Raw genomic sequence first — 114,869 nt, 5'->3', positions numbered from 1 at the left:
TTCCGCTGGGTCCTGGCCGACCACCAGCGGTCGTCCTCCGCCTTGAACGCGGCGACCGCCTCGATCAGGTGGCTCCGCCCCCGGTCGAGGTCGCCCTCGTTGAACAGGGTCATGCCGACCGTGCGCATCGCCCGGGCGGCCCACCACGGCTCCCCCAGCTCCCGGAAGATCTCCAGCGCCCGCCCGGCGTCCGCCCCGGCCGCCCGGTGACCGCCCTGCCCGCTGGTCACCGCCGCCCGGTCCAGCAGCGCGATGCCCGACGCCCGCCGGTCCCCCATGTGGTCCGCCGCCTCGCACACGATCTCGGCGACCGCCCGCCAGTCGGACCAGTAGGCCCGCAGCGAGTGGCACAGCGAGCAGAAGGCGCGGCCCAGTCTCCAGGCGAGCTCCCACAGCTCCAGACTCCTGGCCTGGTGGATCAGCGCCACCAGGGTGAGCCGCTCGGCGTTGAGCCAGTCGGCCGCCGACGCCTGGGCCTCCTTCGCCGCCGCCGCTCCGGTGTTCCTGCCGCCGCGGCCCCAGTCCTGCGGCCAGCGTGCCACGGCCGCCGCCTCCGCGCGACGGAGGTAACCGGACAGGACCCGCTCCACGGCCGCCCGGCGGTACGCCTCGTCGTCACCGGAGACCGCGATCTCACGGGCGAAGATCCGGACCAGGTCGTGCAGGCGGTAGCGCATCACCCCGGAGAAGTCGACGCCGGAGCATTCCGCGAGCTGGGCGTCGACGAGCGCCTCCAGCTGGTCGGCCCCGTCCGGCTCGGAGGTGGCGAGCAGCTCTCCCGCGACCCAGCCGGGCACGTCGGGGGCGGTGAGCAGGCTGAGCGTCCGCAGCAGCCGCCGCTGCAGACCGGTGCAGTCGTCATAGCTGAGCTGCAGGGAGGCGCGGACGCTGCGGTCCAGCGGCCTTCCGGGGAGTTCGAGCTGGCCCAGGCGGCGGCGCTCGTCCCGCAGCCGGCCGGCCAGCTCGCGCAGCGTCCAGTTCTCCCGGGTCGCCAGGCGTCCGCCGCAGATGCCGATGGCCAGCGGCAGGCGATCGCACATGTGGACGATCTCCTGGGCCGACTCCAGATCGGCGGCGACCCGGTCGTCTCCCGCCAGCCGGGCGAGCAGCTCCACGCCCTGCGCCTCGCTGAACTCCGAGAGCCGCTTGTCGTGGGCGTTGAGCAGGAACAGCGGCTGCCGCGAGGTGACCAGGACCGCGCAGCCCGGCTCGGCCGGGATGAGGTCCCTGACCTGCTCGCCGTCATGGGCGTTGTCCAGGCCGATCAGGATGCGTCTGCCCTTGGTCCAGGTCAGCCAGAGTCTGCGCAGCTCGGTGAGGCCGCCGGGGTCGGTGGTGAGCCGTACCCCCAGCGCCCGCAGGAAACCGATCAGCACCTCCTCGGGCCCGACCGGCGCCTCGACCGTGCCGCGTAGGTCGGCGTGGAGGCGCCCGTCGGGGAACCGCCCGGCGATCTCGTGCCCGAACCTGGCGATGAGCGTGGACTTGCCGACCCCGGCTCTGCCGTACACCGACACGACCAGCGGCGCGGCGTCCTCCCCGGGGTCGCGGGACCGCCTGCGGGCGGCGAACACCCCGCGCAGCTCCGTCAGCGACTCGCTCCGCCCGGTGAAGTGCGCCGGGACCGGCGGCCACTGGTCGGGCGGACGCCAGGACGGGCCCTCGTCGCCGGCGGTCTCCCGCTCCCGCGGGCCGGCCGTCGCCCAGGTGAGCAGCCCCACCAGGAGGCCCGCCAGGGCGGTGACGCCGATCTCCACGCCGACCGGCAGCGTCCAGACGTCCAGCGAGGTCGCCAGGAAGCTGGCCGTCGCGGCGACGGTCCCGGCGGCGGCGGGCGCCGCCAGCGGGGCCCGCCGCCGGCGCGGCCGGGGCGTGCGGTCATCGGGGTGGTGGTCGGGCGCGTCGGCCGACCCGGGCATCCGTACCTCCGGGGGAAGGGGGCTGCGGCGCGGCGGCGGGTCCTGCCGTCCCGCCGCCGCGGGGACTACAGGCCGGCCACGTGGCAGGTGGCCGTGGCGGTCCTGGCCGGGTCGCTCTCGGAGACGGCGGTCAGGGTGACCTTCGCCAGGCGGCTGCCGCCGTCGGCCCGCACCGCGTCGACGGTCACCGAGGTCCCGCGGCCGAAGTCCGCGGTCGCGAGCGAGTTGGGCAGCGAGGCCGTCCAGCCGCGGCCCTGGACGGTGGCCGACAGCCGGTAGACGTCGCCGCCGAGGTACGCGCGCACGTCCTCGGGGTGCCCGGCGCCGGTCCCGGCGGCCCGGCCGGTGTTGAACAGCGGGAACCGGCAGCTCGACAGGCCCTTGCCCGCCGGGACGCCGGCGGCCGGGAGCAGCCGCACGCCGCGCCGCTGCGGTCCCGCGCCGTCCAGGGAGCGGACCGCGACCTTGTAGGACAGGACGCCCGCCGCGTCGCGGCGCAGGTCGAGGACGTAGAAGTGGAGCCGGTTGGCCTCGTCCACGTACTCGAACTCCGAACCGGAACCGGTGCCCGCGTGGAACAGCGCGTCCGACAGCTGGCGGTAGTCGCCGATCGTGATGGGCACGGCGGTGCCGTCGGGCAGGACGTAGTCGGTCATGCCGATGTCCTGCGGGTTGGCGTCGACGACCCACTCGAACGGCGCGCGGTCGGCGTTCTTGGTCTTGGCCAGCAGCACGCCCGAGTCGGGGGTGAAGGAGTCGGCGCCCATCCGGTCGACGACCTCGACGGTGTAGTTGTCGTAGCCGCCGCCGTCGCACATCGGGTCCTTGGCGGCGTCGCAGGCCGGGGCGCGGTCGCCGTCGCCGAAGGCGATGTTGATCCCGGACAGGCCCTTCGGCCCCGGCTGCGCCACCCGGGCGGTCACCTCGGCGATGACCAGCCCTGAGCCGGCGAGCGCCCCGCGCGACAGGCGCAGCACGTTGCGCTCGTCCACCATCTCCAGCTTGATCTTGTTGCGGAGCATGTGCTGGGCGCCCATGGAGCCGCCCCCGGTGGGCGGGATCAGCCAGCGGCTGTGCGGCCCGCCGGGGCCGTTGAAGCTGCCGCGGCTGAGCATCTCCCAGATGCCGGTGTAGGAGCGCCGCGGCGGCACGCCGAAGGGGTTGTTGTAGTTGTCGCCGATGCCGAGGATGTGGCTGAGCTCGTGGGCGTAGACGCCCTGGCCGGAGCTCTCGGCCTGGGTGGACGAGCCGCCCCCGGCGTTGGGCCAGATGGAGGCGGCCGACGCCCAGGAGGTCCAGTCGACGTAGCGGGTGTCGGCCCAGTTGGGCAGGTTCGGGTCGGGCGGGCCGAAGTCGTCGGTCACCGCCTCCTTGGCCGGGAACTTCATCTGGCCGAACTCCTGCCAGGTGGACGACTCGTCCTGACCGGCGCTCAGGAAGAAGACGAAGTCGAACCCGGCGGGCACCTCGGCGCCCTCGGCGGCGGCCCAGGCCGCCCTGCCGTCGGTCCGGATGTTGCGGTCGCAGGTGTCGCCGGCCGGGCAGGCGCCGTCGCCCTGGAACTCCATGCCGTACTCGTGCGACTTGCCGGGCATCAGGTAGGGGCCGAAGGCCGTCAGGTCGACGCCGTAGCGGCCGCCGGAGTCCTCCATCCAGTACTCGTGGATGGTGTGGCCGCGGTTGAGCGGGCCGGGGGTGTTGAGGAAGTCCTTGTAGAACCGGGCGACCTTGTCACGCGGAATGTCGTGCGCCTCGGCGCTGGGATTCTTGAACACGGTCGAGCCCTGGGGCCGGGTGACCACGAACGGCTGGTCGGGGTAGTCGAGCAGGACCAGCGCGCCGCGGAAGGTCCGCTTGGACCCCTTGACCGCGGGATCGGCCCAGTCGGCGCCGGGGGGCCGGGTGTAGTCGGCCCACGTCATGTGGTCCGGGTTCTTCCAGTTCTGCGGGTCGATCGGGGCGGGGAGGCCGCGCTTGGCGCGCAGCGCGGTGGTGGAGTCGCCGGAGCCGGCGGGGGCGTCCCGCTGCCAGGGCTGGGTCCGGGGCCATTGGTCCAGGCGCCAGGGGGTCGCGGGGTCGGCGGCGGAGGTGACGTGGGCGGCGGCCCGGTCGGCGGGGTCGGCGGATGCCGGGGCCGAGGCGAGGCCGACCGGGATCAGCACCGCCGCCGCCACGAGCGCTTTGAACAACCGTGGGGGGTGAGTCACGACAGACGACGCTATAGACCGCCCCGCCGTAGATCAACGGTCCGCCCCGCACTCCCCCGCACGCGAACGGTTCACCGTCCCCGCGCCCCCGCGCGAACGGACTGCCGCCTCGCACCTCCCGTACGTGAGCGGCCCGCCGTCCCGGAGGGAGGACGGCGGGCCGCCGCCGCGCCCTCGGTTCTCAGGAGGGTGCGACGTCTCAGCGCGGTCACCCGGACCGGACCGCGTTCACGATCACGGCCAGGAAGACCAGCGTGACCGCCCCGACCAGCGTCATGCCGCGGACCGCCGACCACGCCGCCGACTTCGCGTCCGCGATCTTCGCGGCGGCCTCGGCCGCCGCGCTCACCGCCTTGCCCCATCCGAGCCAGGCGTCCACCGTCCGCTGGAAGCGGCGGCCGACGAAGAACACGACCGTCGCGATCAGGACGAGGATCAGGACCCGACCGTCCGAACTCTCCACGGAGAAACCCCCAACCGGGACAAGTGCAGGTAAGTTACTCTGTGCATTCTATCGATTACACAAACGACAGGGAAGGTCATCGCCGCGTCTCCGCCCCCCGTATCGCGAACCACAGGAGCCCGTACCGCCGGAAGGACCCCGGGCGGCGATCCCCCCGCGCGGGGCCGTCCAGGCCGCCACGGAGGCCCCGGGGACGATACGCCCAGGTCAGAGCACCCGCAGTGCCAGCAGGCAGATGTCGTCGGTGGCGCGCTCCCCGCCGAGCTGCCGCAGGACGCAGACGAGGTTCTTCTCCGGGTCGGTCTCGGTGCAGCGCCCGGCGGCTTCGAGGATCGCGTTCAGGCCGATGTCCAGGCTGTGGCCGCGGTGCTCCACGACGCCGTCGGTGTACAGCAGCAGCAGGTCGCCCCGGGCGAGCTGCGTCGTGGTCAGGGTGTATTCCATGTTCTCGAACGCGCCGAGCATGGTGCCGTTGCTGGTCTCCAGGAAGACGGCCTTGCCGTCGCGGACGAGGACGGGCGGCAGGTGGCCCGCCGAGACCCACTCCAGGGTGCGGGCGGCGGGGTCGAAGTGGCCGATGACGGCGGTGCCGGTGACGGTGATGTTCTGGTTGGCGTGGAAGGCGAGCTCGTTGAGCCATCTGGCGAGCTGGTCGGCCGGGGCCCCGGTGTAGGCGAGGCCGGCGAGGCCGCTGCGCATCTGGGCCATGAGGCTGACGGCGCTCAGGCCGTGACCCATGGCGTCGCCGATGGCCAGCAGCACCCGGCCGTCGGGCAGCTGACGGGCCTTGAACCAGTCGCCGCCGAGGCTTTCGAGCTCGCCGCTGGGCGAGTACCTCACGCCCATGCGCAGGCCGGGCAGGTCGAACACGCCGCGGTGGGTGGGCATGATCGTGTCCTGGAGGGCGAGCGCCACCCGGCGCTCCTCGTCGGCCCGGCGTCCGGCCTGGAGAGCCTGGTCGCGGGCCTCGGCCAGTGCCCTTTCCCGGCGGCGGTCGGCCGTGACGTCCTGGGCCATGGCGCGGACGGCGAACGGGAAGCCGGACCCGTCGAGAACCGGCTCGGCGACCAGGCGCAGGTGCCGGATGCCGTGCCGGTGCTGGACGCGGAACTCCTGCTCGACCGACTCCCGGTGCTCCAGCAGGACGCGCACCACCTCCTCCACGGCGCCCAGGTCCTCCTCCACGACCGTTTCGGGGAGCTGGTCGAACGGCAGGGGCCCCTCCGGCACCTCCCGGCCGAACATCTCGTACATCGGGAGGGTCCAGATGGTCCGGCCGCTGGCCAGGTTCCACTCGGCCCAGCCCAGACCGGCGATCCGCTGGGCGCGTTCCCAGCCGGTGATGAGGCGCTCCTCCTCGTTCAGCTCCTGCCAGGTGAACAGCACCCCGTCGGCGAGCCGGCTCACCCGGACGCTGATCGAGCGCGGCCACAGCCGGTCTTCCCTGACCCCGACGTACTCGAACGGTCCCCGCTGGAACGGCTCCCCCGTCTCCAGGACCCGGATGTACTCCTCCAGCAGCCCGGCGCGCATCACCCCCGGGGCGTACTCCAGGAGCCGGCGTCCCCGGGAGGACGGAAGGGAGCGGCCGGTCACCCCTTCGACGCCCTCGGTGGTCGCGACGATGAGGAAGTCCACCACCCGGCCCGTCTCGTCGGTGACCGGGCTCAGGTACATGGCGCACAGCGGCATCGCCTCCATGACGGGGGTCACCCATTCCGGCGCGGTCACCCCCGGCGGCTCCGGCGGCGTCCCGGTCCGTTCGTCCACGGACCGGGCCACCTCCAGCAGGTCCACCCCGCTCTCGTGCGACAGCCGGGCCAGGTGGGCCGCGGCCTCCTCCGGCCGCACGTTCATCCGTACGGCGAGGCGGGACGTCGCCTGGTCGAGGACCGCCGCCCGGCGCATGCGCCGCCTGATCAGCTCGATCCTGTCGCGCACCAGCGCCTGGGCGGCGGCCCGGCGTTCACCGTCCCCCTGGTCGGGAATCGCCATTCCACCTCCCGGGTCCGATTACCAGCCTGGCGTCAGGATAGTCATAAGGAGGTTGGACAAACTTATAGATATCCCTCCAATAACTCCTCAGTGCTCAACGATGTCCCTTTGCCGAAAGAAGAACTCCGACATGCCCGGCCGCGATCATCCACGGCTTCCGCGCCCCGCCGCGCCGAACGTCCGATACGCGGATCACAGGCGGTCGGCGCGGCCGCTCCCGCCGCTCCGGGAGCGGCCGCGCACATGAACCTTGACACGCACCCGCAACAAGTCCGTTATGTCCAGAGGTTGACCTTGAATGGCGATATGCGGGACCCTCCCTGAGGGTCCCGACCCGTCTCACCCGGAGCCGCCAATGAACAACCTGGCCTCTCCCGTACTCGTTGGACGCACCTCTGAGCTGCGGGTTCTGATCGAGGCGATGGCCCGCCCGCCGGCCGTGGTGCTGGTGGAGGGAGAGGCCGGCATCGGGAAGACCCGGCTCGTCCACGCCGCGCTGGACCGTCTCGTGTCCGGCGACCGGCCCGTCCTCCTCGGCTACTGCCACCAGATCCGCGAGCCCTTCCCGTACGGTCCCGTGGTGGAGGCGCTCCGCGAGGTCGCGGGCCGGCTGCCGGCGGCCGAGGTCCTCAACCCGGTCACCGGCGTGCTCCGCGACTACCTGCCCGAACTGTCGCACGCGCTCCCGCCGCCACCGCCGCCGCTGAATGATCCGCGGGCCGAACGGCACCGGCTGTTCCGCGCGATGCGCGCCCTGCTGGCGGCCGTCGGACCGGCCCTGCTCGTGATCGAGGACCTGCACTGGGCCGACGACGGGACGCGGGACCTGCTGCGGTTCCTCGCCGACCAGCCGCCCGAGGGACTGACGGTGGTGGCGACCTACCGGCGGGAGGACCTGAACACGCCGGGCCTGCCGCTCGGCCGTGCCTACCGGCGCCCTCCGGGCACGACGAGCCTGGTGATACCGCTGCGGCCGCTGGACGCCCCGGAGGTGAACAGCCTGGCCTGCGCGCTGCTGGACCGCTCCGCACTGCCGCCCGCCTTCGTCGCGCGGCTGCACGAGCACACGGCGGGCATACCGTTCGTGGTGGAGGAGGTCGTCCGCTCCCTGCCCGACGCGGAGGGGCCCGAAGCCCTGGATCGCGCCGGGGTGCCGCTGCTGCTGCGTGAGGCGATGGCCGAGCAGATGGCCGGTCTGCCCGCGGCGGCGGTGAGCGCCGCGCAGGCGGCGGCGGTGCTGCGGCTCCCCGTGGACGAACGGCTGATCGCCGCGGTCAGCGGGGCCCCCGCCGGGCTGGGCCAGGCGCTGCGCGCCGGCGTGCTCCGTGAGCATCCCGGCGGCCGCTACGGCTTCCGCCACGCCCTCGCCCAGCAGGCCGTTTACGACGCGATCCCGGGTCCGGACCGCCGCCTGGCGCATGAGCGCGCGATGGCCGCGCTCGCGGCGGTGACCCCTCCGCCATTGGTCCAGCTGGCCTTCCACTCCCGGCAGGCCGGGGACATCGGCGCCTGGCTGCGCCACGGCAGAGCGGCCGCCGACCGGGCGGCCGCGCTCGGCGACACCGCCCTGGCGGTCGAGGTGCTCGACGGCATGCTCGCCGATCCCGACCTGCCCGCGCCCGAGCGCGGCCCCCTCTCGCTGGCGCTGAGCCGCCTGGCGGCGACCGGGCTGTCGTACCAGCGGGTGGTGCGGCTGCTGCGCCGCCTGCTGCGGGACGACTTCCTCGCCCGCGAGGTGCGCGGCGAGGCACGTCTCAACCTCGGACTGATGCTGTCCAACCAGGCGGGCGACATCCCCGCCGGACGCCCCGAGGTCCTGGCCGCCGTCGCCGAGCTGCACGACCGGCCGACGTTGGCCGCCCGCGGCTGGGCCAGCCTCGCGCTGCCGGAATGGGGGACCGAGTCGCTGGCGACGCACGCGGAGTGGATGGCCCGCGCCGAGGCGCTCGTCGCGATCACCGACGACCCGGAGCTGGCGGCAGCGGTCCTGGCCAACCGCGCCTCGTTCGAGATGTCGATCGGCTCCCGGGACGCGTTCGCCATCGCCGCCACGCTGCCCGTCTCCGACCCGTCCGTGGCGGTCCGGCGACAGGTCGCCCGCGGTTACTGCAACCTTCACGACTCGGCGACCACGCTGGGCCATTACACCGCGGCGGAGGAGTTCGGCAGGCAGGGGCGGCGGCTGGCCGCGGAGACGGGGGTGCTGTTCCCCGCCTACACCGTCGATGTCGCGACGGTCCGCAGGCGTTGGCTGACCGGCCGGTGGGAGGGGCTCCGTGACCAGGCGATCGCCCTGGTGGAGCTGGCCACGGAGGCCCCGCTGATCGCGGTGGACGCCTGGCTGGTGCTGGGGCTGCTCGCCCTGGCCACCGGTGAGTGGGAGGAGGCCCGCAAGTGCCTGTACAGCGCCGGCATGGACGCGCCGGACGCACGCTTCCTGCCGATCGCGGTGGCCGCCGCGGGCGGCCTGATAGAGCTGCACCTCGCCCGCGGCGCGCTGGAGGACGCGGTCACCGAGGCCGTGCAGGCGGCCGCCCGGATGCGCCGCAAGGGGGTGTGGGCCTGGGGCGCCGGCCTGATCCCCTCCGCCGTCACCGCGCTCGCCCAGGCCGGGCGCGTCCAGGAGGGGGCCGAGCTGGTGACCGAGTTCGCCGACGGGATCACCGGCCGTCTCGCCCCCGCCGCGCACGCCGCACTCGACCACGCCCGGGGCGCGCTGGTCGCCGACCGGCGGCCGGACGAGGCCGCGGACTTCTTCGCCCGCGCCCGGGAGGCGTACGCGGCCCTGCCCCAGCCCTACACCGCGGCGCGGGTGGGCGAGAGCGAGGCGCGCGCCAGGCTCGCCCTCGGCGACCGCTCCGCCGCCGCGGCCCTCGCCGAGACGGCGGAGCGGTTCGGCGAGCTCGGCGCCACCCACGACGCCGCGCGCTGCCGGCGCGCGCTGCGCGACCTCGGTGTGGAGTCCCCGCTGCCGCGGGGCCGCAAGGGCAACGCCGGCGCGCTGTCGCAGCGGGAGAAGGAGGTGGCCCGGCTGGTCGCGCTCGGCCGGACCAACCGGGAGATCGCCGACGTTCTGTTCCTGTCGACGCGCACGGTCGAGACCCATGTCGCCACCGTGCTGCGCAAGCTCGGCCTGCGGTCGCGCACCGAGGTCGCCCCGCCCGTCTGAACGCGCCCGGCCCGCGCGTCGCCCCGTCCGCCTCCGGGGACGGCACCCGTCCGTCGTCTCCGGCCCGGAGACGACGGACCGGAGACGACGGGGCCCCCGGGGCCGATCGCTCGGTCCCGGGGGCGTCTTCCGTTCGTGGGCCGGGCACTCAGACGGTGATGCTCCACCAGTCGAGTTTGCCGGTGTCTCCCGGATACAGGTCGTCGACCTCCAGGACCCACTGTCCGGCCGCCCGCTGAGCGACCGGGACCGTGTAGGTCCGTGTGCCGTACGGGGTGCAGATGTAGCCGCCGCTGGCCTGGAGCGGATACCACAGCCCGTTCGGGCCGCGGAGCCACAGTTGGAGGTCCTCGGCGCAGGGGTGGTTCATCGTGACGGTCACCTTGACGGGCGACGCCGCCGAGCCGGTCGCGGTGGAGGTGATCGGGCTCAGGACGGTGCCGTAGTCGTAGACGGTGTAGTCGGTGTCGTTGCGGAACGTGCGGCCACCCGAGGTGCCCTGCACGGTCAGCGTGTACGTCGAGGTGCGGGTGGCGGCCTCACCGGTGCCGGTCACCGTAACCTGGTAGGTGCCGGAGGGCGTCGCGGCCGTGGTGGCGATGGTGAGGGTGGACGAGCCGCCCGAGGTCACCGACGCCGGGTTGAAGCCGGCCGTGGCGCCGGTGGGCAGACCCGACGCGGACAGGCTGACCGTCTGCGCGGTGCCCGCCGTGGTGGCGGTGGAGACCGTGGCGGTGGCCGCCTGGCCCGCCTGGACCGTCCCCGAGGACGGGTTCATGGAGATCGAGAAGTCACGGCTCGTGGTGGTGCCCGTCGCGAGCTTCCAGATCGCGTACGCCGAGGCGTCGGCGGCCCGGTCCAGGACGGTGTCGTTGATGTTGCTCGTGGTGTCGCACGACTGGTGGTAGCAGGGGTCGTACGCCTGGCCCGCCGTACCGCCCCACTTGGCGGCCTGGGCCGAGGTCTTGGTGGCGCTGGCGCCGGCCGCCACGCCGGAGGTGGCGATCCCCGCGTTCCGGAACGGCGCGTCGTCGGACCGGTTGGCGCCCTCGGTGTTCTCCTCGGGCTGGAGGTTCAGGCCGTCGTAGAAGGCCTTGAGATACTGGGCCGCCTCGGTGTTGATGTTGTTGATGAAGTAGCCGCCGTTGGTCGAGGCCACCATGTCGTAGTTGTGGTAGACCTTGATCTTGCTGCGCTCGGTGGAGCTGAGCGAGTTGACGTAGAACTGGGCGCCGTTGAGGCCCTGCTCCTCGTCGGTCCACCAGCCGAACCGCACGTGCTTGGCCATCGTCGGGTTCTTCGCCGCCAGCGTCAGCGCGACCTCCAGCAGCGCCGACGAGCCCGAGCCGTTGTCGTTGATGCCCGGACCGGCCGAGACGCTGTCCAGGTGCGCTCCGGCCATGACGACCTGGTTCGCGTCTCCGCCGGGCCAGTCGGCGATCAGGTTCGGCCCGGCCCCGGAGGTGCAGACGGAGGTGCAGGACTGCCGCACCACGGTGTAGCCGGCGGCGGTGAGCTTCTGCTCGATGTAGGACACCGACGCGGTGTAGCCGGCGCCCGTGGACCTGCGGGTACCGCCGTTGGCGGTGGCGATGCTCTGGAGCTGCTGCAGGTGGGTCTTGACGTTGGCGAGGCTGATGTCCGGCGGGTCGGTCGGGGCGGGCCCCCCGTTGCCGACCGTCAGGGTGTAGGACGCCGTGTGCGTGCCCGACGTGGCGGAGCCGGTGACCGTGACGGTGTACGTCCCGGCCGGCGTCGACCCGGCGGTGCCGATGGTCATGGTGGAGGTGCCGCCCGAGGTCACCGACGCCGGGCTGAAGCTCGCGGTGGCGCCCGCCGGCAGGCCGGAGGCGGTGAGGGCGACCGCCTGCGCGCTGCCCGAGGTGGTCTGCGTGCCGACGGTCGAGGTGACCTGCTGGCCGGGCTGCGCCGTGCCCGCGGCGGGGCTCAGCGTCAGGGAGAAGTCGTTGCCCGTCGCGGCGCAGGTCGGCTCACCGGTCTGCACCGGCACGCTGACCGCGTTCCAGGCCGCCTTGGTGGCTGCGCACTCGGGGCTGCCGTCGCCGTACAGCTCGACCGCCGCCGACAGCGACGCCAGCCTGGCGTTGGTGTACTTCCAGGTCGAGGTCTTCCGCATCAGCGCGCCCATGAAGATCTTTCCGGCCTTCTGGATGCCGATGCCGGTGACCGAGGAGGGCCCGCCGGAGCAGATCGGGCTGTTCGGCTTGCCGCCGCCCGGCGCGGAGCCCTCGGCCAGCAGGTAGAACCAGTGGTTGAACGGGCCGGCCGCGGCGTGCACCTCGGTGCTCGGGATCGAGGAGGACCAGCAGTTGGGGTCGCCCACCTTGGACGGGTCGTACATGTACCGGATCGGGCCGTCGCCGACGAGGTCCACCTTCTTGCCGACCTCGTAGTCCGGCGGGTCGTTCGGGTTGTTGGCGTATGCCTCGGTGAGCGCGCCGAAGACGTCGCCGACGGCCTCGTTGAGGCCGCCGTTCTCGTTGCCGGAGCCGGTGCCACCGGGGGTGTTCTGGAAGATGGCGTGGCCGAACTCGTGGGCCACCACGTCGATCGACGTGGCCTGGCGCTGGTTGTCCTGCGTGTGGCCGAAGTTGGTGGTGCTGCCGTCCCAGTAGGCGTTGACGTCGCTGAGCCCGACCTTGGCCGGGAAGCCGCCGCCGCTGCCGTTGATGCCGTTGCGACCGAGCCAGTCGCGCAGCATGTCCCATTCCTTCTGCACCGAGTAGAGCGCGTCCACGCACGCGGTCTCCAGGTTCGTCCCGGAGCCGTTGCCCCAGGCGTCGTCGGTGCCGGTGTAGGCCGAGCCGTTCTGCCCGCCGCAGCGGATGCCGCTGCGGGTCGGGTCGGTCATCGAGTACGAGCTGCCGGAGCCGCTCGTGGAGATGGTGACCTGGCCGTAGTAGTAGCCGTTCCCGGTGCCCGCCCGCACCTCGTCGTAGGCGTCGGCGATCTCGCCGGTGCGCGCGTCGACGAACACGTGCTGCCTGCTCGGCTTGCCGCCGGCGACGCCGGAGACCAGGGCCTCCCATGCGAGGCGCGGCTTGGCGCCCCAGGCCAGGACCACCAGGCGCGGATCGGCGCTGTCGTCGACCCGGGTCAGCCGGCTCTTCGCCTTGGCACGGGCGTCCTCGGCGGTCACCTTCGGAGAGGTCGGCACCTTCGGGGTGGCGCCGGAGGCCGCCGCGGTGTCGCGCACCTTCCCCGCGGAGTCGGTGATCACGACCGCGTCGCCGCCCACCACGGGCAGCCCCTTGTAGGTGCGCTCGTAGACGACGGAGTACATGCCTTCGGAGCCCGGCACCACGGCGGTGCGCCGGTAGATCTCGTCGGGCCCCTTGCGCAGCTCGTCCAGACCGCTCGCGACGGCCTGGTCGGCGGCGGCCACGGCGAGCTGGGGCGGGTCGGCGAAGGAGCGGACGTGAAGAGAGCGGGCATGGTCGGCCGGTCCCGGGGAGGGTTTGGCGGCCGCCGGTGAGGAGGGTGCCACCGCGGCCACCACGGCCAGGCCGAGGGTGGCCGCGAGTACGGCTCTGCGTCTCACGCGTGTTCCTTTCGGTCGGTCTCCCGCGCCGCGGCCGCCCGCGCGCGGGCAGGGGAGGGCGGCGGCTCCGCAGGCGGGGATCACCCGGCGGCGGGGCACGGCGGGAGGCGAGGGGGTGAGGGAGACGGGGGGTGGAAAGGAGAGGGGCGGCGCGGTGCGGCGCCCCGTTCCGTGACCCTAGGTCCGCGGTCGGGCGCCGAACATCCGTAGCGGCATCCGTATGCCTACCGAAAAAGCGGGCGGGAGCATGGCGGCGGGCGAAGCCCGGAGACCCGCAGCCGCAGACCCGGAGCCGGACCCGGACCCGGAGCCGGACCCGGAGCCGGAGCCGGAGCCGGAGCCGGAGCCGGAGCCGGAGCCGGAGCCGGAGCCGAGGATCATCGAGCCAGGGGATCATCGGGCCGGAGCCCCCGGACCGGAGCCCCCGGACCGGGATCTCCGGGTCGAGGCGAAGCCTTCCGGCCGGGGCGAGGCCGTACCGGCGATGCGGTCCCGGGGGCCGAAGCCGTACGCTCTCGTCATGCTGAACACCCGCTACGCGCGCTCTGGAATGGTCTGCACGGTCGATCACCTCGCCTCGGGGGCGGGACTGGCGATGCTGGAGCGGGGCGGCTCGGCGGCCGACGCGGCGATCGCGGCCAACGCCGTGCTGGCGGTGACCGCGCCTCACCTGTGCGGGCTGGGCGGCGACCTGTTCGCGCTCGTCCACGACGGCCCCGGGGCTCCGGCGGCGCTCAACGCCTCAGGCCGGGCGGGTTCCGGCGCCGACCCGGACCGGTTGCGCGCCGAGGGGCACGAGCGGATGCCGCACCGCGGGGACATCCGCTCCGTCCCGGTGCCCGGCTGCGCCGACGGCTGGCTGGCCCTGCACGAGCGGTACGGCAGGCTGACCATGACCGAGGTGCTGGCGCCCGCGATCGAGCACGCCCTCGCCGGATTCCCCGCCTCCCCGCTGATGGTGCCGTCCCTGGAGACCGTCGGCCCCCTGCACCACGACTTCGCCACCGCCCGCCGTACCGGGGACCTGATCAGGCGGCCCGGCGTGGCGCGGGCGATGGAGGCCCTCGCCGAGGGGCGCGAGGGGTTCTACCTCGGCGAGTTCGGTGAGGGACTGATCGCCCTCGGCGAAGGCGAGTACACCGAGGACGACCTGGCCAGGGACAACGCCGACTGGGTCGAGCCGCTCAGGGTCCGCGCGCTGGGCCACGACATGTGGACCGCGCCGCCGAACTCCCAGGGCTACCTGCTGCTGCTCGCACTGGCCGTCGCCGAGGAGCTCGACCTGCCCGCCGACCCGACCGACCCCGTCTGGGCGCACCTGCTGGTGGAGGCCGCGCGGGTGGCCGGGCACGACAGGCCCGACGTGTTGTTCGAGGGCTGCTCCGTCGAGACGGCGCTCGCCTCGGCCGCCGAACGCCGGAAGATGATCGACCGGAACAGGAGGGTCGCGGTGCGTGACCTCACCTCCTCCGGCGACACCACCTACCTGTGCGCGGTGGACCGCGAGGGCATGGGCGTCTCGCTGATCCAGTCCAACGCCTCCGGCTTCGGCAGCTACATCTTCGAGCCGCACACCGGCATCAACCTGCAGAACCGCGGCATCGGCTTCTCCCTGGAGCCCGGCCATCCCGCCGAGTACGGTCCCGGCCGCCGACCGCCGCACACCCTCGTCCCCGCGCTGATCACCCGGACCGACGGGTCGCTGCGCTCGGTGGTGGGCACCATGGGCGGCGACGCCCAGCCGCAGATCCTGCTGCAGATCATCACCCGCCTGCTGGTCCACGACCAGGCCCCCGGGCAGGCCGTCGCCGCCGCCCGCTGGCGGCTGGCCTCGGGCGGCACCGGCTTCGACACCTGGCTCGCCCCCGACCACGCGACGGTCGAGGTGGAGGAGGGCGCCCCGTGGGGCGGGGGCCTGGGCGAGCGCGGCCATCCCGTCCGCTCCGCGCCGTACGGATCGTCGTTCGGCCACGCTCACCTGATCGACGTGCTGCCCTCGGGCATCCTCGCCGGGGCGGCGGACCCGCGCTCGATCATCGGGGCCGCCGCGGGCGTCTGACCGCGCCTCGCGCCGCGAGCGGCGCGGCCGGCGCCGGAGGAGCGGCCGGCGCCGGAGGAGTGGTCAGCGCCGGAGGAGTGCGGCCAGGGCGTGCAGGTCGTCGACGACGTGGTCGGCCTCGGCCGCCTCGGGCCGGGCGGCGTGCAGGTGGCCCCACGGGCCGCGGCGGATCAGCGCGGTCCGCATGCCCGCCGCGCCGGCCGGGCGGACGTCGTTGTCGAGCCGGTCGCCCACGTAGAGGATCTCCTCCGGCTCGCGGCCCGACACCGCGACGACCTTGGCGAAGAACTCCGGGGCCGGCTTGGCCACGCCCCAGCCGTCGGAGGTGTGGATCGCGTCGACCGGCAGGTCCATCGCGGTCAGCGCGTCGTACGCCTGCGGAGGCTGGTTGCCCGCGATGATCAGCTCGTACCCGAGGTCGCGGAGCGCGGCCAGGCCGGGCCGTACGTCGGGGTAGAGGTCGTCGGCGTCGAAGTTCACCCGGAGCCCGTCGGGGTCGTCGCGCTTCCACGCCTCCTGCTCGGCCTCCAGGTCGAAGCCTGGCAGCAGCAGCTCGAAGACGTCGGAGTGCGGCCGGTCGAGGGCGGCCATGCCGCCCAGCATGCCGAGCAGCGTGAACCGGGTGACTCCGAGCCGGTCGGCCCAGCGCGACCAGATCCGCGTCTCGTCGATCAACGTCTCCCCGACGTCGAACACCACCGCCCGAACCATGACATATCCCCTTTCGACAGGCCGGACCGATCCTAGACGAGCGGGCATCGGGTCGTTCGCCTGGGAGAACGGCGGTCGCCCCATCATCGCCGATCGCCCCGCCGCCGCCGGTCGCCTCCTCGCTGCCGGCCGCACCGTCACCGCCGGCCGCCTCCTCGCCGCCGGCCGTATCGTCACCACCGGCCGTACCGCGCCTTCACCGCGCGCCGGGTCTCACGGCGGCGGACCGGTGACGAGCGCGTGCGACTCCCGCCCCGGCACGCCTTCCGGAGGGCGCTCCCCCGCACTTCGGAGGAGTTCCGCGACCCGCTCGGAATGATCTCCCGCGGAATGTCAAGAACGCGTCAGCGGCTCCGACCTACCGGCGGGAGTGCCCACCGGGGCGCTCTCCGCACACGACAGAGGAGCACGGCATGCGCAAGATCATCTACTGGGTCCACGCGTCGCTCGACGGCCACATCGAGGGGCCGAACGGCGAGTTCGACTGGGCCGCCATGGGACCGGAGCTGTCCGCCCACTCCATGGCACTCAGCGAGCGGGTGGACACCTTCCTCTACGGGCGCCCGGTGTGGGAGATGATGTCGGGCTTCTGGCCGCACGCGGAATCGATGTCGGACGATCCGCACGACCTGGCGTTCGCCCCCATCTGGCGGAGGACCCCGAAGATCGTCTTTTCCACGACCCTCGAAGCGGCCGACTGGGACGCCCGGGTCATCGGCGGCGACCTCGCCGGGGAGGTCACCGCGCTGAAGCGGCAGCCGGGCCGGGACATGCTGCTCAACGGCGGCGCGAGCCTCGGAGCCGCCCTCGGCGGGCTCGGCCTGATCGACGAGTACCAGGTCATCGTCCACCCGGTCGTCCTCGGCGGCGGCAGGCGGTTGTTCCCCGAGACGAAGGACCGCCTCGGTCTGCGGCTCATCGAGTCGCGGATCCTCGACTCGCGGGCCGTCCTGCTCCGCCATGAGCCCGCCGCGCCCTCCGAGTGACAGGGACGCGCGTCGGCGGCGTGACGGGGCGGGCCGGGGTGTCCTGTTAGCGTGACGGGGTGAGCAAGGTCTTCCTGGAGCCGTCCGAGTGGTACGCCACACTGCCCAGCGTGTTCACCTCGGCCGCCGTGCTGGTCACCGACGCCGACGACCGGGTCCTGCTGGTCAAGCCGAACTACCGGCCGGGCTGGAGCCTTCCCGGCGGGATCGTCGAGAACGGTGAGGCGCCGCACGACTGCGCCGCGCGCGAGGCGATGGAGGAGCTGGGCGTGCCGGTCGAGGTGGGCGGGCTGCTCGTGGTGCACTGGTCGCCCCCGGCCGGGGACCGCCCCCGCTCCATGGTGAACTTCCTGTTCGACGGCGGCGTGCTGGACGACCCGTCGCGCATCCGGCTGCAGGCCGACGAGCTGGACGACGCGGCGTTCCTGGCCTGGGACACCGCCGTCACACTGCTGCCGGAGGTCAGCGCGCCGCGCCTGCCCGCCGCCCGCCTGGCCCGCCGCGAGCGGCGCGCCGTCTACCTCCCCGGCGGCGCCCCCACGGGCGGGTGAGCCGTCCCACCCGCCCGGCCGGCGGATGCCCCCACCGGTCCGGACGGCCGGCTTGACCGTCTGCCCGGAGACCAGGTCCAGGACTCCCGGGGCATGGCGGCGAGGCGGATAACCATCACGCATACCTCGCATCCCCTGGACGACTCCATGGAATACTCAGAGTGTGTGTTCGACTACGAAGGGACATGAGCCATGGTGGTGACGGCACGCGGTGATCTTTTCTCCTACGCCCTGCGGGGCGCACGGCCCCCTCGCACGGTGAGGGAGTTCCGCGACGCACTCCCCCCCGAGCTCCCCGCGCGGACGGAGATCATCCACGGCAACCTGATCATCAGCGCCTCCGACCGCACGATACGGAAATTCCTCGCATCCCTCTCCTCTGACATCCCCCTGCGCACAGAGATCATCGACGGGAACCTGATCGTGAGCCCTCTCGGAACCCCCCGGCACGCTCGCATCGCTCTGCAGCTCACCTTCGCCCTGCATCCCCTTCTGGAGAAGCACGGATGGGAGAGCTTCGCCGGAAACGTCGACATCTGCATCGAAGGGCCCCGCGACACCATGGCCCCCGACTACTGCATCGTGCCGCTGAATGCCCCCCTGTGGGGCGACCGGGAGATCCTCTCCTCTGGGGTGATCATGGTGGCCGAGGTCGTCTCACCGGGAAGCGCTCACACGGACCACCACGCCAAGCCCCGTATCTACGCCGGCTGCGGCATCCCGATCATGATGATCATCGACCCGGTCACCTCCCCGCCGGCGGTCACCGTCCTCAGCGACCCCGAGGACGGCGCCTACCGGACCGCCGTGCACGCCGAGCTGGGCAAGCCGGTCCGCATCCCCGCCCCCGTCGACTTCGACCTGGACACCTCGATCTTCCTTCCCGCCTGAGAAGGCGGGCCCCGCTCAGAGGCGTTCCATGGCCTTGCGGATGCGCTTGTCGGAGATCGGGTACGGCGTGCCGAGGGTCTGCGCGAAGTAGCTGACCCGCAGCTCCTGGATCATCCACCGGATCTCCCGGACGTCGTCGTCCGCGCGGCGGGCCGGGGGCAGCTTCTCCACCAGCTCGTGGTATTCGTCCTCGAGGTCGTGGATCTTGTACATCCGCTCCTCGTCGCGGAACGGGTCGTCGGCCATCTTCTCCAGCCGCCGCTCCGCCGCCCTGAGGTAGCGCAGCAGGTCGGTCAGGCGTTTGTGGCCGGTGGCGGTGACGAACCCCGGGTAGACCAGGTCGCCCACCTGGTCGCGGACGTCCTCGACCGCGGGGGTGGAGCGTGCCTCGGCCAGGCGGCTGGAGACGGCGTGCCAGACGGCCAGGATGTCCCGGACCCGGGAGACCACCTCCTCGGTGGTGTCGAACAGCTCGGCACGGACCTTGTCGTGCAGGGCGGTGAAGGCCGGCCCGTCCCAGACCGGCCCGCCGTACTCGCTCATGAGCCGGTCGGCGGCGCAGGCGACGCAGTCGTCGAAGAGGGCGACGGCGCCGGCGTGCGGGCTGCGGCTGAGGGCGAGCTTGGCCTGGTTGTCCAAGCGGCCGAGCACCTGCTTGGCCGGAGAGGGTGTGTTCAGCAGCAGCAGCCTGCGGGTGCCCTCCCACATGGCGCGGCGCTGCTCGGTCTCGGTCTCGAACATCCGCACGGCCACGGTCGCGCCCTCGTCGGCCAGCGCCGGGTACGCCTTCATCCGGCGCTGCTCGAACGTCTTCGGCAGCTCCCCCAGACTCCAGGTGGTCAGGCCTGACTTCTCCAGCCCGTCGGCGGCCCGGGAGAGGGTCTGGCGGAGCCGGGGGGCGAGCCGCCGCTTGAGGTCGGCGAGGTCCTTGCTCTCAGTGATCTTCTTCTTACGGCCGTCGACGACCCGGAAGGTGATCCGCAGGTGGTCGGGGACCTGGTCGAGCCGCCACGCCTCGCGAGGCACCCACACGCCGGTGAGGGCGGCCAGTTCCCGCTCCAGCACCGTCAGCAGCGGCTCCCGGGTGGGCTCTGCCCGCTGGAGCACCTGCTTGGCGTAGTTGGGGGCGGGCACGAAGTTGCGGCGGATCTCCTTGGGCAGGGACCGGATGAGCGCGGTGAGCAGTTCCTCGCGCAGGCCGGGGATCTGCCAGTCGAAGCCGTCGGGGTTGACCTGGTTGAGCAGGGCCAGCGGGATGTGCGCGGTGACGCCGTCGGCGTCGGCTCCGGGCTCGAACTGGTAGGTCAGCGGGAAGCGCAGGCTCCCCTGGCGCCAGACGTCGGGGTAGTCGCGCTGGCTGACGTCGCCCGCCGCGTCGCTGATCAGCATCGACTTCTCGAAGCTGAGCAGGTCGGGCTGGTCGTTCCTGGCCTTCTTCCACCAGGAGTCGAAGTGGCGGCCGGAGACGACGTCGGCCGGGATGCGCTGCTCGTAGAAGTCGAACAGGGTCTCGTCGTCCACGAGGATGTCGCGGCGGCGGGCCCGCTCCTCCAGCTCCTCGACCTCCGACAGGAGTTTGCGGTTCTCCTTGAAGAAGGCGTGGTGGGTCTCCCAGTCGCCCTCGACCAGGGCGTGCCGGATGAACAGCTCGCGGCTCAGCTCGGGGTCGATGCGGCCGTAGTTGACCTTGCGCTGCGCCACGATGGGCACGCCGTACAGGGTGACCTTCTCGTACGCCATCACCGCGCCCTGGTTCTTCTCCCAGTGCGGCTCGGAGTAGGTGCGCTTGACGAGGTGCTGGGCCATCGGCTCGACCCACTCGGGCTCGATCTTGGCGTTGACCCGGGCCCACAGGCGGGAGGTCTCCACCAGCTCGGCGGACATCACCCACAGGGGCTGCTTCTTCGCCAGCGCCGACCCCGGGAAGATCGCGAAGCGGGCGTTCCGCGCGCCGATGTACTCGGTCATCGGGCGGCGGGGGCCGTCCGCGCCCTTCTTGTCGACGTCCTTGACGCCGACGTGCGACAGCAGGCCGGACAGCAGGGAGACGTGGATCTTCTGCTCGTCGCCGGGGACGCCGTTCAGGGTGACGCCGAGGGACCTCGACATCTGGCGGAGCTGGCCGTAGACGTCCTGCCACTCGCGGACCCGCAGGTAGTTGAGGAAGTCGGCCTTGCAGAGCCGCCGGAACGCGCTGGAGGACAGCTCCTTCTGCTGCTCCTGCAGGTGGTTCCAGAGGTTCAGGTAGGAGACGAAGTCCGACTCCTTGTCGGCGAACCTTCGGTGCTTCTCGTCGGCGGCCTGCTGCTTGTCGGCGGGACGCTCGCGCGGGTCCTGGATGGACAGCGCGGCTGCGATGACCATGACCTCGCGGACGCAGCCGTTGCGGTCGGCCTCGATGACCATGCGGGCCAGGCGGGGGTCCACCGGCAGGCCGGCCAGTTTGCGGCCGAGCGGGGTGATCTCCCGGGCCTTGTCGAACGCGCCCAGCTCCAGCAGCAGGTCGTAGCCGTCCCTGACCTGGCGCTGGTCCGGCGGCTCGACGAAGGGGAAGGCGCCGATGTCGCCCAGGCCGATGGAGGTCATCTGCAGGATGACCGAGGCGAGGTTGGTGCGCAGGATCTCAGGGTCGGTGAACTCCGGCCGGGAGACGAAGTCCTCCTCGCTGTAGAGGCGGATGCAGACGCCCTCGGAGACGCGGCCGCAGCGGCCCTTGCGCTGGTTGGCCGACGCCTGGGAGATCGCCTCGATGGGCAGCCGCTGGACCTTGGTGCGGTGGCTGTAGCGGGAGATCCGGGCGAAGCCGGGGTCCACGACGTACTTGATGCCGGGGACGGTCAGCGAGGTCTCGGCGACGTTGGTGGCCAGCACGATGCGGCGGCCGGAGTGGCGCTGGAAGACCCGGTGCTGCTCGGCGGCCGACAGCCGGGCGTACAGCGGCAGCACCTCGGCGTCCTTGCGTTTGGACAGGGCGTCGGCGGTGTCGCGGATCTCCCGCTCGCCGCTGAGGAAGACGAGGATGTCGCCCGGCCCCTCGGCGCACAGCTCGTCCACGGCGTCGCTGATCGCCTGGATCTGGTCGTCGTCCTCCTCCACCGGCCGGTAGCGGACCTCGACGGGGTACGTACGGCCGGACACCTCCACGATGGGGGCGTCGCCGAAGTGCCGGGAGAACCGCTCGGGGTCGATCGTGGCCGAGGTGATGACGATCTTCAGGTCGGGCCGGCGAGGCAGGAGCTGCTTGAGGTAGCCGAGGATGAAGTCGATGTTGAGGCTGCGCTCGTGCGCCTCGTCGATGATGAGCGTGTCGTACTGGGCGAGGTCCCGGTCGCCCTGCAGCTCCGCCAGCAGGATGCCGTCGGTCATCACCTTGACGAGCGTGCCGTCGCTCACCTGGTCGGTGAAGCGCACCTTGTAGCCCACGGCCTCGCCGAGCGGGGTGTCCAGCTCCTCGGCGACGCGTTCGGCGACGGTCCGGGCGGCGATCCGGCGCGGCTGGGTGTGCCCGATGAGGCCCTTGACGCCCCGGCCCAGCTCCAGGCAGATCTTCGGCAGCTGGGTGGTCTTGCCGGAGCCGGTCTCACCGGCGACGATCACGACCTGGTGGTCGCGGATCGCCTCCAGGATGTCGTCCCTGCGGCGGCTGACCGGCAGGCTCTCCGGATAGGTGATCGCGGGCACGCCCGCGCGCCGCTCGGCGACCCGGCGCTCGGCCTTCTCGATGTCGGAGGTGATCTCCGCGGCGATCTTCTGCTGCGCGGCGCGGTTCCTGACCTTGCGGGCACCGTCGAGCCGGCGCCGCAACCGGCGCTGGTCACGCAGAGTGAGTTCGGGCAGGCGCGCGTGGAGCTGAGCGAGCGGAGATGTCAAAGGAGGCGTTCCCATACTGCTTCCAGAGTACTTTCAGCCCGAAGTTCCGGAGCCGACCGCCCATCGTGCCCGACCGCCCGCCGCGCCCGCATCCCAATATCCCGGCGCCCCTTCTCCCGGGCTGGAGACGTCCGGGAGAAGGGGCGGGTCTCCGGACCTCCTCGGGTCGGGAGACGCCTGGGAAAAGGGCGGGTCCCCGGACGTCCTCGGTCCGGAGACGCCCGGGAAAAGGGGCGGGTCCCCGGCCGCCGAGGCGGCCGGGGACCCGGGTGAGAGGGATCAGGAGGAGGCTAGTTGATCGCCGGGTAGGCGTTCTTGAGCAGCTCCTGGAACTGGGCGGAGAACCACTGGCCGGAGATCGGCGCGTTCGGCAGGGCACCGCTCAGGTTGTTGCCGTTGCGCGCGTTGCCGGTGTAGGTCGGGTCGCACATCCGGTCGAAGCCCTTGCCCTCGTCGTTGGGGATCGCGGAGCTGGAGCCGTCGGACTCGCCCGGAGGCTTGATCCAGACGTAGGCGTCGAGGCCGGGGGCGGGGTTGGCCTGCGGGCGCTCACCGAGGCCGGCGCCCTTCTGGTTGCACCAGTTGCCGGCGTGGATGCGCCGGTCGACCCGCGACTGGTCGACGAAGGTGTTGACGTCGGTGGAGGTGCTGGGCGCGGCCGGACGGGCCGAGCCGCCCCAGCCGTTGCGGGAGGTGTCGATCAGCATGCCGAGGGTGGACTTGAAGCCCTTCTGGATGAGCAGGTTCCGGAATGCCTGGGCGTAGCTGAGCTCGTCGACGTAGAAGTTCCAGTCGACCCACTTCGACTGGCGGACGGTCTGGCCGTTCACCGTCGTGTTGATGGTGAAGTGGGGCTCCTTCAGCGCCGAGTAGTTGGCGGTGTTGGTGATGAAGCCGTCCACGCTGTCGAAGCCGGCGGCGGTGCCGGAGACGGTGCTGGCGAACAGGTCGGCCGAGGGGCCGAAGTTGGTGTCCCAGCCCAGCCAGCCGTGGTGACCGGCGTCGACGTAGGTGTAGACGTTCTTGATCGCGTGGAGCTTGTCCAGCGCGTAGCGGACGCCGTCGACGTAGGCGCCGCTCGACTTGGCCTCCTGGCAGTCAGGCACGTTGAGGTTGGTGACCAGGTTCGGCAGCGAGTCGATCTCGACGATCGACACGATCCGCAGGGCCGCGTACTTCGGGTCCTTCATGATCGCGGCGATCGGGTCGATGTACTCGGTCTTGTAGCGGGTCAGGCCGTTCTGGGAGATGCGCAGCTCGCCGTTGGAGGCCAGCGCCGAGCAGTCGCGGTTCGGCAGGTTGTAGATGACGAACTGGACCGTCAGCGGCTTGCTGCCGTTGGCCGCGTCCTGCTTGACCGCCTCGTCGAGGTGGGCGCGCAGGCCCTTGGCCGAGGAGGTTCCCTCGATGGCGGCGATGCGGTCCAGCCACACGCCGGTCGAGATGTCGGCCACGGCGGCGCCGCCCGGCTCGGCCTTGGCCTTGGACGACCAGTCGGGGTTCACGTAGCCGGTGGCCCCGGCGTAGGGGTTGTCGACGTGCTCGCCGGGCGGCGGCGTGGTGACGTCGTCGTCGTCCTCGGTCGCGGTGACGGAGGCGCCGGTGTGGCCGGTGGCCGCGGCGGAGATGGTGGCGGTGCCGTTGACCTGGTCGCTGTCCTGGGCCGCCGAGACCGTCACGTTCTGCGCCGTGTTCCAGTTGCTGGGCGTGAAGGTCAGCGTGGACGGCGTGATCGTGATGTCGGTGTCACCCGTCTTGGTCAGGTTGACCGTGACGTTGGAGGTGGGAGCCGCGCTGAGCCTGAAACCGACCGTCTTGGAGCCGCCCTCGGGCACGGTGACCGCGGTCGAGGTGGCGATGATCGACGGGGTTCCGGTCCCGCCGCCGACGGTGAAGGGCACCGCGGCGGTCTCCTTGGACAGCGCCGGGGAGGCGTTGTCGTAGGCCTTGGCCTTGGCGGTGTGGCTGCCGGCCCCCACGTTCGCCGCCGAGAAGCTGTACGGGGCGGTGGTGTCGGTGTTGACCAGGGTGTCGTCGATGTAGAACTCGACCTTGCTCACCCCGCCGTCGTCACTGGCCGTCGCCGCGAGCGGCACGGCCGAGCCCGCCGGGATGGAGGCGCCGCTGGCCGGGCTGGTCAGGCTCACCGTGGGCGGCTGGTTGGTCGGGGTGGTCCCGCCGCAGGTGACGCCGTTGACCGTGAAGGAGGTGGGCTTGGGGTTGCTCCCGCTCCACGATCCGTTGAAGCCGATGCTGGTCGACGCGCCGGTGGCGAGGCTGCCGTTCCAGTCGATGTTCTTCGCGGTGACCTGGTTGCCGCTCTGGCTCCAGGTGGCCGACCAGCCCTGCTGCACCTGCTGGGTGCCGGGGAAGGCGAAGCCGAGGGTCCAGCCGTTCAGCGGGTCACCGAGGTTCTTCAGGTTGATGTTGGCGGTGAAACCGCCCTGCCACTCGTTGGTGGTGTAGGTGACGTCGCACGAGACGGCGGCGTGCGCCGTCGCGGCCGGGCCGGCGGCCAGGCCTGCGGCGGCCACCAGCAGGGCCGTCGAAGTCGCGGCCCGGTGCAACCAGGCGCGGCGACGCGGATGAGAGCTCATTCTCGATCATCTCCAGGACGTGGGTGGGAGCGCTCCCATAGTCCGGAGGTTTCGGGAATGTGTACAGGGTGTTGCACGGCGGAGACGGCCCGCCAGAGCCGTCCCCGCCGCTGACCTCACCGAACGTCCTTCGGGTCCGATGAAAGTTTCAGCCGTCTACGCCTTCACCGCCGCCATGGCGGCCCCCACGATGCCCGCCTCGTTCAGCAGGGCCGCCGGGACGACCGGGGTGCGCAGCCGTACCTTGGGCAGAAACTTCTCCGACTTCTTGCTGACCCCGCCGCCGACCACGATCAGCGCCGGGGAGAACAGCATCTCCACGTGCCGCAGGTACTCCTCCACCCGCTCGGCCCACTTGTCCCAGCTCAGGTCGTGCGCCTCGCGCGCATGGTCGGAGGCCCGCCTCTCGGCCTCCTTGCCGTGGAGCTCCAGGTGCCCGAGCTCGGTGTTGGGCACCAACCGGCCGTCGGCGAACAACGCGCTGCCGATCCCGGTGCCGAACGTCAGCATCAGCACCACCCCGGCCGTCTCCCTGGCCGCGCCGTGCGTCATCTCGGCCACCCCGGCCGCGTCGGCGTCGTTGAGCACCGTCACGGGCAGGCCCGTGGCCTTGGCGAACAGAGCCCGCGCGTCCAGGCCGATCCACGACCGGTCCACGTTGGCGGCCGACATCGTGACCCCGTCGACCACGACCCCGGGAAAGGTGATCCCGACCGGCCCCGTCCACGCGAAGTGCCCGGTGATCTGCGCGACCACCTCGGCGACCGCCTCCGGCGCGGCGGGGTCCGGGGTCAGGACGCGCAGCCGGTCCCGGGTCAGCCGCCCCGTCGCGACGTCCACCGGGGCGCCCTTGATCCCCGAACCTCCGATGTCGATTCCCAGCGCCTCCATGGCGTCACCTCCCTGCCGGGCTCCCTTCCCCGCGGCGGGCGGGTGATGCCCGCCCGCCGCCGCATGTCCGGGTGACCGCGGTCGCCGGCCTCCGGGCACGGGAGCGGTCCGCGGGCCGCGTCGGTCACCGGACCGGCGGGACCCCCGGTCCCCGAGCGCGGGAGCCGTGCCCGTACCGGCCACCGGTGGTGTCAAGGCCGCTGATACTCGTCTGCAGGTGCGGTCAAGCCCGCTGAAAGCACGTCATAACACACTGCGTGCACCACCTCAGGAAAGGACCGCTCCGATGACCGCCACCCGTCTCCTCACCGGCCTCGCCCTCGCCGCCGCCGTGCTCTCGGCCGTCTCGCTTCCCCCTGCCGCCCAGGCCGCCCAGGTCACCGCCCCCGCCGACACCGGAGCCGCGGCCCCGGCCACCGTCTGGGGCCCCCGTTACTCCCCGGGGCGCGGGGCCAAGGCCTCCGGCTCCCTGCGCGCCACCGGCGAGGACCACGCCGACATCCCCGCCGCCGAGACCGTCCGGATCTCCGGGCGCGTCCAGGACCTGACCCGTGCGAGCTCGACCTGCGGCCTGGCGGTCTTCCGGATCACCTACCGGACGCCCGGCGGGGACCTGCCCTTCACGCACCGGACCGTCCGCGACTGCTCGTACGGCACGCCGAAGTCGTTCACGTTCGACCACCACGACGTCTACCAGGTGGAGCTGAAGGTCTGTTCCGAGGCCAGGTCGGCCCAGCCGTCGATCAACTGCCTCTACGCCGGCACCTGGAAGGTGCTCTACCTGTCGCGCTGACCTCCCGCGCCCGGCCGTTCCGTGATCCGGCCCGCCTCGACGTGGATGTGCCGGGCGGTGTGGACCGCCTCCAGCATCCGCCGGTCGTGGGTGACGAGCAGGAGCGTGCCGGGGTAGGCGGCGAGCGCCGACTCCAGCTGCTCGATCGCGGACAGGTCGAGGTGGTTGGTCGGCTCGTCGAGGACCAGGAGGTTGACGCCCCGGCCCTGGAGCAGCGCCAGGGCGGCGCGGGTCCGCTCCCCCGGCGACAGCGTGGCCGCCGGGCGCAGCACGTGCGCGGCACGCAGCCCGAACTTCGCCAGCAGCGTCCGCACGTCGGCGGGCGTCATCTCCGGTACGGCGGCGCCGAAGGCGTCCACCAGCGGCTCGTCGCCCAGGAACAGCCCCCGCGCCTGGTCCACCTCCCCGACGACCACGCCGGGGCCGAGCGAGGCGTGGCCCTCCTGGAGGGGGAGCCGCCCGAGGAGCGCGCCGAGCAGGGTGGTCTTGCCCGAGCCGTTCGCGCCGGTGATCGCCACCCGCTCGGCCCAGCCGATCTGCAGGTCCACCGGCCCGAGGGTGAACCCGCCGCGCCGGACCACCGCGCCGCGCAGCGTGGCGACGACCGCCCCGGACCGGGGGGCCACGGCGATCTCCATCCGCAGCTCCCACTCCTTGCGGGGCTCCTCGACCTCCTCCAGCCGCTCGATCATCCGCTCGGTCTGGCGGGCCTTGGCGGCCTGCTTCTCGGTCGTCTCGGTGCGGAAGTTCCGGCCGACCTTGTCGTTGTCAGTGGCCTTGCGCCGCGCGTTCTTGACGCCCTTCTCCATCCAGGCGCGCTGCGTCAGGGCCCGCTGCCGCAGGGCGGTGACGGTGCCCTCGTACTCGTCGTAGGCGTCGCGGGCGCGCTGCCGGGCGATCTCCCGCTCGGCGAGGTAGCCGTCGTAGCCGCCGCCGTAGGAGCGGACCTGCCGCTGGGCGAGGTCGAGCTCCACGACCCGGTCGACCGTCCTGGCGAGGAACTCGCGGTCGTGGCTGACCAGGACCGTCCCGGCGCGCAGGCCGGCGACGAAGCGTTCGAGCCGTTCCAGGCCGTCGAGGTCGAGGTCGTTGGTGGGCTCGTCCAGCAGGAAGACGTCGTAGCGGCTGAGCAACAGGGACGCCATCCCGGCCCGGGCGGCCTGCCCGCCGGAGAGCGCCGCCATCGGCAGACCGAGATCCACCGTCAGGCCGAGCTCGGCGGCGACCTCCCCGGCCCGGTCCTCCAGATCGGCCCCGCCCAGGGCCAGCCACCTGTCCAGGGCGACGGCGTACTCGTCGTCGGCGCCGGACCGCCCCTCGACGAGGCCCTCGGTCGCGGTGTCGAGGGCGCGCTGCGCGGCGGCCACCCCGGTCCGCCTGGCCAGGAACGCGGCGACCGTCTCGTCCGCCCGGCGCTCACGCTCCTGGGGGAGGTAGCCGACGGAAGCGGTGGGCGGGCTCAGCCGTACGGTGCCGTGCTCGGGCGGCAGCAGCCCGGCCAGGATCCGCATCAGGGTGGACTTGCCAGCCCCGTTCACCCCGACCAGGCCGACCACGTCGCCCGGGGCGACGACGAGGTCCAGGCCGGAGAACAGGGCGCGGTCACCGTGACCGGCGGCGAGGTCCTTCGCGACGAGGGTGGCGCTCATGACGGCAACGCTATCGGCCACGTCGTCCGGGCCTCTCCACGTTTTCCGGCCGTACGGCGCCGCCGGACCCCTTCCGCGCCCGGCAGAACCCGCCGCTTGGGACCTTCCGCCCCTCCGAACACTCCCTAGAAGATTTCGTAAATTCCGCTGATTTCGGGAGATGGCGCACTACGCTCTGCCTAAAGATCTTCACACGGGATCTTTCGGGGCTTTCGGGCGGAGGCGGGGCATGGCAGATGAAGAGTGGGCACGCCGCGGAATCGACGTCAACACTCCCAGCGTCGCCCGCCTGTACGACTACTACCTGGGCGGCAAGGACAACTTCGCCTCCGACCGCGCCGCGGCCGAGGAGATCCTCACGGTCGCCCCCGAGGTGCGCACGGCCGCGCGGGAGAACCGCGCCTTCCTCGGCCGGGCGGTCAGGTTCCTCGCCGGCCAGGGAATCCGGCAGTTCCTGGACATCGGCACCGGCCTGCCCACGCAGGGCAACGTCCACGAGGTGGCCCGGCAGATCGCACCGGACTCCCGCGTCGCCTACATCGACAACGACCCGATCGTCCTCACCCACGCCAGGGCGTTGCTGCAGGAGGACCAGCGCCGGGTCATCGTCACCCCCGGCGACCTGCGGACCCCCGAGAGCATCCTCAAATCTCCGGAGATCCAGGACCATCTCGACTTCTCCCAGCCCATGGCCGTGCTACTCGTGGCGGTCATGCACTTCATCACCAAGGCCGACGATCCCCGCCGCATCGTGGCCACACTGCGCGACGCCCTGCCCTCCGGCAGCCACCTGGTGCTGTCCCACGGCACCCGCGACTCCCGGATCGAGGCCGTGGACAAGGGCACCAGCGTCTACAAGCGGGCCAACTCCCCCCTCGTCCTGCGGTCCCGCCAGGAGATCACCGAGCTGTTCGACGGATTCGACCTGCTGGAGCCGGGGGTGGCCTGGCTGCCGGAGTGGCGGCCGGAGGACCCCGCGCTCCACGAGGACCCCTCACGGTCACTGATCCTCTGCGGGGTGGGGAGAAAGCCCTGATGGCGGTCGGCTTCGGGCTGGCGGTGCCGCAGTACGGCCGATTCGCCCGCCCCGAGGCGGTGGTCGCCGTCGCCCGGGAGGCCGAGGCCCGGGGCTTCGACGGCCTGTGGGCGGGCGACCGGCTGCTGACCCCGCTCTCCCCCCGGGACCGCTACCCGGGCGGCGACGGCACCATCCCGCCGGAGCACCGCACGTTCCTGGACCCGCTCGCGGTCCTCACCACCGCCGCGGCCGTCACCTCCCGGATCCGTCTGGGGACCAGCACGCTGAACGCCAACTGGTATCCCCCGGTGCTGCTGGCCCGCTCGCTCACCACGCTCGACGTGCTCAGCGGCGGCCGCCTCGACGCCGGGCTGGGCCTCGGCTGGTCGAGGGACGAGTACGCCGCGGCCGGAGTGCCCTGGAAGGGACGCGCCGCGTGGCTCGACGCCACGATCGACACGCTGGAGGCGGTCTGGCGCGACGACCCGGTGGCCGTCACCGCGCCCGGCTGGAGCATCCCGCCGAGCCACATCGACCCGAAGCCCGTCCAGCGCCCCCGCCCGCCCCTCCTGCTGGCGGGTTTCTCCCCCGCCGCCCTGGAGCGCGTCGGCCGCCGTGCCGACGGCTGGCTCGCGGCCGCCATGCCGGTGCCGCTCCTTACGGGCATGCGGGACGCGATACGGCGGGCCGCCGAACGGGCCGGACGTGACCCGGACGGGATACGCGTCGTCGTACGGGCCAACCCGGTCGTCACGGGGACGGCCGGCGCGACCGTGGAGGAGGTCGGCGGGCGGCTGCGGGCCATCGCCGAGACCGGCGTGCAGGAGATCTTCGTCGATCTCCAGCTCACCGCGCGCGACCCCGCCCACCTGCTCGACCTCGCCGAGACCCTGCGCGAGACCGTCCTCCGCTAGCTGCTGTCCTCCCCTGCCGGGACGTGCTGCTCGGCGGGGCTCTCCGCACCGGGGCGGGTCACCCGGCGGCGCCCTATCGGCCGTACGGCGGTCAGCGGTCGCGCCGGGTGACCAGGCGGGCGAGCGTGGCCAGCTCGGCGACGGGCCGCCGCACCGAGCCCGCCGCCTCCAGATGGCCCAGGGCCCGGCCCAGCAGTTCGCCGGCCCGCTCCCGGCTCCAGGCGCGGGCGCCCGCGGCCTCGACGAGGTCCGCGGCGCGACCCAGGTCGGCCTCGGTCAGGGGCTCCTCCCTGGTGTAGAGGCCGGCCAGCTCCCGCCCCGCCGCGGTGCCGGAGGTGAGCGCCGCCACCACCGGCAACGACTTCTTACGGCTCCGCAGGTCGGAATGGACGGGCTTGCCGGTCACCGCGGGATCGCCCCAGATGCCCAGCAGATCGTCCACGAACTGGAACGCCAGCCCCAGATCCGCGCCGAAGGCCCGCAGACCCTCGACACGCTCGGGGTCCGCGCCACCGAACAGCGCGCCGAGCGCGCACGCGGCGGCCAGCAGCGCACCGGTCTTGCCCGCCACCATGTCCAGGCACTCGTCCAGCTCGACGTGCCCGCGCCTTTCGAAGGCGACGTCGGAGTGCTGGCCCTCCAGCAGCTCCTGGACCGCGGCGCCGAAGATCCGGGCCGCCTCCGGAGCCGCCGGGCCCCCCGCCGCGAGCACGCCGAAGGCCAGCGTCAGCAGGGAGTCTCCGGCCAGGATCGCCGGGCTCACCCCGAAGACGGCCCACGCCGTGGGGCGGTGGCGGCGGGTCCGGTCACCGTCCATCACGTCGTCGTGCAGGAGGGAGAAGTTGTGCGCCAGCTCGACGGCCGCCGCCGCGGGCAGCGCCGCCGCGGCGGCGCCCCCCACGGCCTCCGCCGCCAGCAGCGCCAGCGCGGGCCGGATCGCCTTGCCGCCGTCCGCCTCGACGGGACCGCCGTGCTCGTCCCACCAGCCGAAGTGGTAGCCGGCGATGTGCCGCATCGACGGGGGCAGCCCGTCGGCCGCCGGCCGTATGACGGACTCGACCATCCGGCGGCTCCAGGTCAGCACCTCGGCCGCCGATCGGCCCTCGGCCGCCAGCTCGACAGCGGTCATCTTTTCCCTCCAGTGTGTCCCCCGCCCCCGCGGGGGACCTCGCTCTTGCCCGCGGCCACCCCGCGGGACGGTCAGTAGTGGCCGAGCTCGACGTCCTCCAGCACACCGAGCGCGTCGGGGACCAGGACGGCGGCCGAGTAGTAGGCGCTGACCAGGTAGGAGATGATCGCCTTCTCGTCTATACCCATGAAGCGCACCGACAGACTCGGCTGGTACTCGTCGGGGATGCCGGTCTGGTGCAGGCCGACGACCCCCTGGTGCTCCTCCCCCACCCTGAGGGCGAGGATCGAGGTCGTCCGGTTCGCCGTGATGGGGATCTTGTTGCAGGAGAAGATCGGGATGCCGCGCCAGGCGGGCACCGTGTTGCCGCCGAGGTCGATGCCCAGGGGGTAGAGTCCCCGCCTGCTGCACTCCCGGCCGAACGCCGCGATGGCCGTGGGGTGGGCGAGGATGAAGTGGGTGCTCCTGCGGCGGCTGATCAGCTCGTCCAGGTCGTCCGGCGTGGGCGGTCCGCCGCGGGTGTGGATCCGCTGCTTGAGGTCGGCGTTGTGCAGGAGGCCGAACTCGGGGTTGTTGACCAGCTCGTGCTCCTGGCGCTCGCGCAGCACCTCGATCGTCAGACGGAGCTGCTCCTCCACCTGGTTCATCGGGTCGTTGTACAGGTCCGCCACCCTGCTGTGCACGCGCAGCACGGTCTGCGCCACGCTGAGCTCGTACTCGCGGGGCGCGAGCTCGTAGTCGACGAACGTGCCGGGCAGGTCGGGCTCTCCGCTGTGCCCGGCGGCCACCTCGACGGCCGCCTCGCCGTACCGGTTGCGGGGGCCCCGGGGCTCGGCCAGCAGGCGCAGGTGCGCCTGCAGCGCCTCGGAGCGGCCGTTCACCTCCTGGAAGGCCGCCAGCGGCAGGATCATCGCGATGCCCGAGGTGACGGCCCTGGCGGTGAACTCCCACTCGTCGTGGGGGTCGGTCAGGGTCTCGTCGCCGAAGTGGTCACCGCCGGCCAGCGTCCCGAGGACGACCTCGTCGCCGTAGGGACCCGTGCCGATCTTGTTGACCTTGCCGTGGGCGATGATGACGATCTGGTCGGCCGGCTGCCCTGCCTGCACCAGGACGTCTCCGGGCGCGAACTCGCGCTGCTCGAACCGCGCGGCCAGCGCCTCCAGCGTCTCCGAGTCGTCGAAGGTCCGCAGCAACGGCAGCTCGCACAGCTCCGCCGGGACGACGCTGATCCGCGACCCCGTGGTGACGAAGCTGACCCGCCCGTCTCCCACGGTGTAGCTGAGCCGGCGGTTGACCCGGTACGTGCCGCCCGAGACCTGAACCCACGGGAGCATCTTCAGCAGCCACCGCGAGGAGATCTCCTGCATCTGCGGGGCCGTCTTGGTCGTCGTCGCGAGATTGCGCGCCGCGGCCGTACTCAGGCTGAGCCGCCCCCGGCCCGCGTCGGACTCCGTCACAACACACACCACCTATCCGCACTCGTATCGAAAGGGGGAGGAACGAAACATGGATCGGAAAATGCGGAATCGACAGATCGCCGGCGGTCGAATCAGCGAGACTTCCAGCGCCCGTAGCGGTCGATCATACCGACCGGCGTCACGGACGGGCTCAATTTTGGGTTCCCATTAAATGGCCTGTCAAGCTCTGGATATCGCTTGGCAAATTACAAAAAGCGCTATTTTCACAAATCGACCGCCGATAATGAGAGATGATTTATACCGACATCTCCGGCTCCGCACCGTCGGCCGGACAGGCTCCCGCCGACGACCAGCCGTTCCCGCACCGCCCCGTTCCGTCCTCGTCCCGACCTGGCCGAGGCCGTACCGGCCTCCACCGGCCTCCACCGGCCCCGCCGGCCCCCGCCCCGATCCCATCCGTTCCGGCCGGTGCCCACGGGTCCTCCACCGGCCCGGCCCGGCGCGACCGGCGCCGGAGACGCCCCCCTTGGAAACCGCGCCCCCTCTCCGCAGCCGGGACGGCCGTCCGCGGAACCACCGGGAAAACACTCTTCCAACCCGGCGGGGATCATCATCATGGAAATAATCCGAAAAAAACGGCGTCGCCCGCGGAAAACCCACCGGCGCCCTCCGTCCGCGACCCGGTGGTTTTCCCGGCGGCACACCGGTGAATCCTCCGGAAACGGGTGTCCGGCCCCGCGCGACGGGTAGGGGCACCCTCCCCGCGGCGCGGACGCGCCGTGCGGGGACGGCTCCCACCGCCCCCGCACGCGACGTCCTCCCGCGGCGCGGGCGGCCCCGCCGGTACGGCACGGCGCGGCGACGCCGTACCGGGAAGGACACACGACCGATCATGAGGAGAAGCAGGTGACCCACGAAGAACGGCTCACCGGTCCCGCCGGGGGCCGGGCCCCCTCCGGCCCCTCCGAGGACCGCACCGCCCCGGACGTCGACGACGTGACGGCCGAGGCGCTCGGGAAGCTCTCGGAGGCCCTGGAGACGACCGAGCGCGCCCGCGGGCACCTCTACTCCTTCCACCAGCTCACCGGCCATGCCGACTTCCAGCTCGACGAGGCCGTGGAACTGCTGCGCGCGGCGGGGCACACCGAGCTCGCCGACACCCTGTCCGAGGAGCTGATCGGCCGCGACGTGCTGCCCGGCCACTGGTCGTTCCAGATCGTGGAGGGCTACGACGACTCCTACTACCGCCTCTTCACCGACCTGGAACGGCGGATCAGGGAACGGCTCGCCGGCGGCCGCCGGCACATCCACGAGGCACGGTTGCGGGAGCGGCGCCGCACCCCGGACCCCCGCTCCGGCGGATGAGGTCCCTACGGGCGGCCGTCCGTACGGGCCACCGGCCCCGGCCTGGCACGACGTCCCGGACAGGGGTCCCGCCCACCCGGCGGGACCCCGCCGCACGGGCCGGGGAAGGCGCTCGCCGTGTCCCGGGTCCGCGCGCCGTACAGTGGGCCGCATGAGCGTAGTCGAAACGGTGGGGCTGGTCCTGCACCCGAGGCGCGACTCCAAGGAGGCCATCGACACGATCGTCGAGTGGGCGAGCTCGCGGGGTGTCACGGTGTACGGCCTCACCGACGAGGTCGGGCGGATCCACTGCAGCGCCGTGCCGGTCGACACCCAGCAGCTGGTGGAGCGCTGCGACCTGCTGGTCAGCCTGGGCGGCGACGGCACCATGCTGCGCACCATGCGGCTCATCGCCGGACGGCCCACCCCGATCCTCGGCGTGAACCTCGGCAAGCTGGGCTTCCTGGCCGAGATCGACGTCGACGAGCTGACCTCGGCGCTGCAGGCGATCGAGGACTACCACTACATGGCCGAGCCCCGCATGGCCATCCGGGCCACCCTGCCCGACGGGGAGACGGTGACGGCGTTCAACGACGTCGCCATGGTCCGCATCCCCGGCTGCGGGCTGGCCGCGGTGGCGGTGTCCGTGGAGGACCACCCGTTCGTCCGTTACGCGGCCGACGCCGTGATCGTGGCGACCTCCACCGGATCGACCGCGTACAGCTTCTCGGCGGGCGGGCCGATCGTCTCCCCGATGGTCGAGGGTTTCCTGGTCGTGCCGTCCGCCGCGCACTCGGCCTTCAACCGGGCGCTGATGCTCTCCGCCGACGAGAAGCTCACCCTCGAGGTGCTGCCGACGAGCGGGCAGCTCGCCCTGGAGGTGGACGGCGCGATAGGCACGCACCTGACGGCCGGCGACCGGATCACGGTCACCGCGGTGCGCGCCGCCGCCTGGGTCGTACGGCTCGGCGGCTCCAGCTTCTACGAGCGCGCCCGCCGCAAGCTCCGCGTCAACGGCAGCGCCGAGATCGACCTGTAGACGGGGACCGGCCGGCCCCCGCCCCGGACGCCTTCGGGGACGGGGGCCGGCCGGCCCGGGACGCGCGGCCCCGGTTCCCCCGGGCGGCTCAGGCGGACGGGGACGAGCCGTTCACCGTGAGGATCCGCTCGGACGTCTCGATGGCGGGGAAGGTCCCGGTGTCGATGATCCCGTGCTCCCGGTACGCGGCCTCGATGAGGGCGTGGGCGCGGGGCTCCAGCTTCCACAGCGCGCGGAGCTCCCGGGCGGCGGCCGGCGAGATGCCGGTCTCGTGGGCGATGTCGGCCGCGCGGGGGACGAACTTCCGGTCGATCTGCCGGTCCCAGTACTCCCGCGCCGCCCGGATCAGGGCCGCGCGCTGCGCCGTGTCGACGACCGGCGCGGGGTCCGGCGCCGCGCCGTCGGCGGTTGCGAGGCCCTCGTCGTCGTCATCGTCCAGCAGCACCGCCGAGGCCGGCGCGGCCGCGGGCAGCGCCCCCTGGGCGGCCGGCGCGCCCGGGGCGGCGGGCGTCTCCTGAGGCTCGGGGGCCCACGGGACGGGCGGCCGCAGGTCGATCAGCGCCGAGGTGTTGAACAGCGCCCCGATCTGGGACAGCAGCGCCTCCTGACGGGCCGGGTCGGCCGCCAGCCCGGTGTGCTCCACCGCCTGGTCCATCGCGCGGTCCAGTTTGGCGAGAGCGGCGCGCATCTTACGGTCGGACGCCCCGGCCGCGCGGAGCGCGCGGGCGCGCTTGGCCGCCAGGGCGACCCGGGTCAGCCTCCGGTGGGCGTCCACCTCGCTGGCGGTGCGGTCGCTGACCTCGGCCAGCCCGATCCGGACGAGCATGCGCTCGGGGGTCATCCGCCAGTTGATGCGGGAGCGGCCGGTGATGCGGTGCCGCTCGATCGCCATGCCGCGCTCCCACAGCCAGGCCGCCACCAGCGGGGCGGAGAGCCGGAAGACGGCTTCGGCGACGCTGCGGGCGTCCATGCTCGACAGGACGGCGGTCAGGCCGGTGAGCGCCCACACGGCGACGCCGTCGATGCCGGCGGAGAAGTTCTCCCTCATGTTGCGGCGGGCGCGCACGGCGCTGGTGACCACGGCGACCTCGATGAACGCGAACAGCAGCAGCCGCAGCGGCCCGTCGAAGCCCAGGACGTCGCCGGAGAAGCGCCACATGCCCTGGGCGGACACGCCGGTGGCGATGCTGGCCGCGACGATGGTGAGGATGTCCTCGGCGGGACGGGGCGCCACGTGGGCACGGAGGAAACGGCCGGCCGCGCGCAGGGCGGCGCGGAGCGCGAAGCAGACGAGGGCCAGGACGGCCAGGGCGAGCACACAGATGACGGCCGTCAGGACCGGCTGGTCCGAGGTGAAGGTGGTGATCTGATCGATGGGAGGCATCAGTTGCGGTCCGTCGGTCTCGGGGTCCGGCAGGAGATCTCCAGATCATCCCAGAATGTTCGCCGCGTTTCGCGTGAAACGGATACTCATTCCAGTGACTGGAGTGACATTCTGTGATGTTCCCGGCGGCCGGTCCGGGGTCAGGCGATGGTGATCAGTCTGATGAGCTGCTCGCGGAAGTGGTCGTAGTCGTCGACGGCCCCGAGCAGGATGTTCGAGGTGCGCTCCTCCCGGCGCGCCTTCGCCAGTACCTCCCGCCCGCCGGGGGTGATCTGGACGAGGAGGCGGCGGCGGTCACGCCCGTCCGTCTCGCGCGTCACGTATCCGGCCCTGCGCAGCCGTTCGATCGTCTTGCTCATCGTCTGGTCGGTCACCCGGCACAGCGTCGCGAGCTCCCGCTGCGAGAGGCGGCCCTCCACGAGGTGGTGCAGGGCGATCAGCCCGGCATGGGTGAGGTCGTGGGCCGTGAGGAAGTCGCCGAAGCGTCCCTCCACCAGCCGCGCGGCCACCGACAGCAGGCGGCCGGTCGGCCAGGAGTGGATGTCCGCGCGCACCTCGTCGGGGCGGCGGACGACCTCCCACGCGTCCTCCCTGCCCTCCGTGCCCTCCGGGTTCCTCCCGCCGTCCGCCGGACCGGGGTTCTTGCCGCCGTCCGCCGGAACCGGGTCTCTCGCGTCCTCCGCCGGGCCCCCGGCCGCCCCTTCCGCCACGGGTCCAGTTTTCCAGAACCGCGGGCCCCGCGGTCAACCGACGTCTCCGGTGACGGGCATGCCGGTCACCGGCCGCCCGGTGGCCGCCGCCACGGCCGAGGCGACGGCGGCGCTCGCGGGTGGGTAGGCCAGCTCGCCGAGCCCTCCGGGAGGGGCCGACGACGGAAGCACGGTCACGTCGATCCGCGGCACCTGGCCGATGCGCGCCCACGGGTAGTCCGCGAACGACGACTGCGTCACGCGCCCGTCGCGTACGGTGACCCGCGCGCCCAGGACGGTGGAGATCGCGTCGCAGACACCGCCCTCGACCTGGGCGCGGACGCCGGAGGGGTTCAGCGCGGTGCCGACGTCGACCGCGGCGGTCACCCGCTCGACGGTGAGGCCGCCGCCGTGTTCCCGCACGTCCGCCACGATCGCGATCGCCGAGTCGTAGTCCAGGTGACAGGCCGCCCCGCGCCCTCTTCCGCGCCCCCGCAGGGGACGGCCGGCGCGGGACGCGGCGGCGTCGAGCACCCGGCGCAGCCGGGAGCCCTCGGGCAGCAGGCGGCGGCGGAACTCCACCGGGTCGGCTCCGGCGCGCCCGGCCAGCGCGCTCAGGAAGCACTCCTCCGCGTAGACGAAGGGACCCGCGTACACCGACCGCCAGAACCCGGTGCGCAGCGGCGCCGGGCTCAGGGCGACGTCCACCTTCCCGGGGACCTCGTAGGGGAAGTGGTCGCCGCTCGCGAGAACGAGCGCCGGGTCGTTGAAGATCGGGACGGTGGTGAGCGGCCAGGTCGCGACCGAGTGGGACCGCCACGTGGGCCTGCCCGAAGCGTCGGTGACGGCGGTGAGCCGGTGGGCGGACATGGGCCGGTAGGAGTCGTGCCGCATGTCGTCCTCGCGGGTCCACACGACCTTGACCGGCGCTCCGGCCGCCCGGGAGCAGGCCACGGCCTCCAGCACGAAGTCGAACTCGATGCGCCGCCCGAACGCGCCCCCGGCGAGGGTCGTCTCGACCGTGACGGCCCCGGGGTCGAGCCGCAGGATCTGGGCGAGCCTGGCGCGCAGGCCGCCGGGGTCCTGGGTGGGCGTCCACACCGACAGGCGGCCCTCGGCGGTCAGGTGCGCGGTGGCGTTCATCGGCTCCATCGGCGCGTGGGCGAGCAGCGGCAGCCGGTAGGTCGCCTCGGCGGTGACCGGGGCGGGCGACGGCCCGGCCGGGGGCAGGGCGGCCTCCAGGCCGTCCAGCCACAGGCGGCTGTCGGCCTGGGGAGAGCCGCCCGCCCAGGTGACGGCCAGCGCGTCGCGCCCGCGCAGCGCGGCCGCCGTCGTGCGCGCCACGACCGCGACCCCGCCCGCCGTGCCGCCCGCCGGTTCGAGCCGCACGACCGTGACGACCCCGGGTACGGCGCGCGCCGCGGCGTCGTCGAGGGCGGAGACGGACGCCCCGAGCCACGGCGGCCGCCGCACGACGGCGACCAGCCCGTCCGGGCGGACGACGTCGATCCCGTAGCGGGCGCGGCCGGTGACGATGTCGCGGGCGTCGACGCGCGGCACGGGGCGGCCGACCACCCGCCAGTCCTCGCGGGGAACGGGCGTGACGGTGACCGTGGCCGGGTCGATCGCCGCCGCCTCGGCCACCAGTTCGCCGTAGGAGAGCCTGCCGTGCCGCCGATGGCGCACGTGTCCGTCACGGGCCTCGCACTGTTGCGCCGGGACCCCCCACCGCGCGGCCGCCGCCGCGACGAGCAGGCAGCGCGCGGTGGCGCCCGCCGTACGGAGCGGCTCGGTCATCTGGCGCACCGACGTGGAGTTCGCCACCATCTGCGGCCCGTACCTCTCGGTGTCGCCCGGGGCCTGCCGTACCCGCACCGTCTCCACGGCGACGCGGAGCTCCTCCGCCACCAGCATGGCGGCCACGGTGCGCAGGCCCTGACCGGAGTCGGGGCGGGGGACGGTGACCGTGATCTCGCCCTCGGCGGTGACGCGCACGAAGACGCCGGGCTCGAACGGCGCGGGAGGCTCGCCGGGGGCCGGGGCCGCCGGGGCGGGGCCGGAGCCGGCGCGCTCGGGCAGCGGCACGACGACCAGAAGGGCCGCGCCGCCCAGCGCGGAGAGGAATCCCCTCCGGTCCATCACCGCTCCTTCCTGGCCAGCCGCGCGGCCAGTCGTACGGCCTCGCGGATGCGGGTGTAGGTCCCGCAGCGGCACACGTTGTCGCGCAGCGCCCGGTCGATGGCGTCGTCGCCGGGGTCGGGGTCGGCGGCCAGCAGCGCGACCGTGGACATGATCTGTCCCGGCTGGCAGTAACCGCACTGCGCCACGTCGCGCTCCAGCCACGCCCGCTGCACGGGGTGGTCGCCATCCTCCGACAGGCCCTCGATCGTGGTGACCCGGCGGCCGTCGGTCTCGGCCACCGTGCGGACGCAGGGGCGCGCGGCCTCGCCGTCCACCAGGGACACGCATGCTCCGCAGGCCCCCACCCCGCAGCCGTACTTGGGGCCGGTCAGGCCCAGTTCCTCGCGCAACGCCCATAGCAGCGGGGTGTCGCCCGGCAGGTCGAGCTCGTGATCGACGTCGTTGACGCGCAACCGGTAGGTGGGCACTCTCGCCTCCGCGGGCGGCCGGGAACGTTCAGGTTACTGATCATCCTGTCCGGGGCGGCGGGTGTCCGCAAGGGGATGTTCAGCCGGCTGTACGATTTGGCATGATGTTCAGCGTGCTGAACGATATGCGTGCCGCGAGCCCGGGCCGCGTCCTGTTCTGGGGCGTCGCCGCCAGTGCCGTCCTGACCGGGCTCGTGTGGCTGCTGGGCCAGCGCCTGGAGGACTTCCGGCTCACCCTCCTGCCCGACCAGGGCGCGTCCTGGTACTACTGGAAACTTCCCGATCCCACCTTCTGGAGCCGGGCCACGGCGTGGATCGGCTACGCCGCCCACCAGCTCGCCGCCTGGGGCCTGATCTACTACGCCCAGACCAGGGTGCGCCGCTACGCGGTGGGCCTGCACCCGGTGAACGTCGTGGCGCTGGCGGTCAACTTCGGCTTCATCGTGTTGCACACCCTGCAGACCCACCTGTTCTACGACGGTCTCGCGCAGGATGTTTCGATCTTCAGCTCGCAGGGTTCGGTGGTGATCCTGCTGGTCGTGGTGCTGCTGATGGAGAACCGGCGCCGCGGGCTGTTCGCCGGCCGCCCGGCGCCCATCTCCGCCGAGGTGGTCGGGTTCGCCCGCAGATACCACGGCTACCTGTTCAGCTGGGCCGCGATCTACACCTTCTGGTACCACCCGATGGAGAACACCAGCGGGCACCTGATCGGTTTCCTCTACATGTTCCTGCTCCTGGTGCAGGGCAGCCTCTTCCTGACGCGGGCGCACGTCAACCGCTGGTGGACCGCGTCACTGGAGCTCATGGTGGCGGTGCACGGCACGCTCGTCGCGGTGATGACCTCCGGGCCAGGCGGGGCGTGGCCGATGTTCCTGTTCGGCTTCCTCGGCGTCTTCGTGATCACCCAGATGCACGGCCTCGGGATCCCGCGCGGCGTGCGGTGGCTGCTCGCCGCCGCCTACGTCGCCGCCGTCCTGGCCGTCTACGCCGGACGCGGCTTCGGACGGGCCGACGAGGTGGTGCGGATTCCCGCCATCGAGTACCTGCTGGTCGGCGTCCTGGCGGTGCTGCTCTGGCTCGCTCTGCGGATCGCCCGGATGTTCCGGGCGGCCGGTACGGCCGGGCCGGGCGCCGGGAAACCTCCCGGCGACGCCGTCGCCCCCGCCCGGGAGAGCCTCGGCGGACCCGTCGGAGAGACCGCGGACGGACCCGTCGGGGAGGCCTCACGCGGACGCGTCAGCCGGGCCCGGAGCGGCCGGGAGCCGTCGGAGACCGCCGCCGGCGGCGGGGACGGCGTCCCGCGGCCGTGACCGGAACCCCCGATGTCCCGCCTCCGGCAGCCTCCGGCCGTAGATCCGCACCGCACGCCTCCGGCGCGGGAAAGGACTCCTCCGGCCTGGAGAAGAACCCCGCGGTCCCCGCCCGCGGATCCGGGCGGGCCGTCCCGCGCGCCGCGGCGGACCCCCCGTCACGTCTTCGCCTGATCGCCGTCCTGCCGTCCGCGGCGTGCGTCGCCGTACCGGTGTGGGTGGTGGCGACCCGGTGGCCGAGCCTGGTCGCCGCCCACCCGGCGTACCCGGTCACGCTCGGCGTCGTCGCTCTCGCGGGAACGCTCGCGATCGTCCGGACGGCCCGGCGGCGGCGCGCGCCCACGAGGGCGGGCCACCGTACCGGGTGGATCGCGTGGACCGGCCGGGTGGCGGGCGCGCTCGTCACGGCGGCGGTGCTGTTCGCGCTCGTCTGGCTGCGCCCGTTTCCCGCCGGTGAGACCTCCGTGGCGGTGTCCGAGGGGAGGTCCGGATCCGGGACGGCGAGCGGGACCGCCGGCACGCCGCCCGAGGGGTCGTCCGGGTCCGGAACGGCGGGCACGGCCGCCGGGGCGGTCGCCGTGGTCCACTCCCCCACCCGGATCGAGCTGCGTCCGAGCGTGCCCCGGGGCCGGAGCGGCCTGGTCTTCTACCCCGGCGCTCGGGTCGATCCCCGCGCCTACCTGCCCCTGCTCCGTCCTCTCGCGGAACGGGGCCACCTCGTCGCGGTGGTCAAGGCGCCGTTCGACTTCGCCCTGCTCGCGACCGGCGCCGCCGCGGACGTGCTGGACGACCACCCGGAGGTCAGCCGGTGGGTCGTCGGAGGTCACTCCCTCGGCGGCGTGGCCGCCTCCCAGTACGTGAGCGGGCACGACGGCAGGGTGGGCGGCCTGCTGCTGTGGGCGTCCTACCCGGTCGACGACCTGTCGGGCCGGACGGATCTCTCGGTGTCCTCCGTCTCCGGCGATCGGGACGGCTTCACCACCCCGGAGGACATCCGTGCCTCCCGGGAACTGCTGCCCGCCGCGACGCGCTTCGTGACGGTGCCCGGCGCGGTGCACGCCTTCTTCGGGGACTACGGCCCGCAGCCCGGTGACGGCGAGCCCGCCACGACGCGTGCCGCCGCGCAGCGGGAGATCGTCGCCGCGAGCGCGGCGGCACTGGCGGCACTCGGCTGACCCCGGCCGGGTTGCCGGAGCGGACCGGGACCCACTCGCGATGGAGCGGACCCCGGCCATGCGGTCACCCGCCGGCCGCGAGGACCTCCAGGATGCCCTCGCCGTACTTCGCCAGCTTGTTCTCGCCGACGCCGCTCACCTCACCCAGCTCCGGCAGCGACGACGGGGAGCGGGTGGCGATCTCGCGCAGCGTGGCGTCGTGGAAGACCACGTAGGCGGGCACGCCCTGCTCCTTGGCGGTGGCCGCGCGCCAGGCGCGCAGCCGCTCGAACACCGGCAGGGCCTCCTCCGGCAGCTCGGCCGGTACGGCGGAGCGCGTTTTAGCGGCCTTGGCGGGCTTCGCGGCCCGCGCCGCCCGCGCGGGATCGCGCCGCAGCGGGACCTGCCGCCTGCGGCCCAGCACCTCCCCGCTCGCCTCGGTGAGCACGAGCGTGCCGTAGTCGCCCTCGACGGTCAGCAGGCCCTGCGCCAGGAGCTGGCGCACGACGGCGCGCCACTCGCCCTCGCCCAGCTCGGTGCCGATCCCGAACACCGTCAGGGAGTCGTGGCCGTGCTGGAGGACCTTGGGGGTGCTCCGGCCGAGGAGGATGTCGATGATCTGCCCGGCGCCGAACTTCTGGCGCCGCTCGCGCTGGAGTCGGAACACCGCCGACAGGAGCTTCTGGGCGGCGATCGTGCCGTCCCACGCCTCCGGCGGCGTGAGACAGGTGTCGCAGTTGCCGCAGGCGTCGCCCCGCTGGCCGAAGTAGTCGAGCAGCCGGGTCCGGCGGCACTCGACCGTCTCGCAGAGCGCGAGCATGGCGTCGAGGTGGGAGGCCAGACGGCGACGGTGGGCGTCGTCGCCCTCGGAGGTGTCGATCATCCTGCGCTGCTGCACGACGTCCTGCAGGCCGTAGGCCAGCCAGGCGGTCGAGGGCAGGCCGTCGCGCCCGGCGCGGCCGGTCTCCTGGTAGTAGCCCTCGATGGACTTGGGCAGATCGAGATGGGCGACGAACCGCACGTCGGGCTTGTCGATGCCCATGCCGAACGCGATGGTGGCGACCATGACGACGCCGTCCTCGCGCAGGAAGCGCGACTGGTTGGCGGCGCGGGTCTGCGCGTCGAGCCCCGCGTGGTAGGGCAGCGCGGTGAACCCCTGCTGGACCAGGAACTCGGCGGTCTTCTCCACCGAGGCCCGCGACATGCAGTAGACGATGCCGGAGTCGCCGGGGTGCTCGGCGCGCAGCAGCTCCAGCAGCTGCCGCCTCGGCTCGTTCTTCGGGACGATGCGGTACTGGATGTTCGGGCGGTCGAAGCTCGCCACGAAGTGGCGGGCCTCCCCGAGGTTGAGCCGGGTTGCGATCTCCGCGTGGGTGGCCGGGGTCGCGGTCGCGGTGAGCGCGATCCGCGGGACGTCGGGCCAGCGCTCGTGCAGGGTGGACAGCGCGAGGTAGTCGGGCCGGAAGTCGTGGCCCCACTGGGCCACGCAGTGCGCCTCGTCGATGGCGAACAGCGAGATCTTGCCGTTGCCGAGCAGACGCAGCGTCTGCTCGGACCGCAGCCGCTCCGGCGCGAGGTAGAGCAGGTCGAGCTCCCCGGCGACGAACGCCTCCTCCATCCGGGCGCGCTCGTCGGACTCCTGGGTGGAGTTGAGGAAACCGGCGCGCACCCCGAGCGCGGTCAGCGCGTCGACCTGGTCCTGCATCAGCGCGATGAGCGGCGAGACCACCACGCCGGTGCCCGGCCGGACGAGGGCCGGGATCTGGTAGCACAGGGACTTGCCGCCGCCGGTCGGCATCAGCACCAGCGCGTCGCCGCCCGCGACGACGTGGTCGATGATCTCCTGCTGGCCCTCCCGGAACGAGGGGTAGCCGAAGACGCGCTGCAGCACCCGCGCCGCCTCGCTCACCTCGGAGCCCACTCCGGAGCCCGGCTCGGGATCCACCTCGAAGCCCGGCTCGGGGCTCACCCCGGGGCTCACCCCGGGGCCCGGCTCGGGACTCGGCTCGGGACTCGGCTCGGGACCGCTCTCAGGCGAAGACATCGCGTCATTCTATGAGGCCCCCGGAGCCTTCCGGGGAACACCGGCCACACCGGTCCCCATCCGGACACGCGACTCCGTGACCCCGGTGACCCCGGTGACCCCGGTGACCCCGTGGTCGGGTGCCTCGCGAGAGAGGCCCGCCCGTTCGGAGCGGCCCGCGGGTCCGGGAACGGCCCGCGTTCCGGCCGCGAGAAGGCGGCCCCACCCCAGGCCGACACCGGAACTTTATCTTTGCTTTATCCGTCATCAGGAAAAAGCCGGATCCTTCCTAAAAGAAAGGTGGAACGCCGATCGACGCTTCAGGTCCGCTTTCCGGATACGAAGGGGAGCTCCGCCCGCGGAGCGATCACACCGGCCGGTCGTCACGCCCGGAGACCGTGCTCACCTGGGACGGCGACACGCTCGTGGCGGCCGACCCCGCCAACGCGCGGACGGTGCGGCTCACGCCCGCCGCGTTCCGCCACTACTGGTACGAGCAGGCGCTCGCCGAGGTGAACGGCAAGAAAAAGGAGCCCGCGGTCGTCGGCGGGCTCGCGTTGCTGGACGGCGACGGCCTGGTGCTCCTCGACCTCCCGGGCGAGTGGCGGGGGTGGGAGGTGCGACGCTTCGCATCCGTGCGAGGGGTGCCCGTGCACGAGGGGCCCACGGGCCGCCCGGAGCCGGTGCGGGTGGCGCTCGCCAGGCGCGCGCCCGGGTGGACGCGGCTCACCGGACGCTCGCACCCCCGGCCGTCCCGGCGGCGAAGGATCGCGGTGCTCTGCCTGGGCGTCGGGGGTCTGCTGGTGATGGCCTACGTCACGGCGACGCTGGGCGGAGCCGCCTGGCGCGCGCTGTCCTGGCTGGGCCGGTTGCTGCTGGACGGCGTGGAGCACAAGTGGCTGCTGGTCGTCTTCGGCCCCCTGGCCCTCCTGACGGGCCCGCTGCGCCAGAGGCTCCACCGTCTGTTTCATCGTCTGCACACCAGGCGCGGCACCGCCCTGGGACCGCCCGGCGGCCCCTTCCTCTTCATCGGCAGGGGCGACGTGCTGCGCATCCACCCCGCTCCTCCGCTGGCCGCCGACAGGCTGGCCATCGGCCTGGGGCCCCGGGACGTGGCGGGTCTGCTGCTCTACCGGTACGAGAGCCTGCGCGGGCTCTTCGTCTTCGATGTGAACGGCCGCCCGCTGCGCCACCTGCCCGGCCCCTGGCCGCCGGAGGAGACGTATCGCTTCGCCGTACGGCACGGCCTGGGCTGCGAGATCCGCGCCCTGAGCCGGGAGGAGTACCTCGACCTCACCGCCCGCGTCCGCGACGCGCTCCCCTGACACCGTGACCGTCCGCCCCGCGCGAATCCGCAAGGGGCCCTCCGTCCGACGGCGGCCGGGGTCCCGGCCGGGACCGGCGGGAGCGGAACCTTGGCACCGCGGAGCCCCCTCCGCCAGGATCGGATCATGGACTACACCGTGGAACCCGTCGCCCACGTGGTGGGCGGGAGGGCCGAGAGGTTCGAGGACCACTGGCGGGACGTGACCGCCGTGATCCGCGTGGCGGACCACGTGCCCGCCGACGCGACGCTCGGCCTGTCGGACTTCTCCCACCTCGAGGTGGTGTTCCTCTTCGACCGGATCGATCCGGCCACCATCGACCCCACCGCCGCCCACTCCCGCGGCAACCCCGCCTACCCCGTGGTCGGCATGTTCGCCACCCACCGCCCCCACCGGCTCAACCGGCTCGGCGTCTCCCGCTGCCGCCTGCTGCGCGTCGAGGGCCGCGACCTCCACGTCGCGGACCTGGACGCGCTGGACGGCACCCCCGTCCTCGACATCAAGCCCTACATGCGGGAGTTCGCCCCGCAGACCCCCGTCCGCCAGCCCGGGTGGAGCAGCGACCTCATGCGCGACTACTACCGCTCCCCCGGAGAGGACCCAACGTGACCCTGGTACTGATCCACGGCGGGCTGTGGGAGGACGGCATGGACGCGGAACGGTTCTGGGCCGCCTCCGGCGTCATGGGCGCGTTGCGCGGGCACGGCCTCGCCGTACACGCACCGGACCGGCCGGAACGGCCGGAGAGCTGGGATGAGGAGGCCTCCTGCCTGGAGGAGACGCTCCCGGACGGACCGCTGACCGTCCTGGGCGCCTCCAACGGCTGCACGACCGCGGTACGGCTGGCACTGACCCGTCCCGGCCATGTCACCCGGCTGATCCTGGCCTGGCCCGCGACCTGCGGAGATCCGAGGGCCGACGGTTACGCCCGCGAGCACCTCGCCGCGCGGGGCGCGTCCACCGGCACGATCGACCGCCTGCTGGCCGGGCAGACCCTGCGCGGCGTCACCGACGCCGAACTGGCCGGGCTCACCGTCCCCGTGGGGGTGGCACCGCCGATCCCCAACCCGTTCCACCGGCGCTCGACCGTGGACGCGCTGCTCACACTGGTCCCCGGCTCGGTCGAGATCGGGCCCGGGACGCCCGAGCCGCCCCGGCCGGACTTCCCCGCCCACCGGGAGGCGTTCGTCTCCGCCGTGCTCGGCTTCGTCCGCTGACCGCTGACCGCTGACCGCCGCGTCCGGCGGCCGGGGACGCGGAGGGTCCGGGCGGGGAGTCGTCCCGCCCGGTTCCTCCGGTCACGCGGTCACGCGGTCACGCGGCCATGCGGCCCCGGAGCGGCGGTCAGTCCTTCCGGAGGGCGATGCGTGCGATCCGCTCGGCGGTGCTGAAGTCTCCGGCCGAGACGAGGTTCTTCATCACGCCGACGCTGGTCCCGGTGGCGGTGTCCGCGAAGGCCGCGGTGCCCCCGCTGCCGCCCATCCCGAACACGGTCGGCCCGAGGTCGAACAGGCCGACCGCGTAGCCCAGCCCCATCTTCGCGGGGTTGCCGGCGACCTCGTCGACGCCCTCCACCGCCACCGACGACAGCTCGCGCAGCCGTCCGGGTGACACGAGCGCCCCGTTCAGCAGCGCGTCGTACATCCGCGCCACCGCGCGGGCGGTCATGGTGCCGCCCGCGGGGATGTCGGAGGTCAGCACGTCGGCGCGGTTGCCGAACGCGGCGTCCGGCATCGCCGCCATGGGCGCCGCCGTGTAGCCGTCCACCACCCGGAAGAACGGGATCTGCGCCAGCATCTCGGCGGGCATCTCCATCGCGGGCGTGGCGTCCTCCAGCCGGGCGAGCCGGCCGAGCTCCGGCTCCGGGACGCCGAAGAACAGCTCCCCGGCCACGCCGAGCGGTTCGGCGATCTCCTCCCTGAGCACCTCGGAGATGCGCCGGCCGGTCACCCGGCGGACGACCTCGCCGAGGATGTAGCCGTAGGTCTGGGCGTGGTAGCCGAACCGGGTTCCCGGCTCCCACCACGGCGCGGCGGCGGCGATCGCGGCGCACATCCGGTCCCAGTCGCACAGGTCCTCGGGCGTGGTGTCGACCGGCAGCCCGGGAACCCCGGTCGAGTGGGTCAGCGCGTGCCGTACGGTCGCCTTCTCCTTGCCGTGTGCGGCGAACTCGGGCCACACGTCGGCGATCGGCGTGTCGTAGTCGAGGGCGCCGCGCTCGGCCAGCACGTGGACCACGGCCGCGGTCACGCCCTTGCCCGTCGAGGTGGCGTAGACGGGGGTTCCGGCGGTGAGGGGGCGGCCCGTCTCCGTGTCGGCGACGCCCGCCACGACGTCGGCCACGAGCTCGCCGCGCCGGTAGACGGCCACCTGCACGCCGCGCTCCGCTCCGGACCCGACGAGCTCGTCGACGGCCGCCCGCAGGTCACGCTGAAGATCGGTCATGGTGGTTCCTCTCTCGAAGTCCCCTGTTCGGGGTCACCCACCCATGAGACGAGGGAGACACGGAAAAGGAATCGGTCGCCGCGGCACGGCTTTCCCGGGACCGGCCGCCGCGGCACGCCCACCGTGGCCGTCCGCGCGGCGCCGGGTCATCCGTACGGCGGGCTCGTACGGATGACCCGGCGCCGGGCGGCTCACAGCGCGGGTGGCAGCCCGAACCGGTCGAAGACCTCGTTCCCGTACGTGGTCACCTGGGTCACCAGCCCGTCCTCGATCCGCAGCACGCCGAGCCAGGAGGGGCGGAAGTCCGGATCGCCGGCCCGGCGCAGGTACGCGGCGGCGGCGGGCTGGCGGTTCGCCCGGACGGGCAGGACCCGCCAGTCCCCCCACGCCTCGGGGCCGATCATGGCCGGGGTCCAGGCCGCGACGAAGGTCTCGCGGCCCAGCAGCCAGATGGGCCGCGGCGGCATCGTCTGCAGGACGTCCTCGCGGAGCACCTCCAGCAGGACGGCGGGGTCGGCGTGTTCGATGGCGTCGATGTAGCGCCGCAGGACGGCGCGTTCCCGCGCGGTGGGCTCGGCGGAAGGGGCCCACTCCAGCCGCCGTGCGGGCAGGTGCCTGCGGAGCGTCGGCCGGGCCCGCTGCAGGGCGCTCTTCACCGCCGCGACGGTGAGGTCCAGCGCCTCGGCGGCCTCCTGCGCCGGCCAGCCGAGCACGTCGCGCAGGATCAGCACCGCGCGCTGCCGGGGCGGCAGGTGCTGGATCGCGACCAGGAAGGCCAGCTCGATCGTCTCGCGCTCGATGACGGTGTCGGCGGCGTCCAGCAGCGTGTCGGGGTACGGCTGCAGCCACGGGACCGCGCCGGAGGACGGCGGGTCGAGCCCGGGGTCGGCCGCGGCGGGCGCCGGTCGCGGCTCCGGACGGCGAGGGTGTGCCCGCAGGTGGTCCAGGCAGGCGTTGGTGGCGATCCGGTACAGCCAGGCCCGCAGGCCGTCGCCGTCGCGCAGCGTGTCGCGGCGGCGCCACGCCCGCAGGAGCGTCTCCTGCACCAGGTCCTCGGCCTCGTCGAAGGAGCCGAGCATCCGGTAGCAGTGCACGTGCAGCTCCCGCCGGTGCTCCGCCAGGCGCTCGTCCAGCCCGTCCACGGCCGTCACCCCGTCCGGGGCGGCCGTCCGGCCCGGCGGACGTCCCTCCGGGGCCCGGGGGGCGTCCGGGGCGGGCGGTCTCGTCCCGATCTCCACCATGGCGGGCATGCTAGCCGTTCCGCCCGCTCTGCGGCCTTGCATCCGGATGCCGCCCACGATGAACGTCAACCCATGGTTGACGACCCTTAATCGTCAACTTATGGTTGACGATATGGAGAACCCGATCAATCCCACGAACCCGGTCAGGCTCGACGACATGATCGAGGCGATCAGAAGGGCGCACCCCGACGCGCTCGACCAGCTCTCCGACGCGGTCATCGCCGCCGAGCACCTCGGCGAAGTGGCCGACCACCTCATCGGCCACTTCGTGGACCAGGCACGCCGGTCGGGCGCGTCCTGGACCGACATCGGCAGGAGCATGGGCGTCAGCAAGCAGGCGGCCCAGAAGCGTTTCGTCCCGAAGGTCTCGGATGAACCGTTCAACCTCGACCCCGCCCAGGGGATGAGCCGGTTCACCGAGCGGGCGCGCAACGTCGTGGCGGCGGCCCGCCGGGAGGCCCACGAGGCCGGCGACGATGAGATCCGCCCGGAGCATCTGACGCTCGGGCTGCTGAGCGAACCGCAGGCCATCGCCGCCAGGGTGCTCGCCGAGCACGGCGCGCCGCCGGACGCCGTACGGCGGGCCGCCACCGCCACGCTGCCCCCGGCGGCCGACCAGGTGCCCGATCCCGTCCCGTACGGCTCGCAGACCCGCAAGGCCCTGGAACTGACCTACCGGGAGGCCCTGCGGCTGGGCCACAACTACGTGGGGACCGAGCACATCCTGCTCGGGCTGCTGGAGCTGGAGAACGGCACCGGCCCGCTCTCCGGGCTCGGCGTCGGCAAGGCCGCCGTGGAGGCGGACATCATCGCCGTCCTGGCCGCCTTCACAGCCCGGAAGCAGAGCTGACGGCCGGGAGACTAGTGACGCACCCGTTCCGGTGGTGACGGGCTCCCGGCCCGGAGACCCGTCACCTCGGAAGCCCGCCGGTCCGGGAGTTCGCGCCGCGCACGGACCGGGGAGAGGAAGACCGGCAGAAAGGCCGTCGCCAGCAGGACTCCGCCCGTCCAGAGGGTGACGCGTACGCCGGCCAGCTCGCCGACCAGGGCGGCCACGGCCGCGCCGACCGCGAGGGCGCCGGTGAGCAGGAACCGGAAGGTGGCGTTCATCCGGCCGAGGAGGGCGTCCGGGGTCATCCGTTGCCGCAGGCTCACACCGAGCACGTTGTCCATTCCCGTCTTGAACATGGCCAGCAGCCAGCCCGCCCCCGCCACCCACAGCCAGGCCCCGCGGCCGACGAGCGGCACGAGCAGTCCCGCCGGGGCCAGGCACAGACCGGCGACGCCGAGCGTGCGGCCGTAGCCGAGCCGCCCGGCGCACGGCGGAGTTCGCCCGGACGAGCCCCTCACAGCCGACCAGCTGCGGCAGCACGCTCTGCGAGCCGACGTCGAAGAACACGGTGGCGCAGCCGTTCAGCAGGACGACCGCGTAGAGCTGCCCGAGTGTGAGCGCCCCCAGCCACCAGGCCAGCGGGACGGAGGCGAACAGCGCCGCCCGTACCAGGTCCGCGGCGATCAGCACGCGCCGGTGACGCATCCGGTCCACCCACGCTCCGGCCGGCAGGCCGATGAGGAGGAAGGCGGCGGTGCTCAGCGCGGCGAGCGTTCCGACCTGGCCCGGGCCCGCGTCGAGGGCCGACACGGCGATGAGCGGGACGACGACGTAGCCGACGTTCGTGCCGAGCTGGCTGAGGGCGGTCGCGGTGAACAGCGTCCTGAAGTCGGAGGACCGCCACGGAGAGTCGAGGTTCACGACCCGCTCTCAACGGGGGTACGGTTCCCGGCCGCCGTCCTGTCCACCGCGGGGGTCTCGCCCTCCACGGGGGCCTCGCCGCCCGCGGAGGCCTCCCTTCCCGAGGGGACCTCACCGCTCACGGAGGCCTCGCTCTCCGGAGAGACCTCGGACCTCGCGGGAGCCGGCGACGACGGTCGCCCGCGCCTCCGGCTCATCCCGACGCCGACGACCACGACGATCATCCCCGTCATGACCCGGGGCCCGAGATCCTCGCCGAGCACGACGGCTCCCAGCATCAGCGAGACGACCGGCAGCAGGTACCCGACGGCGGCGGCGCCGGTCGGGCCCTCGTCGGCGATGAGCCGGTAGTTGAGGTAGAAGGTGAACCCGGTGCTGAAGATCCCGAGGATGACGACGGCGGCCACCGCCTCGGCGCCGAGGGCCGCCGGGACCGCGCCCCCGGTGAGCAGGACCGGCACGCTCAGTCCCGCGGCGGCGGTGAGCTGGGCCGCCGAGAAGGCGATGGGAGCACCGCCCTTCCCGGTGAGCGTGCGGTCCATGTACGCGAAGGCGACGGCGTAGCTCGCCGCCGCGCCGAGCAGGGCGAGGGCTCCCCAGCTCAGCAGCCCGGCCCGGTGCCAGGGAGCGAAGATCAGCAACGTGCCGGCGAACCCGAGCAGCAGCCCGGCCAGCCGTACCGGATGGAGCCCGCGCTCGGTGCCGGTGGCGAAACCGATCAGCAGGGACCACAGCGGGGTCGTCGCGTTCAGGACCCCGGCCACTCCGGAGTCCACGGTCTGCTCGCCGACGCCGAAGAGGAAGAACGGCAGGGCGTTGCAGAAGAACGCGGCCACGACCAGGTGTCCCCAGGTCGCCCGGTCCCGCGGGAGGCGCTGGCGCGCGGCGCGGGCCAGCACGAACAGGACGCCCGCGCCGAGCGCGGCGCGGGCGAAGGTGATCTGGATCGGGGTCAGCCCGTGGTTCAGCGCCAGTTTGATCCACAGGAAGGCCGACCCCCACAGCAGCGCCAGCATGCCCATGCGCACCAGCGAGCCTCGTTCACCGAACATCCTTTTCCTCCCGTTCCCTCTGGCATGCACGCTGCCGAAGTTCACCTGGAAGGACAAGTGAAAAGTTGTGGACCAACCTTTAAACTCTGCTACATGCTTGATGTGCGGCGCATGCAGGTCCTGCGCGCGGTGGTCACCAGCGGGTCGGTGACCGCCGCGGCGGCGAATCTCGGATACACCCCTTCCGCCGTCAGCCAGCAGGTGGCGGCGCTGGAGAAGCAGGCCGGCATCGCACTGCTGGAACGCGTCGGGCGCGGCGTGCGGCCCACGGCGGCCGGGCGGTTGCTGACCGAGCACGCGGCGGCCATCGGCAGGCAGGTGGCCGCGGCGGAGACCGCCCTGGCCGACCTGCGCGACGGGCGCACGGGGCGCCTGACGGTCCGCTACTTCGCCACCGCGGGCGCCACCGTGATGGCCCCCGCGCTCGCCCGGCTGCGTGAGGAGCACCCGGGCGTGCGGGTCGACCTCGCGACGACCGACCCCGCCGATCCGCTGCCGGAGGTGACGCGGGGCCACGCCGACCTCGCCATCGTGGTCCGGCCCCACGGCGGTTCCCATGAGGGAGTACGTTTCGTCCACCTGCGCGACGACCCTTACCGCGCCGTCCTGCCCAAGGGACACCGGCTCGCCGCCAAGCGGGTCCTGGACCTGGCCGACCTGGCGGCCGAGCCGTGGGTCGGCGGGGAACGGCCCGGCCCCTGCCTCGACGCCGTGATCGACGGCTGCGCCGCGGCGGGCTTCAGCCCGAACGTCGTGGTGGAGGGCGACGACTACGCCACGGCGCAGGGATTCGTCGCCGCCGGCCTCGGAATCAGCCTGATCCCCGAGCTGGGGCTGACCCACCGCCACCCCTCCGTCACCGTGCGGAGGATCCGCAGGCCGGAACCGGTACGGGCCATCCACGCCGCGGTGCGGGAGACATCGCTGGGCCAGCCCGCCCTGGAGGCGTTCCTCGCCGCCCTGCGGAGCGCGGCCGCGCGGTGACCGTACCGCTATCGTCCGGTCTCGACCACGGGCGGTCCCACCTCGTGCTCTTCGATCAGCCGTTTGGGCGCCGTGAGGCACCACGCCTCGGTGACCAGCTCGAACAGCTCCTCGGCGTCGATCCCGGCCAGGTGCACGACGACCCAGCCGAACCGCCCGGCGGTGAACTGGACCTCGAAGACCTCCGGCCGCTCGGCCACCAGCGCGATCTGCTCCTCGATCGTCGCCTTCAGCCCGACCGTCTCGGTCCTCTCCCACAGGTAGCCGAATCCGTTGCCCCGCACCTTCAGCGAGATCCAGTCACCGCCGGGGCTCTGCTGGACCTCCGGCAGCCGGTCCAGCATCCCCAGGAACTCCTCAACACTCACACCCATGGCCGAAGACCTACCAGAGCCCTCCGACATTCGGCGCGTTCCGCCGCCTCACCCCGGTACGGCCCGCCGGAAACGAGCGACGAATCCGGCACGCCGCACCGCAGGCGGGAACCTTCCGTCCTCGGATGCGAGACGCCGTAGGGCCCCGGGCTGCCGGCGGGGATGACAGACGGGGCGGGACGCCGGAACTGTCGGTGGGGCGGGGGATGATGCCCCGATCGAGTCACGCGCCCGAGGAGAGGAGCCCGTCATGGAGACCGTGGTCTCGGCGGACGGCACCCGCATCGCCTTCGAGAGGCTGGGCGAGGGTCCGCCCGTCGTCGTGGTGGGCGGTGCGACCTGCGACCGTACGGTGACCCGCCCGCTGGCGGAGAGGCTGGCCCGGCGCTTCACCGTGATCAACTACGACCGGAGGGGCCGCGGCGACAGCGGGGACACCACTCCGTACGCCGTCGAGCGCGAGGTCGAGGACATCGCGGCCCTCATCGTCGCGGCCGGCGGCACCGCGTTCGTCTACGGCCACTCCTCCGGCGCCGCCCTCGCCCTGCACGCGGCGGCCCGCGGCCTGCCCGTCGGCAGGCTCGTCCTGCACGAGCCGCCCTTCTCCCCCGGCGGCGAGCGGGGGCGCGTGATGCGCGAGACCGCGGACGAGGTCGGGAAGCTGCTGGCGGAGGACCGGCGGGACGACGCGCTCGCACTGCATCTGTCGATGACGGGCATGCCGCCGGAGGCGGTCCGGGAGATGCGCCACCGGTCATGGTGGGCCGGCTGGGCGGCGAAGGCGGTCACGCTCCCCTACGACTACGCGGTCCTCGACGAGGCCGGCCGGGGCGGTGTGACGCCGGCCGAGCAGGCCCGCGGCGTGTCCGCCCCCACCCTGGTCGTCTGCGGCGGGGCGAGCCCGGCGTGGCTGCTCGACGAGGACCGGCGGGTCGCCGACGCCCTGCCGGACGGACGGTACGTGCTCCTGGCGGGTCAGGAGCACGTCGTTCCTCCGGAGGTCCTCGTCCCGGTGCTGGCGGAGTTCTTCGCCGGCTGACCGAGCGGGCGGTCGTCGGCGGGCTCCGCCGGACGGGCGCGTAGGGCGCCGTGTGACGACGACACCCGCCACGGGATACGGCGGCTGTCGTCCCGTCTCGTCCCGGAGGCCGAGCTGAGGCCGAACCCGCGGAGCGGATCGCAGGAGCGGTGACACCTGGGGCAGGTGGTGCGCATAAGCGCGTTGATCACGGGTAGTCCGGGCTGGCCCGAACGAGACGAAAGGAGTCTCCCATGTCCACCCTCACCCTTCTCCTGCTGATCCTCGCCCTCGCCTGCTTCGTGCTGGCCGCGTTCAACATCGGCGGTCCCCGGGTCAACCTCATCGCCCTCGGCCTGGCCCTGTGGGTGCTGACCGAGCTGATCCCGAAGCTCGGCGACCTCTGACCGCGCGGCGGGAGGCCGTTCCCTCCGCGTGAGCCCTCCCGCGGCGCACGCCGCGGGTCACGTCCTCTCCGCCCGCGTCCGCCCTCCCCGTCGGCGCTCGTCTTCCCCGCAGTCGCCGTACGGGTGAGGGCGGACGCCGGGCGTCAGAGGCGGTAGACCCGCGTGGCCGTCCCGCGGAACACGGCGTCGCGCTCGGCGGGTGACAGTCCCGCGTCCGCCAGCAGCGACGCGGCGGCGTCCGTCCAGGCGGGCAGCGACCCGGCCAGGAGGCAGACGGGCCAGTCCGAGCCGAACATCAGCCGGTCGGGCCCGAAGGCGTCGAGCACGACCTCCGCGTACGGCCGCAGCCGCGCGGCGTCCCAGTCGTCCCACCGCGCCTCGGTGATCATTCCGGAGAGCTTGCAGGTCACGTTGGGCAGGGCCGCCAGCTCGCGGATCAGCCCGGCCCAGGGGTCGAGCCGCCCGTCGGCGATCGGCGGCTTGGCGACATGGTCCAGCACGAGACTCAGGCCGGGCAGCGCGCGTGCCGTCTCGATGGCGGCGGGCAATTGGCAGGGCAGGACCAGCAGGTCATAGCTCAGCCCGGCGTCCGCCACCCGCCGCAGTCCCCGTCGCACGTCGTCGCGGGCCAGCCAGCGCGGGTCGGACTCGGCCTGGACGAGGTGCCGGATGCCGCGCAGCAGTTCTCCTCCCGGTGAGGCGCGCAACGCGTCGAGTTCGCCGGCGAGGTCGGGCCGGGTCAGGTCCGCCCAGCCGACGACGGCGCCGACGGGGCCGGGCCGCGCCGCCGTCGCGAGGAACTCCCGGGTCTCCTCCGCGTCGGGCAGCACCTGCACGAGCACCGACGCGCCGATGCCCGCCCCGGCCGCGGCCTCCGCGTAGTCGGAGAGCGTGAAGTCGCGGCGGATGGGCGACATCCCGGCGGGGTCCAGCCATGCCTGGGGACGCCGGGCCAGGTCCCAGAGGTGATGATGGGCGTCGACGTACGTCATCGCAGTGCCTCCCGCGCCAGCTGTCTGAGGGGTCTGCCGGTGGCCGCGGCGAGCTCGGCCAGGTCGTCGTACTCGGGTTTGGCTCCCCACGGCCCGTGTTTGATCCGGACCGTCCGGCCGTACAGCTCGACGGTCTCGAAGCGCCGGGGCAGCACGAGCTTGTCCACCGTGCCGCGGCGCAGCCCGAGGGTGCCGGTCTCGGTGAAGATCAGGTCGCAGAGGCGGTCGGCCAGCGCGGGATCGGCCAGGACGTGCAGGACATGGGCGGGACGGCCCTTCTTCATGACGGCCGGGGTGACCCAGGCGTCGGCGGCGCCGGCCGCGAGGGCCCGCTCGATGACATGGCCGAGGGTCTCGCCCGTCACGTCGTCCAGGTTCGTCGACAGGACCACCTGGGCCCGGGACTCGTACACCGGTTCCGGCGCCGTCCCGGCCGCGGGCCCGGCGGCCGACCCGGCCTGCGTCGTCCCGGCCGCGGACTCCGGAGCGGTCCCGAGCTCAGGAGCGGTCCCGGGCTCAGGAGCGGTCCCGGGCTCCGGAGCGGTCCCGCCGGTCGGTCCGGGCCGCGTCGTGCCGGTCGCGGGCCCGGGTACGGCCTCGGCCGCCGGTCCGGCCTGCGCCGTCCCCTCCGGGGGTTCGCCGAGGATCGCCACCGTCACGTTGGGCCGGTCGGGCAGCACGCGGGTGCCCGCGCCGTACCCCGTGGCCCGGAGGGTCATCTCCGGCGGGGGGCCGTACACCGTGTGGAGCGCGCGGAGCAGGGCCGCCCCCGTCGGCGTGACCGTCTCCCTCGGCGCCGCGTCGCCGCGGACCCGGGCCCCGGCGAGGAGCGCGAGGGTGGCGGGCGCGGGCACCGGCAGCACCCCGTGCCGGGTCCGTACGGTGCCGGAGCCCATGGGCAGCGGCGCGCAGTGGACGCGCGTGACGCCGAGTTCGGCGATCGCCGCCGCGCAGCCGACGATGTCGACCAATGTGTCGTGCCCGCCGAGCTCGTGCAGGTGCACCTCGGCGACCGGCACGCCGTGCAGGGCGCTCTCGGCCTCGGCGATCGCGGTCAGGGCGGCGCCGGCGACGGTGAGCCCCGTCCGGGCCGCCATTTCGATCAGCTCCGAGGCGGCGCGTTCGGTGGCGTCGTCGTCGACCTCGACCCGGACGCGGGTGGCGACGAGCGCGCCGGTGCGGACCCGCTCGGCGTCCAGCCGCCAGCCGGTCAGACCGGTCGCGGCGACCGCCTTCCGCACGCCGTCGAGCGAGGCGCCGGCGTCCAGCAGCGCGGCGAGCAGCATGTCCCCGGCGAGGCCGGTGAAGGGGTTCAGATAGAGGATCATGGCTGTTCCCCGACCGTCGTCTCCGACGGGGAACCCACGGTTTTCCCGGTGAGAAGGATCATGCCTGTTCCCCGGCCGCCGTCTCCGTCGGAGAGCTTGCCACCGTCTCCCGTGAGGAGCACGCCGACGTCTCCGGTGAGGAGCCCGCGGCCGTCTCCTCTGGGGAGTACGCCGCCGTCCTCGCCGGCTTCCTCGTGAGGCGGTAGGCGGCGAGGGCCGCGCCGAACCCGGAGTCGATGTTGACCACGGTGATCCCGGCCGCGCACGATGTGAGCATGGCGAGCAGGGCCGTCACGCCCTCCAGCGCGGCGCCGTACCCGGTGGACGTGGGCACCGCGATCACCGGCGTCTCGACCAGGCCGCCGACGACGCTCGCCAGCGCCCCCTCCATGCCCGCGATGACGATCACGCTGTCGGCCGCGCGCAGGTCTCCGGCGGCGGCGAGCACCCGGTGCAGCCCCGCCACGCCCACATCCCTGATCACCGTGGTCCGCAGGCCGAGGGCGGACGCGACGGCCGCGGCCTCGGCGGCCACCGGGCCGTCCGCGGTTCCGGCCGTGACCACGGCGACCGTGTGCCCGATCGGCCGTGCCCGCCGCCAGGTCAGCAGCCGCGCGTCCCGGTCGTACCGGCCGCCGGGGACCCGCTCCGTCACGGCCTCGGCGGCGTCCGGTCCGACCCGGGTCACGAGGACGGGCCCGGTGTTCCGGTCCAGCAGCGCGGTGACGATCCCGATGATCTCGGCCACCTGTTTGCCCGGGCCGTAGACGATCTCGGGCAGTCCCTGGCGGGCCTCGCGGTCGAGGTCGAGGCGCGCGTATCCGAGGTCGAGGGCGCCGCTCACGGCTTCTCCTCTCGCGGCGGTCTCCGGCGGAACACGGTCACCCTCCGGCGAGGTAGGGGATGGTCATGGGCCCCTCCGGCAGGACGCAGACCCGTCCGGGCAGGGCGCGCACGGTGGCGGCGACGTCCTCGGTTCGCTCCAGGTGGGCGGCGGCGAGGTCGGCGTCGCCGAGGTGGGAGGTGTGCATGATCACGCGGGCGTGCCGCTGGATGCGGGCCTGGATCTGCACCTGCCACTGGTCGGGCACGGTCTCGGTACGGCGGGAGATCTCCTCGAACAGCGCGTCCGGGGAGGCCGCGGAGGTGAGGACCTCCCGGTAGGAGCCGTGGTCGGGGAAGCCGTCCCGGCACTCGGCGGCGCAGACGATGGTCCCGCCGGGCCGGACGACCTGGGCGGCGGCGCTCATGCCCTTGACCGCCTGGTAGAGGTTCTGGTCGAGCGGGAAGCCCGCGTTCGTGGTGACGACCACGTCGAAGGGCTCGGCGACCGGGCGCATCGCGGCGGCGCGGGCGGCGGCCGTGGCGGCGGCGTGCATCGGCGCCAGGTCGCCGCCGAACGCCCGCACGATCCGCTGCTCGCGGTTCAGCACGACGTCGAGGGCGAAGGTGACGCCGGTCGCGGCGGCTATGGCGCGGACGTCGTCGTGGACGGGGTTGCCCTCGATGACCCCCCAGGTGGCCCGGGGGTCTCCGATGCGGGCCGCGTCGTGCAGGGTGAGCACGGTCTCCAGGGCGGCGAGGCCGGGCGCGACCAGCTTCGGGCCGCCGGAGAACCCGGCGAAGAAGTGCGGCTCGACGAACCCGGTGGTGATCCGCACGTCGGCGTCGGCCCACTCCCGGTTCAGCCAGACGGGGACGTCCCTGCCGTGGCGGCCCATCCACTTCAGGGAGGAGGCGTCGCGGGCGTCGTGGTTGACGATCCGTACGGTGTCCGCGACCTCGTCGCCGAACATCGCGCGCAGCTCGGCTTCGGTGTTGCCGCGGTGCGTGCCGGTGGCCACCAGGATCACGACGTCGTCCAGGCCGACGATTCCGTCCAGCTCGGCCAGGATCGCCGGGATCATCAGGTGGCGCGGCTGGGGTCTCGTGCCGTCGCAGGCGGAGATCGCCACCGTCTGGCCTGGGCGCACCCGCTCGCGCAGCGGCGGGCCCGCGACGGGTTCGCGCAGGGCCCGTCGCAGCTCGGCGGCCTCGTCGGCCACGGCGGGCCGGGCGACGGGTGTGATCACTGTCGTGCGGTCGTCCGGCAGGTCCACCGCGAGACCGTCGGTGCCGTAGGCGAGCTCAACCCGCATCGTCCAGCTCCCTCCACAGTTCTCCGGGCACGGGCACGGGGACGGCGGCGAGGTCGAGGTCCTCCCGGATCTCCTCCGCGCTGCGCGCCCCGATCAGGACCGTGGTGACGGCCGGGTGCCGGTGCGGGAACCGCAGGGCCGCGGCGGGCAGCGGCACGCCGTACGAGGCGCAGATCCGCCCCAGCCGCCGGGCGCGCTCCACCACCTCGGCCGGGGCGGTGTCGTAGTCGTAGGTTGTGCCACCGGCCAGGACGCCGCTGTTGAAAACCCCTCCGGCGATCACGGCGACACCGCGCCGGTCGCACTCGGGCAGCAGTTCCCCCGCGGCGGAGCGGTCGAGCAGCGTGTACCGTCCGGCGACGAGCACCGCGTCGAGGTCCGTCTCACGGACGAACCGGGTGAGCATCCCGGCCTGGTTCATCCCGGCGCCGATCGCGCCGACGACCCCCTGGTCGCGCAGCTCGGCCAGCGCCGGGTACGCCTGGCCCGCGGCCTGCTCCCAGTGGTCGTCGGGGTCGTGGATGAACACCAGGTCGAACCGGTCGAGCCCGGTGCGCCGCAGGCTGTCGTCCAGCGAGCGCAGCACGCCGTCGCGGCTGTAGTCGCGCACCCGCACGTAGCCGGTGCTGCCGGGGAAGCCGTCGGCCTCGCCCTCGCCGGGGACCAGGACGCGGCCCACCTTCGTGGACACGACCGCCTCGGCCGCGCCTTGCGGCAGGCCGCGCAGGAAGCGGCCGAGGCGCTCCTCGGCGAGGCCGGTGCCGTAGTGCGGCGCGGTGTCGAAGTAGCGGATCCCCGCCTCCCACGCGGCGGCGAGGGTCCGCTCGGCCTGCTCCTCGCTCACCGGGGAGAACAGCCCCGCCAGCGGGGCGGTGCCCAGGCCGTACGGTCCCAGCCGGGCCGCGAGGCCAAAGGCCGGCCGGGCCCCGGACGTCCCGGAGGCACCTGGTGCGGCTTCCCGAGTGCCGGAACCGAAGCCGGGTACCGCTTCCGGAGCGCCGGATCCGGGCGCCGGGGCCGGGACGCCGGGGCCGGCCGTCACGACGACACCGGCCGCAGGCGCAGGCCGGCCATTCCGCCGTCCACGGCCAGCTCGATCCCGACCGTCGACCCCGACCTCGGGCTCGCAAGGTACGCCACCGCCTGGGCGACCTCCTCGGCCGCCACCAGGCGGCCGTGCGGCTGGCGCGCGGACAGCGCGGCGCGCTCGGCCGCCGGGTCGGGGGCGGCGTCCAGCAGCCGCCCGACCCAGGGGGTGTCGACGGTGCCGGGGTTGACGCAGTTGACGCGGATGCCCTCGCGGATGTGGTCGGCCGCCATCGCGCGGGTCAGCGCGAGCACCGCTCCCTTGGACGCCGAGTACAGCGCCCGCTGCGGCAGCCCGGCCGTGGCGGCGATCGAGCAGGTGTTGACGACCGCCGCGTGCGGGGACTCGCGCAGGTACGGTAGCGCCGCCCGGGTCACGCGGGCGATCCCCACGACGTTCAGGTCGAACACGCGCAGCCACTCGGCGTCGTCGTTGTCGGCGACCGTGCCCTGCGCGCCGATGCCCGCGTTGTTCACCAGCACGTCGATCCGGCCGTACCGCTCCGCCACCGCCGTGACGGCCGCGCGCACGGCGGCGTCGTCGGTCACGTCGCAGACGAACTCGGTGTCCCGCAGGTCCAGGACGGCCACCCGGGCGCCCCGCGCGGTCAGCTCCTCGGCGACGGCCCTGCCGATGCCCGAGGCGCCGCCGGTGACGACGGCCACCAGACCGTCGAACTCCCCCTGGCTCATGCCGCTCCCTCGCGAAGCACCCCGCGCCCGGCGATCCGCCCGGTCATGCCGCTCCCTCGCCTAGAGGCTCGGGATCGCATTCGCGAAACGCCCCGTACTCACTGATTCGCTGGCTCATGCCTGCCCCATCCGCTGGCGCTGACGGCCCAGGCCGTCGATCTCCAGCTCCACCACGTCGCCCTTGCGCAGGTACGCCTCCGGGCCGCGGCCGAGCGCCACCCCCGCCGGGGTGCCGGTGTTCACCACGTCGCCCGGCTCCAGCACCATGAACTGGCTGAGGTACCAGATCACGTGGTGCACGCCGAAGATCTGGTTGCCGGTGCTCCCGTCCTGGCGGAGCTCGCCGTTCACCCACAGCCGCAGGCCGAGCGCCTGCGGGTCGCCGACCTCGTCCGCCGTGACCAGCCACGGGCCGAGCGGGTTGAACGTCTCACACGACTTGCCCTTGTCCCACTGGCCGCCGCGCTCGTTCTGGAACTCGCGCTCGGACACGTCGTTGGCGATCGCGTACCCGGCGATCACGTCCGCCGCCTCCTCGGGGGAGGACAGGTAACGGGCCGTGCGGCCCAGGACCACCGCGAGCTCGACCTCGTAGTCGGTCTTCACGCTGCCGCGCGGGACCAGGACCTCGTCGTCGGGGCCGACCATCGTGTTGGACGCCTTCATGAAGACGACCGGCTCGGCGGGGATCGCGGCCCCGGTCTCCTCGGCGTGGTCGGAGTAGTTCAGGCCGATACAGATGATCTTTCCGGGCCTGGCGACCGGCGCGCCGATCCGCTCGTACGGCCCGGCCTCGGGCAGCTCGCCGGCGTCGAGAGCGGACCGTACGCGTTCGAGGCCCCCGCCGGCGAGGAACGCCCCGTCGATGTCCGCCGTCAGCGACGACAGATCGAGCACCCGGCCGTCCGGCCCCAGCGCACAGGGCCGCTCCCGGCCCTCCGGTCCCACTCTCAGCAGCTTCACGGTCGCCTCTTCCAGCAATTCACCCGATGTATCGGACCGGTCGAGCCTCCCATATTCATCGGGTCGAAGTAAAGCTTCTCCCTTACCATCACGCGGGCATGGCTTGACCGCATCTGGAGCGCAACGTACTGTCCGCCGTATTCGTTGGATGAATTTGGAGCAGGCATGCCCACCATCACCTCCGTAGACGTGATCGACATCAGGTTCCCCACCTCGGCCACCCTCGACGGGTCGGACGCGATGAACCCCGACGGCGACTACTCGGCCGCGTACGTCGTCCTCGGCACGGACGGCGATCTATCGGGGTACGGCCTGACCTTCACGATCGGGCGCGGCAACGACCTCTGCGTGGCGGCGGCGCGGCAGATCGGCGCCCGGCTGGCCGGCCGCGACGTGGACGAGCTGGCCGGGGACCTCGGCGGCCTCTACCGCGAGATCATGGCCGACAGCCAGATGCGCTGGCTGGGCCCGGAGAAGGGCGTGGTGCACCTGTCCGCCGCGGCCGTGCTCAACGCCGCCTGGGACCTCGCCGCGCGCCGGGCGGGCAAGCCCCTGTGGCGGTTCGTCGCGGACATGTCGCCCGAGGAGCTGGTGGCCGCCTGCGACTTCAGCTACCTGTCGGACGTGCTCACCCCGGCCGAGGCCGTGGAGATGCTCGCCGCGCTCGCGCCCACACGCGGGGAGCGGATCGCCGAGCTCACCGGACACGGCTACCCCGCCTACACCACCTCCCCGGGCTGGCTGGGCTACGACGACGGCAAACTGCGGCGCCTGTGCCGTGAGGCGGTCGCCGACGGCTGGACCCATGTCAAGCTCAAGGTCGGCGCGGACATCGAGGACGACGTGCGCCGGCTGTCCATCGCCCGGGAGGAGCTGGGCGACCGCACGCTGATGATCGACGCCAACCAGGTGTGGGACGTCCCGCAGGCCGTCGAGTGGGTGAACCGGCTCGCGCCGTACGGGCCGCTGTGGATCGAGGAGCCGACCAGCCCCGACGACGTCCTCGGCCACGCCGCGATCCGCAAGGCGGTCGCCCCCGTCGGCGTCGCCACCGGAGAGCACTGCCACAACCGCGTCATGTTCAAGCAGCTCCTCCAGGCCGGGGCCATCGACTTCTGCCAGATCGACTCCTGCCGCCTGGCGTCGGTCAACGAGATCGTCCCGGTCCTGCTGATGGCCGCGAAGTTCGGCGTGCCGGTGTGCCCGCACGCGGGGGGCGTGGGCCTGTGCGAGCTGGTCCAGCACATGTCGATCATCGACTACGTCTGCGTGAGCGGCAGCCTGGAGGGGCGGGTCCTGGAGTACGTGGACCACCTGCACGAGCACTTCACCGACCCCGTCCGCATCGTCCGGAGCCGCTACCTGCTGCCCGAGGGGCCCGGCTACGGCGCCCGGATGCACCCGGAGTCGGTCGCCGCGTACCGTTACCCCGACGGCGAGCAGTGGGGGGTGTAGCGGGATGGGCGTCGTGGAGACCGCCATCGACACCGTCAAGCAGCTGATCATCGATGGCGAGCTGCGGCCGGGCCAGAGGCTCCCGGTGGAGAAGGACCTGGCCGAGCAGCTCGGCGTCTCCCGCAACACGCTCCGCGAGGCCGTACGGGCCCTGACGGCGATGCGGGTGCTGCAGACGCGCCAGGGCGACGGGACCTACGTCACGAGCCTGTCCCCCGGCCTGCTCCTGAACGGGATGAGCTTCGTCGCCGACCTGCACCTCGACGCGGGCGCGCGGCAGTTCCTGCACGTCCGCCGGCTGCTGGAGCCGGAGGCGACCGCCCTCGCCGCGACCCGCCTGCCCGGTGACGTCCTGGACCGGCTCGGCGACGTGCTGGCGGAGGCCGAGCGGCTCGCCGGACGACCGGACGTGGACCACGACAAGCTGATCGTCCTGGACCAGGAGTTCCACAGCCTCATCACCGCCCACTGCGGCAACCCGGTGCTCGCCGCGGTGATCGAGAACATGTCCGGCCGCACGGTGCGGGCGCGGGTCTGGCGCGGGATGACCGATCCCGGCGCCCTCCTGCGCACGCTGGGCGAGCACCGGTCGATCCACGCGGCGCTCCTCGCGCGGGACCCCGACCGGGCGCGCCTGTACGCGGCCGTCCACATCCTGGGCGTGGAGGAGAGCCTGGCCGGCGACGCGCCGACGGAGACGGGAGACCCGGATGAGTGACGAGACCCGGACGGACGACAAGGCTCCGGCGGGCGGCGAGCCCCCGGCGGACGACGAGGCCCCGGCGACGACGGACGAGGCGATCGACCGCCTGACCGGGCGATTGCGGCGGGAGAGCGGCGTGGTCGTCGCCTACTCGGGCGGGGCCGACTCGGCGCTGCTGGCCGTCATGGCCTCCCGCGTGCTCGGCGCGCGGGCGCTCGCGGTGACCGCCGTCTCCCCCAGCCTCGCCGCCTCCGAGCGGGCCGCCGCCCGCGGGTTCGCCCGCCGGTACGGCCTGGCGCACCTGGAGGTGTGCACGGACGAGGCCGACCGCCCGGAGTACGCCGCCAACGGCGCGGACCGCTGCTACCACTGCAAGTCGGCGCTGTTCGACGCCCTCGGGCCGCTGGCGGCGGCCATGGGGGCCCGGATCGCCCTCGGCACCAACCTCGACGACCTCGGCGACCACCGGCCGGGGCAGCGGGCGGCGGCGGAGCGCGGGGCGATCGCGCCGCTGGTCGACGCCGGCCTGACCAAGGCGGACGTCCGCGCGCTCAGCCGCGAGCTCGGGCTGGTCACGGCGGACAAGCCCGCCGCGCCCTGCCTGGCCTCGCGGGTGAGCTACGGCGACCCGGTCACCCCGGAGGTGCTGCGCCGGGTCGAGGTCGCGGAGGCGGCGCTGCGCGACCTCGGTTTCCCGGTGTGCCGGGTGCGCGCCCATTCGGGCGGCACGCTCGCCCGCGTCGAGGTCCCGCGGGACGACATCCCGCGCGCGGGCGAGCTGCGTGAGCGCGTCGACGCGGCCGTCCGCGGCGCGGGCTTCACCTTCTGCTCGCTGGACCTGTCGGGCTTCGCCTCCGGCCGCCTCAACGCGTTGCTGCCGCTGCTCCCTTCCTAGGTTCTGTTCTGTGGACCTTTTCGCCCGCCGCGGTCGTCCAGGCGGGGATCCGCAGAACAGCACCCGGATTCCGTTCCGGTACGGCCTCCGGTCAGCCCACGGCGTAGGCGCGGGTGATCGTCTGGGTCAGGCGGGTGCCCGCCGTGTCGGTCACGGCCGCGCGCAGGGAGACGAACCCGGCCGCGGACGGGTTCCGCAGCACGGCGGTCCAGCCGGAGCCGGTGCGGACGAGCGGGACGGGACGCCAGCTCGCCCCGTCGTCGGCGGACATCTCCAGGCGGATCGACCTCGTCTCCGCCGCGGCGGCGCCGGGGTTGCGCTCGATCCACACGGACATGCGCGTCACGCCGCCCCGCTTGGCGCGGTTCGAGTCGTCCAGGCCGTCGGGGCCGTAGCGGACCGCCGTCAACGGCAGCGGCTGCGGCTTCTCCGTGTTCGCGGACCGGAACGTCCAGGTGGACTCCACCCCGGTGGAGAGCGCCGAGTGCGACACCTGCCTGCGCATCGAGGCGGTGAGCGTGTAGGCGCCGGCCCCGGCGGGGAGATCGGCGTGGAGTTCGCATCCTTCCGGCCGGTAGATCTCACAGCCGGCCAGGTCGGCGCGGGCCAGTGTCTTCCCGTCCCGGGTCAGGGTGGCGGCGCCGGTGGCGGCGGTGTCCGACCCCGTCCTGCCCGGACGCCCGTCGGCGAACAGGCCGACTCCCGAGAAGGTCAGCTCGTCGCCGGTACGGTTACCGCCCGGCAGCAGGAACGACGGGCCGGTGACCGCCGCGTTCCAGACCTCCCCGCTCTCCCCGCGCTTCGCGCGCCGACCGCCGTCGAAGGTCAGGGAGGTGCCGGTCTGGAGGCCGCTCTCGTAGGTCACCCCGGGGGTCCGGTACTGGACGAGTGTGCCGGGCAGGGGGAGGTCATAGACCAGCGGTGTCAGGGACGAACCCGGGAACTCGGGAAAGAGCGTTCCGGCCAGCGGCATCCCCGTGGCCGCCACGCCCGAGGCCCGGTAGGTCGTGGAGATCTTCGCCAGTTCCTTCCGCCTGGCACGGTGGACGGGGTCGCCGGGGATGCCGTCGGTGTGACGGTCGACGAGATCATAGACGTACGGGCTGGGCGAGACGTCCCTGCTCAGCCACAGGGTCCTCAGCGTGTAGGTCAGGCCGAGCCGGCGGACGGGGACGACGAAGAACCCGGTGTTGGGGTCCAGGCTCGTGAACATGTTGAAGTTCCACGCGCCGTGGGCCAGCCCGAACTCGAAACCGCGCCGGATCTGGGCGCTCGGGTCGTCGAGCGTGACCACGGTCGCCCTGCCCTGACGCGCGTCCACCGTCAGCCGGACGCCGTCTCCGTCGACCCTGAGCGGGGAGTCGGCGGCGGTGTCGGCCCGCTTCCCGTCGATCTTCTCAAGGGTCTCGGTGTAGACGTTCCAGTCGCCCTTGGGGAGCCGTACCGTGGCCGTGCCGTCGTGGAACACCGGCTCGATGACGGTCCCGGTCGCCGGGTCGTAGATCTGCGCCATCCAGGGATCGACCGGTTGCCCCTGCCTGCCGACGACGGTGACGGTGACGTCGTAGGACTCGGGCTCGACGTAGGCGCCGGCCACGGTGCGGATCACCGTGTCACCCGCGTTGGCGGTGACCGTGCCGGCGTAGTCGCCCGGGGCCTTGCCGGTGGCGTCGATGGTGAGCGTGACCGACGCCTGTCCCCCGGCGGGCACGTCGAGCTTCCGGACGCCGAGTCCGACCGCCTCTCCCCCGCCGGTCAGGTCGAGGCTCACCGGCGTGTCGCCGGAGTTGGTGTAGGTGATGGTCCCGGTCCTGCGGCGCTCCTTCGGGCCGTCCCAGGGGAAGGCCGCCCAGGCATCCGTCGCCTGCGCCGTGACCTGCTGCCTCAGGGAGCGGGCCACGTCCACCCGCCCGGTGCCCTGCCGGTACGGCGTGGCCCCGGCCGAGGGTGCGGCGCCGCCGGTCAGCGCGGCCTTGAGCCGCTGCCCCGTCCAGTCGGGGTGACGCTGGGCGAGGATCGCCGCGGCCCCCACCACGTGCGGCGTCGCCATCGAGGTTCCGGACATCGCCACATGCGTGCCCTCGGCGGTGCCCGCGGCCGCCGCCGCGACGATCTCGACGCCGGGCGCGGTGAGATCCGGTTTCACGGCGTGGTCACCCACCCGGGGGCCGGCGCTGGAGAAGCCCGCCACCCGGTCGTCCCTGTCGACGGCGCCGACGGTGAGGGCCGCGTCCGCGCTGCCCGGACTGCTCACCGTGCCCGGTCTGCCGTTGTTCCCGGCGGCCACGACGAACAGCGTGCCGGTCCGTTCCGACAGCGTGTTCACCGCCTGTTCCAGGGGGTCGAGTCCCGGCTCGTCGGGGCTTCCCAGGCTGAGGTTGACGACCTTGGCCCTGACCTCCAGGGCGGCCCACTCCATGCCCGCCAGGATGGCGGAGTCGACGGGCCCGGCCGGTCCGCCGACCTTCCCGATGGCCAGCCGCGCGCCCGGGGCGACGCCCCGGTACCTCTCGTCGTTGCCCGCGATGGTCGAGGCGACGTGGGTGCCGTGGCCGAGGTCGTCGCGGACATCGGGCTCGTCGCTGAAGTTGCGCGCCTGCGTCACCACGCCCTTCAGATCCGGATGGTCGGGGTCGTAGCCGGAGTCGAGGACGGCGACCGTGACGCCCTCCCCGGTCATCCCCTGCTTCCACGCCTCGGTGGCGCCGATCTGCGCGGTGCTCCGGTCGAGGGTGAAGGACCGGCGGCCGTCCAGCCAGATCTTCGCCGTGCCCGCGGCCAGCGTACGGGCGCCGCCCGCCATGTCCTTCCACGCCTGGGCCGCGCCGCTCTTCGGCAGGCTGAGCGTGGTCATGCCGAGGCCGGCGAGCCCCTTGACGTCCTGCGCGCTCCTGAGGGCGGGGGCCTGGCCGGTGCCCGACTGCGTGATCAGCGGGATGTCGGCCCGGTCGGCGTCGCCGTACCGCCACGCAAGCAGCCGGGTGACGTCGAACAGCCGCCGGTCGAGCGTCCCCCTGGTGAGCAGGGGCTGGGCGTCGGACGGCACCACGTACAGGTGCCCATCACGCACCTGGCTCCTGAAGCCGACGTCCTGGCGGCCGGGGCCGGGCTCCACCCGGTGCCCGCGGCCGGTCACCACGACCCGGTCACCGGTGATCAGGGTCACCCCGTTCGGCTGCCGGGAAGGGGCCTGTGACGCGGGGGCGGGTGTGGGCGTGGGGGCGGCGCTCGCGATCGCCGTCATCGCCACGACGGCGGCGAGGAGCGGTCTTCCAAGGATCATGACCCGTCACCGCCCGTCTGCGGAAGCCGGTCCGTCCAGTCGGTGGTCAGCAGGAGGAGTTCGTAGGGGGACCCCGACACGCTTCCGTCGTTGCCCAGGAGGTAGTTCGTCCGGGTCACCCGGGCGGTCTCGGGATCGACGACCAGCGTGATCTCCTCTCCGACGTCGGGGTTGGGGATCAGCAGTTTCCGGCCGCCCTCCACCGCTCCCGCGTCCCGGACCCCCGGGACGGCGGCGAGGCTCCGGAACGCCGCGGAGCGGGCCTTCGGCGGCGTCGGCAGCTCCGAGATCAACGCGATCAGAGGAATGGTGGGGTCCCCTCGCTGTTCGGAGAGGAGCATGTTCTCCTCACGTCCCCGAAGCCCGGCGATCCACGCGTTCAGCGCCTCGGGATCCTCCGGCAGCCCTTCGAGGTCCTCGAAGCCCACCTTGGCGCCCTTGAGCATGAACGGGTCCGGGTCCGGGTTCGGGGCCGGTACGACGGCGTCGGGTGGATCACCCGGCTCGCCCCTGGTCCAGCGCCTGCCGTCCCGGGCGGTCCAGCTGTCCATGGGCGGGATCTCCGGATCCTGCCAGTCGGACCTGACGTGCCAGTAGGTCCCGGAGTCCTGCGGCGCTTTCTCCGCGCTGACGGCCGCCATGAGCAGGACCTCCCTGCCCTGGGCCGGCGTACCGGCGGGCGTGGTCCCCCCGGTGGCGAGCACGGCGACGGCCGCCGCGGCGGCGACGGCGGCCAGGCCGAGCCCCTGCGTGAACCACCCGATCCGCCGGGGCGCGCGGCCTCGCATCCCGGCCTGGAGCCGCCGCCTGCTGCGGGCGACCGCCTCGGCGGGCGGTTCGGGCTTGACCAGCAGGCCGGCGAGCGGGGTCAGGTCGTCATCCACGGATCATCTCCTTGTCGATGAGGGCGAGCATCTTCGCGCGGGCCCGGCTGAGCCTGGAGCCCACGGTGCCGACGGCGATGCCGAGTGCCTGGGCGATCTCCTCGTAGCCGAGCTGGCCCAGCGCCACGAGAAGCAGGACGTCGCGCTCGCCCCCGGAGAGCGCGGCGAGTGCCCTGGCCAGGTGCGGCTGCATGCGCTGGGCGGCGACGGAGGTCACGACCCGGCTCTCGTGGCCTTCCGCGTCCGGTTCCGGCCCCAGCCGGGCCAGCGCCCGGTAGTGGCGGGTCTCCTTGCGCCGGTGCCTGGCGATGAGGTTGGTGGCGAAGCCGAACAGCCAGGGCCGCAGGCTCCCGAGTTCCGGGTCGAACCGGTCGCGCCGGCCGAAGGCCAGCAGGAACGTCTCGGCGGTGATGTCCTCGGCGATCTGCGTGTCCAGCCGGCCGGCCACGTACCGGTAGATGTCGCGGTAGTAGCGGTCGTGCACCTCGGTGAACAGCTCGGGGTCACGCCGGTACCGGGCGACGAGTTCGGCGTCGGTGACCGGTTCGCTCACTGCCGCGATCAAATTCTCTTCTCCGACATGAGCCTTCCTTCCGGATTTCGGTTGCGATCACCCATCCTTCGCCGCAGGACCGGATCTTCTTCCCATTCGGCCGGATCCGGCGTATCACCGCTGGAACGCGAGGTGGGGAGCCGGAGACACGACGGACACGACGAACCGGGCCCGCCGTTCAGGCGGACCCGGTGAGTGCCTCTCCGGTGTGCGGTTCCTCGCCGCTCAGGCGAGCCCGGCGGATCCCTTCCCGGCTCCCGGGACGCGGCCCTCCCGGCCCGGCAGGCAGAGCCAGGCCGAGACCAGGCCGCCGAGCGCGCAGACGGCCCACAGCGCCCACTCGTCCAGGGCGTACACCGCGCCGCCGATGATCGGTCCGACGCCGGTGCCCGCCGCGATGGCGGCGCCGTACAGGCCCTGGTAGCGCCCGGCCATGGCGGGCGGAGCGAGGTCGCTCAGGTGGGCGCTGGCCATCGAGGCGTACAGCATCTCCCCGAGCGTCCACAGCAGTACGGTGGCCGCCAGCCAGCCCATGCCGCCCGCCAGGCCGGTCAGGGCCAGGCCGGCGCCGGTCAGGACGTTGCTCAGCGCGAGGACGTAGCCGGGGGTGCGGCGGGAGACCAGGCCGGTGACCGGCAGTTCGAGCAGCAGGACCAGCACGCCGTTGAGGCCCATCAGCAGGCCGAAGTCGGCCGCGGACAGGTGGTGCGCGTCGATGTGCAGCGGCAGGCCGACGGTGGACTGGATGTAGACGAACTCGGCGATCAGCGTCATGAGCAGGAAGCGCCGCAGGCGGCGGTCGGCGAGCGCCCGGCGGTAGCCCGGCTGCGGCGTCCCGGCGGCGGGGTCCGGCTCCGGGTCGTCCGGGGCGCGGGCCACGTCCCGCAGCAGGACGGCCGCTATGGCGGCGAACAGCAGGCAGGCCACGGCGTTCCCGACGAACAGCGCCACGTAGGACACCGTGGCCAGGAACCCGCCGAGCACGCCGCCGATCGCGGCGCCGACGTTCATCGCGAAACGGTGCACGGCGAAGGCCGCCAGCCGCTGCTGGGTGGTCGTCGTGGCGTCCATGAGCAGCGCGGCCGACGCGGGCCGGTAGACCTGGGAGGCCGTACCGGCGAGGAAGGCCAGCGTGACCAGCACGGGCAGCGAGTCCGACGCCGGGATGGCGGCCGTCGGCCCCGCCGTCGCCAGCATGGACGCCACGATGGTCCAGCGGCGCCCGATCCGGTCGGCGAGGTAGCCGCCGACCGCGTTGCCGAGGACGTTGCCCAGCCCGGCGCCGCCGAGCACCAGCCCGGCCGCCGCGGGCGGGATGTCCCGGCTGGTGAGGTAGAGGACCATGAAGACCGGCAGGAAGTTGCCGACCCGGACGACCAGCATGCCGAGGCCGAGGATCCACACCGGCGCGGGCAGCCGCCGTACGGTGTCGCGGAAACGGGGACTGCTGTCGTCCGACTGCGGCGCGCGTACGCTCACGGGACCGCCTCGGTGCGGATGGCGACCATCGCCGCCAGCCGCTCGCACGCGGCGGCGGCCTCCTCGGCCGTCCCGCCCCGCGCCAGGACGTGCCCGACCCGCTCCTCGCTCCAGGTGAGCGGGGGCACCTCGTCCCCCGGCCGGACCGAGATCTCCAGCTCCACCAGCGCGGGGTCGGCGAGGACGTCCTCGACGCCGGTCACCTCGGTCACCCTCCCCGGGGGCGGGGTGAGGAAGCGGATCGCGGCGCCGGCCCGCGGCAGGGGCGACCTGGTCAGCGGCTCGATGAGCCCGAGCCGCGAGCCGAGCGCGTGGCGGTCCATGTCGACGCCGTAGGCGATCTCGGTCAGCTCGTTGATCCGGTCGCCGCCGATGCGGGTGTGCGACTCGATGATCCGCGGTCCTCGGCCGGTCAGCTTGACCTCGGTGTGGCCGGGGCCGTCGCTCAGGCCGACCGCGTCGAGGAAGGTCATGACCAGCCGTTCGACCTCGCGCAGCAGCGGCTCGGGGTGCCGGCTGGGACAGGAGTGGCCGACCTCCACGAAGCCCGGCCCGCCGAGCACCTTGTCGGTCACGCCGACGAGGACGTGGCGGCCGCCGAAGCTCAGCGTCTCCACGCTGATCTCCGGCCCGTCGAGGAACTCCTCCATGAGGAACCGGTCGAGGGGCCCGGCCAGGTCGGACCTGTCGAACCGCGCCTCCAGCTCGCGGAAGCGCGCCGGGATCGCCGCGAGGTCCGCCTCGTCGCGTACGGCGAACACGCCGATGCTGCCCGCCTCGCAGACCGGTTTCACGAAGATCGGCAGCCCGTGGGCCGCGACGAACTCCCGCAGGTCCCGCTCGGTCTCCCCCACGGCGGCGGCGACCGGGCTGACGCCCAGTTCGTTGAGCCGCCGCCGCATCCGCCACTTGTCCAGCAGCAGGTCAACCGTCTCCAGCGAGTGCCAGCCCAGCCCGAGCATCCGGTCGATCTCCGCGGCGGGCCGGACGCCGAGCTCGTACAGCGACACCACGCCGTCGAAGGGATACGCCCGGTGGAGCGCCCGCACCAGCGGCAGCAGCCGTCCGGTGTCGGTGTAGTCGACGAGCAGCGCCTGGTCGACGTAGGGCCAGTGGGCCCGGTCGTACTGGCCGGGCTGCTGGATGTAGACGACGCCCATGCCGAGCTCGTGGGCCTTGCGCACGAGCTTGGGCCGGCCGCCGATCAGGGCTATCCTCGGCCGTCCGGTCCCGTCGCCGGTTCCGTGTGACGTCGCGTGCCCGGTCTCATGTGACATCGTCGGTCCTCCTCCGGTCGGCCCGCGCATCGGCGAAGGGCATCTCCGCCAGCGCCGCACGATCGATCTTCCCAGGCCGGTTCAGGGGAAGACGGTCAAGCCACACGTGGAAACGCGGAACCATGTGCCGCGGCAGACGGTCGCGGAGGCGGCCGGAGATCTCCTCATCGGACAGCGGCGTGCCGGCCAGGAAGGCGACGAGGGCCGCGCCTCCGGGGGCGTCCCGGCGCAGCAGCACCGCCGCGTCGGCCACCCCCGGGCATCCGCGCAGGGCGTGTTCCACCTCTCCGATCTCGACGCGGAACCCGCTGATCTTGATCTGGTCGTCGGTGCGGCCGAGGAAGACGTACTCCCCGTCGGGCCGCCGCCGTACGCGGTCCCCGGTGGCGTACATGCGCCGGCCGGGGGCGCCGGCGAACGGGTCGGGCAGGAACACCGCCGCCGTACGGCCGGGCAGCCCGAGGTATCCCCTGGCCAGGCCGACGCCCCCGATGTACAGCTGGCCCGCCGCCCCATCGGGGACGGGGTTCAGCTCCTCGTCGAGGACGTAGGCCCGGACGCCCCGGATCGGCCTGCCGATCGGCGCCCAGCGCGGCGTGGACTTGTCGCAGCGATACCACAGGGGCGCGACCGAGGTCTCGGTGGGTCCGTAGCCGTTGCACACGACCAGCGGGTCGGCGTCGGCGAGGCCGGGCCCGTCGAGCTGGGAGCCGCCGGTGATCACCAGCCGCACCCCGGCCCCGGCCAGCCGCGGCAGCAGCGACCCGCCGTAGGGGCCGAGCACCGCGGCCGGGATCTCCAGCACGGTCGCCCCCAGCGCCCGTACGGCGTGCGGCATCCTGGTCGCGGGCAGGTCTCCGGGGTCGGGGACGGCGACGCAGCCGCCGCAGCACAGCGGCATCAGCACGTCGTGCATCGTGCTGTCCACGGTGACCGCGAGCGTCCACAGCATCACGTCGTCCGGCCTGATGAGGTCGAGGTCCTCGATGGAGGCCGTCACCAGGTTGGCGAGGCCCTCGTGCGGCACGCCCACGACCTTCGGGCGGCCGGTCGAGCCGGAGGTGGTGATGGCGTAGGCCAGGTCGAGCGGGTGGGGCGCGGCCGGTGGGACCTCCGCCTCGTCCTCCGGGTCCGCCAGCGTGGGGTCGTCGATGAGCTGGGCTCCGGGCAGCCACCCGGCGGGGGCGGCGGCGAGCACCTGGCGGCATCCGGCGCCGTCGAGGACCTCCCGGTTGCGCGGCGGCGGGTCGCCGGGGTCCAGCGGCAGGCAGGCCGCGCCGGAGCGCAGGATGGCGACGATGCCGGTCAGCGCCTGCGGCCCGCGGGGCGCGACCAGCCCGACGATCCCGCCGGGTCCGGCGCCGCCGCGCCGCAGCCGGGCGGCGAGGCGGGCCGTGATCCGGCCGAACTCCGCGTAGGTCCACGACCCGCCGGAGGTCCTGACCGCGGTGGCGTCCGGCCGTTCCCGCACCTGCCGTTCGAACAGGTCGCACACGGTCGGCGTCACGTGGCCTCCCGCAGGCTCCGCGGCCGCATGTCGGTCCAGTTCGCGTCGATGCGGGCCAGGCACTCCGCCTTCGGCGCCGGACTCCCCTCGGGCCGCCAGCCCGCGGGCAGGTCGCGGCCGGCCGGCCATATCGAGTACTGGTACTCGTCGTTGACCACGACGAGGAACTCTCCGTCATCGGACATCTCGCGCTCGGTCCTCTCTCAACGCCCAGGAGATCGCCTCCGGGAGCACCGACTCCCAGGCGGCGTAGGTGTGGCCGCCGTCGCCGTACTCGCACCGCACCGCGTGGCCGCCGGCGGTCAGCTCCTCGCCGGTGCGCTTGACGGCCTCGACCAGGTCGAGGCCGTCGTCGAGCATGATGTCCGCCTCCTCCCGGCTCGCGTACAGGAAGAGCCGGGCCGGGGCGGAGGCCGCCGGGCCGAGCCGGTGCTCGCTCAGCGGGCCGGACAGCGCGACCGCCCCCTCGAAGACGTCGGGGCGGCGCAGCGCGGCGCGGACCGCCGCGACCGCGCCGAGGCTCGCGCCGACCGCGACCGCCCGGCCCGGCCGCCACCGGTCACCCAGCCGGTCGCGCAGTACGGGCAGCAGCTCGTCGGCGAGCAGGTCCGGGTAGGCGTCGTCGAGGAGCTCCCGGCGGCGGGACGACCAGTCGGCGGGGCTGAGGAAGACCGCCGCGGCCGCGGGGACGCGGCCGTCGCGGACGAGCCGGTCCAGGACCGCCGGGAGGCGCATGACGTCCGCGAAGTCCGAGCCGTCGAGGACGACCAGGGTCCTCGTCACCGCGGCCGTGCCGTCCGGGACGAACAGGTCCACCCGCCGGTCGCCGCCCAGGGCCCGGCCGTGCCAGGTCCGCCGTTCCAGGCGGAGGCCGGCGTCGAGGGCGGCGTCGGCGGCGGGCAGGGTCTCGGTCAGGAGCGCCGCGGCGTAGGCGGCCGGCGTGCGGTGGCGCATCATGAGGCGGAGCGGCACCTCCCGGCCGAGCAGCCGCCGGACGGCCGCGGTCGCCCGCGGCACCAGCAGCGAGTGGCCGCCGTGGTCGAAGAAGTCCTCTCCGGCCGCGAGGGGGCGGCCCAGCACCCGCGACCAGGCCCCGGCGATGTTCGCCTCCAGGCCGTTTCCCGGCGGCGCGGCCGTACCGGGGTGGGGCGGGGCGGTCGATGGGTCGACCGGTGGCAGGCTCGCGCGGTCCACCTTGTTGTTGGGGGTCAGCGGGACGCGCAGGATCCGGACGAGGTGGTCGGGGATCATGTAGGCGGGCAGCGTCTCGCGCAGCCGGTCACGCAGCGCCGCGACGTCCCCGGACCCGTCCGCGCCGTCCGTCACGACGTAGGCGACCAGGGCCGGGCCGGTGGCCGTCTCGGCGCGGACCACGACGGCCGAGGCGGCCCCGTGGCGCAGCAGGGCGTGCTCGACCTCGCTCGTCTCGATCCGGTAGCCGCGGATCTTCACCTGGCGGTCGGCGCGGCCGAGGAAGTCGACGGCGCCGCCGGGCAGCCGGCGGCCCACGTCCCCGGTGCGGTACATGCGGGACCCCGGCGGGCCGTACGGGTCGGGGAGGAACGCCTGCGCGGTCAGCCCCGGACGGTCGTGGTAGCCGCGGGCCAGGCCGTCGCCGGCGAGGTGGATCTCGCCGCGCATGCCGTCCGGGACGGGGCGGAGGTCGCGGTCCAGGAGGTACAGGCGGGTGTGGGGGATGGGGTGGCCGATCGGCACGCGGCCGTCGCCGGGCTCCCCGTCGAAGACGGTGGCCAGCACGGTGCACTCGGTGGGCCCGTAGGAGGCCGTGACCCGGCAGCCGGGCAGCAGCTCGCGGGCGGCGCGGAAGCTCCTGGGGTTGACCACGTCGCCGCCGACGACGAGCTGCCGCAGGCCGGACAGTCTCCGCAGGTCCCGTTCGGCGAGGAGGTCGAGCTGCGGGGAGACCAGTTTCAGCGTGGTCACGCCGTGGTCGCGGACGACGGCCTCCAGGTCCTCCAGCAGGGCGCCGGTGCCGGTCACCACGACGCGCCCGCCGTGCGCGAGCGGGGCCCACTCCAGGACCGACACGTCGAAGGTGAGCGGCCCGGCCTGCAGGAACGTCGTGCCGGGGCCGATGTCGAGGTAGTGCGGGGCTCCGGCGACGAGCCTGCTGAGCGCACTGTGCGGAACGGCGACCGACTTGGGGGCGCCGGTCGAGCCGGAGGTGGAGATCAGGTAGGCCAGGTCGCCCGGACGCGCGGCCGTCGGCGGGTTCCCGGCGTCGTGGCCGTCCGGGCCGTCCGGGCCGTCCGGGCCAGACGGGCCGGGATCGCCGAGCACCAGCGGCGGCGCGGCGGCGGCGGGGACACGGTGGGCCAGCGACGGGCTGACGACCGTGAGGACCGCCCCGGCGTCGGAGAGCATGAACCGCAGCCTGCCTGGCGGGAAACCCGGGTCGAGCGGGAAGTACGCGGCGCCGCACTTGGCGATGGCGAGCAGCACGACGAACCGGTCCGTGGTCTGCTCCAGGCAGACGGCCACGACCCGCCCCCGTTCCACGCCGCAGGCCGAAAGGTCCCCGGCCAGACGGTTCGCCCGCCGGTTCAGCTCGCCGTAGGAGAGCTCCTCCCCCGCGAGCTCCCCGGCCGTGCCCGTCACCGCCGTCTCCCCGGGGCGGCGCGCGGCCTGCGCCTCGATCAGCTCCACGATCGTGGCCCGCGGAGCCGGGTCGGCGGCGGCCGTCGCCGCAGCGGGTCTCCCGGCGAGGTCCAGCTCGCGCAGCGGCCGGTCGGGCGCCGCCGACCCCTGGGCGAGCAGCCGGACGTAGCGCTCCGCCAGTGCGGCGATCGTCGTCTCGTCGAACAGGGCGGGACGGTAGACGAAGGTGGCGCGCAGCCGGCCCTCCACCGTCTGCGTGGTGAGCGACAGGTCGAACCGGGCGGTCACCGGCAGCTCCGGGTACCACCACTCCGGCGCGCCGGGGGCCTCCGCCAGCGCCGTACGGTCCCCCGCGTGGTTCACCACGACGTCGAAGATCGGGTTGCGCCGCTCCTCGGAGCCGGCCCGCACCGCCCCTGCGATCCGCTCGAAGGGCACGTCCTGGTGCGCGTCGGCCGCCAGCCACACGTCGCGGGTACGGGTCACCAGCTCGCGGAAGGTCGTCTCCCGGCCGGACACGTCCACCCGCAGGACCACGGTGTTGACGAAGAAGCCGATCAGGTCCTGCAGCTCCGGGCGGGGACGGTCGGAGACGATCGCCCCGATGACGACGTCGTCCTGCCCGGCGAACGCGCCCAGCGCCGCGACCAGCGCGGCCGTCACCACCACGCCGGGACTCGCCCTGGCCCGCCAGGCGACCGCCGTCATCGCCGCGGTTTCCTCCTCGGACAGCTCCACCACGAGGCTCGCGCCGGTCGCGTCGTCCCGCGCGGTGCGCGGCCGGTCGGTGGGAAGCTCCAGCCGCTCGTGGCCGGCCAGCGTCCGCTCCCAGTGCGCGAGCCCCGGCCCGAGCAGGTCGTCCGTCAGCAGGCTCCGCTGCCAGCGGGCGTAGTCGCCGTACTGGACCGGCAGGGCGGGCAGGCCCGGCGCCCGCCCCGCCGACGCCGCGCCGTACAGCTCGAAGAGGTCGCGGGCCAGCACGTCCATCGACCACCGGTCGGTGACGATGTGGTGCAGCGCCGCGAACAGGCCGTGCCCGTCCTCCAGCTCCGCCGTGACCACTCGCAGCAGCGGGGGCCGTGACAGATCGAACGGCTCGGACGCGGCCCGCTCGACGGCCGCCCGCCACTCGCTGCCCGCCCGGACGACGGGCACCTCCGCCTCGTCGGCGACCTCCTGCTCGGTCGTCCCGTCGGGCCGCAGGACGAACCGGGTGCGCAGGATGTCGTGGCGGCGGGTCAGGCCGGCGAGCGCGGCGGTGAGCGCCGGGAGATCGAGCCCCGCAGGAAACCGCCAGCCTCCGGTGATGTGGTACTGGTCGTGCGACGAGTCCAGCTGGCGCAGCCACCACAGGCGCTCCTGCCCCGCCGACAGCGGGAAGCGGCGCTCCTCGGGGTCGTGGAGCAGCGGGGACGGATTCGTCGGGCGCGGCTCGATCCTCGGCATCGTCTCCTACACCCTCCCCTCGGACTTCTCGCGCTCCTCGTGCGCCTCGTGCGCCGGCATGGCGGCCTCGACGGCCGCGGTGATCGTGCCGACGGTGCGGAAGGTGCCCTCCCGCAGCGCCTCCTCGGGCAGCTCGATCTGGAAGGTGTCCTCGACGGTGAGCATGAGCCCCATACAGGTCAGCGAGGTCATGCCCATGTTCCACAGGTCGTCGTCGACGCGGAGCTCGTATCCGTGGGCGGACAGGTTGAGCTGTTTGTCGACGATCCGCCGGACGGTCTCCGCCACGGGTTCCTGAGAGACGGTCATCGCCGCGCCTCCCCCGCCCCCGCGCCCACCGGCCGCGAACCGTTCCGGCCGGACAGGCGGTGGAAGTAGCGCGCGACCCGGCGCGCGCCCAGCAGGCTGCCCTGCGCGTACCAGAGGATGTCGGGGCCGAGCGCGTAGCCGATGTCCATCGTGTCGTAGAACTTCACGGCCATCGCCCGGTAGTAGTCGGCGATCTGCGTCGTGGTCATCTGCGGTGCGGCCTCCGCGCCCGTCTCGAACCAGGCGGCGAGGTTGTGCTCGACGTACTCGTCGATGGACCACTCGATGGTCCTGGTCTCGATCGGCGCGCGGGTCGGCCGGAACATCGGGTCGATGGTCCCCGGCTTGCCCTGCAGCTCGTTGGCGACGTGCTCGGCCAGCAGCGGGGCGCAGTGGAACCCGTCGCGGTAGGTCCCGGTCAGCAGGTACAGGCCGGACAGGGGCAGCCACCCGATCAGCGGGAAGCCGTCGAGCGTCACCGGGCGGTTCCCGGCCAGCCACCTGACGACCTCGTGCGAGGCGACCCGCTCGTCGAGCTGCTGCATCGAGTACTGGGCCAGGAAGCGGACGTCGGCCATCCAGGTCACGCTGGAGACCTGGTCCACCAGGCGGTTGGTGGCGCCGTAGTACTCCAGGTCGCCGGGGCCCGGCACGACGTGCAGCCCGCAGGCGAAGCCGCGGTTCGGCGTGCGGACCACGCTGCGGAACGGCTCGCCCCCGGTACGGCGGGCCAGCATCGCGAAGCCCAGCCCGGGGAAGGTCGGGACCATGTCGAGGTCGTCCAGGGCGGTCCGCACCAGCGCCTCACTGCGCGCGCCCGTCGCGACGACCACGGTGCCCGCCTCGATGACGTGGCCGTCGTCCAGCTCGACGCCGGTCACCGCCCCGTCGTCCCTGACCAGCGTGCGCACCGTCTGGTCGATCATGATCGTGTCGGTCTCGCGCAGCCGGGCCTCCAGCGCGTCCAGCACGCCGCGCGCGTCCACGGCGCCCTCGGCGGGCAGGTGGACCGCGCGCAGGGCGCGGGTGTCCCGCCTGGGCCGGAAGCCGGGGATCCCCTCGGGGTCGATCTCCTCCCACGGCTTTCCGTACTCGTCCAGAGCGTCGATCATGGCTGTGAAGTTGACCGTGTCCAGGTCGGCGCCGATGGAGTTCAGCACCACATGGGAGTCGGGGGCGACCAGCAGCGGTGAGCCGGTCGAGGAGTACCTCTCCAGCCGGTCGAGCACGTCGGGCCAGCGGTCGTGGGCGGCGACGCCGAGCTCGAACCTGGTACGGGAGGCGTCGGTGCGCAGCGACTCCGTGGTGGTCTCGCCGAAACAGCCCATCATGGCACCGGCGGCCTGGCTCGCGCCGCCCTCGCGATCGCTCGGGCCGACCACGACGACGGAGCCGATGCGGCGCTCGACCAGTTCGTCGGCCAGGAACAGGCCGAGAGCGCCGTTGCCGACGATGACGACGTCGGCCTGGGAGGGTCGTTCCGTTCTACTGACAGTCTCTTTGCGCACAGCAACCCCCTTGAAAGGGAAATGGGAATGACAGTGGTGCGAATACCGGAGTGATTACGGGCGGCACGGTGCCGCATTCAGAACGGATCACCCGGCGACGCGGCGCGGAACACGCGGGCGCATGACGTCTCCTGCCCGGCCACCGGCACGAGGAAAGGCCGACGACCCCGGAAAAGAACGGCGGCGCAAGGGCTCGCCGCGGGCAGGATGGTGCTAGCTAGGAGCCAGTCTCACTCTCCAGACCAGATGGGTGGCAACCGTCCTCGCTCAGGCGGCCCGGCCTGACGACGTCGGCCACCCTGCACAGTTGCCCACCATAAGCACGCCCCGGGAATACCGCAAGAGATTCCCGTAATTGTTCACACAGTGACTTAGCTCATTGTTAGAGATGATATTTACAAATATTCACGACCGAAAAGAAAGCAGCGGGTCAGAGGCCGGTCAGAAGCTCCCGCATGATGTCCAGCCCCGCCGGTCCGCTGCGCAGGGCGCGGGTGTGGAAGTCCTTCAGGTCGAACTCCGCGCCCCGGGCGGCCCTGACCTCCTCGCGCAGATCGAGCCAGAGCCGCTCCCCGAGCTTGTACGAGGACGCCTGCCCCGGCCAGCCGAGGTAGCGGTCGATCTCGTCGGCCGCGCGGTCCGGGTCCGTCAGCGTCCTGGTGCGCAGGAACTCGGCCCCCAGCTCGGGCGTCCACCGCTCCCCCTCGTGGAAACCGGCGCCCGCCGGGATCTCCAGCCTCAGGTGCATGCCCGCGTCGAGCACCACGCGCGCGGCCCGGAACAGGCTCTTGTTCAGCATGCCGAGCAGGGCGGCGTCGTCGAGCCGGCCGAACTCGCGCATCAGCCGCTCGGCGTAGAGGGCCCAGCCCTCGCCGTGGCCGTCGATGAAGCACAGCAGCCGCTGGAACCGGTTGAGGCCGGGCGTCGCCACCGCCGTGCCGATCTGCAGGTGGTGTCCGGGCACGCCCTCGTGGTAGAGGGTGCTGGCCTCACGCCAGGTGGGGAACTCCTCCCTGCCCGGCGGCAGCGACCACCAGATCGTGCCCGGCCGGCTGAAGTCCTCGGCCGGGTTGGTGTAGTAGGCACCCGTCCCGCCGCCCGGCGGCGCGATCCGGCAGTCCAGCCGCATCAGCTCGTCCGGGATGTCGAAGTGACCGCCCCGCAGGTCGGCCAGCGCCCGGTCGGACAGCTCCCGCATCCACGCCCGGAACCCGTCCTCCCCGCGCACGCGGTGGCGGGGGTCGGCGTCCAGCGCCGCCGCGGCCTCGGCGGGACCGGCCCCCGGCCGGATCCTCCCGGCGACCAGGGCCATCTCCGCCTCGACGCGGCGGAACTCCTCCAAGCCCCAGGCGTACGCCTCACGGGGGTCCACCCTCGCACCGAGGAACGTCCGCGACCACAGCCCGTACGACTCCTCGCCGACCGCGTCCCCGGCCGCCGCGGCCCTCGGCCCGAGCTCGTCCCGGAGGAAGACGGCCAGCTCCGCGTAGGCGCCGGCCGCCGCGTGCGCCCCCGCCCGCAGGTCGGCGCGCAGCGCGTCCCCCACGTCGGCCGGCCGGACGAGGCCGGCGAAGAAGCCGTCGGGGGCCGACCAGGTCTCGCACTGCGCGATGACCCGCCGTACCTGCCGCGCCGCCGCCACCCGGCCCCTTCCGGCCTCGGCCGACAGCGACGCCCGGTATCCGGCGAGCGCCCACGGCACCGCGCCCAGCCGCCTGGCGATGACCTCCCAGTCCTCGGGGGTCTCCGCGGGCATCAGGTCGAAGACCCATCGGATGCTCTGGACGGGGCTGGCGACCACGTTGAGGGCCGCCTGCGGCAACCCGGCCTCGTGCGTCTCCACCTCCAGGCCGATCCGTTCGGCGAACACCGCCCGCGCGACGCGTTCGCTCCCGTCGGCCGGGTGCGCGGCCGAGACCCGGGCCAGGGCGCTCCGGGCGAGCTCCGCGCGGGCCTCGTGGCCGTCCGGGGAGAGGTCGGGAAGCCGGTCGTCGTGACCGCCGATGCCGGCCTCGGTGGCGGCGACGGGGTTCAACCGTGCGTAGTCGTCGACGTAGGAGTCGCAGATGTCGTGCACAGTCAGGGGGCTCATGCCCCGCACGATAACCCCGGGAAACCGCCCCCGCCCGCGACTGTCCGCTCCCGGCCTCCGGGCACATGACCGTCACCCGGGAATTCGGGTCACCCCGTACGGCGTCCGCGAGGCGTGTCGAGCACCATGACCGAGTCCCCGAAATCAGCCACAATCTTGAGTTGGCCTCCCAGCGCCGTCACATAGGCGGCCAGGGTGGCGACTTCACTGATCGCTCCGCTTTCGATCTGTGAGACGCGAGCCTGGGACACGCCCATCGCCTGGGCGACGTCCTCCTGCCGCAGGCCGAGCTCACGCCGCGCCTCGGCGAGGCGGTAGGCCCGCTGGCGGGCCATCAGCTCCTCACCGAACCGGGCGACCTCCCCCTCGTCTTCGGGGCGGATGAGCTCGGCCCGCAGTTCCTCCCATGTCACCGCACGATCGCTCATTGCTTCCCCTCCTTGAGGTACAGGGCGAAACGCGCCTCCGCCGTCTTGATCGCCACGTCGTACCAGCCGTTCCAATCATCGGACTTGTCCCCGGCGACCAGGAAGACGGCTTGCCGCCATGGATCGAAGACGAAGAGCAGTCGCACTTCGCTCCGCCCACTGGATCCAGGTCTCAGTTCCTTGAGGTTACGGATGGTCGACCCTTGGAGCGTGTCCACCAGGGGCCGCCCCAGGCCGGGCCCTTCTTCGGCGACCCGGTCCAAGGCGGCAGCGATCAGTGAGAGTGTCCGCCGATCCACCTTCCGCAGCTCATGAAGCCAGTTACGAACCTCTGGGACCACCACTATCTGCCAGCTCACCTCAGCATAATAAATTTCTTATGTTGATCCAAGCAGGGGATTCGACCACTCAGTGCATCGAGCTCGTGACGATCGGCATGTGCACCCGTCCGGGTGATGCGATGCATCTCGGCCGACAGCCTGCGACCATGGCCACAGGCCTTTCACGGCGGCGCGGGTCGCTCTCAGCCGCCGTCCGGCCGTCGCCCGGCCGTGGCACGACGGCAGCGGGCCAGTTCGGCGCGCAGGTCACGCCGCAGCCCCCGGTCCAGGTCCGGCTGGGCGAGCGCGTGAGCGAAGTCGCGGGCGGCCTCGTCCCACCGTTCCAGCCGCATCAGCGCCGTGCCCCGGTTGTAGCGGGGCACCGGCGCCGCCGACAGCGCCACCGCCCGGTCCAGGTCGGCCACGGCGGCGACCGCGTCGCCGCGTTCGAACCGGACGGCGGCCCGGTTCGTCCACGCCTCGACCAGCTCGGGATCCCCGGCCAGGGCGCGGGTGAGCAGCTCGTCGGCTTCGGCGAGGCCGCCGCGCTCCGAGCGGATCAGCCCGAGGGTGCACAGCAGCGCGGGTTCCTGCGGGGCCAGCGCCAGCCCGGCCCGTGCGCCCGCCTCGGCCTCGTCGAGCGCGCCGTGCTCCATCTGCAGGTTGACCAGGGCGATCCTGGCGTCGAGGTGCCCGGGGTCGATGGCGAGCGCGCACTCCAGGTCGCCGCGCGCCCGCGTGGAACGGCCCCGCTCCTGCTGGAGCACGGCCCGGTTGTAGTACGCCTCGGGCAGGTGCGGTCCCAGGCGGATCGCGGTGCCGTAGTCCCTGATCGCGGCCCGGGAACGGCCCGCCGCGCGGTGCAGGGCCGCCCGGTCCACGTAGTACTCGCAGTTGCCGGGGTCGTGTGCGATCACGGTGTCGAGGTCGGCCAGGGCCCGCGCCGGATCGCCCAGGGCCAGGTGCACCTGCGCCCGGTTGTGGCGTAACCGGGCCAGGTCCTGCGGGCGCTCCCCTGGGGCGAGCACCGCCTCCAGCCGGGCCAGCCCGTCGTCGATCATCCGCAGCGCGCGGGCGGGCTCACCGGCCTTGGCGTCCAGCAGCGCCAGGCCCTGCTCGTAGAAGACGGTGGACAGCGTCCGCCGCCGCGGGTCGTCCAGTCCGGCGGCGAGATGGAGCGCCCGTTCCAGCCAGTGCCGTGCCCGCGCCGGATCCTGCTCCGCCGCCGGCAGGTGCCTGGCGTACAGCATGGCGGTGGCGTATGCGGCCGACATGGTGATCTTCGGGTCGTCGGTGGCGGCGCGCGCCTCATGGTAGAGGTCGAGTGCTTCGGCGGCGCGATCCAGCGCCGCCAGGGCGGTGGCCAGCCCGGTGGTGAACGCCCACCAGTGCCGCAGATCGCCGCCCGGGGTCACCATGGCGCGCCCGCTCCGGGCGACCCGGGCCGCGTGGTGGTAGAAGCCGCGGGCCAGGCTGTCACCCAGGGCCGCACGGATCTCCTCCGGCCCCGGGCCTTCCGCCGCCGGCTCGCGGGCGCCGCCGTCCCGCAGGTCCAGGCGCACCGGGGACGACCCGACCCGGCGGGTCAACGCGTCCAGCAGTTCGCGGGTGGTCTCGTCGGCGTCGCCGACGTGGTCGAACCGCACCGTGACCGGGTGCCGGAGCGTATCCGCCCAGGCCGCCACGAACTCCGCCGCGCCGTAGGCCAGGAAGGCGGTGCGCCGGGCGGGGTGGAACCGGATCGGCTCCTCCTCGGCGGCCGGTCGTGCCGCGTGGTCGAGCCAGGGTGCGATGGCGTGCAGTTCGACCCGGTGGCGGGACGCCAGACGGGGACGGTCGGCGGCGATCCGGCCGAGGAAGGCCGCGACCCCCGCGTACGGTCCGTGGTCGCGATGGCAGTCGTAGCCGTCCGGCTCGCCGGTCACGGCGGAGCCGATCACCGCAGGGGCGGGCGCCCGGGAGCGCCCGCCGTCTCGGCAGCTACCAGCACCACTCGATCCAGAGCCGGCGGGCGCCGGACAGCAGGCGCACCGCACTCTTGCGGCGGACGGTCATCTTTCGCATGGACACCTCCGTGTGATCCGCTTCAGGACGCTCTGAGTGTAATCCGGCATACCGAAAATATGTAGGTCCCTCATGTTTTTAACCGGGACCCGGCGGTTCCAGCGCTTACCGGTTCGCTCTGAAGACCACCCAGCAGAATGTGAGCCGACAGCTCCCCGTCCAGGTCGTCAGGAGATCGGGCGATTCATCGGGCGGGATCCCCGGTGAACGATGTGGCGTGGTCGGTGGCCCACTGGCGGAAGGTCCGCGCCGGCCTCCCGAGGAGGTCGGACACCGTCGAGGTGACGTACGCCGGGTGTCCCGTCGCGGCGTTCCACGCCTCCAGGAGCATGTCCACGGCCGGGCGCGCGGCTTCCGGGGCCTCGCGCCGGAACTCGTCGGGCGGCAGTTCCTCGAACGTCAGCCGGCGGCCCAGCGCGTCTCCGATGACGCGTACCTGTTCGGCCTGGGTGAGCGACTCGGGGCCGGTCAGAACGTAGTCGCCGCCGGTGTGTCCGTCCTCGCGCAGGATCCTCGCGATGACCTCGGCCACGTCCCGATCGTCGACCGGGGCCGTCTCGGCCGCGCCGTACGGCCATCGGACCACGCCTTCGCCACGGATCGCGGCGGCCCACCACATCAGGGCGTTCGACGCGAACATCCCCGGCCGGACGATCGTCGCGTCGAGCCCGGTGGCCGCGATGAGCCGCTCGATCTCGGCGTGCAGCGCCGCCATCGGGTTCGGCTGCCGGAAGAACGGGTGCGGGGTCCGGTGCGGTGCGGACAGGTAGACGACCCGCTGTGCGCGGGCGGCCAGCCGGTCGACGACGGCCGCCGCGGTCTGCGGCGGGGCGGTCCAGACCAGGAAGACCGTGCCGACGGCGTGCAGCGCGGCGTCCAGTGATTCGGGCACCGTGAGGTCGCCGGTGACGATCTCGACGCCGGCGGGCAGCGTCGCCGCCGACTCGGGGCGGCGCACGAGGGCGCGGACCGGCACGCCCGCGTCGGTCAGCAGGTCGACCACGGCGCGGCCGATACGTCCGGTCGCCCCGGTGACGAGCACCGGAGACCCTTCCGCGGGTGTCATGGCGGCCTCGTCATCACCGGAGGAGTGCGGTGGGTGTCTGTCCGTCTGTTCCATGGCCGCCACTTTTCCGTTACCGGGTTAAAAAAGCAACCCAGTAACAAATGTTACCCTGATGAGGTGAGCGAGCCGGTCGGGCTGCGGGCCCGCAAGAAGGTACGAACCCGGGACGCGATCGCCGACGCGGCGATCTCACTGTTCCTGGCGCACGGGTTCGACCAGGTGTCGGTGTCCGACATCGCCGCGGCGGCCGAGGTGTCGAAACCGACGCTGTTCCGCTACTTCGCCACCAAGGAGGACCTGATCCTGCATCGCTTCGCCGACCACAACGGTGAGGCCGCACGCGTGGTCCGCGACCGGCGCCCCGGCGTCACGCCGATGACGGCGCTGCACCGGCGTTTCCGGGAGGGTCTCGATCGCTTCGAGCCGGTCACCGGCCTCAACGACCACCCCGAGGTGGTGGCGTTCCATCGGCTGGTGTTCACCACCCCGAGCCTGGCGGGACGGCTCCTGCAGTACATGCTCGACGACGAGGACGCGCTGGCCGCCGTCCTCGACCCGGGCGTCCGGGGCCGGCTGCAGGCCGCCCAGGTGATCGCGGTTCAACGCGTACTGGCCCGGACCAACTGGCAGAGGATCGCCGACGGGCGGACCGCGCACGACGTGCGACCCGAGGCGGTCGCCGACGCCGACCGCGCCTTCGCCGGACTGCGCCACGCGACGGACGACTCCTGGCCCGCCTCTCCCTCTGAGTGATCCCTCCAGGACGGCCGAGCGGCCGGCGCCTCTCGAATCGCGCTCCGTCCGGGATCCCCAACCGAGGGTCCGGGCCGCGTCGACCGGATCAATTGCGAGATCGTGATGAAAGTTTCAATTGCTCTTATCGGCGATTTCCTGTGCCGACACACCACAGGACGCGTATATGCCGGAGTGGGTCGCCGAAATTTTTACACGGATCTTGACACGTTTCAGAGGCGTTTCCACACTGAGTCCCCGGCGCGGTTCCCACTATCGGGTGGTGATGCAGAGGCCGCCGATCACGACGCCCTCGTGGTGCGCGTTCCGGTGCCGGGACGAGGAGGCGACCGGTGCGGAGCGGAGCCTCCGCACCGAAGACCACTCGGCGATGGCCGCCATGTGCTGATCCCGATGAGGGGCTCACCCGAGGAGAAGGAACACCACAGTGCGACGACGTGTGAGTGAGACTCCGGCGCCTCGTGCCGCCGGGAGGGTCCGATCAGAGCCCGGGTCACAGAACGGGTGGGTGAGGCGTGCGATGGCCGCGGCGGTCGTCGTCCTCGGGCTGCTCGCGGTGACCGTCGCGACCCGGCCGGCATCGGCCGCCGACAATCCCTATCAGCGAGGTCCCGACCCCACCCTGGCCAGTGTGTCCGCCACCAGGGGGACCTTCGCCACCGCGCAGATCAGCGTGCCGTCCGGGAACGGCCTCGGCGGTGGGGTGATCTACTATCCGACGGACACCGGCCAGGGGACCTTCGGCGCGGTCGCGATCGTGCCCGGCTATTCCGCCCTGTTCGCCAACGAAGAGGCCTGGATGGGTCCCTGGCTCGCGTCCTTCGGTTTCGTCGTCATCGGAATCGAGACCATCAGCCGTACCGACGGCGCCGACGCCCGAGCGACCCAGCTGCTCGCCGCCCTGGACTATCTCACTCAGCGGAGTCCGGTACGCGACCGCGTCGACCCCAGCCGGTTGTCGGTGGTCGGCCACTCCGCGGGTGGCGCCGGCGCCCTCACCGCGGCGCTCCGGCGGCCCTCACTGAAGGCCGCGGTCGGGCTCGCACCCGGCTCGCCCACGGGGAACCTGAGCCTGGCCGACAACCGGGTGCCCACGATGTTCATCTCCGGGCAGAGGGACACGGTGGTCACGCCGTCCTACCTCAACGGGTTGTACAGCACTCTCCCGGCCACGGCGCAGAACGCCTGGGTGGAGATAGCCGGCGTGGACCACCTGTTCGCGACGAGGGCGAACACCACTGAGATGCGGACACTGATCCCGTGGCTGAAGATCTTCGTTGACGACGACATCCGGTACACCCGGTTCCTGTGTCCGTTGATGGACTCCACCGGCATCTCGATGTACCGCGACAAGTGCCCGTACGTGCCGCCGGGCGGCCCGTCGACCTCGCCCTCGCCCTCGGTCACCCCCTCATCCTCACCTTCGGTCACCCCGTCGGCCTCCCCGTCTGCGGGCGCCTGCACCGCGAGCTACCGCACCACGAACTCGTGGCCGGGCGGCTATCAGGGTGAGGTCACGGTGACGGCGGGCGGCTCGGCGATCAGCGGATGGACCGTCAGATGGACGCCGGGCAACGGCCAGACGGTCAGCCAGGTGTGGAACGGCACGCTGGCCGCCGACGGCTCCGCGGTAACGGTGACGAACGCCCCTTACAACGGCTCGCTCCCGGCGTCCGGCACGACCACCTTCGGCTTCCTGGCCGGCGGTACGCCGTCGCCCCCCTCCCTCACCTGCAGCAGCCGCCCGTGACACCCGTCCGGCACGGCGGTCATCAGCCGGCAGGGGCCGCTGCCCCCTGCCGTGACGTTGAGCCATCTCTCCGTGCCCGAAATCCCGGCTGCGTCATCGGCTAGTGTCCTGAGTCAGGAGTTCTGTCCATATATGTAGGCTGGGTTCATGACGTGTGATATTCGCGCATACCGAGGCCCAGATGACGCCACAGCGACCTTCGATGTCTTCCAAGCCGCGATTCGCCAAACGGCCTCGTTGGTTTACGGACCGCGCCAGGTGGACGCATGGGCTGGCCCCGCTCGCACCGACCTGAGCGATTGGGACAGACGGCGGCAAGAAGCGTCGACCCTGGTGGCAGAAGTTGATGACACTGTCGTGGGGTTCACGGACCTGCTGCCGGACGGCTTGGTTGACATGCTGTTCGTTCATCCACGATCAGGGGGCAGGGGTGTTGCACGCGCCCTGCTCACTGCCATCATGCGCGAGGCGCGTGCCCGTGGGCTCACCGAACTGCGGACCTTGGCCAGTCGGAGTGCTCAGCCTGCGTTCGAACGCCTCGGATTCACTGTGGTCGCCCATCGCCCGGACAACACGGTCCGTGGGGTCGTCGTCCCCAACGTAGAAATGCGTCGCCGCCTCTAGCATCCTGAGTCAGGAATTCTGTCCATAACTCTACGCTGGTGTCATGGCGAGTACGGGGCGGCCGAAGGCCGAGCTGGTGTTGTCCGAGGACGAGCGGGCGGCGCTGGAGGGTTGGGTGCGGCGCAGGTCGACGCCGCAGTCGTGGGCGTTGCGATGCCGGATCATCCTGGAGTGCGCGACGGGCGCGACGAACAAGGACGTCGCGCAGCGGCTCGGGTCGACGCCTCACGCGGTCGGGCGGTGGCGGGCCCGGTTCGTCGAGCATCGGATCGCGGGCCTGGGTGACATGCCACGCTCGGGCGGGCCCCGGTCGGTGACCGACGAGCAGGTCGCGGCACTGGTGACCAAGACCTTGGAGAGCACACCGAAGAACGCGACGCACTGGTCGACCCGGTCGATGGCCAAGGAGATCGGCATGTCGCAGTCGACGGTCTCGCGGGTCTGGCGGGCGTTCGGCCTGCAACCCCACCGGGTCGAGGAGTTCAAGCTGTCCACCGACCCGTACTTCGTGGACAAGGTCCACGACGTCGTCGGGCTCTACCTGGATCCGCCCGAGCGGGCGCTGGTGTTCTGCGTGGACGAGAAGTCGCAGATCCAGGCGTTGGACCGCTCCCAGCCCGTGCGGCCGATGATGCCCGGAATCCCGCAGCGCGTGACCCACGACTACGTCAGGGCCGGCACCACGACCCTGTTCGCCGCCCTGGAGATCGCATCCGGCAAGGTCATCGGGTCCCTGCACCGCCGTCACCGCGCCGAGGAGTTCAAGAAGTTCCTGATCACCTTGGACAAGCAGACCCCCGCGGACCTGGACATCCACCTCGTGCTCGACAACTACGCCACGCACAAGACGCCCGCGATCCGCACCTGGCTGGTCGCCCACCCGCGGTTCCATCTGCACTTCACCCCGACAGGGTCGTCCTGGCTCAACCTCGTGGAGCGGTGGTTCGCCGAGCTGACGAACAAGCAGATCCGCCGCGGCGTGCACAAGTCCGTCCAGGCCCTGGAGAAGGACATCCGCGACTGGATCTCGACCTGGAACACCGAGCCGCGGCCCTACGTCTGGACCAAGACCGCCGACGAGATCCTCGAACGCCCCGCCGGATATCTGAACAGAATTCCCGGCTCAGGACACTAGTGGCACGCCAATGGCACGACGCCCCGTTTCCATGATCGGAAACGGGGCGTTTCTGCTGGTGGGCACTACTGGGTTCGAACCAGTGACATCTCGCTTGTAAGGCGAGCGCTCTACCGCTGAGCTAAGCGCCCCGGGCCGTCCCGTCCATGGGACGGGATAACACCTTACGCCACGTCGGGGGATTTGGGCACATCAAGCCGCCAGGTGGCGCCCGCGCCGGGGTCTCCGGCCGCCTGCCAGCCCAGGAGGGCGGCGCCCAGCATGCCGGCGTTGATCCCGAGGGCGGCCGGGCGGATCGGCGGGGCCTCGCGGAAGGTCAGGAGTTCGCGCAGGCGGCGGGAGAGCGGGTCCGACAGCAGGGGGCCCGCCTCGGACAGGCCGCCGCCCAGGACGATCACCGAGGGGTCGAGGAGGAGGGTGTAGGTGGCCAGGGAGAGGGCCAGCGCCTCGACGGCCTCTCCCCAGATCCGCGTGGCCACCGGGTCGCCCGCCGCGGTCAGCGCCGCGACCTGCTCGGCCGTGACCGCCGCGGTCCCGCCGCCGGCCGTCGGGGAGGTGGGGAGGGGCAGGCCGGAGGGGGCGGGCGCGGTGAGGGAGGCGGCGCGGGCCGCGTAGCGGCGGGCGACCGCCGAGGCGGAGGCGTAGGTCTCCAGACAGCCGATCTGCCCGCAGGCGCACGTCTCGCCGTCGGGGAAGACGGGGATGTGGCCGATCTCGCCGCCCCAGCCGGAGGCCCCGCCGTACGGCTCGCCGTTCACGATCATCGCGCCCGCGATGCCGGTGCCGATGGGCAGGAACAGGAAGTCGGAGGCCGTACGGCCGGCGCCGAGGACGCTCTCGGCGAGCCCGCCGGTGCGCACGTCGTGGCCGAGCATGACCGGGGCGTCCAGCGGGACGAAGGCGGCGGCGGGGACGTCGCGCCAGCCGATGTTGGCCGAGTACAGCGCGGCGTCGGCGGCGACCAGGCCGGGTACGGCGAGGCCGACCCCGGCGGGGGCGCCGCCGCCCCGGGCGGCGAGGTCGCCGATGAAGGACCGGATGGTCTCGACGACGGCCTCGGGGCCCCGCTCGCGCGGGGTGGCCCGGCGGTCGGTGAGGAGGATCTCACCGGTGCTCGTGACGAGCCCGCCCTTCATCGAGGTGCCGCCGACGTCAAGGGCCACAACGAACGAGCTCATGCATGCATCCACCGGGTCGAAGGGGCGAGGCCGAGGCCGACCCTAGCGCATGGCCGACGACCCGTTACGGCCCGCATCCGGAGGAACGGCGACGGAGGCGGGTGGACATCCTCGGGACGCATCCCAGGGGTGAGCGCGTCCCGGGGACGGCTTCACGCAGGTGACGAGAGCGCTCCGGGAGGCGGACGAGCCCGGAGGCGAGGTCAGCGGGTGCGGCCCAGGACCCGTTCCAGGGCGGCCTGGACCTCGTCGGCCAGGCCGGAGGCGTCCGGGACGTCCGGGGCGCCGGGAGCGGCGGCGTTCCCCGCGGGGACGGGCCGTCCGGACCGGGCGAGCCGTACGGACCCGCAGGAGCGGCATTCGACCTCGCCGAGCCGGCAGATGAGGGCGGCCGACCCGCACGCGGCGCACGTGTCGAGGTCCAGGTCGTGGGCGCGCTGGCAGTCCGGGCAGATGAGCACCTGGGTCTCCCGGCGCACCCCGCGCTTCCACGGGCTGGCGCCACGGACCGGGTCGGTCTGCCTGGCCCCGCAGGAGAAGCAGGGCATGATCGCCTCCGGAGGGGTCGAGAGCGGCGGACGCCCCCCGGGCGCCCGCCGGATCACCGCTGGGGAGCTCAGAGCTCGGCGAGGACCTTGCGGTACTCGGCGATGTCGCGCGCCTCCGGAATGGGGTTCACCACGCTCCACCGGACGACGCCGTCACCGTCGATGATGAAGGTGCCCCGGTTGGCGAGGCCCTTCTCCTCGTCGAACACACCGTACGCCTGCGCGACCTGACCGTGCGGCCAGAAGTCGGAGAGCAGCGGGAAGGTGTAGCCCTCCTGGTCGGCCCAGGCGCGGTGGGTGAACACCGAGTCCACCGAGACCGTCAGCACCTGGACGTCCTCGGGCGCGGTGGCGATGAACTCGTCGCGCAGCGCGCAGAGTTCGCCGTGGCAGACGCCGCTGAACGCGAGGGGGTAGAAGATCAGCACGACCTTCTTGCCCCGGTGGTCGGAGAGCTTGACCGGGGTGCCGTGCTGGTCCTTCAGCTCGAAGTCCGGAGCCGGGGAACCTACCTCGACCGCCATGTCGAAAGGTCCTTTCGTCGGATGATGGGCGACACCATCATCCTGCCGTACGACTCACATGAGCCGTACGGCAGGGCGGACCCCTTACCGGCGGGTCCGCGGAGGAGCCAGTCGGGTGCCCGACCAGTCGGGCGCGGCGCCGATGCTGCTGGTCTGCGAGAGACCGGCGGTCGTGGCGTCCTCCCCGATGTCGCTGGGCTCGACGTGGCCTTCGCGGCCGGCCTTGGGAGTGAGCAGCCAGATCTGGCCGCCTGCACTCAGGTTGGTCAGCACCCCGCTGAGGGCGTCGAACAGGTCGCCGTCACCGTCACGCCACCACAGCAGCACGACGTCGACGACGTCCTCGTATTCCTCGTCGACCAGCTCGTTACCGGTCAGCTCCTCGATGGAGTCGCGCAGATCGTCGTCGGCGTCCTCATCCCAGCCGACTTCCTGCACCACCTGACCCGGCTTGAGGCCGAGTCGTTCGGCCAGGCCGCGTTCGCCCCGAGCCTGACCCGCGGTCGCGCTCACGTTTGTCCCTCCTGCTTGGATGACACCGCGATCACACGGTGCTCAGAATGCTTCGGCACAGTCCACACGCTGTGACCCTCGGTCGTCAACGGTCGCCACGGCAACGAGTGGGCTACGTATGAATTAGTCCGACAAAAATGACAAACGGATCTGGCGTTCCGGATTGTCGACGTTGAGATCCACCAGGGCGATGGACTGCCAGGTGCCCAGCGCGAGCCGTCCGGACAGGACCGGGACCGTTGCGTAAGGGGGGACGAAAGCCGGCATGACATGCGAGCGTCCATGCCCCCTGGATCCGTGTGCATGCTTCCACCGGTCGTCGGCCGGCAGGAGATCCTCCAGCGCCGCGAGCAGATCGTCGTCGCTGCCCGAGCCGAGCTCGATCAGCGCGATCCCCGCGGTGGCGTGGGGGACGAAGACGTGCAGCAGCCCGTCTCCCCCGCATGAGCGGACGAAGCTCTCGCACTCGGAGGTGATGTCATGGATCCGCTCTCGGGAACCGGTCACCACCTCGATCGTCTGAGATCTCACATACCCGATCCTACGATCCGCGCTGAGCTGGGACGACGGCCCCGCCCTTTTCTCCGGGGCCCTCAGCCCCCTCCCCGGGGCGGCGGGGGCCGTCCACAGCGGAGAGTGCGCCGCTCAAACCGCTTCGCCCCCGCTTCGCGCATCATTATCGTCACGATCCCTCAAAGATCTTCGATTTCCCGCGAACGGCCACCGGAGATCTCCGGTGAATACGGCGATCCCCGATGATCCCCGGTGATCCCCGGCCACGGGGGCGCGGGATCCGGAGGCGGCCCGGCCTCGCACCCTGCGGCCGAGCCGGGAATCGGCGGAGGCGGCCCGCCTCGCGCCGGCCCGGCCGGACCTCCCACGGTCCGGCCCCGGCTAGATTCGTACGGCAAGGGCGGATTCGTCCCCGTCCCCGGAAAAGGACCGGGCAGCGTGTACCCTGTGGGAGAAATTCGTCCTACCATCGGTGGTCTAGGCCATTTTCACGCCCCTGCCAGCGGGGACCTCCTGGTTACCGGTCAGTAGAGATGCACTTTCCGGGGTAAGCGACCAGGATGGAAGGCGACCTACACCAGACAAAAGTCCATCCTCGGAAGGCGAGACCCAGTGGCTTCCGGACGCCAGCGTTTCTCGATCATCAGTGACGGCCTACCCAGCCAGCTTCCTGATGTCGACCCCAGCGAGACCCAGGAGTGGCTCGAGTCCCTCGACAACGTCGTCAAGACGGAGGGGCGGACCCGGGCCCGTTATTTGATGCTCCGCCTGCTGGAGCGGGCCCGGGAGCACCAGGTCGGCGTCCCCGGCCTGCGCAGCACCGACTACATCAACACGATCCCGCCGGAGCGCGAGCCCTGGTTCCCCGGCGACGAGTACGTCGAGCGGCGGATCCGCGCCTACATCCGGTGGAACGCGGCGGTCATGGTCACCCGGGCCAACGCCCGCACCAACGTCGGCGGCCACATCGCGACCTACGCGTCGGCCGCCTCCCTCTACGAGGTCGGCTTCAACCACTTCTTCCGCGGCAAGGACCACGGGGAGTCGGGCGACCAGGTCTTCATCCAGGGCCACGCCGCGCCGGGCATCTACGCCCGCGCCTTCCTGGAGGGCCGCCTCAACGAGGCCCAGCTCGACGCCTTCCGGCAGGAGCTGTCGCACGGCATCCGGGGCCTGCCGTCCTACCCGCACCCGCGCCTGATGCCCGACTTCTGGGAGTTCCCCACGGTCTCCATGGGCCTGGGCCCGATCTCGGCCATCTACCAGGCGCGGTTCAACCGCTACCTGCTGAACCGGAAGATCAAGGACACCAGCCGCAGCCACGTCTGGTGCTTCCTCGGCGACGGTGAGATGGACGAGCCCGAGTCGCTCGGCGCGATCGGCGTCGCCGCCCGCGAGGAGCTCGACAACCTCACGTTCGTCATCAACTGCAACCTGCAGCGCCTCGACGGCCCGGTCCGCGGCAACGGCAAGATCATCCAGGAGCTGGAGTCCTACTTCCGCGGCGCCGGCTGGAACGTCATCAAGGTCGTCTGGGGCCGCGACTGGGACCCGCTGCTCGCGGCCGACGTCGACGGCGTCCTGGTCAACAAGATGAACACCGTGCCCGACGGCCAGTTCCAGACCTACTCCGTCGAGTCCGGCTCCTACATCCGCGACAGCTTCTTCGGCGACGACCCGCGCCTTCGCAAGATGGTCGAGCACCTGTCGGACGAGGACATCCGCAAGCTCTCGCGCGGCGGCCACGACTACCGCAAGGTCTACGCGGCCTACAAGGCGGCCCGTGAGCACGTCGGCCAGCCGACGGTCATCCTCGCCCAGACCATCAAGGGCTGGACGCTGGGCAAGGACTTCGAGGCGCGCAACGCGACGCACCAGATGAAGAAGATGTCCAAGGCCGAGCTCAAGGAGTTCCGCGACCGGCTCTACCTGCCGATCCCCGACTCCGCCCTCGAGGGCGACCTGCCGCCCTACTTCCACCCGGGCGAGAACGACCCCGAGATCGAGTACATGAAGGAGCGCCGCGCGGCCCTGGGCGGCGTCCTGCCCAAGCGCGTGGTCCGCGCCAAGCCGGTCAAGCTGCCCGGCGACGCCGCCTACGCGCAGATGAAGAAGGGCTCCGGCAAGCAGAACGTCGCCACGACCATGGCGTTCGTCCGCCTGCTCAAGGACCTCATGCGCGACAAGGAGATCGGCCACCGGTTCGTGCCGATCATCCCCGACGAGGCCCGCACCTTCGGCCTCGACGCGATCTTCCCGACCGCGAAGATCTACTCGCCGCACGGCCAGACCTACGAGGCCGTCGACCGCGAGCTGCTGCTGTCGTACAAGGAGTCGACCGAGGGTCAGATCCTGCACGAGGGCATCAGCGAGTCCGGTTCCATGGCCTCGGTGGCCGCGGCGGGCTCGGCGTACGCCACGCACGGCGAGCACATGATCCCGGTCTACATCTTCTACTCGATGTTCGGCTGGCAGCGCACCGCCGACCAGATGTGGCAGCTCGCCGACCAGATGGGCCGGGGCTTCCTGCTGGGCGCCACGGCCGGCCGCACCACGCTGAACGGCGAGGGCCTGCAGCACGAGGACGGCCACACCCCGCTGACCGCCTCCACCAACCCGGCGGCGGTGTCCTACGACCCGTCGTGGGCCTTCGAGGTGGCGCACATCGTCCAGGACGGCCTGCGGAGGATGTACGGGGACACCCCCGAGAACATCTTCTACTACCTGACCGTCTACAACGAGCCCTACCCCCAGCCGGCCGAGCCCGAGGGCCTCGACGTCCAGGGCCTGCTGAAGGGTCTGTACCGGTACGCCGAGGCACCCGCCGTGTCGGGGCCGAAGGCCAACATCCTGTCCTCGGGCGTGGCCGGCCCCTGGGCCGTGGAGGCCCAGCGCATGCTGGCCGAGGACTGGGGCGTTGCGGCCGAGGTGTGGTCGGCAACCTCCTGGACGGAGCTGCGCCGCGAGGCGCTGGCCGCCGAGGAGCACAACCTGCTCAACCCCGACGCCGAGCGGCGGGTGCCGTACGTGACGCAGGCGCTGTCGCGGGCCCAGGGCCCGTTCGTCGGCGTCAGCGACTACATGCGCGCGGTGCAGGACCAGATCGCCCAGTGGGTCCCGGGTGACTGGACCTCCCTCGGCACCGACGGCTTCGGCCTGTCGGACACCCGGTCGGCGCTGCGCCGCCACTTCCATGTGGACGCCGCCTCGATCACCCTCGCCGTGCTCACCCAGCTGGTCCAGCGGGGCGAGCTGAACGAGGAGGTGCTGCGCGAGGCCATCGTGAAGTACCACCTGAAGAACGGCGTGACCGAGGCCGGCGGGGTGGAGAGCAACGACACCCAGTCCATGGGACTGTGACGTGACGCCGGGCGGGTCCTTTTTTTGAAAGGGCCCGCCCGGCTAGTGTTGGATCGCTTCCCCCGGCATCCGATTCGAGGGAGCATCACGTGCGAAAAGTCCTGGCGGTGGCGACCGCGGCGACCGTCCTGTCCGGCCTGTTGACCGCCTGCAGCGACCCGGCCCGCAACAGCGGGCTCGGCCCTGTCGACCCGTCCTCACCTGCCGGGGGGACCGCCGCGCCGTCGGACACGACCGGGACTGCGGGCGCGACCGGGCGCATCGCGTGGGGACCCTGCACCGACGTCCGGGGGCCGAACGGGCAGATCCCGGCCAAGCCCGACCCCACGCTGCGGTGCGGCTCACTGCGGGTGCCGCTCGACTACGCCAAGCCGGACGGCGAGACGCTGGACATCGCGATGATCCGCATCCCGGCGACCGACCAGGCCAGGAGGATCGGTTCCCTGGTCTTCAACTTCGGCGGCCCCGGCGCCTCGGGCGTCGACACCATGGCCCAGGCGGCCAAGGCGTTCTCCAGCCTCAACGCCCGCTACGACCTGGTCAGCTTCGACCCGCGCGGGGTGGAGCGCAGCTCCGGCGTCAGGTGCGACGGTAACCAGGTCATGGACCGCTACACCTCGATGAACACGATCGCCGTCACCGAGGCCGACTGGGAGCGGCAGGGACGCATCATCAAGGACTTCACCGCCGCCTGCGAACGGACCTCCGGGAAGATCCTGCCCTACGTCGGCACGGTGAACGCCGCCCGCGACATGGACCGGATGCGCGAGGCCCTCGGCGAGCCCAGGCTCAACTACTTCGGCATCTCCTACGGCACACAGCTCGGCGCCGTCTACGCCACCGAGTTCCCGAAGAACGTGGGCCGTTTCGTGCTGGACGCCCCGCTGGACCCGAGCGTCCCGATGGACAGGCGCACCGTGGTGCAGTCGGCCGGGTTCCAGCACGCCTACGACGACTTCCTCAAGGACTGTGTCAAGGGGCCGGGCCAGTGCGACGTCGGCGCCGACGAGACCATCGCGAACAAGCACGTCGAGAAGTTCATGAACGACGTGGAGGACGAGCCGCTCAAGGTCGGCCCCCGCGAGCTCACCCAGGGACTGGCCAACACCGGCGTCGCCGCCGCGCTGTACTCGAAGCTGACGTGGCCCCTGCTGGAGCAGGGACTGACGATGGCCTTCAAGGACGACGGGCGGCTCCTGCTCAGCCTCGCCGACAACTACAACGGCCGCCTGCCCGACGGGTCTTACACGACCCTCATGAGCAGCTTCCCGGCCATCAGCTGCGCGGACACCGCGGAGCGGCCGGACCTCGCGCAGCTGAAGCGCACCCAGCGGGAGTCGCTGAAGGTCTCCCCGCTGTTCGGCAGCGCCGGCATGGGGCTGATCTGCTCCTCCTGGCCGGTCAAGGGCAGCGACCAGGCCAGGAGGATCGACGCGGCGGGCTCGGCGCCGATCGTGGTGATCGGCGGCACCGGCGACCCGGCCACGCCGTACGAGTGGGCGCCGAAGCTGACCGAGCAGCTCGGCACGGGCGTGCTGGTCACCTACAAGGGCGAGGGCCACGGGGCGTACATCTCCGGCGACCAGTGCGTCAAGAAGGTGACCGACAGGTACCTCCTCGACGGGGACGTCCCGGCCAAGGGCATCACCTGCACGTCCTCCTGACCGTCCTTCCACGGCCGAGCCGTACGGTGCGGCGGTTCTCTCCGTACGGTGCGGCGGTTCTCCGCCCGGAGCCCGCACGGGTCCGGGCGGCTCTCCACGCCGGGCCGTACGGCTCAGCCGCAGCCCTCCATGCGGGGCCGCGCGGTCTCGTGGCGGAAGCCGACGCCGGAGAAGTGCTCTTCGAGCAGCGACTCGATCGTCCCGTCGGCGTACATGGCGCCGATCGCATCGTTGATCGCCCGGCAGGCGACCGGGTCGCCGCGCCGGAGCGCCACGCCGTACCGCTCGGTGGTGAGGCGGAGCCCGGCGACCTTGAGGCGGGCCCCGCGCAGCCGGGCGCCGAACCCGGCGAGCACCAGGTCGTCGTCGGGCATGGCGTCGGCCGTGCCGCCCGCCACCCGGGCGGCGCACCTGGCGGAGTCCTTGTCCTCAAGGATGTCGAAGCGGACGCCCCGGTCGCGGATCATGGCCGCGGTGGCCGATCCGCCGAACACCACGCACATGGTCCTGCCGCCCAGGTCGGAGGGCTTGGAGATCTTCATCCCGGCCCGGACGAGCACGTCGCGGTGGGCCACGTAGTACGGCCCGGCGAACGCGGCCCGGGAGCGGTCGGCGGTGTCGATCGAGAGGTTGGCGACCACGATGTCCACCTCACCGCGCTGGACCTTGGCCTCACGCTCGGCGTAGCCCACCCGCACGAACCGCACCCCCTTGGCGGGCACCCCCAGCTCCCCGGCGATGCGGCGGGCCACGTCGATCTCGAACCCCTCGGGCGGACGCTTCCCGTCGGCCAGCGCGACGCCGGGCAGGCCGCCGCGGTAGCCCACCCTGATCGTGTGCGTGGCCCGGATCCGGTCGAGCAGGCGCGACCCCGTGGAGGGCGTCCCGGAAGGCGACGGGGACGACGGGGACAGGGCGGGGCTCGCGGAGGACGAGGGGATCGCGGCGGTGCCGTCCGGCGTGCCGGCGAGCTGGAGCGCGAGCAGCGCCGCGGCGATCGCGGCGAGGGCCGCGGACGCCCCGGCGACGGTCCGGCGCCGCCGCCGGGCCCCGGGCGGGTCCGGCGGGCTCGATGAGGCCGGCGGGTCCGGCGGGTCCGGCGGGTCCGTCCGGGCGAGGTCCAGCGTGGCGGCCTGAGCGCCCTCGGCCAGCTCCTCCCGGGACGCCTCGCCGTCGTCCACCGGATGTCCGAGCAGGCGTTTGAGCACCTCGTCCATGGACGGCCGCAGCGCCTGGTCCTTGTTCAGGCAGCGGGCGACGGTCCGGCGCAGGTCCTCCGGCAGCGCGCCGAGGTCGGGGGCGTGGTTGACGACGCGATTGAGCGTCGCCATGATCGTCTCCGCCGCGAAGGGCGCCCGGCCCGTGGCGGCGAAGACCATGGTCGCTCCCCAGGCGAACACGTCGGCGGGCCGGCCGACGCGTTCCTCGGCGATCTGCTCGGGCGCCATGTAGGCGGGCGTCCCGACGGCGCGGGTGGTGATCGTCCCGCTCTCGTCGATGATCTTCGCGATGCCGAAGTCGACGACGCGGGGGCCGTCCGGGGCGAGCAGCACGTTGTCCGGTTTGAAGTCGCGGTGGGCGATCCCCGAGTGGTGGATCGCGGTCAGGGCGGTGGCCGTGCCGGTGGCGAGCCGTTCGAGGGCCTCACCGTCCAGTGGCCCGTCGCGCTCGACGGTCCGGCGCAACGAGGGACCGTCGATCAGCTCGCTGGCGATGTAGGGGGTCTCGCCGTCGAGGTCGGCGGCGAGCACCCGGGCGGTGCAGAAGGCGTCCACCCGCCGGGCCGCGGCCAGCTCCCTGGCGAAGCGGGAACGGGCGTGGTTCTCCCCGGTGAAGCGCACGTGCAGCAGCTTGACGGCGGCACGCCGGCCGTCTTCGGCCTCCCCCAGGTACACGACGCCCTGGCCGCCCTCACCCAGCCTGCCACTGAGCGTGAAGTCCCCCAGCCGCGGCGGATCCCCGGGCCGCAGCGGTTCGATCTCCGGCATCGACGACCCCTCGTGTGCCCCTCGCGTGCGCCCCTCGCCACGCTCGCCGGGTTCAGCATGGCACAACCCGCCGGGGAAGATCCGCTGCTTTGACAACCGCGACGAATGCGGACGAAACCAGCATTCTCCGGGGCTCTCCCGGATCTCTCCGCCCGCCCTCCCGGATCCGCCAGAATGTTCCACCGACAGGGAGAACCCACCTCATGGAGACCTGGAGACGGGGGCGACTCATGCAGACGCCGGGGACGATCGTCCGCCCGGCCACGCCGGCGGACCTGCCGGCCGTGGCCGGGATCTACACCCACTACGTGGTCGGCAGCGTGGCCACGTTCGAGGAGACGCCGCCACCGATCGCCGACTGGTGGAGCAGGCTCGACGACCTCGCCGGCCGGGGGCTTCCGTTCCTGGTGGCGGAGGTGGACGGCGAGGTGGCCGGATACGCCTACGCCGCCCCCTGGCGGCCGAAGCCGGCCTACCGGCACACCGTCGAGGACTCGATCTACCTCGCCCCGGACCGCACCGGCCGGGGTCTGGGCGGCGCGCTGCTGGGGGCGCTGGTGGAGCGGGCCGAGCAGGCCGGCGTGCGCCAGATGATCGCCGTCATCGCCGGCACGGGGAGCGAGGCGTCTGCCGCCCTGCACCGCAGGTTCGGCTTCTCCACCGCCGGTCTGCTGGCGAAGGTGGGGCACAAGCACGGCCGCTGGGTCGACACCCTCCTGATGCAGCGGGAACTGGGCGGCGGAGGGAGCTGACCGGACGGGCCTCCGACGCACGAGCACTCGACATGCGGACGCTCAACACACGGGTGCTCAGCGCAGCTGCCGGAGGCCGCCACCGTCCAGCTGGAGATCATCAAGCGCGCCGGACGGCTGAAGGCGCCCGCCGCTGACCCGCCCCGCCGTACGGCCGGGTCCTCCGCACGGCCCCCTACGGCCGGGTCCTCCGCACGGCCGGCTCACTTCGGCCGGGTCCTCCGCACGGCCGGGTCCCGGGGCGGCGGCTACTCCGGCTCGGCGGACCCCCGCAGCACGCCGGGGAGACCGGCGGCGTATCGTTCCGGCGGCTGCTCGGGAGCGGCCTCCCCGGTCTCCTCGGCCCAGGCGATGCGGTCGAGCTTGAAGACCCGGACGTCCCGGCGGAGCCGGTCCATGCCCATGAGGTACCAGTGGCCGCCGCGCCCGCCCATGAAGACCGCCGGCTCCACCTCGCGGACGGTGGACCGGCCCTTCCGGTCCTCGTAGCCCAGCCGCAGCACCTTCCGGCGCAGCAGCGCCCCCTCGATCACCGCCGCCACCCGGGGGTAGGGCTCCGGCTCGGCCGCCGGACGGGCGGGGACCGCCGGCCACACCGTCCCGCCGTCCTCTCCGCCACCGGCCGCCCGCCCCGGACCGCCGTCGGCGGGCGGCCGCTCCGCCCGCCCGCTCCCGCCGCCACCGGCCGCGCCCTCTTCCCCGGCGTCCCCGGGGGACGGCATCGCCGCGGCGAGCCGGCGCAGGGCGTCGCCGGCGGGGCCGGTCGGCGGGGTGCCGGCGGCCCGGATGAGCGCCACGGCGACCGCGGCCGCCTCCTCGGCGGTGAAGGCGACCGGGGACGGGACGGCGGACACGTCGAGGGCGTGGCCGCCCCGCCCGCCGGGCTCTGCGCGCACGGGGACCCCGGACTCCCGCAACACGGCGAGATCGCGCTCGACGGTGCGCTCCCCCGCCCCGAGCCGGTCCGCCAGCTCGCGGACCCGCAGGAACCCCGGCGCGGCGGCGCGGAGCTCTTCGACCAGGGCGCAGAGCCGATCGGTGCGGTTCACACCTGTGACGTTACGCGCCGGCGCCGGCATCCTCCACGCCCCGGCCGGCCCATGACCACCGAAACGCGCATCGATCCTGTTACGGCGGTTGAATGGTCAAAACGACGCCGATAACCTGTCCCGACGCATCTCATTGGAGCTCGATGGCAGCAGGACCGAACCACCCCATGGGCATGGACCCCGCCCACTCGTCCTCCCCCTCCTCCGGGAAGGACTCGAAGGGTTCGAAGGCGTCCAAGGGCATCGTGCTCGGCGGCGTCGCCGTCGTCACGCTCCTGCTCATCGGCTACTGCAGCGCGCAGAACGACGACTACGACGAGGTCAACGCCGAGTGCGTCGACCTCGACAGCCGACAGCCCGACGGCTCCTACACCGTCGTGGACGAGGACTACTGCGACGACGACGGCGGCTCCCACTACCACGGCTCGCACGGCGCCTACGGGTGGTACTACGGGGGCGCTCGGTCCGGGGCCCGCATCCTGCACGGCACCACGGTGCGCCCCGCCGACGTCAGGATCACCAGCCGCCAGGGCACCGTGATCCAGCGCGGCGGCTTCGGCTTCCGCGGCAGGAGCGGAAGCTGAGCGCGGGCGGATGAGACGCGAGACCTCCGTCCCCAGGGACGGCTGGGAGGAGATCGTCGAGGGTCAGGGGCTGGCGTTCCACCGCTCGGCCCACCCCGGCGGCCTCGACCGCCCCTACTGGGACGAGTCCGTGCAGTACGTCTTCTCGATGGACGAGATCCTCGCCCTGGAGGAGCAGGTCGAGGAGCTGCACCGGATGTGCCTGGCCGTGGTGGACCATGTCGTCCGCCACGACCGCTACGCCGACTTCGCGATCCCCGAATGGGTGCGGCCGGAGATCGCCCGGTCCTGGGAACGGGCCGACCCCCACCTGTTCGGCCGGTTCGACCTGCGCTACGACGGCACCGGCCCCGCCAAGCTGCTGGAGTACAACGCCGACACCCCGACCAGCCTCCTGGAGAGCTCGGTCGTGCAGTGGTTCTGGCTGCAGGACCGCCACCCGGACGACGACCAGTGGAACTCCATCCACGAGCGGCTGATCGACCGGTGGCGGGAACTCGCGGAGGTGCTGCCCACCGGGCCGGCGCACTTCGCCTGGACGAAGATGGACGAGACCGGCGAGGAGGCGATGACCCTCGCCTACCTCCAGGAGACCGCCGCCCAGGCGGGCCTGAACACGGTCGCGGTGGCCATGGAGGACATCGGCTGGGACGGCCTCAACCTGCGGTTCGTGGACATGGAGCGGAGGGTGATCCGCTCCATGTGCAAGCTGTACCCGTGGGAATGGGCGGTCGCCGACACGTTCGGGGCGCGGGCGGTGACCCAGCAGGTGTCGATGACCTGGATCGAGCCGCTGTGGAAGATGCTGCTGTCCAACAAGGCGCTGCTGGCGCTGCTGTGGGAGCTGTACCCGGGGCACCCCAACCTGCTGCCGGCCTACCTCGGCGGACCGCGTGACATGACGTCCTACATCGTCAAGCCGCTCCTCGGCCGGGAGGGGGCGGGCATGCGGGTCGTCACGCCCGGCGGCGTCGTCGAGACCGGCGGCGGCTACGGCGCCGAGGGCCACGTCCACCAGGAGTTCCTGGCGCTCCCCGACTTCGACGGCTGGCGTCCCGTGCTCGGCGCGTGGGTCGTCCACGACGAGGCGGCCGGCGCCGGCATCCGCGAGACCTCGGGGTTGATCACCGACGACACCTCGTCGTTCGTCCCGCACCGGATCGAGCTGTGACCCGAGTTGTGACCCGAGCCGCGATCCGCACCCCCCGTCCGATCCCGACAAGCATCATCCCGAGCCCCGGAGAGAACCCATGAGCCCCAGCTCCCTGCCGGTCGCGATCCAGGCCGCGGCCGACGCCCAGACGCTCTCGCTCGGCGAGACCCTCGGCCGCGGCGCCCTCGCGATCGTCGCCTACGCCGTACTCGGCCTGGTCCTGATGATCGTCGGCTTCTTCGTCATCGACCTGGCCATCCCCGGCAAGCTCAGCCGGCTGATCAAGGTGGACTGCAATCCCAACGCCACCCTGCTCACCGGGTCGGGGCTGACCGCCGTCGGGCTCATCGTCGCGGCCTCCATCTGGTCCGCCGGCGGCGCCCTGCACGAGGGCCTGCTGACGACGCTGGTGTTCGGCCTGGTCGGCATCGCCGTGCAGACCGTGGCGATGGTCGTCTTCGACAAGGTCGTCGGGATCTCCGTACGCGACCTGGTGAAGGAGAGCGACCCGCAGCCCGGCGCCCGGCTCCTCGCGATCACCCACCTGGTGATCGGCCTGATCACCGCCGTCGCCGTCATCTGACCACGGCGAACCCGGATCCGGGCCGGTCCGGCCCCGTTCCCGGTCTCCGCCGTCGCCTGACCGCGCCGGGACCGATCCGGCCCGTTCCCGGTCTCCGCCGTCGTCGTCCGGCCGCGGCGGGCTCTGTCCCGCCCGCGTTCCGGGCCCGTTCCCGCGGCGCCGAAACGCGGGCCGGCGGGTACGGCGGCTGGCGCATCTCGTCCGACCTGGCACTCTTAGTGACGTGAGGGAGCGGATCGAGGAGGCCGGCGGCGACGGCCGGGCCGGTGGGACCACCGTCAGGATCGACGGGGAGGAGCCCGGCCCGGACCCCGGAGGCCCGGAGCAGGATCGGATACGGCAGGACACCACCCGCAGGCTGGAGCGGGCCATGGGCTCGCTGGGCACTGCCGCCATGGCCCGGATGGACGACCGGCTCATGTGGTTCCGGGCGCTGTCGGCGGAGGACCGCTCGTGGGTCGGGCTGGTCGCCCAGGCCGGGATCGCCGCGTTCGTGGAGTGGTTCCAGCACGCCGGCGAGGACCGGCCGACACCGAGCATCGAGTTCTTCGGCACCGCCCCCAGGGAGCTGAAGCGGTCGATCTCGCTGCAGCAGACCGTGGACATCGTGCGGACCGTGGTCGAGGTGGTCGAGGCGCAGACCGCGGAGCTGGCCGCGCCCGGCGGGCGGGAGCAGCTGCAGCAGGCGATGCTCCGCTACACCCGTGACGTGGCCTTCGCCGCCGCCCAGGTCTACGCCCGGGAGGCGGAGGCGCGCGGCTCCTGGGACGCCCGGCTGGAGGCGCTGATCGTGGACGCCCTGGTCCGCGGTGAGGTGGACGACGGCCTGCACTCGTGGGCCGCCGCGTTGGGCTGGACCTCCTCCCCCGTGGTCGTGCTGGCCGGGCAGGCGCCCGACGACGACCCGCAGGCGGTGGTCGACGGGCTGCGCGAGCGCGGGCGCAGGTCCGCGCTCGACCTGCTGGCGGGGGTGCAGGGCGACCGGCTGATCGTGATCGTCGGCGGGGCCGACAGCGTCGGGGCCGCGGCCCGGTACGTGGTGCCGCGCTTCGGCCCGGGGCCGATCGTGATCGGCCCGGAGGTCGGCGACCTGCACGCGGCGGCGAGCTCGGCGCGGGCGGCGATGGCGGGCCTGCGCGCCGCGCCCGCCTGGCCGGACGCCCCCCGGCCGGTCCACGCCGAGGACCTGCTGGCCGAGCGCGCCATCGACGGCGACGGCGACGCCCGCGCCCAGCTCATCGAGAACGTCTACCGGCCGCTGACGGGCACGCCGCTGCTCGACACGCTCGCCACCTACCTGGAGCAGGGCACGTCCCTGGAGGCCACGGCCCGGCTGCTGTTCGTCCATCCCAACACGGTCCGCTACCGGCTGCGTAAGATCACCGAGTTGACCGGGTACCAGCCCACCGAGGGGCGGTCGGCCTTCACCCTGCAGGTCGGGCTCATCCTCGGGCGCCTGTCCGAAACCTCGGTGACGTAGCCGTCTTTACTTAACGTCCGGGAAACTCCCACTGTAGGTTTCCTACAAAATTTTACGGAAGAACTTCGTCCGGATCCTTACCCGGATATCGAACCCCTACAGGGCAGTCTGGATTTCGTGCTCGCCATCGTCGCTCCGGGCCAAGGCGCCCAGACCCCAGGTTTCCTGACCCCATGGCTCGAGATACCGGGCCTGGCGGACCGGCTGTCCGCCTGGTCCGACCTGGTCGGCCTCGACCTGATCGCGTACGGCACCACCGCCGGCGCCGAGGAGATCCGCGACACCGCGGTCGCCCAGCCGCTGCTGGTGGCCGCCGCCCTGGCCGCCGCCGAGGCCCTCGGCGCGACCCCGGCCGTCGTGGCCGGGCACAGCGTCGGCGAGTTCGCCGCCGCCGCCCTGGCGGGGGTGCTCACCCCCGAGGAGGCCCTGACGCTGGTCCGCGAGCGCGGGCAGGCCATGGCCAAGGCCGCCGCCGTCACCGCCACCGGCATGACCGCCGTGCTGGGCGGCGACGAGGCCGAGGTCCTGGCCGCCCTCGACCGGCACGGCCTGACCCCGGCCAACGTCAACGGCGCCGGCCAGATCGTCGCCGGGGGCACCCTGGAGCAGCTGGAGGCCTTCGCCGCCGACCCGCCCGCGCGCGCCCGGCTGCGCCCGCTGCAGGTCGCCGGGGCCTTCCACACCGTCCACATGGCCCCGGCCGTCGACGCCCTGCGCGCCGCCGCGGACGGCCTCGCCCCCGCCGGCCCCCGGGTCACCCTGCTGTCCAACGCCGACGGCGCGGCCGTGGACGACGGCGCCGAGTTCCTCCGGCGTCTCGTCGCCCAGGTCGCCGGCCCGGTCCGCTGGGACGCCTGCATGGCCGCCATGACCGCTCTGGGCGTCACCACGATGATCGAGTTGACCCCCGGCGGCACGCTCACCGGCCTGGCGCGGCGCGGGATGCCCGGGATCACCACCGTCGCGCTGAAGACCCCCGACGACCTGAACGCCGCTCGAGAGGTTCTCTAGATGAAGACGACCCAGGGTGCTCCGGGCGCGAAGATCCTGGCCCTCGGCCACTACCAGCCGTCCAAGGTGGTCACCAACGCCGACCTGTCGGCGACCATGGACACCAACGACGAGTGGATCCAGAGCCGGGTGGGCATCAAGGAGCGGCGGATCGCCACGGCCGGCGAGTCGGAGATCGACCTGGCCGTGCAGGCCGGCGGCAAGGCACTGGCCGCCAGCGGCCTGTCGGCCGGCGACATCGACCTGGTGATCGTCGCCACCTGCACGCTGGAGGCGCAGATCCCCAACGCCGCCGCCCGGGTCGCCACCCGCCTCGGCATCGACGCCCCCGGCGCGTTCGACGTCAACACCGCCTGCTCCGGCTTCTGCTACGCCCTCGCCCTGGCCAACGACGCCGTCCGCGCGGGATCGGCCGTCAACGTGCTGGTCGTCGGCACCGAGAAGCTCTCCCAGTGGATCGACTGGACCGACCGCAGCACCGCGGTGATCTTCGCCGACGGCGCGGGCGCCGCGGTCGTCGGCCCGTCCGACGTCCCGGGCATCGGCCCGGTGGTGTGGGGCAGCGCCGGCGACAAGGCCGACGCCATCATGATCAAGGACCGCGACTCGTTCCTCCGGCAGGAGGGGCAGACCGTGTTCCGCTGGGCGACCACCGCGCTCCACCCGGTGGCCAAGGAGATCTGCGAGCGTGCCGGGGTGGACCCGGCCGACCTCGCGGCCTTCGTGCCCCACCAGGCGAACCTGCGGATCATCGAGGCCATCGCCCGCCGGCTCGGCGCCGACAAGGCCGTCATCGCCAAGGACATCGTGCTGGCGGGCAACACCTCGGCCGCGTCGATCCCGCTGGCCCTGTCCCGGATGGTCGAGCGCGGCGAGGTCCGGTCGGGCGGGCTCGTCCTGCTGCTGGGCTTCGGCGCCGGGCTGACCTACGCCGGCCAGGTCGTCGAGATCCCCTGAAAGCCTGTACGGCCCCGCCGTACGGAAAACCGCAACACCACATCGATTCCCAAGGAGAACACGCGACATGGCTCAGATGACCGAGCAGGAGATCCTCGCCGGCATCGGCAAGATCGTCAACGAGATCACCGGTGTCCCGGCCTCCGAGGTCACGCCGGAGAAGAACTTCGTGGACGACCTCGACATCGACTCGCTGTCCATGGTCGAGATCGCCGTCGCCGCCCAGGACGAGTTCGGCGTCGAGATCCCCGACGACCAGCTCAAGCACCTCAAGACCGTCAAGGACGTCATCAACTTCATCCAGAGCTGAGACGTCCCGACGCCTCCCGGCCCTGACCAGCGATTCGCAAGGAGCAAGAACGTGAGTACAGACCAGGTACGTGTCGTCGTCACCGGGCTCGGCGCGACGACGCCCCTCGGCGGAGACGTCGCCTCGACCTGGTCGGCGCTCCTCGCCGGTCGGAGCGGGGTCCGCGACCTCACCACGGACTGGGTCGACTCGGTCCCGGTGAAGTTCGCCGCCGTCGCCGCCGTGGACCCGACCGAGGTGCTGCCCCGGCCGGAGTCGCGGCGGCTGGACCGGGCCGAGCAGTTCGCGCTGGTCGCGGCCCGCGAGGCCTGGAAGGACTCGGGGATCGAGAAGGTCGACCCCGAGCGACTCGGCGTGGTGGTGGGCAGCGGCATCGGCGGCATCACCACCATCCTCGCCGCCTACGACACCTTCAAGGAGCGGGGCTGGCAGCGGCTCTCGCCGTACACCGTGCCGATGCTGATGCCGAACGGCGCCGCCGGCTGGATCGGCATCGAGGTCGGCGCCCGCGCCGGCGTGCACGCGACGGTCAGCGCCTGCGCCACCGGCGCCGAGTCGATCGGCTACGCCATCGAGATGATCCGCTCCGGCCGCGCCGACGTGGTCGTGGCGGGCGGCACCGAGGCCGCCATCCACCCGCTGAACATCGGCTCCTTCGCCGCCATGCGCGCGATGTCGCTGCGCAACGACGAGCCCGAGCGGGCGTCCCGGCCGTGGGACAAGAACCGCGACGGGTTCGTGCTCGGCGAGGGCTCGGGCATCGTCGTCCTGGAGTCCGAGGAGCACGCCCGGGCCCGCGGCGCCCACATCTACGCGGTGGCCGCCGGGGTGGGCTACTCCGCCGACGCCCACCACATCGCCCAGCCCGAGCCGACCGGCGCGGGGGTGATGCTCGCCATGCGCCGCGCCCTGCAGGACGCGCGCCTGGCCCCCGAGGACATCAGGCACGTGAACGCGCACGCCACCTCCACCCCCGCCGGAGACGTGGTGGAGACCATGGCGATCAAGGAGATCGTCGGCGGTCACCCGCTGGTCACCTCCACCAAGTCGATGACCGGGCACCTCCTCGGCGGCGCCGGGGGCATCGAGTCGGTCTTCACCGTCCTCGCCCTGCAGGAGCGGGTCGTCCCCGCCACGATCAACGTGGACGACCTCGACGACGGCGTCGAGGTGGACATCGTGCGCCGCGACCCGCGCGAGCTCCCGGGCGGACGCATCGCGGCGATCAACAACTCGTTCGGGTTCGGCGGCCACGACGTCGCCGTGGCCTTCACCAGCGTCTGACAGGAGCCTCGAATGACCGTGCTCGACAACAGGGTGGTGAGCGGCTCCCCGGACGGGGAGGCGGCCGATCCCCGCGACCCCCAGGTGCGGATGGCGGCGCTGCTCGACGAGGGCTCGATCCGGCTGATCACCCCGGTCGACCGCAGCGGCGTCCTGGCGGCCATGGGCCGCGTCGAGGGCGTGCCGGTCGTGGTCTTCGTCAGCGACGCCCGGGTCCAGGGCGGCGCGATGGGCTCGGCGGGATGCGAGCACATCGTGCACGCCTACGACGTGGCGGTCCGCGAGCGGGTCCCGGTCATCGGGGTGTGGCACTCCGGCGGCGCGCGGCTGGCCGAGGGAGTCGAGTCGCTGCACGCGGTCGGCCGCGTCTTCGCCGCGATGACCAGGGCCTCGGGCGTGGTGCCGCAGCTGTCGGTCGTGGTGGGCCCCGCGGCCGGCGGCGCCGCCTACGGCCCGGCGCTGACCGACATCGTGATCCTCGCGGACGAGGGCCGCATCTTCGTCACCGGCCCCGACGTGGTGCGCAGCGTCACCGGTGAGCAGATCGACATGGCCGCCCTCGGCGGGCCGGAGCCGCACAGCAAGCGCAGCGGCGTGGTGCACGTGGTGACCAAGACCGAGACCGAGGCGTACGTCCAGGCCCGGCGCCTGGCCGTGCTGCTCGGCCACCAGGGCGGCTTCCGCGGCGAGGTCGAGGAGGTCGACTTCTCGAACCTGCTCCCCGAGAACCCCCGCCGTGCCTACGACATCAAGCCGCTGGTCAAGGGCCTGCTGGACGAGCCGGGCGTGGAGCTGCAGCCCAAGTGGGCGCCGAACATCGTCACCACGCTGGGCCGTCTCGGCGGCCGGACCGTCGGGGTCATCGCCAACAACCCGATGCGGCTGGGCGGCTGCCTGGACGCGACCTCCGCCGAGAAGGCGGCACGGTTCGTCCGCATGTGCGATGCCTTCGGGGTGCCGCTGGTCGTGGTGGTGGACGTCCCCGGTTACCTCCCGGGCGTCGGCCAGGAGCACGACGGCGTGGTGCGCCGCGGCGCCAAGCTGCTGCACGCCTTCGCCGAGGCGTCCGTGCCGCGCGTCACGCTGGTCACCCGCAAGGCGTACGGCGGCGCCTACATCGCGATGAACTCCCGCGCCCTGGGCGCGACCAAGGTGTTCGGCTGGCCCACCACGCAGATCGCGGTGATGGGCTCGGTGGCCGCGGTGCGCATCCTCAAGCGGAGGGAGCTGGCGGCCGCCCCCGAGGCGGAGCGGGCGGCGCTGGAGACCCGGCTCGCCGAGGAGCACGAGATCACGGCGGGCGGCCTGGACCGGGCGATCGAGATCGGTGTGGTGGACGAGGTGATCAAGCCGGAGGAGACCCGCGGCGCCATCGCCAAGGTCCTCGCCCAGGCCACCCCGGCGCGCGGCGCCCACGGCAACATCCCGCTCTAGGTGTATTGATCACAAGCGTTGTCGACACCGACGAGGCTTGTTCATGGCGAAGACCTCCGGTGTGGTGGAGCTGTCCGGGAACGCACCGCCCGGAGGTCCTCGTGTCCCGCCGTAACGCCCGGTTGACCGTTCATGGCGGGCGTCTGCTCATCGAGCGTGTCCGTTCTGGCCGCCCCGTCGCCCCTGTAGCCGCCGAGAAGGGCATCTCCCGCGCCACAGCGCGCAAGGTCTCATCCGACGCGGCGCGCGCTCCAGCGCGGCGGCGTACTCGGAAAGGACGGTGTCGTGGGCGGGCGAGAGCCGGGTGAGGCGGGCACACAGGCGCCGCTTCATGATCTCGGAAGCGGATTCAGGCTCCTGAGACGCCCCGCTGTGCGTCATCTCGGAAGTCACACCTGGGAGGGTGCTTCCGAGATGGCGTAAATCTCGGAACTGCGACGCGGCCCGGCAGGCGCGCGAGTGCGGCCGGAGGGATCGCGGTTGCGACGTCCATCCAGCTTCGTCATCTTCGAGTCCCCTGGGTCGAACACGGACCGGCGATCAGTGCGTCGCGTTGCCCGGAGCTCAGGCGGTCCGGCCTCGGGGCGACGGCGTACGCGCCGCGCCCGAGCCGCTCCACGGTGAGCGGGTCGGAGAGGATCGGACGACGACTGATCGCGTCCAGAGCGTCGGCCGTCCGCTGGACGGACCAGTCCAGAGCCGTGGCGAGTTCGTCCACGGTGAGTGGCCGGGCGGCGCACACCAGCGCGGCCAGCACCGTCAGCGCGTCGCGGACGACGGCGTCGGTGAGGCCGCTGTCGTTCATCTGCTCGCTGATCCAGGTGAAGAACCGAGCCATCCGGCTCAGCCGGACGCCGACGGGCGTGCCGGCGCCGAAGATCTCGATCCCGTGCCGCGCGGTCGCCGCGACCTCGGCGTGTGTCCCGATGTCGGCTTTGAACGCCCGGAGCCAGACGTCGTCGTCGATGACGTACCGCTCGCGGCGACCGGAATCCCGGGTGCGCCCGACCAACTCGATCGCCTCGAGGAAGCCGATGGCCTTGGACACCGACGCCGGGCTGACCTGTAGCCGCCGTACGAACTCGGCGGACGTCAGGCCCCCGGAGTCGGAGGTGAGCAGGCAGACGAACACGCGAGCGGGCATCCGGGGAAGGCCGATCCCCACCAGCAGCGTCGCGAACTGCTCCACGAAACCGCGCACGGACTCGGCCGGCCGCCCGTCGGCCGGCGGCTCCGTTGCCCGAACCGGTCTGCGGCGGCGGGCGCGCTGCCCGGCGGCCTGCTGGGCGCGATCGGCCAGGTAGCCGCCGGGCGCGCTGTTGCGCGCCACTTCGCGACTGATCGTGGACGTGGGCCTGCCCAGCCGCCGGGCGATCTCGGCGTATCCCAGTCCTTCGACCAGCCAGGTCGCGATCTGCTGGCGATCCTCGTGGGTCAGCCTGCCTCCGGGCATGGGTCCGCCCTCCTGTCGGTTCGGGTCCGCGGGTGCGTTCACCAACAGTACATTGCAACGACTGGTTGGCGGGGATTGCATTTACTAACAACCCTGTTGCAACGATCAGCGCGAAAGACCAGTACTGGAGCACATAATCGGAGGCATATCGTTGACTGTAGTTGAAATGCAACGTAGCCTTTTCTCGTTCCGAAAGAACCAGGAGGGACGAGGAACCCCTTATGGCAAGAGCGTTGGATGTGTCCCGGATACGAGCTCGCGTCTCCGAGCTGCTCGCGGAGTACCGGATTCCGAGTGCCGTGATCGGCGTCCTCAGCGACGGGGAGATCACCGACTTCGCGGTCGGCGTCAAGGACATCTCCACGTGGGAGCCCGCGACGACCGACACCATCTACCAATGCGGCTCCGTATCCAAGACATGGACCGCCCTCGCCTTCATGCAGCTCGTCGACGAGGGGAAAGTCGCCCTGGACGAGCCGGTGCGGGCCTACCTTCCTGATTTCCGGGTCGCCGACCTCGACGTCAGCGCCAAGGTCACACCCCGCCATCTCCTCAACCACACCAACGGCATCGAGGAGAGCTACGGAGATCCGGGCGAGGACGACGATGTGTACAAGCGCATGGTGGAGAACATCGCCAGCGCACGCCAGGTCCACCCCTTGGGCCACACGCACGGCTACAGCGCGGCCCTGGGCTACGCGATCCTCGCCCGCATCATGGAGGTGATCGACGGCAAGCGGTGGGACGACATCATGAAGGATCGCCTGTTCGACCCCTTGGGACTGACCTCGACGAGCAGCCGGCATGAGCACGCGGACCGGAACCGGGCCGCGACCGGATACCTGATCCGATCCCTCGAAGAAGGCCCCGTCCTCTCACCGCTGGGTCATCTGCCGCGCTCCTTCGGCCCCGGAGGCAACGTCAACACGACAGCCCGGGAATTGCTCACGATGGCGTACGTCTTCCTCAACGAAGGAAAAGCACCGAACGGGACCAGAATCGTCTCACCCGGCATCATCCGTGAAATGACGGAGTCGCGCGTCCCCGTACCTGACCCGTACATGTTCGGGCCGGAATGGGCACTCGGCCTCATCGTGTGCGATTGGCACGGTCAAACCGTCTACGCCCACGACGGCAGCACAGTCAGCCAAAGCGCCCGCCTGCGGATCCTGACGGAATCGAACATCGCCATCTCGATGCTGGCGAACGCCGGGCCGCGCGACAGCTTCTACCGGAAGGTTTTCAACGAAATCCTGACCGATCTCGGCGCGATCACGATCCCCGGCCTGCCGGAGCCCGACCCGACCCTGACCCTCGATCCGTCCAGATACGAAGGATCCTACGAGCGCCCTGGCACCCGTTACGAAGTGGCGGCCGACCACGGAGAACTCCGCCTCAAATTCACCCTGAACCCCATGGAGGCGCAGCTCCTCAATAAACCAGAACAGCTCGAATACGAGCTGCATCCGATCAGTGCGACTCACTTTTTGATGCCTTCGGACGATCCGCTCGAGGACCCTCAAACCGTCGCGATATACGACTTCAAGAATGGCGCCGCACAATTTCTTCACATCAATTGCCGGGTAAATCCGAGAGTCAATGAGGAGAGTGCAAAAATGCACGTCATGGCTGTTTCCACGATTTCTGACGACAACGGTTTCTGGGATTCCCTGAAGAAGGCGCACGGCCGGCTTCCCAAGGGTGCCAAGTGGACGCTGGCGGTGGCGAGCACCGACGGGACCAAAGCGGTGAACGTCATCGTCCATGACTCGATCGACGGCGTCAGGAGCTTCTTCGAAGATCATGCCGGCCTCTTCGCCACGACGGAATACTTCGAGGCCGACGCGTCCAACGCGGTCGGCCTCCCGACGACCTGACCGCTCCTTGCGCCGCCGTCCGCCCAAGCCGCGACGGCGGTGCACCATTCAGATCCATGCGGCCGTCGTCCTGCTTGGAGGTACGTGCGGTCCTCGGCCACAACTCCGTCCGATCACCCAGAGTAATCACCCCAGGTCGGCGCTTCCTTGCGGGTTCCCTCGCCGATTCGGTCACTTGAACCGATCGGAGCGCAGATCAGAGCGCAGGCCAGCGGTTGCGGCTACGGCGCGGACTCCGGCTGACAGCGGCCGAGCGGGGCCGCTCTGGTCACGTCCAGCGAAGTGGTGTATGAGCTGCCCTTCGCGTGATCCTGTTTCTGCAGGTTAAGCGGTGAGTGTCTGCGGGAGGGGACTCTGTTGC

92 protein-coding genes, 1 tRNA gene and 2 pseudogenes (1 of these 95 running past the window's edge) are annotated in these 114,869 nt (G+C 72.6%); 41 read left to right on the top strand and 54 right to left on the bottom strand.

Annotated elements, in window-relative coordinates; all coding sequences use genetic code 11:
* From ACZ6W9_RS25805 to ACZ6W9_RS25790, 4 genes are all read right to left on the bottom strand, one after another.
* On the bottom strand, positions 1-1,919 hold the 5' portion of the coding sequence (locus ACZ6W9_RS25805; RefSeq protein ID WP_389965595.1) for a tetratricopeptide repeat protein. 694 nt of this gene lie to the left of the window's left edge; the window shows 1,919 of its 2,613 coding nt (coding positions 1-1,919); it begins with the start codon at positions 1,917-1,919; its stop codon lies beyond the left edge, outside the window.
* Positions 1,920-1,984: 65 nt separating this feature from the next.
* Positions 1,985-4,126, bottom strand: coding sequence for a M6 family metalloprotease domain-containing protein (locus ACZ6W9_RS25800; protein ID WP_389965592.1), 2,142 nt, complete (start codon positions 4,124-4,126; stop codon positions 1,985-1,987).
* Between the two features lie 208 nt (positions 4,127-4,334).
* Positions 4,335-4,589, bottom strand: a complete 255-nt coding sequence (locus ACZ6W9_RS25795; RefSeq protein ID WP_362935333.1) for a hypothetical protein — start codon at positions 4,587-4,589, stop codon at positions 4,335-4,337.
* A 207-nt stretch (positions 4,590-4,796) separates the two neighbouring features.
* Positions 4,797-6,584 (bottom strand): SpoIIE family protein phosphatase, encoded by a 1,788-nt coding sequence (locus ACZ6W9_RS25790; RefSeq protein WP_389965588.1) that lies wholly within the window; start codon positions 6,582-6,584, stop codon positions 4,797-4,799.
* A 355-nt stretch (positions 6,585-6,939) separates the two neighbouring features.
* Between ACZ6W9_RS25790 and ACZ6W9_RS25785 the strand changes: the two genes are divergently transcribed.
* Positions 6,940-9,753, top strand: coding sequence for an ATP-binding protein (locus tag ACZ6W9_RS25785; protein WP_389965585.1), 2,814 nt, complete (start codon positions 6,940-6,942; stop codon positions 9,751-9,753).
* 148 nt (positions 9,754-9,901) lie between these two features.
* On the opposite strand, the gene ACZ6W9_RS25780 is transcribed toward ACZ6W9_RS25785, so the two are convergent.
* Complete coding sequence (locus ACZ6W9_RS25780) at positions 9,902-13,315, bottom strand: M28 family peptidase (protein ID WP_470120053.1); 3,414 nt, start codon at positions 13,313-13,315, stop codon at positions 9,902-9,904.
* 520 nt (positions 13,316-13,835) lie between these two features.
* Between ACZ6W9_RS25780 and ACZ6W9_RS25775 the strand changes: the two genes are divergently transcribed.
* Complete coding sequence (locus tag ACZ6W9_RS25775) at positions 13,836-15,374, top strand: gamma-glutamyltransferase family protein (RefSeq protein WP_389965579.1); 1,539 nt, start codon at positions 13,836-13,838, stop codon at positions 15,372-15,374.
* 63 nt (positions 15,375-15,437) lie between these two features.
* On the opposite strand, the gene ACZ6W9_RS25770 is transcribed toward ACZ6W9_RS25775, so the two are convergent.
* Positions 15,438-16,085 carry an HAD family hydrolase gene (locus ACZ6W9_RS25770; protein ID WP_470120051.1) on the bottom strand — a complete coding sequence of 216 codons (648 nt, stop codon included), beginning with the start codon at positions 16,083-16,085 and terminating at the stop codon, positions 15,438-15,440.
* Positions 16,086-16,498: 413 nt separating this feature from the next.
* On the opposite strand from ACZ6W9_RS25770, the gene ACZ6W9_RS25765 reads away from it, so the two are divergent.
* The 3 genes from ACZ6W9_RS25765 to ACZ6W9_RS25755 all read left to right on the top strand — a co-directional run bounded on the left by ACZ6W9_RS25765 (position 16,499) and on the right by ACZ6W9_RS25755 (position 18,513).
* Positions 16,499-17,071: a dihydrofolate reductase family protein gene (locus tag ACZ6W9_RS25765; RefSeq protein WP_389965573.1), complete on the top strand. Its 573-nt coding sequence runs from the start codon at positions 16,499-16,501 to the stop codon at positions 17,069-17,071.
* Between the two features lie 59 nt (positions 17,072-17,130).
* A complete protein-coding gene (locus ACZ6W9_RS25760) occupies positions 17,131-17,622 on the top strand; it encodes an NUDIX domain-containing protein (protein ID WP_389965570.1) in 492 nt (163 codons plus the stop codon).
* 192 nt (positions 17,623-17,814) lie between these two features.
* Positions 17,815-18,513, top strand: a complete 699-nt coding sequence (locus ACZ6W9_RS25755) for a Uma2 family endonuclease (protein ID WP_389965567.1) — start codon at positions 17,815-17,817, stop codon at positions 18,511-18,513.
* A gap of 15 nt (positions 18,514-18,528) precedes the next feature.
* Here the strand turns inward: ACZ6W9_RS25755 and hrpA are convergent, their stop codons facing one another.
* The 3 genes from hrpA to ppgK form a co-directional block, all read right to left on the bottom strand.
* A complete protein-coding gene (gene hrpA / locus ACZ6W9_RS25750) occupies positions 18,529-22,398 on the bottom strand; it encodes an ATP-dependent RNA helicase HrpA (RefSeq protein ID WP_470120048.1) in 3,870 nt (1,289 codons plus the stop codon).
* 275 nt (positions 22,399-22,673) lie between these two features.
* A complete protein-coding gene (locus tag ACZ6W9_RS25745; RefSeq protein WP_389965561.1) occupies positions 22,674-24,980 on the bottom strand; it encodes a glycoside hydrolase family 6 protein in 2,307 nt (768 codons plus the stop codon).
* Positions 24,981-25,136: 156 nt separating this feature from the next.
* Positions 25,137-25,871, bottom strand: coding sequence for a polyphosphate--glucose phosphotransferase (gene ppgK / locus ACZ6W9_RS25740; RefSeq protein WP_470120046.1), 735 nt, complete (start codon positions 25,869-25,871; stop codon positions 25,137-25,139).
* Between the two features lie 286 nt (positions 25,872-26,157).
* Between ppgK and ACZ6W9_RS25735 the strand changes: the two genes are divergently transcribed.
* The gene (locus ACZ6W9_RS25735) at positions 26,158-26,664 is read left to right on the top strand and encodes a hypothetical protein (RefSeq protein WP_470120044.1); all 507 of its coding nucleotides are present in this window, start codon (positions 26,158-26,160) and stop codon (positions 26,662-26,664) included.
* Here ACZ6W9_RS25735 and ACZ6W9_RS25730 read toward each other — a convergent pair.
* On the bottom strand, positions 26,649-28,313 hold the full coding sequence (locus ACZ6W9_RS25730) for an ABC-F family ATP-binding cassette domain-containing protein (RefSeq protein ID WP_470120042.1): 1,665 nt from the start codon (positions 28,311-28,313) through the stop codon (positions 26,649-26,651). The genes ACZ6W9_RS25735 and ACZ6W9_RS25730 overlap by 16 nt on opposite strands.
* Before the next feature lie 229 nt (positions 28,314-28,542).
* On the opposite strand from ACZ6W9_RS25730, the gene ACZ6W9_RS25725 reads away from it, so the two are divergent.
* Both ACZ6W9_RS25725 and ACZ6W9_RS25720 read left to right on the top strand, forming a co-directional pair.
* Positions 28,543-29,349, top strand: a complete 807-nt coding sequence (locus ACZ6W9_RS25725) for an SAM-dependent methyltransferase (protein WP_389965550.1) — start codon at positions 28,543-28,545, stop codon at positions 29,347-29,349.
* Positions 29,349-30,245, top strand: a complete 897-nt coding sequence (locus tag ACZ6W9_RS25720; protein ID WP_389965547.1) for a TIGR03619 family F420-dependent LLM class oxidoreductase — start codon at positions 29,349-29,351, stop codon at positions 30,243-30,245. The genes ACZ6W9_RS25725 and ACZ6W9_RS25720 overlap by 1 nt, the downstream gene beginning before the upstream one ends.
* Positions 30,246-30,336: 91 nt before the next feature.
* Here the strand turns inward: ACZ6W9_RS25720 and ACZ6W9_RS25715 are convergent, their stop codons facing one another.
* Together ACZ6W9_RS25715 and ACZ6W9_RS25710 are read right to left on the bottom strand one after the other, a co-directional pair.
* The gene (locus ACZ6W9_RS25715) at positions 30,337-31,374 is read right to left on the bottom strand and encodes a family 2 encapsulin nanocompartment cargo protein polyprenyl transferase (protein ID WP_389965544.1); all 1,038 of its coding nucleotides are present in this window, start codon (positions 31,372-31,374) and stop codon (positions 30,337-30,339) included.
* 71 nt (positions 31,375-31,445) lie between these two features.
* Positions 31,446-32,831 carry a family 2B encapsulin nanocompartment shell protein gene (locus tag ACZ6W9_RS25710; RefSeq protein ID WP_470120039.1) on the bottom strand — a complete coding sequence of 462 codons (1,386 nt, stop codon included), beginning with the start codon at positions 32,829-32,831 and terminating at the stop codon, positions 31,446-31,448.
* 867 nt (positions 32,832-33,698) lie between these two features.
* Here ACZ6W9_RS25710 and ACZ6W9_RS25705 point away from each other — a divergent pair.
* Entirely contained in the window at positions 33,699-34,157 is a 459-nt protein-coding gene (locus tag ACZ6W9_RS25705) for a hypothetical protein (protein WP_470120037.1), read from the top strand.
* Positions 34,158-34,308: 151 nt separating this feature from the next.
* Entirely contained in the window at positions 34,309-35,175 is an 867-nt protein-coding gene (locus tag ACZ6W9_RS25700; RefSeq protein ID WP_389965537.1) for an NAD(+)/NADH kinase, read from the top strand.
* Positions 35,176-35,263: 88 nt separating this feature from the next.
* Here ACZ6W9_RS25700 and ACZ6W9_RS25695 read toward each other — a convergent pair whose 3' ends face one another.
* From ACZ6W9_RS25695 to ACZ6W9_RS25680, 4 genes are all read right to left on the bottom strand, one after another.
* Positions 35,264-36,559, bottom strand: coding sequence for a hypothetical protein (locus ACZ6W9_RS25695; RefSeq protein WP_389965534.1), 1,296 nt, complete (start codon positions 36,557-36,559; stop codon positions 35,264-35,266).
* 140 nt (positions 36,560-36,699) lie between these two features.
* Entirely contained in the window at positions 36,700-37,269 is a 570-nt protein-coding gene (locus ACZ6W9_RS25690) for a MarR family winged helix-turn-helix transcriptional regulator (protein WP_389965531.1), read from the bottom strand.
* A gap of 33 nt (positions 37,270-37,302) precedes the next feature.
* Positions 37,303-39,387, bottom strand: coding sequence for a xanthine dehydrogenase family protein molybdopterin-binding subunit (locus ACZ6W9_RS25685; protein ID WP_470120035.1), 2,085 nt, complete (start codon positions 39,385-39,387; stop codon positions 37,303-37,305).
* The gene (locus ACZ6W9_RS25680) at positions 39,387-39,857 is read right to left on the bottom strand and encodes a (2Fe-2S)-binding protein (protein WP_389965524.1); all 471 of its coding nucleotides are present in this window, start codon (positions 39,855-39,857) and stop codon (positions 39,387-39,389) included. Before ACZ6W9_RS25680 ends, ACZ6W9_RS25685 begins: the two co-directional genes overlap by 1 nt.
* A gap of 113 nt (positions 39,858-39,970) precedes the next feature.
* On the opposite strand from ACZ6W9_RS25680, the gene ACZ6W9_RS25675 reads away from it, so the two are divergent.
* Positions 39,971-41,167 carry a hypothetical protein gene (locus ACZ6W9_RS25675; RefSeq protein ID WP_389965521.1) on the top strand — a complete coding sequence of 399 codons (1,197 nt, stop codon included), beginning with the start codon at positions 39,971-39,973 and terminating at the stop codon, positions 41,165-41,167.
* Entirely contained in the window at positions 41,164-42,342 is a 1,179-nt protein-coding gene (locus tag ACZ6W9_RS25670) for an alpha/beta hydrolase (RefSeq protein WP_470120033.1), read from the top strand. Before ACZ6W9_RS25675 ends, ACZ6W9_RS25670 begins: the two co-directional genes overlap by 4 nt.
* A 64-nt stretch (positions 42,343-42,406) precedes the next feature.
* On the opposite strand, the gene recQ is transcribed toward ACZ6W9_RS25670, so the two are convergent.
* Positions 42,407-44,365: a DNA helicase RecQ gene (recQ, locus tag ACZ6W9_RS25665; RefSeq protein ID WP_389965515.1), complete on the bottom strand. Its 1,959-nt coding sequence runs from the start codon at positions 44,363-44,365 to the stop codon at positions 42,407-42,409.
* Positions 44,366-44,742: 377 nt separating this feature from the next.
* Between recQ and ACZ6W9_RS25660 the strand changes: the two genes are divergently transcribed.
* The 3 genes from ACZ6W9_RS25660 (at position 44,743) to ACZ6W9_RS25650 (ending at position 46,886) form a co-directional block, all read left to right on the top strand.
* A complete protein-coding gene (locus ACZ6W9_RS25660) occupies positions 44,743-45,669 on the top strand; it encodes a hypothetical protein (RefSeq protein WP_389965512.1) in 927 nt (308 codons plus the stop codon).
* 126 nt (positions 45,670-45,795) lie between these two features.
* Entirely contained in the window at positions 45,796-46,278 is a 483-nt protein-coding gene (locus ACZ6W9_RS25655) for an SAM-dependent methyltransferase (RefSeq protein ID WP_389965509.1), read from the top strand.
* Positions 46,275-46,886: an alpha/beta hydrolase gene (locus ACZ6W9_RS25650; protein WP_470120030.1), complete on the top strand. Its 612-nt coding sequence runs from the start codon at positions 46,275-46,277 to the stop codon at positions 46,884-46,886. The genes ACZ6W9_RS25655 and ACZ6W9_RS25650 overlap by 4 nt, the downstream gene beginning before the upstream one ends.
* A gap of 127 nt (positions 46,887-47,013) precedes the next feature.
* Here ACZ6W9_RS25650 and ACZ6W9_RS25645 read toward each other — a convergent pair whose 3' ends face one another.
* A complete protein-coding gene (locus ACZ6W9_RS25645; protein WP_389965503.1) occupies positions 47,014-48,114 on the bottom strand; it encodes a serine hydrolase domain-containing protein in 1,101 nt (366 codons plus the stop codon).
* A gap of 191 nt (positions 48,115-48,305) precedes the next feature.
* Positions 48,306-49,355, bottom strand: coding sequence for an RNA polymerase subunit sigma-70 (locus tag ACZ6W9_RS25640; protein WP_389965501.1), 1,050 nt, complete (start codon positions 49,353-49,355; stop codon positions 48,306-48,308).
* A 112-nt stretch (positions 49,356-49,467) separates the two neighbouring features.
* Here ACZ6W9_RS25640 and ACZ6W9_RS25635 point away from each other — a divergent pair, with 112 nt between their 5' ends.
* On the top strand, positions 49,468-50,205 hold the full coding sequence (locus ACZ6W9_RS25635) for a Clp protease N-terminal domain-containing protein (protein WP_470120027.1): 738 nt from the start codon (positions 49,468-49,470) through the stop codon (positions 50,203-50,205).
* Between the two features lie 11 nt (positions 50,206-50,216).
* On the opposite strand, the gene ACZ6W9_RS25630 is transcribed toward ACZ6W9_RS25635, so the two are convergent.
* The 3 genes and pseudogenes from ACZ6W9_RS25630 to ACZ6W9_RS25620 all read right to left on the bottom strand — a co-directional run bounded on the left by ACZ6W9_RS25630 (position 50,217) and on the right by ACZ6W9_RS25620 (position 52,160).
* Complete coding sequence (locus ACZ6W9_RS25630) at positions 50,217-50,705, bottom strand: MFS transporter (protein ID WP_389965495.1); 489 nt, start codon at positions 50,703-50,705, stop codon at positions 50,217-50,219.
* A 49-nt stretch (positions 50,706-50,754) separates the two neighbouring features.
* Positions 50,755-51,108 (bottom strand): annotated as a pseudogene (locus ACZ6W9_RS25625) (MFS transporter); the annotation flags it as partial.
* On the bottom strand, positions 51,105-52,160 hold the full coding sequence (locus ACZ6W9_RS25620) for a DMT family transporter (protein WP_470120025.1): 1,056 nt from the start codon (positions 52,158-52,160) through the stop codon (positions 51,105-51,107). The gene ACZ6W9_RS25620 and the pseudogene ACZ6W9_RS25625, both read right to left, overlap by 4 nt.
* Positions 52,161-52,253: 93 nt before the next feature.
* Between ACZ6W9_RS25620 and ACZ6W9_RS25615 the strand changes: the two genes are divergently transcribed.
* A complete protein-coding gene (locus ACZ6W9_RS25615) occupies positions 52,254-53,144 on the top strand; it encodes a LysR family transcriptional regulator (protein ID WP_470120024.1) in 891 nt (296 codons plus the stop codon).
* Between the two features lie 8 nt (positions 53,145-53,152).
* Here ACZ6W9_RS25615 and ACZ6W9_RS25610 read toward each other — a convergent pair whose 3' ends face one another.
* Positions 53,153-53,518, bottom strand: coding sequence for an MmcQ/YjbR family DNA-binding protein (locus ACZ6W9_RS25610; RefSeq protein WP_362935443.1), 366 nt, complete (start codon positions 53,516-53,518; stop codon positions 53,153-53,155).
* Positions 53,519-53,768: 250 nt separating this feature from the next.
* On the opposite strand from ACZ6W9_RS25610, the gene ACZ6W9_RS25605 reads away from it, so the two are divergent.
* Complete coding sequence (locus ACZ6W9_RS25605; RefSeq protein ID WP_389965486.1) at positions 53,769-54,557, top strand: alpha/beta fold hydrolase; 789 nt, start codon at positions 53,769-53,771, stop codon at positions 54,555-54,557.
* A 233-nt stretch (positions 54,558-54,790) separates the two neighbouring features.
* On the top strand, positions 54,791-54,943 hold the full coding sequence (locus tag ACZ6W9_RS25600) for a hypothetical protein (protein ID WP_362935450.1): 153 nt from the start codon (positions 54,791-54,793) through the stop codon (positions 54,941-54,943).
* A gap of 143 nt (positions 54,944-55,086) precedes the next feature.
* Here the strand turns inward: ACZ6W9_RS25600 and ACZ6W9_RS25595 are convergent, their stop codons facing one another.
* The 7 genes from ACZ6W9_RS25595 to ACZ6W9_RS25565 all read right to left on the bottom strand — a co-directional run bounded on the left by ACZ6W9_RS25595 (position 55,087) and on the right by ACZ6W9_RS25565 (position 62,143).
* Positions 55,087-55,935 carry an amidohydrolase family protein gene (locus ACZ6W9_RS25595; RefSeq protein WP_389965482.1) on the bottom strand — a complete coding sequence of 283 codons (849 nt, stop codon included), beginning with the start codon at positions 55,933-55,935 and terminating at the stop codon, positions 55,087-55,089.
* Complete coding sequence (larC, locus tag ACZ6W9_RS25590) at positions 55,932-57,263, bottom strand: nickel pincer cofactor biosynthesis protein LarC (protein ID WP_470120021.1); 1,332 nt, start codon at positions 57,261-57,263, stop codon at positions 55,932-55,934. The genes ACZ6W9_RS25595 and larC overlap by 4 nt, the downstream gene beginning before the upstream one ends.
* A gap of 58 nt (positions 57,264-57,321) precedes the next feature.
* Positions 57,322-58,107 (bottom strand): nickel pincer cofactor biosynthesis protein LarB, encoded by a 786-nt coding sequence (larB, locus tag ACZ6W9_RS25585; protein ID WP_389965476.1) that lies wholly within the window; start codon positions 58,105-58,107, stop codon positions 57,322-57,324.
* Positions 58,108-58,144: 37 nt separating this feature from the next.
* On the bottom strand, positions 58,145-59,401 hold the full coding sequence (gene larA, locus ACZ6W9_RS25580; protein ID WP_389965473.1) for a nickel-dependent lactate racemase: 1,257 nt from the start codon (positions 59,399-59,401) through the stop codon (positions 58,145-58,147).
* Positions 59,391-60,281 carry an aldo/keto reductase gene (locus ACZ6W9_RS25575; protein ID WP_470120184.1) on the bottom strand — a complete coding sequence of 297 codons (891 nt, stop codon included), beginning with the start codon at positions 60,279-60,281 and terminating at the stop codon, positions 59,391-59,393. The genes larA and ACZ6W9_RS25575 overlap by 11 nt, the downstream gene beginning before the upstream one ends.
* A 158-nt stretch (positions 60,282-60,439) precedes the next feature.
* Entirely contained in the window at positions 60,440-61,180 is a 741-nt protein-coding gene (locus ACZ6W9_RS25570) for an SDR family NAD(P)-dependent oxidoreductase (protein ID WP_362935468.1), read from the bottom strand.
* A gap of 114 nt (positions 61,181-61,294) precedes the next feature.
* Positions 61,295-62,143 carry a fumarylacetoacetate hydrolase family protein gene (locus ACZ6W9_RS25565; RefSeq protein WP_470120018.1) on the bottom strand — a complete coding sequence of 283 codons (849 nt, stop codon included), beginning with the start codon at positions 62,141-62,143 and terminating at the stop codon, positions 61,295-61,297.
* A gap of 165 nt (positions 62,144-62,308) precedes the next feature.
* On the opposite strand from ACZ6W9_RS25565, the gene ACZ6W9_RS25560 reads away from it, so the two are divergent.
* From ACZ6W9_RS25560 to larE, 3 genes are read left to right on the top strand one after another with little or no spacing between them, the layout of a single operon-like run.
* Complete coding sequence (locus ACZ6W9_RS25560; RefSeq protein WP_470120016.1) at positions 62,309-63,598, top strand: L-fuconate dehydratase; 1,290 nt, start codon at positions 62,309-62,311, stop codon at positions 63,596-63,598.
* Positions 63,599-63,602: 4 nt separating this feature from the next.
* Positions 63,603-64,316: a FadR/GntR family transcriptional regulator gene (locus ACZ6W9_RS25555; protein ID WP_470120014.1), complete on the top strand. Its 714-nt coding sequence runs from the start codon at positions 63,603-63,605 to the stop codon at positions 64,314-64,316.
* Positions 64,309-65,196, top strand: a complete 888-nt coding sequence (larE, locus tag ACZ6W9_RS25550; protein WP_389965456.1) for an ATP-dependent sacrificial sulfur transferase LarE — start codon at positions 64,309-64,311, stop codon at positions 65,194-65,196. The genes ACZ6W9_RS25555 and larE overlap by 8 nt, the downstream gene beginning before the upstream one ends.
* Positions 65,197-65,287: 91 nt before the next feature.
* On the opposite strand, the gene ACZ6W9_RS25545 is transcribed toward larE, so the two are convergent.
* From ACZ6W9_RS25545 to ACZ6W9_RS25475, 15 genes are all read right to left on the bottom strand, one after another.
* Positions 65,288-68,479, bottom strand: coding sequence for a S8 family serine peptidase (locus ACZ6W9_RS25545; protein WP_470120012.1), 3,192 nt, complete (start codon positions 68,477-68,479; stop codon positions 65,288-65,290).
* The gene (locus tag ACZ6W9_RS25540; RefSeq protein WP_470120010.1) at positions 68,476-69,363 is read right to left on the bottom strand and encodes a CU044_5270 family protein; all 888 of its coding nucleotides are present in this window, start codon (positions 69,361-69,363) and stop codon (positions 68,476-68,478) included. Before ACZ6W9_RS25540 ends, ACZ6W9_RS25545 begins: the two co-directional genes overlap by 4 nt.
* On the bottom strand, positions 69,356-69,928 hold the full coding sequence (locus ACZ6W9_RS25535) for an RNA polymerase sigma factor (RefSeq protein WP_389965448.1): 573 nt from the start codon (positions 69,926-69,928) through the stop codon (positions 69,356-69,358). Before ACZ6W9_RS25535 ends, ACZ6W9_RS25540 begins: the two co-directional genes overlap by 8 nt.
* 213 nt (positions 69,929-70,141) lie before the next feature.
* On the bottom strand, positions 70,142-71,395 hold the full coding sequence (locus tag ACZ6W9_RS25530) for an MFS transporter (RefSeq protein WP_362935492.1): 1,254 nt from the start codon (positions 71,393-71,395) through the stop codon (positions 70,142-70,144).
* On the bottom strand, positions 71,392-72,672 hold the full coding sequence (locus ACZ6W9_RS25525; protein WP_362935495.1) for an ATP-grasp domain-containing protein: 1,281 nt from the start codon (positions 72,670-72,672) through the stop codon (positions 71,392-71,394). Before ACZ6W9_RS25525 ends, ACZ6W9_RS25530 begins: the two co-directional genes overlap by 4 nt.
* Entirely contained in the window at positions 72,662-74,179 is a 1,518-nt protein-coding gene (locus ACZ6W9_RS25520; protein WP_362935498.1) for an amino acid adenylation domain-containing protein, read from the bottom strand. The genes ACZ6W9_RS25525 and ACZ6W9_RS25520 overlap by 11 nt, the downstream gene beginning before the upstream one ends.
* Positions 74,176-74,364 (bottom strand): MbtH family protein, encoded by a 189-nt coding sequence (locus tag ACZ6W9_RS25515; RefSeq protein WP_362935501.1) that lies wholly within the window; start codon positions 74,362-74,364, stop codon positions 74,176-74,178. The genes ACZ6W9_RS25520 and ACZ6W9_RS25515 overlap by 4 nt, the downstream gene beginning before the upstream one ends.
* Positions 74,354-78,244, bottom strand: coding sequence for a non-ribosomal peptide synthetase (locus ACZ6W9_RS25510; protein WP_470120006.1), 3,891 nt, complete (start codon positions 78,242-78,244; stop codon positions 74,354-74,356). Before ACZ6W9_RS25510 ends, ACZ6W9_RS25515 begins: the two co-directional genes overlap by 11 nt.
* A gap of 6 nt (positions 78,245-78,250) precedes the next feature.
* Positions 78,251-78,553, bottom strand: a complete 303-nt coding sequence (locus ACZ6W9_RS25505) for a phosphopantetheine-binding protein (protein WP_389965434.1) — start codon at positions 78,551-78,553, stop codon at positions 78,251-78,253.
* Positions 78,550-80,061: an NAD(P)/FAD-dependent oxidoreductase gene (locus ACZ6W9_RS25500; protein ID WP_389965431.1), complete on the bottom strand. Its 1,512-nt coding sequence runs from the start codon at positions 80,059-80,061 to the stop codon at positions 78,550-78,552. The genes ACZ6W9_RS25505 and ACZ6W9_RS25500 overlap by 4 nt, the downstream gene beginning before the upstream one ends.
* A 430-nt stretch (positions 80,062-80,491) precedes the next feature.
* Positions 80,492-82,153, bottom strand: a complete 1,662-nt coding sequence (locus tag ACZ6W9_RS25495; protein ID WP_470120004.1) for a DUF885 domain-containing protein — start codon at positions 82,151-82,153, stop codon at positions 80,492-80,494.
* Between the two features lie 89 nt (positions 82,154-82,242).
* The gene (locus ACZ6W9_RS25490) at positions 82,243-82,581 is read right to left on the bottom strand and encodes a helix-turn-helix domain-containing protein (RefSeq protein ID WP_389965426.1); all 339 of its coding nucleotides are present in this window, start codon (positions 82,579-82,581) and stop codon (positions 82,243-82,245) included.
* Complete coding sequence (locus ACZ6W9_RS25485; RefSeq protein WP_389965903.1) at positions 82,578-82,880, bottom strand: type II toxin-antitoxin system RelE/ParE family toxin; 303 nt, start codon at positions 82,878-82,880, stop codon at positions 82,578-82,580. The genes ACZ6W9_RS25490 and ACZ6W9_RS25485 overlap by 4 nt, the downstream gene beginning before the upstream one ends.
* Positions 82,881-83,104: 224 nt before the next feature.
* Positions 83,105-84,826: a tetratricopeptide repeat protein gene (locus tag ACZ6W9_RS25480; protein ID WP_389965423.1), complete on the bottom strand. Its 1,722-nt coding sequence runs from the start codon at positions 84,824-84,826 to the stop codon at positions 83,105-83,107.
* A 323-nt stretch (positions 84,827-85,149) separates the two neighbouring features.
* Positions 85,150-86,031: an NmrA family NAD(P)-binding protein gene (locus tag ACZ6W9_RS25475; RefSeq protein WP_470120001.1), complete on the bottom strand. Its 882-nt coding sequence runs from the start codon at positions 86,029-86,031 to the stop codon at positions 85,150-85,152.
* Positions 86,032-86,148: 117 nt separating this feature from the next.
* On the opposite strand from ACZ6W9_RS25475, the gene ACZ6W9_RS25470 reads away from it, so the two are divergent.
* From ACZ6W9_RS25470 to ACZ6W9_RS25450, 5 genes are all read left to right on the top strand, one after another.
* Positions 86,149-86,784 (top strand): TetR/AcrR family transcriptional regulator, encoded by a 636-nt coding sequence (locus ACZ6W9_RS25470; protein WP_389965417.1) that lies wholly within the window; start codon positions 86,149-86,151, stop codon positions 86,782-86,784.
* Between the two features lie 262 nt (positions 86,785-87,046).
* On the top strand, positions 87,047-87,172 hold the full coding sequence (locus ACZ6W9_RS25465) for a hypothetical protein (RefSeq protein ID WP_470119999.1): 126 nt from the start codon (positions 87,047-87,049) through the stop codon (positions 87,170-87,172).
* Between the two features lie 120 nt (positions 87,173-87,292).
* Complete coding sequence (locus tag ACZ6W9_RS25460; RefSeq protein WP_389965414.1) at positions 87,293-88,534, top strand: poly(ethylene terephthalate) hydrolase family protein; 1,242 nt, start codon at positions 87,293-87,295, stop codon at positions 88,532-88,534.
* A 147-nt stretch (positions 88,535-88,681) separates the two neighbouring features.
* Positions 88,682-89,158, top strand: coding sequence for a GNAT family N-acetyltransferase (locus ACZ6W9_RS25455; protein ID WP_352356362.1), 477 nt, complete (start codon positions 88,682-88,684; stop codon positions 89,156-89,158).
* Between the two features lie 43 nt (positions 89,159-89,201).
* Entirely contained in the window at positions 89,202-90,293 is a 1,092-nt protein-coding gene (locus ACZ6W9_RS25450; protein ID WP_470119997.1) for an IS630 family transposase, read from the top strand.
* Positions 90,294-90,349: 56 nt separating this feature from the next.
* On the opposite strand, the gene ACZ6W9_RS25445 is transcribed toward ACZ6W9_RS25450, so the two are convergent.
* From ACZ6W9_RS25445 to ACZ6W9_RS25420, 6 genes are all read right to left on the bottom strand, one after another.
* Positions 90,350-90,424 (bottom strand) — tRNA-Val (locus ACZ6W9_RS25445).
* Positions 90,425-90,457: 33 nt separating this feature from the next.
* On the bottom strand, positions 90,458-91,471 hold the full coding sequence (locus ACZ6W9_RS25440) for an ROK family protein (protein ID WP_389965408.1): 1,014 nt from the start codon (positions 91,469-91,471) through the stop codon (positions 90,458-90,460).
* Between the two features lie 203 nt (positions 91,472-91,674).
* Positions 91,675-92,019 carry a hypothetical protein gene (locus ACZ6W9_RS25435; RefSeq protein WP_389965405.1) on the bottom strand — a complete coding sequence of 115 codons (345 nt, stop codon included), beginning with the start codon at positions 92,017-92,019 and terminating at the stop codon, positions 91,675-91,677.
* Positions 92,020-92,087: 68 nt separating this feature from the next.
* Positions 92,088-92,543 carry a peroxiredoxin gene (locus tag ACZ6W9_RS25430; RefSeq protein WP_389965402.1) on the bottom strand — a complete coding sequence of 152 codons (456 nt, stop codon included), beginning with the start codon at positions 92,541-92,543 and terminating at the stop codon, positions 92,088-92,090.
* Between the two features lie 84 nt (positions 92,544-92,627).
* The gene (locus ACZ6W9_RS25425; protein ID WP_362935558.1) at positions 92,628-93,056 is read right to left on the bottom strand and encodes a DUF3052 domain-containing protein; all 429 of its coding nucleotides are present in this window, start codon (positions 93,054-93,056) and stop codon (positions 92,628-92,630) included.
* 123 nt (positions 93,057-93,179) lie between these two features.
* Positions 93,180-93,587 carry a secondary thiamine-phosphate synthase enzyme YjbQ gene (locus tag ACZ6W9_RS25420; RefSeq protein ID WP_389965397.1) on the bottom strand — a complete coding sequence of 136 codons (408 nt, stop codon included), beginning with the start codon at positions 93,585-93,587 and terminating at the stop codon, positions 93,180-93,182.
* Between the two features lie 594 nt (positions 93,588-94,181).
* Between ACZ6W9_RS25420 and aceE the strand changes: the two genes are divergently transcribed.
* On the top strand, positions 94,182-96,929 hold the full coding sequence (gene aceE, locus ACZ6W9_RS25415) for a pyruvate dehydrogenase (acetyl-transferring), homodimeric type (RefSeq protein WP_389965394.1): 2,748 nt from the start codon (positions 94,182-94,184) through the stop codon (positions 96,927-96,929).
* Positions 96,930-97,018: 89 nt separating this feature from the next.
* Positions 97,019-98,593: an alpha/beta hydrolase gene (locus ACZ6W9_RS25410; protein WP_389965391.1), complete on the top strand. Its 1,575-nt coding sequence runs from the start codon at positions 97,019-97,021 to the stop codon at positions 98,591-98,593.
* A gap of 113 nt (positions 98,594-98,706) precedes the next feature.
* Here ACZ6W9_RS25410 and ACZ6W9_RS25405 read toward each other — a convergent pair whose 3' ends face one another.
* Positions 98,707-100,581, bottom strand: a complete 1,875-nt coding sequence (locus tag ACZ6W9_RS25405; protein ID WP_470119994.1) for a serine/threonine-protein kinase — start codon at positions 100,579-100,581, stop codon at positions 98,707-98,709.
* A 203-nt stretch (positions 100,582-100,784) separates the two neighbouring features.
* On the opposite strand from ACZ6W9_RS25405, the gene ACZ6W9_RS25400 reads away from it, so the two are divergent.
* Positions 100,785-101,333 carry a GNAT family N-acetyltransferase gene (locus tag ACZ6W9_RS25400; protein ID WP_389965385.1) on the top strand — a complete coding sequence of 183 codons (549 nt, stop codon included), beginning with the start codon at positions 100,785-100,787 and terminating at the stop codon, positions 101,331-101,333.
* A gap of 248 nt (positions 101,334-101,581) precedes the next feature.
* On the opposite strand, the gene ACZ6W9_RS25395 is transcribed toward ACZ6W9_RS25400, so the two are convergent.
* The gene (locus ACZ6W9_RS25395) at positions 101,582-102,382 is read right to left on the bottom strand and encodes a helix-turn-helix transcriptional regulator (protein ID WP_470119992.1); all 801 of its coding nucleotides are present in this window, start codon (positions 102,380-102,382) and stop codon (positions 101,582-101,584) included.
* 143 nt (positions 102,383-102,525) lie between these two features.
* Between ACZ6W9_RS25395 and ACZ6W9_RS25390 the strand changes: the two genes are divergently transcribed.
* From ACZ6W9_RS25390 to ACZ6W9_RS25345, 10 genes and pseudogenes are all read left to right on the top strand, one after another.
* A complete protein-coding gene (locus ACZ6W9_RS25390; protein ID WP_389965379.1) occupies positions 102,526-102,966 on the top strand; it encodes a hypothetical protein in 441 nt (146 codons plus the stop codon).
* A 10-nt stretch (positions 102,967-102,976) separates the two neighbouring features.
* Positions 102,977-104,137 carry a glutathionylspermidine synthase family protein gene (locus ACZ6W9_RS25385; protein ID WP_389965376.1) on the top strand — a complete coding sequence of 387 codons (1,161 nt, stop codon included), beginning with the start codon at positions 102,977-102,979 and terminating at the stop codon, positions 104,135-104,137.
* Between the two features lie 79 nt (positions 104,138-104,216).
* Positions 104,217-104,702 carry a DUF350 domain-containing protein gene (locus ACZ6W9_RS25380; protein ID WP_362935591.1) on the top strand — a complete coding sequence of 162 codons (486 nt, stop codon included), beginning with the start codon at positions 104,217-104,219 and terminating at the stop codon, positions 104,700-104,702.
* Between the two features lie 370 nt (positions 104,703-105,072).
* A complete protein-coding gene (locus ACZ6W9_RS25375; protein ID WP_389965900.1) occupies positions 105,073-106,182 on the top strand; it encodes a PucR family transcriptional regulator in 1,110 nt (369 codons plus the stop codon).
* Between the two features lie 117 nt (positions 106,183-106,299).
* On the top strand, positions 106,300-107,193 hold the full coding sequence (locus ACZ6W9_RS25370; protein WP_389965372.1) for an ACP S-malonyltransferase: 894 nt from the start codon (positions 106,300-106,302) through the stop codon (positions 107,191-107,193).
* Positions 107,194-108,150, top strand: coding sequence for a beta-ketoacyl-ACP synthase III (locus ACZ6W9_RS25365; RefSeq protein ID WP_362935598.1), 957 nt, complete (start codon positions 107,194-107,196; stop codon positions 108,148-108,150).
* Between the two features lie 67 nt (positions 108,151-108,217).
* Positions 108,218-108,460: an acyl carrier protein gene (locus ACZ6W9_RS25360; protein ID WP_179826710.1), complete on the top strand. Its 243-nt coding sequence runs from the start codon at positions 108,218-108,220 to the stop codon at positions 108,458-108,460.
* Positions 108,461-108,511: 51 nt separating this feature from the next.
* Positions 108,512-109,744 carry a beta-ketoacyl-ACP synthase II gene (gene fabF, locus ACZ6W9_RS25355; protein WP_389965368.1) on the top strand — a complete coding sequence of 411 codons (1,233 nt, stop codon included), beginning with the start codon at positions 108,512-108,514 and terminating at the stop codon, positions 109,742-109,744.
* Positions 109,745-109,756: 12 nt separating this feature from the next.
* Positions 109,757-111,178, top strand: coding sequence for a carboxyl transferase domain-containing protein (locus tag ACZ6W9_RS25350; protein WP_389965364.1), 1,422 nt, complete (start codon positions 109,757-109,759; stop codon positions 111,176-111,178).
* A 101-nt stretch (positions 111,179-111,279) separates the two neighbouring features.
* Positions 111,280-111,405 (top strand): annotated as a pseudogene (locus tag ACZ6W9_RS25345) (IS481 family transposase); the annotation flags it as partial.
* Positions 111,406-111,680: 275 nt separating this feature from the next.
* On the opposite strand, the gene ACZ6W9_RS25340 reads toward ACZ6W9_RS25345, so the two are convergent.
* Entirely contained in the window at positions 111,681-112,631 is a 951-nt protein-coding gene (locus tag ACZ6W9_RS25340; RefSeq protein ID WP_470119988.1) for a GbsR/MarR family transcriptional regulator, read from the bottom strand.
* 221 nt (positions 112,632-112,852) lie between these two features.
* On the opposite strand from ACZ6W9_RS25340, the gene ACZ6W9_RS25335 reads away from it, so the two are divergent.
* Positions 112,853-114,508 carry a serine hydrolase domain-containing protein gene (locus ACZ6W9_RS25335; protein WP_470119986.1) on the top strand — a complete coding sequence of 552 codons (1,656 nt, stop codon included), beginning with the start codon at positions 112,853-112,855 and terminating at the stop codon, positions 114,506-114,508.
* The last annotated feature ends 361 nt before the right edge of the window (positions 114,509-114,869 follow it).

Source organism: Streptosporangium sp. NPDC053982 (assembly GCF_055585205.1).
The sequence above is the reverse complement of the archived record's forward strand: the minus strand, read 5'-3'. Positions and strand labels throughout refer to the sequence as shown.

What these genes read in the sequence shown, in the direction of transcription:
- ACZ6W9_RS25770 (WP_470120051.1), bottom strand. Translation starts at nt 16,085, where the DNA reads ATGGTTCGGGCGGTGGTGTTCGACGTCGGGGAGACGTTGATCGACGAG.
- ACZ6W9_RS25700 (WP_389965537.1), top strand. Translation starts at nt 34,309, where the DNA reads ATGAGCGTAGTCGAAACGGTGGGGCTGGTCCTGCACCCGAGGCGCGAC.
- ACZ6W9_RS25720 (WP_389965547.1), top strand. Translation starts at nt 29,349, where the DNA reads ATGGCGGTCGGCTTCGGGCTGGCGGTGCCGCAGTACGGCCGATTCGCC.
- ACZ6W9_RS25570 (WP_362935468.1), bottom strand. Translation starts at nt 61,180, where the DNA reads ATGAGCCAGGGGGAGTTCGACGGTCTGGTGGCCGTCGTCACCGGCGGC.
- ACZ6W9_RS25735 (WP_470120044.1), top strand. Translation starts at nt 26,158, where the DNA reads ATGACCGCCACCCGTCTCCTCACCGGCCTCGCCCTCGCCGCCGCCGTG.
- ACZ6W9_RS25615 (WP_470120024.1), top strand. Translation starts at nt 52,254, where the DNA reads ATGCTTGATGTGCGGCGCATGCAGGTCCTGCGCGCGGTGGTCACCAGC.
- ACZ6W9_RS25335 (WP_470119986.1), top strand. Translation starts at nt 112,853, where the DNA reads ATGGCAAGAGCGTTGGATGTGTCCCGGATACGAGCTCGCGTCTCCGAG.
- ACZ6W9_RS25375 (WP_389965900.1), top strand. Translation starts at nt 105,073, where the DNA reads ATGGGCTCGCTGGGCACTGCCGCCATGGCCCGGATGGACGACCGGCTC.
- ACZ6W9_RS25640 (WP_389965501.1), bottom strand. Translation starts at nt 49,355, where the DNA reads ATGGTGGAGATCGGGACGAGACCGCCCGCCCCGGACGCCCCCCGGGCC.
- larA (WP_389965473.1), bottom strand. Translation starts at nt 59,401, where the DNA reads ATGCGGGTTGAGCTCGCCTACGGCACCGACGGTCTCGCGGTGGACCTG.
- ACZ6W9_RS25620 (WP_470120025.1), bottom strand. Translation starts at nt 52,160, where the DNA reads ATGTTCGGTGAACGAGGCTCGCTGGTGCGCATGGGCATGCTGGCGCTG.
- ACZ6W9_RS25475 (WP_470120001.1), bottom strand. Translation starts at nt 86,031, where the DNA reads ATGACACCCGCGGAAGGGTCTCCGGTGCTCGTCACCGGGGCGACCGGA.
- ACZ6W9_RS25635 (WP_470120027.1), top strand. Translation starts at nt 49,468, where the DNA reads ATGGAGAACCCGATCAATCCCACGAACCCGGTCAGGCTCGACGACATG.
- ACZ6W9_RS25380 (WP_362935591.1), top strand. Translation starts at nt 104,217, where the DNA reads ATGAGCCCCAGCTCCCTGCCGGTCGCGATCCAGGCCGCGGCCGACGCC.
- ACZ6W9_RS25440 (WP_389965408.1), bottom strand. Translation starts at nt 91,471, where the DNA reads ATGAGCTCGTTCGTTGTGGCCCTTGACGTCGGCGGCACCTCGATGAAG.
- recQ (WP_389965515.1), bottom strand. Translation starts at nt 44,365, where the DNA reads ATGTCTTCGCCTGAGAGCGGTCCCGAGCCGAGTCCCGAGCCGAGTCCC.
- ACZ6W9_RS25365 (WP_362935598.1), top strand. Translation starts at nt 107,194, where the DNA reads ATGAAGACGACCCAGGGTGCTCCGGGCGCGAAGATCCTGGCCCTCGGC.
- ACZ6W9_RS25430 (WP_389965402.1), bottom strand. Translation starts at nt 92,543, where the DNA reads ATGGCGGTCGAGGTAGGTTCCCCGGCTCCGGACTTCGAGCTGAAGGAC.
- ACZ6W9_RS25490 (WP_389965426.1), bottom strand. Translation starts at nt 82,581, where the DNA reads ATGAGCGATCGTGCGGTGACATGGGAGGAACTGCGGGCCGAGCTCATC.
- ACZ6W9_RS25725 (WP_389965550.1), top strand. Translation starts at nt 28,543, where the DNA reads ATGGCAGATGAAGAGTGGGCACGCCGCGGAATCGACGTCAACACTCCC.
- ACZ6W9_RS25685 (WP_470120035.1), bottom strand. Translation starts at nt 39,387, where the DNA reads ATGGACCGGAGGGGATTCCTCTCCGCGCTGGGCGGCGCGGCCCTTCTG.
- ACZ6W9_RS25545 (WP_470120012.1), bottom strand. Translation starts at nt 68,479, where the DNA reads ATGATCCTTGGAAGACCGCTCCTCGCCGCCGTCGTGGCGATGACGGCG.
- ACZ6W9_RS25605 (WP_389965486.1), top strand. Translation starts at nt 53,769, where the DNA reads ATGGAGACCGTGGTCTCGGCGGACGGCACCCGCATCGCCTTCGAGAGG.
- ACZ6W9_RS25790 (WP_389965588.1), bottom strand. Translation starts at nt 6,584, where the DNA reads ATGGCGATTCCCGACCAGGGGGACGGTGAACGCCGGGCCGCCGCCCAG.
- ACZ6W9_RS25450 (WP_470119997.1), top strand. Translation starts at nt 89,202, where the DNA reads ATGGCGAGTACGGGGCGGCCGAAGGCCGAGCTGGTGTTGTCCGAGGAC.
- ACZ6W9_RS25715 (WP_389965544.1), bottom strand. Translation starts at nt 31,374, where the DNA reads ATGACCGCTGTCGAGCTGGCGGCCGAGGGCCGATCGGCGGCCGAGGTG.
- ACZ6W9_RS25400 (WP_389965385.1), top strand. Translation starts at nt 100,785, where the DNA reads ATGGAGACCTGGAGACGGGGGCGACTCATGCAGACGCCGGGGACGATC.
- ppgK (WP_470120046.1), bottom strand. Translation starts at nt 25,871, where the DNA reads ATGGAGGCGCTGGGAATCGACATCGGAGGTTCGGGGATCAAGGGCGCC.
- ACZ6W9_RS25695 (WP_389965534.1), bottom strand. Translation starts at nt 36,559, where the DNA reads ATGCCTCCCATCGATCAGATCACCACCTTCACCTCGGACCAGCCGGTC.
- ACZ6W9_RS25560 (WP_470120016.1), top strand. Translation starts at nt 62,309, where the DNA reads ATGCCCACCATCACCTCCGTAGACGTGATCGACATCAGGTTCCCCACC.
- ACZ6W9_RS25595 (WP_389965482.1), bottom strand. Translation starts at nt 55,935, where the DNA reads ATGACGTACGTCGACGCCCATCATCACCTCTGGGACCTGGCCCGGCGT.
- ACZ6W9_RS25350 (WP_389965364.1), top strand. Translation starts at nt 109,757, where the DNA reads ATGACCGTGCTCGACAACAGGGTGGTGAGCGGCTCCCCGGACGGGGAG.
- ACZ6W9_RS25610 (WP_362935443.1), bottom strand. Translation starts at nt 53,518, where the DNA reads ATGGGTGTGAGTGTTGAGGAGTTCCTGGGGATGCTGGACCGGCTGCCG.
- ACZ6W9_RS25505 (WP_389965434.1), bottom strand. Translation starts at nt 78,553, where the DNA reads ATGACCGTCTCTCAGGAACCCGTGGCGGAGACCGTCCGGCGGATCGTC.
- hrpA (WP_470120048.1), bottom strand. Translation starts at nt 22,398, where the DNA reads ATGGGAACGCCTCCTTTGACATCTCCGCTCGCTCAGCTCCACGCGCGC.
- ACZ6W9_RS25455 (WP_352356362.1), top strand. Translation starts at nt 88,682, where the DNA reads ATGACGTGTGATATTCGCGCATACCGAGGCCCAGATGACGCCACAGCG.
- ACZ6W9_RS25755 (WP_389965567.1), top strand. Translation starts at nt 17,815, where the DNA reads ATGGTGGTGACGGCACGCGGTGATCTTTTCTCCTACGCCCTGCGGGGC.
- ACZ6W9_RS25385 (WP_389965376.1), top strand. Translation starts at nt 102,977, where the DNA reads ATGAGACGCGAGACCTCCGTCCCCAGGGACGGCTGGGAGGAGATCGTC.
- ACZ6W9_RS25730 (WP_470120042.1), bottom strand. Translation starts at nt 28,313, where the DNA reads ATGAGCGCCACCCTCGTCGCGAAGGACCTCGCCGCCGGTCACGGTGAC.
- ACZ6W9_RS25785 (WP_389965585.1), top strand. Translation starts at nt 6,940, where the DNA reads ATGAACAACCTGGCCTCTCCCGTACTCGTTGGACGCACCTCTGAGCTG.
- ACZ6W9_RS25405 (WP_470119994.1), bottom strand. Translation starts at nt 100,581, where the DNA reads ATGCCGGAGATCGAACCGCTGCGGCCCGGGGATCCGCCGCGGCTGGGG.
- ACZ6W9_RS25390 (WP_389965379.1), top strand. Translation starts at nt 102,526, where the DNA reads ATGGCAGCAGGACCGAACCACCCCATGGGCATGGACCCCGCCCACTCG.
- ACZ6W9_RS25435 (WP_389965405.1), bottom strand. Translation starts at nt 92,019, where the DNA reads ATGCCCTGCTTCTCCTGCGGGGCCAGGCAGACCGACCCGGTCCGTGGC.
- ACZ6W9_RS25645 (WP_389965503.1), bottom strand. Translation starts at nt 48,114, where the DNA reads ATGACCGATCTTCAGCGTGACCTGCGGGCGGCCGTCGACGAGCTCGTC.
- ACZ6W9_RS25495 (WP_470120004.1), bottom strand. Translation starts at nt 82,153, where the DNA reads ATGAGCCCCCTGACTGTGCACGACATCTGCGACTCCTACGTCGACGAC.
- larC (WP_470120021.1), bottom strand. Translation starts at nt 57,263, where the DNA reads ATGATCCTCTATCTGAACCCCTTCACCGGCCTCGCCGGGGACATGCTG.
- ACZ6W9_RS25340 (WP_470119988.1), bottom strand. Translation starts at nt 112,631, where the DNA reads ATGCCCGGAGGCAGGCTGACCCACGAGGATCGCCAGCAGATCGCGACC.
- ACZ6W9_RS25775 (WP_389965579.1), top strand. Translation starts at nt 13,836, where the DNA reads ATGCTGAACACCCGCTACGCGCGCTCTGGAATGGTCTGCACGGTCGAT.
- ACZ6W9_RS25555 (WP_470120014.1), top strand. Translation starts at nt 63,603, where the DNA reads ATGGGCGTCGTGGAGACCGCCATCGACACCGTCAAGCAGCTGATCATC.
- ACZ6W9_RS25515 (WP_362935501.1), bottom strand. Translation starts at nt 74,364, where the DNA reads ATGTCCGATGACGGAGAGTTCCTCGTCGTGGTCAACGACGAGTACCAG.
- ACZ6W9_RS25600 (WP_362935450.1), top strand. Translation starts at nt 54,791, where the DNA reads ATGTCCACCCTCACCCTTCTCCTGCTGATCCTCGCCCTCGCCTGCTTC.
- ACZ6W9_RS25525 (WP_362935495.1), bottom strand. Translation starts at nt 72,672, where the DNA reads ATGTCACATGAGACCGGGCACGCGACGTCACACGGAACCGGCGACGGG.
- ACZ6W9_RS25765 (WP_389965573.1), top strand. Translation starts at nt 16,499, where the DNA reads ATGCGCAAGATCATCTACTGGGTCCACGCGTCGCTCGACGGCCACATC.
- ACZ6W9_RS25360 (WP_179826710.1), top strand. Translation starts at nt 108,218, where the DNA reads ATGGCTCAGATGACCGAGCAGGAGATCCTCGCCGGCATCGGCAAGATC.
- ACZ6W9_RS25655 (WP_389965509.1), top strand. Translation starts at nt 45,796, where the DNA reads ATGGACTACACCGTGGAACCCGTCGCCCACGTGGTGGGCGGGAGGGCC.
- larE (WP_389965456.1), top strand. Translation starts at nt 64,309, where the DNA reads ATGAGTGACGAGACCCGGACGGACGACAAGGCTCCGGCGGGCGGCGAG.
- ACZ6W9_RS25510 (WP_470120006.1), bottom strand. Translation starts at nt 78,244, where the DNA reads ATGCCGAGGATCGAGCCGCGCCCGACGAATCCGTCCCCGCTGCTCCAC.
- ACZ6W9_RS25745 (WP_389965561.1), bottom strand. Translation starts at nt 24,980, where the DNA reads ATGAGCTCTCATCCGCGTCGCCGCGCCTGGTTGCACCGGGCCGCGACT.